The 113,776-nt window shown below is 55.7% G+C and carries 108 protein-coding genes, 2 tRNA genes, 1 other RNA gene and 7 pseudogenes (1 of these 118 running past the window's edge); 45 read left to right on the forward strand and 73 right to left on the reverse strand.

Annotated elements, in window-relative coordinates:
* From FHC51_RS02300 to FHC51_RS02310, 3 genes are all read left to right on the forward strand, one after another.
* Positions 1-100: IS1 family transposase (locus FHC51_RS02300; RefSeq protein WP_000641146.1), on the forward strand; the 100-nt coding region annotated here is incomplete at its 5' end.
* 38 nt (positions 101-138) lie between these two features.
* Complete coding sequence (locus FHC51_RS02305; protein WP_220434820.1) at positions 139-390, forward strand: hypothetical protein; 252 nt, start codon at positions 139-141, stop codon at positions 388-390.
* A 112-nt stretch (positions 391-502) separates the two neighbouring features.
* Positions 503-679 (forward strand): hypothetical protein, encoded by a 177-nt coding sequence (locus tag FHC51_RS02310; protein WP_163424167.1) that lies wholly within the window; start codon positions 503-505, stop codon positions 677-679.
* Between the two features lie 4 nt (positions 680-683).
* Here the strand turns inward: FHC51_RS02310 and FHC51_RS02315 are convergent, their stop codons facing one another.
* Positions 684-1,991 (reverse strand): site-specific integrase, encoded by a 1,308-nt coding sequence (locus FHC51_RS02315; RefSeq protein WP_114385718.1) that lies wholly within the window; start codon positions 1,989-1,991, stop codon positions 684-686.
* A gap of 1,021 nt (positions 1,992-3,012) precedes the next feature.
* Here FHC51_RS02315 and FHC51_RS02320 point away from each other — a divergent pair.
* Positions 3,013-3,726: an acyltransferase gene (locus FHC51_RS02320; RefSeq protein ID WP_220434821.1), complete on the forward strand. Its 714-nt coding sequence runs from the start codon at positions 3,013-3,015 to the stop codon at positions 3,724-3,726.
* 57 nt (positions 3,727-3,783) lie between these two features.
* A complete protein-coding gene (locus tag FHC51_RS02325; RefSeq protein WP_220434822.1) occupies positions 3,784-4,089 on the forward strand; it encodes a hypothetical protein in 306 nt (101 codons plus the stop codon).
* Between the two features lie 342 nt (positions 4,090-4,431).
* Here FHC51_RS02325 and FHC51_RS02330 read toward each other — a convergent pair whose 3' ends face one another.
* The 11 genes and pseudogenes from FHC51_RS02330 to FHC51_RS02380 all read right to left on the reverse strand — a co-directional run.
* Positions 4,432-5,421, reverse strand: a complete 990-nt coding sequence (locus tag FHC51_RS02330; RefSeq protein ID WP_220434823.1) for a glycosyl hydrolase family 8 — start codon at positions 5,419-5,421, stop codon at positions 4,432-4,434.
* Between the two features lie 9 nt (positions 5,422-5,430).
* Positions 5,431-5,898: a cellulose biosynthesis protein BcsD gene (gene bcsD / locus FHC51_RS02335; protein WP_220434824.1), complete on the reverse strand. Its 468-nt coding sequence runs from the start codon at positions 5,896-5,898 to the stop codon at positions 5,431-5,433.
* Positions 5,898-9,770 (reverse strand): cellulose biosynthesis protein BcsC, encoded by a 3,873-nt coding sequence (locus tag FHC51_RS02340; protein WP_220434825.1) that lies wholly within the window; start codon positions 9,768-9,770, stop codon positions 5,898-5,900. The genes bcsD and FHC51_RS02340 overlap by 1 nt, the downstream gene beginning before the upstream one ends.
* Before the next feature lie 13 nt (positions 9,771-9,783).
* A complete protein-coding gene (bcsB, locus tag FHC51_RS02345) occupies positions 9,784-12,249 on the reverse strand; it encodes a cellulose biosynthesis cyclic di-GMP-binding regulatory protein BcsB (protein ID WP_220434826.1) in 2,466 nt (821 codons plus the stop codon).
* On the reverse strand, positions 12,246-14,366 hold the full coding sequence (gene bcsA / locus FHC51_RS02350; RefSeq protein ID WP_220434827.1) for a UDP-forming cellulose synthase catalytic subunit: 2,121 nt from the start codon (positions 14,364-14,366) through the stop codon (positions 12,246-12,248). Before bcsA ends, bcsB begins: the two co-directional genes overlap by 4 nt.
* Positions 14,367-14,387: 21 nt before the next feature.
* Positions 14,388-15,194, reverse strand: a complete 807-nt coding sequence (bcsQ, locus tag FHC51_RS02355; RefSeq protein ID WP_220434828.1) for a cellulose biosynthesis protein BcsQ — start codon at positions 15,192-15,194, stop codon at positions 14,388-14,390.
* Positions 15,185-15,802 (reverse strand): cellulose biosynthesis protein BcsO, encoded by a 618-nt coding sequence (gene bcsO, locus FHC51_RS02360; RefSeq protein WP_220434829.1) that lies wholly within the window; start codon positions 15,800-15,802, stop codon positions 15,185-15,187. The genes bcsQ and bcsO overlap by 10 nt, the downstream gene beginning before the upstream one ends.
* Positions 15,803-16,276: 474 nt before the next feature.
* Complete coding sequence (locus FHC51_RS02365; RefSeq protein WP_220434830.1) at positions 16,277-16,939, reverse strand: DUF799 domain-containing protein; 663 nt, start codon at positions 16,937-16,939, stop codon at positions 16,277-16,279.
* A gap of 11 nt (positions 16,940-16,950) precedes the next feature.
* Positions 16,951-17,295: a DUF4810 domain-containing protein gene (locus tag FHC51_RS02370; protein WP_220434831.1), complete on the reverse strand. Its 345-nt coding sequence runs from the start codon at positions 17,293-17,295 to the stop codon at positions 16,951-16,953.
* Between the two features lie 12 nt (positions 17,296-17,307).
* Positions 17,308-17,985 carry a CsgG/HfaB family protein gene (locus FHC51_RS02375; protein ID WP_220434832.1) on the reverse strand — a complete coding sequence of 226 codons (678 nt, stop codon included), beginning with the start codon at positions 17,983-17,985 and terminating at the stop codon, positions 17,308-17,310.
* 313 nt (positions 17,986-18,298) lie between these two features.
* A pseudogene (locus FHC51_RS02380) lies at positions 18,299-18,567 on the reverse strand (hemagglutinin repeat-containing protein); the annotation flags it as partial.
* Positions 18,568-18,630: 63 nt separating this feature from the next.
* Here FHC51_RS02380 and FHC51_RS02385 point away from each other — a divergent pair.
* The gene (locus tag FHC51_RS02385) at positions 18,631-18,774 is read left to right on the forward strand and encodes a SymE family type I addiction module toxin (RefSeq protein WP_220434833.1); all 144 of its coding nucleotides are present in this window, start codon (positions 18,631-18,633) and stop codon (positions 18,772-18,774) included.
* 34 nt (positions 18,775-18,808) lie between these two features.
* Here FHC51_RS02385 and FHC51_RS02390 read toward each other — a convergent pair whose 3' ends face one another.
* The 9 genes and pseudogenes from FHC51_RS02390 to FHC51_RS02425 form a co-directional block, all read right to left on the reverse strand.
* Complete coding sequence (locus tag FHC51_RS02390) at positions 18,809-19,081, reverse strand: colicin immunity domain-containing protein (RefSeq protein ID WP_220434834.1); 273 nt, start codon at positions 19,079-19,081, stop codon at positions 18,809-18,811.
* Positions 19,082-19,097: 16 nt separating this feature from the next.
* Positions 19,098-19,325 carry a colicin D domain-containing protein gene (locus FHC51_RS02395; protein ID WP_309236296.1) on the reverse strand — a complete coding sequence of 76 codons (228 nt, stop codon included), beginning with the start codon at positions 19,323-19,325 and terminating at the stop codon, positions 19,098-19,100.
* Positions 19,326-19,497: 172 nt separating this feature from the next.
* Positions 19,498-20,058: pseudogene (locus FHC51_RS02400) on the reverse strand (hemagglutinin repeat-containing protein); the annotation flags it as partial.
* 269 nt (positions 20,059-20,327) lie between these two features.
* Positions 20,328-20,591, reverse strand: coding sequence for a MafI family immunity protein (locus FHC51_RS02405; protein WP_220434835.1), 264 nt, complete (start codon positions 20,589-20,591; stop codon positions 20,328-20,330).
* A gap of 10 nt (positions 20,592-20,601) precedes the next feature.
* A complete protein-coding gene (locus FHC51_RS22880; protein ID WP_309236371.1) occupies positions 20,602-21,300 on the reverse strand; it encodes an EndoU domain-containing protein in 699 nt (232 codons plus the stop codon).
* Positions 21,301-21,321: 21 nt separating this feature from the next.
* Positions 21,322-21,978: pseudogene (locus tag FHC51_RS22885) on the reverse strand (VENN motif pre-toxin domain-containing protein); the annotation flags it as partial.
* Positions 21,979-22,042: 64 nt separating this feature from the next.
* Positions 22,043-22,273 (reverse strand): hypothetical protein, encoded by a 231-nt coding sequence (locus tag FHC51_RS02415; RefSeq protein WP_220434836.1) that lies wholly within the window; start codon positions 22,271-22,273, stop codon positions 22,043-22,045.
* On the reverse strand, positions 22,270-23,013 hold the full coding sequence (locus tag FHC51_RS23155) for a TNT domain-containing protein (protein WP_309236372.1): 744 nt from the start codon (positions 23,011-23,013) through the stop codon (positions 22,270-22,272). Before FHC51_RS23155 ends, FHC51_RS02415 begins: the two co-directional genes overlap by 4 nt.
* A 33-nt stretch (positions 23,014-23,046) precedes the next feature.
* Positions 23,047-24,206 (reverse strand): annotated as a pseudogene (locus FHC51_RS02425) (VENN motif pre-toxin domain-containing protein); the annotation flags it as partial.
* A 62-nt stretch (positions 24,207-24,268) separates the two neighbouring features.
* Here FHC51_RS02425 and FHC51_RS02430 point away from each other — a divergent pair.
* The gene (locus FHC51_RS02430; RefSeq protein WP_220434837.1) at positions 24,269-24,406 is read left to right on the forward strand and encodes a SymE family type I addiction module toxin; all 138 of its coding nucleotides are present in this window, start codon (positions 24,269-24,271) and stop codon (positions 24,404-24,406) included.
* A 41-nt stretch (positions 24,407-24,447) separates the two neighbouring features.
* Here the strand turns inward: FHC51_RS02430 and FHC51_RS02435 are convergent, their stop codons facing one another.
* The 3 genes and pseudogenes from FHC51_RS02435 to FHC51_RS23195 form a co-directional block, all read right to left on the reverse strand.
* Entirely contained in the window at positions 24,448-24,885 is a 438-nt protein-coding gene (locus FHC51_RS02435) for a hypothetical protein (protein ID WP_220434838.1), read from the reverse strand.
* Between the two features lie 3 nt (positions 24,886-24,888).
* Positions 24,889-25,515 (reverse strand): toxin C-terminal domain-containing protein, encoded by a 627-nt coding sequence (locus FHC51_RS23100; RefSeq protein ID WP_375373803.1) that lies wholly within the window; start codon positions 25,513-25,515, stop codon positions 24,889-24,891.
* Between the two features lie 60 nt (positions 25,516-25,575).
* Positions 25,576-25,863: pseudogene (locus tag FHC51_RS23195) on the reverse strand (VENN motif pre-toxin domain-containing protein); the annotation flags it as partial.
* A gap of 157 nt (positions 25,864-26,020) precedes the next feature.
* On the opposite strand from FHC51_RS23195, the gene FHC51_RS02445 reads away from it, so the two are divergent.
* Entirely contained in the window at positions 26,021-27,190 is a 1,170-nt protein-coding gene (locus FHC51_RS02445; protein ID WP_220434839.1) for a DNA repair protein, read from the forward strand.
* Here FHC51_RS02445 and FHC51_RS02450 read toward each other — a convergent pair whose 3' ends face one another.
* Positions 27,191-27,955, reverse strand: coding sequence for a siderophore-interacting protein (locus tag FHC51_RS02450; protein WP_255584731.1), 765 nt, complete (start codon positions 27,953-27,955; stop codon positions 27,191-27,193). It abuts the gene before it with no gap.
* A gap of 236 nt (positions 27,956-28,191) precedes the next feature.
* Here FHC51_RS02450 and FHC51_RS02455 point away from each other — a divergent pair, with 236 nt between their 5' ends.
* Complete coding sequence (locus FHC51_RS02455) at positions 28,192-28,722, forward strand: PadR family transcriptional regulator (protein ID WP_220434840.1); 531 nt, start codon at positions 28,192-28,194, stop codon at positions 28,720-28,722.
* Here FHC51_RS02455 and FHC51_RS02460 read toward each other — a convergent pair.
* Both FHC51_RS02460 and FHC51_RS02465 read right to left on the reverse strand, forming a co-directional pair.
* A pseudogene (locus FHC51_RS02460) lies at positions 28,719-30,265 on the reverse strand (methyl-accepting chemotaxis protein). The gene FHC51_RS02455 and the pseudogene FHC51_RS02460 overlap by 4 nt on opposite strands.
* Before the next feature lie 336 nt (positions 30,266-30,601).
* Positions 30,602-32,122, reverse strand: a complete 1,521-nt coding sequence (locus FHC51_RS02465) for a PAS domain-containing methyl-accepting chemotaxis protein (RefSeq protein WP_220434841.1) — start codon at positions 32,120-32,122, stop codon at positions 30,602-30,604.
* A gap of 420 nt (positions 32,123-32,542) precedes the next feature.
* Here FHC51_RS02465 and ygjG point away from each other — a divergent pair, with 420 nt between their 5' ends.
* On the forward strand, positions 32,543-33,922 hold the full coding sequence (gene ygjG / locus FHC51_RS02470; protein WP_220434842.1) for a putrescine aminotransferase: 1,380 nt from the start codon (positions 32,543-32,545) through the stop codon (positions 33,920-33,922).
* Between the two features lie 94 nt (positions 33,923-34,016).
* On the opposite strand, the gene lsrG is transcribed toward ygjG, so the two are convergent.
* Genes lsrG through lsrA form a run of 6 tightly spaced genes read right to left on the reverse strand, consistent with a single transcriptional unit; the run spans position 34,017 to position 39,702 of the window.
* Positions 34,017-34,310, reverse strand: coding sequence for a (4S)-4-hydroxy-5-phosphonooxypentane-2,3-dione isomerase (gene lsrG, locus FHC51_RS02475; protein WP_220434843.1), 294 nt, complete (start codon positions 34,308-34,310; stop codon positions 34,017-34,019).
* A complete protein-coding gene (lsrF, locus tag FHC51_RS02480; protein ID WP_220434844.1) occupies positions 34,307-35,194 on the reverse strand; it encodes a 3-hydroxy-5-phosphonooxypentane-2,4-dione thiolase in 888 nt (295 codons plus the stop codon). Before lsrF ends, lsrG begins: the two co-directional genes overlap by 4 nt.
* Positions 35,195-35,205: 11 nt before the next feature.
* Positions 35,206-36,207, reverse strand: coding sequence for an autoinducer 2 ABC transporter substrate-binding protein LsrB (gene lsrB / locus FHC51_RS02485; RefSeq protein WP_220434845.1), 1,002 nt, complete (start codon positions 36,205-36,207; stop codon positions 35,206-35,208).
* 1 nt (position 36,208) lies between these two features.
* Positions 36,209-37,186, reverse strand: coding sequence for an autoinducer 2 ABC transporter permease LsrD (gene lsrD / locus FHC51_RS02490; RefSeq protein ID WP_220434846.1), 978 nt, complete (start codon positions 37,184-37,186; stop codon positions 36,209-36,211).
* Positions 37,187-38,218, reverse strand: a complete 1,032-nt coding sequence (gene lsrC / locus FHC51_RS02495) for an autoinducer 2 ABC transporter permease LsrC (protein WP_103824878.1) — start codon at positions 38,216-38,218, stop codon at positions 37,187-37,189.
* On the reverse strand, positions 38,215-39,702 hold the full coding sequence (gene lsrA, locus FHC51_RS02500; protein ID WP_114316609.1) for an autoinducer 2 ABC transporter ATP-binding protein LsrA: 1,488 nt from the start codon (positions 39,700-39,702) through the stop codon (positions 38,215-38,217). The genes lsrC and lsrA overlap by 4 nt, the downstream gene beginning before the upstream one ends.
* 214 nt (positions 39,703-39,916) lie before the next feature.
* Between lsrA and lsrR the strand changes: the two genes are divergently transcribed.
* The 3 genes from lsrR to FHC51_RS02515 all read left to right on the forward strand — a co-directional run bounded on the left by lsrR (position 39,917) and on the right by FHC51_RS02515 (position 44,707).
* Entirely contained in the window at positions 39,917-40,888 is a 972-nt protein-coding gene (gene lsrR, locus FHC51_RS02505) for a transcriptional regulator LsrR (protein WP_103177114.1), read from the forward strand.
* Between the two features lie 32 nt (positions 40,889-40,920).
* Positions 40,921-42,501: an autoinducer-2 kinase gene (lsrK, locus tag FHC51_RS02510; protein WP_220434847.1), complete on the forward strand. Its 1,581-nt coding sequence runs from the start codon at positions 40,921-40,923 to the stop codon at positions 42,499-42,501.
* A 184-nt stretch (positions 42,502-42,685) separates the two neighbouring features.
* Positions 42,686-44,707 (forward strand): NADPH-dependent 2,4-dienoyl-CoA reductase, encoded by a 2,022-nt coding sequence (locus tag FHC51_RS02515; protein ID WP_220434848.1) that lies wholly within the window; start codon positions 42,686-42,688, stop codon positions 44,705-44,707.
* A gap of 137 nt (positions 44,708-44,844) precedes the next feature.
* On the opposite strand, the gene rlmG is transcribed toward FHC51_RS02515, so the two are convergent.
* Complete coding sequence (rlmG, locus tag FHC51_RS02520; protein ID WP_220434849.1) at positions 44,845-45,981, reverse strand: 23S rRNA (guanine(1835)-N(2))-methyltransferase RlmG; 1,137 nt, start codon at positions 45,979-45,981, stop codon at positions 44,845-44,847.
* 85 nt (positions 45,982-46,066) lie between these two features.
* Between rlmG and FHC51_RS02525 the strand changes: the two genes are divergently transcribed.
* The 4 genes from FHC51_RS02525 to sstT all read left to right on the forward strand — a co-directional run bounded on the left by FHC51_RS02525 (position 46,067) and on the right by sstT (position 50,419).
* Positions 46,067-46,570: a YgjP-like metallopeptidase domain-containing protein gene (locus FHC51_RS02525; RefSeq protein ID WP_220434850.1), complete on the forward strand. Its 504-nt coding sequence runs from the start codon at positions 46,067-46,069 to the stop codon at positions 46,568-46,570.
* 70 nt (positions 46,571-46,640) lie between these two features.
* Positions 46,641-47,639 (forward strand): Gfo/Idh/MocA family protein, encoded by a 999-nt coding sequence (locus tag FHC51_RS02530; RefSeq protein WP_220434851.1) that lies wholly within the window; start codon positions 46,641-46,643, stop codon positions 47,637-47,639.
* A 272-nt stretch (positions 47,640-47,911) separates the two neighbouring features.
* Complete coding sequence (locus tag FHC51_RS02535) at positions 47,912-48,880, forward strand: TerC family protein (protein WP_103824885.1); 969 nt, start codon at positions 47,912-47,914, stop codon at positions 48,878-48,880.
* 297 nt (positions 48,881-49,177) lie between these two features.
* On the forward strand, positions 49,178-50,419 hold the full coding sequence (gene sstT, locus FHC51_RS02540) for a serine/threonine transporter SstT (protein WP_220434852.1): 1,242 nt from the start codon (positions 49,178-49,180) through the stop codon (positions 50,417-50,419).
* An 86-nt stretch (positions 50,420-50,505) separates the two neighbouring features.
* Here the strand turns inward: sstT and FHC51_RS02545 are convergent, their stop codons facing one another.
* On the reverse strand, positions 50,506-51,993 hold the full coding sequence (locus tag FHC51_RS02545; protein WP_220434853.1) for a UxaA family hydrolase: 1,488 nt from the start codon (positions 51,991-51,993) through the stop codon (positions 50,506-50,508).
* Positions 51,994-52,010: 17 nt separating this feature from the next.
* The gene (gene uxaC, locus FHC51_RS02550) at positions 52,011-53,423 is read right to left on the reverse strand and encodes a glucuronate isomerase (RefSeq protein WP_220434854.1); all 1,413 of its coding nucleotides are present in this window, start codon (positions 53,421-53,423) and stop codon (positions 52,011-52,013) included.
* A gap of 471 nt (positions 53,424-53,894) precedes the next feature.
* Between uxaC and FHC51_RS02555 the strand changes: the two genes are divergently transcribed.
* The 11 genes from FHC51_RS02555 to FHC51_RS02605 all read left to right on the forward strand — a co-directional run bounded on the left by FHC51_RS02555 (position 53,895) and on the right by FHC51_RS02605 (position 61,261).
* Entirely contained in the window at positions 53,895-55,193 is a 1,299-nt protein-coding gene (locus FHC51_RS02555; protein WP_220434855.1) for an MFS transporter, read from the forward strand.
* 177 nt (positions 55,194-55,370) lie between these two features.
* A complete protein-coding gene (gene exuR, locus FHC51_RS02560; protein WP_103824890.1) occupies positions 55,371-56,147 on the forward strand; it encodes a transcriptional regulator ExuR in 777 nt (258 codons plus the stop codon).
* Positions 56,148-56,497: 350 nt separating this feature from the next.
* A complete protein-coding gene (gene yqjA, locus FHC51_RS02565; protein WP_059307126.1) occupies positions 56,498-57,160 on the forward strand; it encodes a DedA family general envelope maintenance protein YqjA in 663 nt (220 codons plus the stop codon).
* Positions 57,161-57,164: 4 nt separating this feature from the next.
* The gene (gene mzrA, locus FHC51_RS02570) at positions 57,165-57,548 is read left to right on the forward strand and encodes an EnvZ/OmpR regulon moderator MzrA (RefSeq protein WP_103180990.1); all 384 of its coding nucleotides are present in this window, start codon (positions 57,165-57,167) and stop codon (positions 57,546-57,548) included.
* A gap of 154 nt (positions 57,549-57,702) precedes the next feature.
* A complete protein-coding gene (locus tag FHC51_RS02575; RefSeq protein ID WP_103824891.1) occupies positions 57,703-58,071 on the forward strand; it encodes a DUF1090 domain-containing protein in 369 nt (122 codons plus the stop codon).
* Between the two features lie 29 nt (positions 58,072-58,100).
* Positions 58,101-58,406 (forward strand): YqjD family protein, encoded by a 306-nt coding sequence (locus FHC51_RS02580; RefSeq protein WP_103177129.1) that lies wholly within the window; start codon positions 58,101-58,103, stop codon positions 58,404-58,406.
* A 2-nt stretch (positions 58,407-58,408) separates the two neighbouring features.
* Positions 58,409-58,807: a phage holin family protein gene (locus tag FHC51_RS02585; RefSeq protein ID WP_103177130.1), complete on the forward strand. Its 399-nt coding sequence runs from the start codon at positions 58,409-58,411 to the stop codon at positions 58,805-58,807.
* Complete coding sequence (locus FHC51_RS02590) at positions 58,804-59,118, forward strand: YqjK-like family protein (RefSeq protein ID WP_103177131.1); 315 nt, start codon at positions 58,804-58,806, stop codon at positions 59,116-59,118. Before FHC51_RS02585 ends, FHC51_RS02590 begins: the two co-directional genes overlap by 4 nt.
* Before the next feature lie 225 nt (positions 59,119-59,343).
* Positions 59,344-59,736 carry a DoxX family protein gene (locus FHC51_RS02595; RefSeq protein WP_168194671.1) on the forward strand — a complete coding sequence of 131 codons (393 nt, stop codon included), beginning with the start codon at positions 59,344-59,346 and terminating at the stop codon, positions 59,734-59,736.
* A gap of 65 nt (positions 59,737-59,801) precedes the next feature.
* Positions 59,802-60,788, forward strand: a complete 987-nt coding sequence (locus FHC51_RS02600) for a glutathione S-transferase family protein (protein ID WP_103824894.1) — start codon at positions 59,802-59,804, stop codon at positions 60,786-60,788.
* A 107-nt stretch (positions 60,789-60,895) separates the two neighbouring features.
* Positions 60,896-61,261, forward strand: coding sequence for a DUF805 domain-containing protein (locus tag FHC51_RS02605; RefSeq protein ID WP_103824895.1), 366 nt, complete (start codon positions 60,896-60,898; stop codon positions 61,259-61,261).
* Positions 61,262-61,305: 44 nt separating this feature from the next.
* On the opposite strand, the gene yhaJ is transcribed toward FHC51_RS02605, so the two are convergent.
* Entirely contained in the window at positions 61,306-62,202 is an 897-nt protein-coding gene (gene yhaJ, locus FHC51_RS02610; protein WP_103177135.1) for a DNA-binding transcriptional regulator YhaJ, read from the reverse strand.
* Between the two features lie 105 nt (positions 62,203-62,307).
* On the opposite strand from yhaJ, the gene FHC51_RS02615 reads away from it, so the two are divergent.
* On the forward strand, positions 62,308-63,009 hold the full coding sequence (locus tag FHC51_RS02615; protein WP_103824896.1) for a pirin family protein: 702 nt from the start codon (positions 62,308-62,310) through the stop codon (positions 63,007-63,009).
* 38 nt (positions 63,010-63,047) lie between these two features.
* Here the strand turns inward: FHC51_RS02615 and FHC51_RS02620 are convergent, their stop codons facing one another.
* The 7 genes and pseudogenes from FHC51_RS02620 to FHC51_RS02650 form a co-directional block, all read right to left on the reverse strand.
* Positions 63,048-64,352 (reverse strand): serine dehydratase subunit alpha family protein, encoded by a 1,305-nt coding sequence (locus tag FHC51_RS02620; protein WP_220434856.1) that lies wholly within the window; start codon positions 64,350-64,352, stop codon positions 63,048-63,050.
* 21 nt (positions 64,353-64,373) lie between these two features.
* Positions 64,374-65,705, reverse strand: coding sequence for an amino acid permease (locus tag FHC51_RS02625; RefSeq protein ID WP_220434857.1), 1,332 nt, complete (start codon positions 65,703-65,705; stop codon positions 64,374-64,376).
* 324 nt (positions 65,706-66,029) lie between these two features.
* Positions 66,030-66,407, reverse strand: an RNA gene (gene rnpB / locus FHC51_RS02630) — RNase P RNA component class A.
* Positions 66,408-66,439: 32 nt separating this feature from the next.
* The gene (gene garK, locus FHC51_RS02635) at positions 66,440-67,585 is read right to left on the reverse strand and encodes a glycerate 2-kinase (RefSeq protein ID WP_220434858.1); all 1,146 of its coding nucleotides are present in this window, start codon (positions 67,583-67,585) and stop codon (positions 66,440-66,442) included.
* Positions 67,586-67,645: 60 nt separating this feature from the next.
* The gene (gene garR, locus FHC51_RS02640; protein ID WP_220434859.1) at positions 67,646-68,536 is read right to left on the reverse strand and encodes a 2-hydroxy-3-oxopropionate reductase; all 891 of its coding nucleotides are present in this window, start codon (positions 68,534-68,536) and stop codon (positions 67,646-67,648) included.
* Between the two features lie 31 nt (positions 68,537-68,567).
* Positions 68,568-69,337, reverse strand: a pseudogene (gene garL, locus FHC51_RS02645) (2-dehydro-3-deoxyglucarate aldolase).
* A 15-nt stretch (positions 69,338-69,352) separates the two neighbouring features.
* Positions 69,353-70,687, reverse strand: a complete 1,335-nt coding sequence (locus FHC51_RS02650; RefSeq protein ID WP_103824901.1) for an MFS transporter — start codon at positions 70,685-70,687, stop codon at positions 69,353-69,355.
* Between the two features lie 414 nt (positions 70,688-71,101).
* Here FHC51_RS02650 and garD point away from each other — a divergent pair, with 414 nt between their 5' ends.
* The gene (gene garD, locus FHC51_RS02655) at positions 71,102-72,673 is read left to right on the forward strand and encodes a galactarate dehydratase (RefSeq protein WP_103824902.1); all 1,572 of its coding nucleotides are present in this window, start codon (positions 71,102-71,104) and stop codon (positions 72,671-72,673) included.
* A gap of 126 nt (positions 72,674-72,799) precedes the next feature.
* On the opposite strand, the gene FHC51_RS02660 is transcribed toward garD, so the two are convergent.
* Both FHC51_RS02660 and rsmI read right to left on the reverse strand, forming a co-directional pair.
* The gene (locus FHC51_RS02660; RefSeq protein ID WP_220434860.1) at positions 72,800-73,780 is read right to left on the reverse strand and encodes a Fic family protein; all 981 of its coding nucleotides are present in this window, start codon (positions 73,778-73,780) and stop codon (positions 72,800-72,802) included.
* Positions 73,781-73,784: 4 nt separating this feature from the next.
* Positions 73,785-74,648 carry a 16S rRNA (cytidine(1402)-2'-O)-methyltransferase gene (rsmI, locus tag FHC51_RS02665; RefSeq protein WP_103177146.1) on the reverse strand — a complete coding sequence of 288 codons (864 nt, stop codon included), beginning with the start codon at positions 74,646-74,648 and terminating at the stop codon, positions 73,785-73,787.
* A 62-nt stretch (positions 74,649-74,710) separates the two neighbouring features.
* On the opposite strand from rsmI, the gene FHC51_RS02670 reads away from it, so the two are divergent.
* Genes FHC51_RS02670 through dolP form a run of 4 tightly spaced genes read left to right on the forward strand, consistent with a single transcriptional unit; the run spans position 74,711 to position 78,393 of the window.
* Positions 74,711-76,843, forward strand: coding sequence for a penicillin-binding protein activator (locus tag FHC51_RS02670; protein WP_220434861.1), 2,133 nt, complete (start codon positions 74,711-74,713; stop codon positions 76,841-76,843).
* Complete coding sequence (locus tag FHC51_RS02675) at positions 76,801-77,196, forward strand: YraN family protein (protein WP_103177148.1); 396 nt, start codon at positions 76,801-76,803, stop codon at positions 77,194-77,196. Before FHC51_RS02670 ends, FHC51_RS02675 begins: the two co-directional genes overlap by 43 nt.
* A gap of 21 nt (positions 77,197-77,217) precedes the next feature.
* Positions 77,218-77,808: a DnaA initiator-associating protein DiaA gene (diaA, locus tag FHC51_RS02680; RefSeq protein ID WP_032614385.1), complete on the forward strand. Its 591-nt coding sequence runs from the start codon at positions 77,218-77,220 to the stop codon at positions 77,806-77,808.
* A gap of 9 nt (positions 77,809-77,817) precedes the next feature.
* Positions 77,818-78,393: a division/outer membrane stress-associated lipid-binding lipoprotein gene (gene dolP, locus FHC51_RS02685; protein WP_103177149.1), complete on the forward strand. Its 576-nt coding sequence runs from the start codon at positions 77,818-77,820 to the stop codon at positions 78,391-78,393.
* 33 nt (positions 78,394-78,426) lie between these two features.
* On the opposite strand, the gene FHC51_RS02690 is transcribed toward dolP, so the two are convergent.
* The gene (locus FHC51_RS02690) at positions 78,427-79,071 is read right to left on the reverse strand and encodes an NAD(P)H-binding protein (RefSeq protein WP_103824905.1); all 645 of its coding nucleotides are present in this window, start codon (positions 79,069-79,071) and stop codon (positions 78,427-78,429) included.
* A gap of 126 nt (positions 79,072-79,197) precedes the next feature.
* On the opposite strand from FHC51_RS02690, the gene FHC51_RS02695 reads away from it, so the two are divergent.
* Entirely contained in the window at positions 79,198-79,716 is a 519-nt protein-coding gene (locus tag FHC51_RS02695; RefSeq protein WP_220434862.1) for a type 1 glutamine amidotransferase domain-containing protein, read from the forward strand.
* Here the strand turns inward: FHC51_RS02695 and FHC51_RS02700 are convergent.
* Entirely contained in the window at positions 79,702-80,130 is a 429-nt protein-coding gene (locus FHC51_RS02700) for a YhbP family protein (protein ID WP_114316593.1), read from the reverse strand. The two genes, FHC51_RS02695 and FHC51_RS02700, sit on opposite strands and share 15 nt — an antisense overlap.
* A 55-nt stretch (positions 80,131-80,185) precedes the next feature.
* Between FHC51_RS02700 and FHC51_RS02705 the strand changes: the two genes are divergently transcribed.
* Positions 80,186-80,485, forward strand: coding sequence for a GIY-YIG nuclease family protein (locus FHC51_RS02705; RefSeq protein ID WP_103177153.1), 300 nt, complete (start codon positions 80,186-80,188; stop codon positions 80,483-80,485).
* Here the strand turns inward: FHC51_RS02705 and FHC51_RS02710 are convergent.
* Complete coding sequence (locus FHC51_RS02710) at positions 80,472-80,975, reverse strand: GNAT family N-acetyltransferase (RefSeq protein WP_103824909.1); 504 nt, start codon at positions 80,973-80,975, stop codon at positions 80,472-80,474. The two genes, FHC51_RS02705 and FHC51_RS02710, sit on opposite strands and share 14 nt — an antisense overlap.
* Positions 80,969-81,493, reverse strand: a complete 525-nt coding sequence (locus tag FHC51_RS02715; protein WP_103824910.1) for an SCP2 domain-containing protein — start codon at positions 81,491-81,493, stop codon at positions 80,969-80,971. Before FHC51_RS02715 ends, FHC51_RS02710 begins: the two co-directional genes overlap by 7 nt.
* Positions 81,494-81,713: 220 nt before the next feature.
* Here FHC51_RS02715 and FHC51_RS02720 point away from each other — a divergent pair, with 220 nt between their 5' ends.
* The 3 genes from FHC51_RS02720 to FHC51_RS02730 all read left to right on the forward strand — a co-directional run bounded on the left by FHC51_RS02720 (position 81,714) and on the right by FHC51_RS02730 (position 84,682).
* Entirely contained in the window at positions 81,714-82,709 is a 996-nt protein-coding gene (locus FHC51_RS02720) for a peptidase U32 family protein (RefSeq protein ID WP_220434863.1), read from the forward strand.
* 8 nt (positions 82,710-82,717) lie between these two features.
* The gene (locus tag FHC51_RS02725; protein ID WP_103824912.1) at positions 82,718-83,596 is read left to right on the forward strand and encodes a U32 family peptidase; all 879 of its coding nucleotides are present in this window, start codon (positions 82,718-82,720) and stop codon (positions 83,594-83,596) included.
* 78 nt (positions 83,597-83,674) lie between these two features.
* A complete protein-coding gene (locus tag FHC51_RS02730; protein WP_114316591.1) occupies positions 83,675-84,682 on the forward strand; it encodes a luciferase-like monooxygenase in 1,008 nt (335 codons plus the stop codon).
* Between the two features lie 82 nt (positions 84,683-84,764).
* Here FHC51_RS02730 and mtr read toward each other — a convergent pair whose 3' ends face one another.
* The 12 genes from mtr to FHC51_RS02790 all read right to left on the reverse strand — a co-directional run bounded on the left by mtr (position 84,765) and on the right by FHC51_RS02790 (position 98,434).
* The gene (mtr, locus tag FHC51_RS02735; protein WP_220434864.1) at positions 84,765-86,009 is read right to left on the reverse strand and encodes a tryptophan permease; all 1,245 of its coding nucleotides are present in this window, start codon (positions 86,007-86,009) and stop codon (positions 84,765-84,767) included.
* Positions 86,010-86,152: 143 nt separating this feature from the next.
* Positions 86,153-88,051 carry a DEAD/DEAH family ATP-dependent RNA helicase gene (locus FHC51_RS02740; protein WP_220434865.1) on the reverse strand — a complete coding sequence of 633 codons (1,899 nt, stop codon included), beginning with the start codon at positions 88,049-88,051 and terminating at the stop codon, positions 86,153-86,155.
* Positions 88,044-88,124 carry a protein YrbN gene (gene yrbN / locus FHC51_RS23200; RefSeq protein WP_103177161.1) on the reverse strand — a complete coding sequence of 27 codons (81 nt, stop codon included), beginning with the start codon at positions 88,122-88,124 and terminating at the stop codon, positions 88,044-88,046. The genes FHC51_RS02740 and yrbN overlap by 8 nt, the downstream gene beginning before the upstream one ends.
* 106 nt (positions 88,125-88,230) lie before the next feature.
* Positions 88,231-89,115, reverse strand: a complete 885-nt coding sequence (gene nlpI, locus FHC51_RS02750; RefSeq protein ID WP_103177162.1) for a lipoprotein NlpI — start codon at positions 89,113-89,115, stop codon at positions 88,231-88,233.
* Positions 89,116-89,224: 109 nt separating this feature from the next.
* Positions 89,225-91,360, reverse strand: coding sequence for a polyribonucleotide nucleotidyltransferase (pnp, locus tag FHC51_RS02755; protein WP_220434866.1), 2,136 nt, complete (start codon positions 91,358-91,360; stop codon positions 89,225-89,227).
* Positions 91,361-91,600: 240 nt separating this feature from the next.
* Complete coding sequence (gene rpsO, locus FHC51_RS02760) at positions 91,601-91,870, reverse strand: 30S ribosomal protein S15 (protein WP_032614416.1); 270 nt, start codon at positions 91,868-91,870, stop codon at positions 91,601-91,603.
* A gap of 152 nt (positions 91,871-92,022) precedes the next feature.
* Positions 92,023-92,967: a tRNA pseudouridine(55) synthase TruB gene (gene truB / locus FHC51_RS02765; RefSeq protein WP_220434867.1), complete on the reverse strand. Its 945-nt coding sequence runs from the start codon at positions 92,965-92,967 to the stop codon at positions 92,023-92,025.
* Positions 92,967-93,368 carry a 30S ribosome-binding factor RbfA gene (gene rbfA, locus FHC51_RS02770; RefSeq protein WP_103177165.1) on the reverse strand — a complete coding sequence of 134 codons (402 nt, stop codon included), beginning with the start codon at positions 93,366-93,368 and terminating at the stop codon, positions 92,967-92,969. The genes truB and rbfA overlap by 1 nt, the downstream gene beginning before the upstream one ends.
* A 101-nt stretch (positions 93,369-93,469) precedes the next feature.
* Positions 93,470-96,157: a translation initiation factor IF-2 gene (gene infB, locus FHC51_RS02775; protein WP_103824918.1), complete on the reverse strand. Its 2,688-nt coding sequence runs from the start codon at positions 96,155-96,157 to the stop codon at positions 93,470-93,472.
* Positions 96,158-96,181: 24 nt separating this feature from the next.
* Positions 96,182-97,669, reverse strand: a complete 1,488-nt coding sequence (nusA, locus tag FHC51_RS02780; RefSeq protein ID WP_103824919.1) for a transcription termination factor NusA — start codon at positions 97,667-97,669, stop codon at positions 96,182-96,184.
* A gap of 28 nt (positions 97,670-97,697) precedes the next feature.
* Positions 97,698-98,150, reverse strand: coding sequence for a ribosome maturation factor RimP (rimP, locus tag FHC51_RS02785; RefSeq protein WP_139156304.1), 453 nt, complete (start codon positions 98,148-98,150; stop codon positions 97,698-97,700).
* A gap of 207 nt (positions 98,151-98,357) precedes the next feature.
* Positions 98,358-98,434, reverse strand: a tRNA-Met gene (locus FHC51_RS02790).
* 286 nt (positions 98,435-98,720) lie between these two features.
* Here FHC51_RS02790 and argG point away from each other — a divergent pair.
* The gene (argG, locus tag FHC51_RS02795; protein ID WP_220434868.1) at positions 98,721-100,067 is read left to right on the forward strand and encodes an argininosuccinate synthase; all 1,347 of its coding nucleotides are present in this window, start codon (positions 98,721-98,723) and stop codon (positions 100,065-100,067) included.
* A gap of 186 nt (positions 100,068-100,253) precedes the next feature.
* Here argG and FHC51_RS02800 read toward each other — a convergent pair.
* The 6 genes from FHC51_RS02800 to rlmE all read right to left on the reverse strand — a co-directional run bounded on the left by FHC51_RS02800 (position 100,254) and on the right by rlmE (position 105,843).
* Positions 100,254-100,340, reverse strand: a tRNA-Leu gene (locus FHC51_RS02800).
* A 13-nt stretch (positions 100,341-100,353) separates the two neighbouring features.
* The gene (gene secG / locus FHC51_RS02805; protein WP_039031650.1) at positions 100,354-100,686 is read right to left on the reverse strand and encodes a preprotein translocase subunit SecG; all 333 of its coding nucleotides are present in this window, start codon (positions 100,684-100,686) and stop codon (positions 100,354-100,356) included.
* Positions 100,687-100,907: 221 nt separating this feature from the next.
* On the reverse strand, positions 100,908-102,245 hold the full coding sequence (gene glmM, locus FHC51_RS02810; RefSeq protein WP_103177171.1) for a phosphoglucosamine mutase: 1,338 nt from the start codon (positions 102,243-102,245) through the stop codon (positions 100,908-100,910).
* On the reverse strand, positions 102,238-103,086 hold the full coding sequence (folP, locus tag FHC51_RS02815; RefSeq protein WP_103824923.1) for a dihydropteroate synthase: 849 nt from the start codon (positions 103,084-103,086) through the stop codon (positions 102,238-102,240). The genes glmM and folP overlap by 8 nt, the downstream gene beginning before the upstream one ends.
* Positions 103,087-103,179: 93 nt before the next feature.
* Positions 103,180-105,114 carry an ATP-dependent zinc metalloprotease FtsH gene (ftsH, locus tag FHC51_RS02820; RefSeq protein ID WP_039031647.1) on the reverse strand — a complete coding sequence of 645 codons (1,935 nt, stop codon included), beginning with the start codon at positions 105,112-105,114 and terminating at the stop codon, positions 103,180-103,182.
* A gap of 102 nt (positions 105,115-105,216) precedes the next feature.
* Positions 105,217-105,843 (reverse strand): 23S rRNA (uridine(2552)-2'-O)-methyltransferase RlmE, encoded by a 627-nt coding sequence (rlmE, locus tag FHC51_RS02825; protein WP_103177173.1) that lies wholly within the window; start codon positions 105,841-105,843, stop codon positions 105,217-105,219.
* 122 nt (positions 105,844-105,965) lie between these two features.
* On the opposite strand from rlmE, the gene yhbY reads away from it, so the two are divergent.
* The gene (gene yhbY, locus FHC51_RS02830) at positions 105,966-106,259 is read left to right on the forward strand and encodes a ribosome assembly RNA-binding protein YhbY (RefSeq protein ID WP_032614629.1); all 294 of its coding nucleotides are present in this window, start codon (positions 105,966-105,968) and stop codon (positions 106,257-106,259) included.
* A gap of 152 nt (positions 106,260-106,411) precedes the next feature.
* Here yhbY and greA read toward each other — a convergent pair whose 3' ends face one another.
* Complete coding sequence (gene greA / locus FHC51_RS02835; RefSeq protein WP_103177174.1) at positions 106,412-106,888, reverse strand: transcription elongation factor GreA; 477 nt, start codon at positions 106,886-106,888, stop codon at positions 106,412-106,414.
* A gap of 246 nt (positions 106,889-107,134) precedes the next feature.
* Between greA and dacB the strand changes: the two genes are divergently transcribed.
* Genes dacB through pmrB form a run of 3 tightly spaced genes read left to right on the forward strand, consistent with a single transcriptional unit; the run spans position 107,135 to position 110,273 of the window.
* Entirely contained in the window at positions 107,135-108,568 is a 1,434-nt protein-coding gene (gene dacB, locus FHC51_RS02840) for a serine-type D-Ala-D-Ala carboxypeptidase (RefSeq protein WP_156655273.1), read from the forward strand.
* A 2-nt stretch (positions 108,569-108,570) separates the two neighbouring features.
* Positions 108,571-109,233 (forward strand): two-component system response regulator PmrA, encoded by a 663-nt coding sequence (pmrA, locus tag FHC51_RS02845; RefSeq protein WP_103177176.1) that lies wholly within the window; start codon positions 108,571-108,573, stop codon positions 109,231-109,233.
* A complete protein-coding gene (gene pmrB, locus FHC51_RS02850) occupies positions 109,230-110,273 on the forward strand; it encodes a two-component system sensor histidine kinase PmrB (RefSeq protein WP_220434869.1) in 1,044 nt (347 codons plus the stop codon). Before pmrA ends, pmrB begins: the two co-directional genes overlap by 4 nt.
* A gap of 32 nt (positions 110,274-110,305) precedes the next feature.
* Here pmrB and cgtA read toward each other — a convergent pair whose 3' ends face one another.
* The 4 genes from cgtA to rplU form a co-directional block, all read right to left on the reverse strand.
* Positions 110,306-111,478 carry an Obg family GTPase CgtA gene (gene cgtA, locus FHC51_RS02855; RefSeq protein WP_103824927.1) on the reverse strand — a complete coding sequence of 391 codons (1,173 nt, stop codon included), beginning with the start codon at positions 111,476-111,478 and terminating at the stop codon, positions 110,306-110,308.
* Positions 111,475-112,449, reverse strand: coding sequence for a DMT family transporter (locus FHC51_RS02860; protein ID WP_103824928.1), 975 nt, complete (start codon positions 112,447-112,449; stop codon positions 111,475-111,477). The genes cgtA and FHC51_RS02860 overlap by 4 nt, the downstream gene beginning before the upstream one ends.
* A 96-nt stretch (positions 112,450-112,545) precedes the next feature.
* Positions 112,546-112,803 (reverse strand): 50S ribosomal protein L27, encoded by a 258-nt coding sequence (gene rpmA / locus FHC51_RS02865; RefSeq protein ID WP_007673187.1) that lies wholly within the window; start codon positions 112,801-112,803, stop codon positions 112,546-112,548.
* Between the two features lie 19 nt (positions 112,804-112,822).
* Positions 112,823-113,134, reverse strand: a complete 312-nt coding sequence (rplU, locus tag FHC51_RS02870; RefSeq protein ID WP_042325074.1) for a 50S ribosomal protein L21 — start codon at positions 113,132-113,134, stop codon at positions 112,823-112,825.
* Between the two features lie 256 nt (positions 113,135-113,390).
* Here rplU and ispB point away from each other — a divergent pair, with 256 nt between their 5' ends.
* Positions 113,391-113,776: the 5' end (the start) of an octaprenyl diphosphate synthase gene (gene ispB / locus FHC51_RS02875; RefSeq protein WP_103824929.1), read on the forward strand. It continues 586 nt past the right edge of the window; 386 of the gene's 972 nt are visible here — the first part of the coding sequence; its start codon is at positions 113,391-113,393; the stop codon falls past the right edge of the window.

Consider the following 113,776-nt stretch of genomic DNA (forward strand, 5'->3'; position numbering starts at 1 on the left):
TCTGGCAAGGCTGGGACGGAAGTCACTGTCGTTCTCAAAATCGGTGGAGCTGCATGACAAGGTCATCGGGCATTATCTGAACATAAAACACTATCAGTAAGTTGGAGTCATTACCGGGATGTTAATACATTCGATTCCATGGTTGAAGCACTGCATTATCATATGTACCAGCATGTTGTGCTCGTTAACTCAGGGGAATTCGGAGGATCTTACGCTAAAGCACCTTACAAGGAACCGTTTAATCGTTTGATTGCTCATGTTCATGGCAATGATCAGGTAGCTATAAGTACGTTTGAAATGAACATGTTTGATTTCCGTCGTGATAATGTAGGACAAAGTATGCAATCCGGGTTAGATAAAAAAACTGCTCCTGCAGGAATCACAATGTAATAAATATTAGATATTTTTATATTAGAGGTGAGGAGATGGCGTCACCTCTAATATTTTCGCTTATTGTATTTAGCATCAAATAATAAAGGCACAATTAATTTAATTGACTATCATGAAAAAATTAGTTCCGCCATATCAAGTAACCCCGGCACAAATCTATCGTTCCGTTGCCAGTTCTACAGCCATTGAAACCGGAAAACCCGTGCAAGAAATTGAGCGACAGCTCAAACGTAACCGAACACTGGCGAAGAACGTCGGCCTCGCCAGCAAATCCAGAGATCCGATTTAAGCCTCTATCTCTGCCCAAACAGGTTAACGACATTGTTTTCCTGCTGTTGCTGGTGGTTATTCACCCGAGACTCCCAGATCTCGAGAGCCTTACGCTTTTCAACCAGGTAATCGTAACGATCGTAGTGTTTAGAACTCACATCCTGTAGAGCATGGTTCTGAATGCGGTCACGCAGGTCTTTAGCAATACCCGCTTCGCCCATCAGGGTCTTACAGGTACGACGAATATCACGCGCAATAAAAGATGGGCTCAACGCAAAGTGTTGCCGGTAATAAATGATGGCTTGTGCAAAGCTGTCTGTGCGTAGATGCTGTTCCGATTTAATACGCTGCGGGAAGATGTAAGGACTCTGACTATGATTCTCAGCCTTCAACTTTTCGAGTATCTCAATGGCTGACTCAGTCAAAGGCACCAGATGATCCCTTTTATTTTTCGACACATCCGCCACTATCAATAACGTTTTTTCTTCCCAGTTAACGGCATCCCAACGGCTGGAAACCAGCTCATGAGGCCGCTGGCCCCCCGTATAGACACATAAGTTAAGCAATTGGCTGATTAACGAGCCGACCTTTGGTGCTTTAGGGAAATCCCCCATAAGTTGCTGTAATTCATCCAGTTTCAGCCAGTTTGTCCCTGCCTTCTCCGCTGCAGATTGTTTAGGTATCACACTCACTGGATTCATTTGAAGCCCAAACATCACGTTCTGCTGGTGGTTTGCCGGATCGTTGTCAGCCTTCAGCCCATAATTGAATGCTGCCATCAGATAAGAGCGAACACGATTTGCTTCAACTGATGCACCACGTTTAATAATGGTGGCCAGAATTTGTTTAATATGAGCAGGTGTAACGTCACGAGCTTTCATCACTTTAGGTATAAAAGGATAGGTTTCTTTTTCCAGCCGGTACAAAACCTGTTGCCAGGTGCGTTTACCATCTTCACGCATTTTGGTGGTGTAACCCAAAATGAGTTGCTCAATGCTGCCTCTGAGCTGGTCTTCACGTTGTTGTTGTTCGGCAGAGAAAAGCTGCTCTGCGATTTCGGCCTTGGGTGCTTTTCCTTGTTTAAGAAGACCCGCATGCTCTTTGCATTGCTGTCTGGCTTGTGCCAGTGACAGCTCAGGGAACCGCCCTAGCAGAATGAACTGCCGTTTCCCTTGCCAGAAGTAGCGATAATAAAAAACTCTCTGGCCTGATGGCTCAACTTTCACCCCTAATCGCCCTGCCCCACGTTCACCACTTTTGTCCCACTCATAATAGGCAGTTTTCTTCGGCTTTAAGCCGCTGATCAGCGAGACGGTTAAATTATCAGACATAGCCTTTTTCAGTCCTTAGGTGTTACGTCACCTGAACATTTACAGGTGACGTAGTGGGTGACGTAATGATGATACTGAAGGCCAAAACACAGCACAACATGAAACAACAATAATGAATTAACACTATGTTATTAATCAAAATAAAATCATAGCGATGAAAAATGCACAAAGATGAAACGCGTTGTTAACATGACTCATAATCGCTTGGTCGCTGGTTCAAGTCCAGCAGGGGCCACCAAATTCTAGTTTTGAAATCATACGAACTAAGCCACTTAATTAAGTGGCTTTTTTGTTATAAAAATATGCCCTGAAAAAGAAGTGTGACAACCTTATATGTATTATTGCGACGTTTAGTAAATTTGCTCGGGCAAAAATGTTAAGCTGGCTAGATATGGTTTTTACTGCATTTAAAACGCATAAGGCGGAATTATTTACATTCATAGCTAATGCTCCCATTTGTTGAGGGACAGCCTGTCGTGAAGCCGACATCAGATACTGTATAAACAATGCCGATGATCGCGCGATTAAGATTATGGAAATGACGCGAGCAACGTCTTCGATTTATTTAACCTGCATACCGTGATGATAGGCACTTATCCGTCTAACTATTGATTTAAAGGGTAATTTTCATTTCCCTGAACCATAAAAAACTTAGCGTTTAGCTAGCACAAAGCCGTGACGAGTAGTGCTATCGGGAATTGGGCAAATATAATAGCGTCACGTCGAAGAGTATGAGCAAAAGAGATAACCTTGGCTGAATTGCATTCCTGAAAGTCCCGCTCGAAAAAGTTATGCATCTAGCTTAACCGAGACAGCAAACAAATAATTGTCATCTGCATCCACCCCCTCCTTTTGCTTGTTATCATATATGATCCCAACTTTTGATTGCAAGTGGAAGATTTATTCCGCTCATTTAATCTTTAGCGCGTAAATAAATGCAACTAATGATTAACAAAATATAAATTCATACCATTTTAATAAATAGACTTAATTAATCCGCTCTTGTATAATTGGGACTCTAATGTTAGTACAAAATGGAATCATTGGGAATAGACAAAGAAATATATCCTTGGATTTATTGAGAGTCATTTGTTGTTTCATGGTAATTGGTATTCATGTAACACCAATGTTTGCTTGGTTTGAGAACATGGGAGTAAGTCGTCTTGAAAACATCTTGTCTATACTCATTCAATCTTTTGTTAGAGTTGGACTTCCTGTATTTTTCATTATGAGTGGAATGTTTCTGCTTAATGAAAAGATGGATAATATTTTCATTTTCTATAAAAAAAGATTTCCCACAATTATTATTCCATTTTTAGTCTATTCTTTCTTGCACTTCCTTATCAATAAACTACAAGATGGCACGTTTAATATATCAGAAATTCTGCTTACATATTTAAAAACTCTGACTAACAGCACGGGAATTTCAGTGCATTTTTGGTTTGTATATTGCATATTAGGTTTATACTTAGTAGCTCCTTTGCTATCTCTTTTTATATCAAAAATAGATTCAAGCAAAGCCATACTCACCATTATTCTTTTGATTGCATTGAAAGTATATGCAACAAATATAAAACCTCTTATCCCTTTTATTGACGTACCTGACTTACCTATTTGGGTAGTTTATTTCATGATTGGCGGATTGCTTCATAAGGTTCCTGAAGTTAAAATAAAATGGAGTCTTTTAGGGATCTTAGCCGGTTATCTCTTAACATGTGCATTTAGTTACATGTAACTTTATGGTGTAGATGGAGTAAAAATAAACTACCCAGTTTATGATGCAGGTATAAATATGTTTATCTACACAATTTCTTTATATCTCTTATTTAAAAATATGAACTTAAATGTCGGAGATAGAGCTGAAAAAGCAATAGTATGGCTTTCTGCAAATACTTATGGCGTATATTTAATTCATATGATTGTATTCGAACAGTTAATTAAACATTTAGATGGTTCTTGGGGTTCCAAGCATATTATTGCTTATTCATTGTCGTTTACTTCCCTTGTTTTCATTATAGCAAATGGAGCGACTTTTATTATCAACTCAACTATTTGCAACAAAGCCTTACGAATCATTAAAAAGGTTTTAAGAACTTAAAGATAATAGAAGAATTATATCTTATAAATGATTGCATCCATGGTTTTGTATAAAAAAGAACCATGGATAGCAAGCAACAATCGATAATAAAAGCTTGACTGCTATCAAGCCTTTTATAGAGACTGTTTCCATTTTAATAGGAACGGTAATTGTTCATACGTATGGGAGATAAATCAAACCGTTCTATTTTGCCATTCACCACACCAGAATTTTTACAACAATGCAGACGATCATCGTTGAACAACTTTGAATCGACCTTTGTAACTATAAATCTTTGAAATTTTGCAAGTCATGCCATTAATCCTGCTACCGGCCCGTAATCGGGCCGGTTTTTTACTGCTTTTATTTCGCCAGCGACACCAGCATCTTCAGGCTCGCAGAATAGTAATCCTCCTGCGCCGTGATCTGCGGCTCGCCCGCCGGGAGTTGCCCCATCGCCAGGTCACGCACCGCCAGCAGGCCGCCATCCATCATATAAGGCGCCGGATCGTTGGTAGTGATGTTCACCCACGCTGGCGTCTGGGTACGGGCAAAACGTCCCCAGTAGGCGGTATATGGCGCCATCAGCGGGCTGGTTGGCTGATACCACTTCACGTACAGCGGCACGCGGATCGCATCGTAGCTAAAGCGCGCCGGCCACTCTTTGGCCGGGGTCACATGGCCGTCGGCATAAAGGGAAACCCAGTCCGCCGGCAGCTGCGTGTTGCCAAAGCGCATTTTCACCAGCAGCTTCTGCCCGTCGTTGATCAGATCACGCCACACCGTCAGATGGCTGCGCTTCGCGAAATCCTCCCAGGCCGGGAAGATAAAATAGGACGGGTTGAGATTCACATGGCTGTTGAGGTTAAAGCCTTTCGCGCCAGGCAGCATCACGCGGTAACCGGCAAAGCTGATCACATTGCGGGCCACCAGCTCTTTGGTGATGGCGTCCGACGCGTTCAGGTAATTGCTGTCATTCCACTGGGTGCCCGCCTTCAACAGCGCCCAGGCGATAAAGGTATCGCCGTCGGTGGCATTGTTTTTATCCATAACCGGATCGGCGGCCACCGGGTTAAAGCGCCAGTAGAACAGGCCCGTCTGTGGGTTTTGCAGATTCTTTTTGGTCCAGCTCCAGATTTTGTCAAAACCCGCGCGATCGTTGTTGCGCACCGCCATCATCATGGCGAAGCCCTGCCCCTCGGTATGGCTCACGCTGTTGTTGCCGGTATCAATGATGCGACCATCCGGCATCAAAAACCGCGCCTTGTAACTCTCCCATGCGCTTCCAGCGAAAACCTGATGGCTTAACAACAGCCCCAGCGCCAGAACCACGATTTTAGTTCGCTGCCACATGGCCGATCCTTATTGATTGTTTTGATATCTGAAATGGATAACCGTAGCCGAGGGGGATGCCTCCCGCCACAGTGAAACGTGCGATTTTCCGCCCTGCTCGCGCAGCCAGCGGGCGTAAAGCCCCTCCAGCACCGCGCTGAAGGCGTGGTTCCAGGCCATCTGCCTGGCCTCTTCAGGCGGCACCGGCAATGCCGTATGCACGATGCGGATCGCCGTGTCGCTGGCATCAATATCAATATAGCCCCAGTTAAAGGCCGCCAGCCGGGCGTTGATCTGCTCTTCGAGTTCGCCCACCGTGTGCGCCAGCGTCAGCGGGAAGCGCTCGCCCAGGGCGTCGCCCATCTGCACAAGAAAGGCGCGGCTCTGCGCCTCGCCGACGTTCGCCACCATCGTCTCAACCATCACGTGGATCAGGCCAAACCAGCCCGACTGGGACTGTTGATGCTGGTAATAGTGCAAAAGCTGTTGATCGTTCATTACTTGTTCCCCAGAAGGTAGCGGAAGTAGAGGCTTGCGGTGCTTTCGTTGTAATCACCGAAAGTGTCATACCCAATCTGCCCGCCGATGGTCATATCTTTGTTGAGTTTGTAGTCCGTGGACGCGCGCAGGTTGTAGCCCAGGCCGTTTTCGCTGTTGCCTTTGTAGAACGCCTCTTTGGCGAAACCACGGGAGACGTAATCTTCCAACTGGCGCTGCATGGCCGCGTCCGTCGGGAAGTACGGGCTCTCATCCTGGGAGTAGGACTGATAACCAATCGACGCGCCTAACCCCAGGTTCCAGTTGTCATATTTCTGGGTGTAATCCACCGGGAAGGAGACGCTGATATAGTCCTGCGGACTGAAATAGCCCCCCTGCCCGTAGCTGAAGTAGCTCAGGTTTTTGTCAAAGTTCATGTAGTTCATGTTGATGCCGGCTTTCAGCTCGCGGTCGGCGGCGTAGTAAGGGCGGAAATAGACCCCCGCAGAGCCGGTGACGCTGGTGTTGCTCGGCACGTTCTCCCCGACGTAGTCATACACGCCAAACCCGGCGTAGAAACCTGCATCGGTATTGTCATAGCTCAGCTGCGCGCTGCCGCCGTTTTTGGTGACCTGGCCCCACTTCTTGCCGCTGTATTTGTCCTCAACGCCGACATAGGAGAGGAGGCTGTCCACCACCGCACGACGCTCGCCGGTGAGCACCAGCTTGAGGTAATCGGTCAGCTGTGGTGACCACTGGATCCCACCGACAACGGTATTCAGATCCTGACCCAGCGGCGTGGAGCCGACGTCAATTTTGTATTGATCCCCGGTGAGCGCCATCGCCACTTCCACACCCTGGGCGCTTTGCGAGCCCTGGGACGGCACCTTGATTTTGTCGATATTCGGCAGCTCAGGCGGCGTGCTGGTGGAGGCGTTATAGAGCTCTTCGGCCACGCCGCCCTGAATCAGCGCCCCGGTACCAAACCGGCGACTGGATTCATCGGACGAGGTACCCGCATCGAGGCTAATCGGCGTGACATTAACGTCCAGGCGGGAATCACCGAACGGCACGGTGGACCACTGCAATGGCGCCTTGATCTCGGTGAGCTTGCTCAGCCCATCTTCGCCGTCACGCGCGCGCAGGGAGGTTGAACCCCGCGCCCAGGTGGCGGTTTTATCCACTAGCATCTCCATCATGTTATCCACCTGGCGCAGCGTACCTGCCTGGGCGGTTTCCACCGGCAGATCGGTGCGCACGGTGCCCGGCGGCGCGGTCTCTGGATTACGCGCCAGCTGGGCCACCTGCCACGGCATCGCCTGGCCGTAGAGCGACGGCGACGCCGCCACCTCGCCGGTGCTGGAGGTACCCACAAACGGGTTGTCGGCCAGTGCCAGGCCGCCCAGCATAGGGGCGGTTTCACCGGTGTTATTCTGCAGGCCGAGCAGCTTGCCGCGCGCGGTGCGCAGATAGCTCATCGCCTGCTGATGATTGCCTTCCGCCTCGGAGACCCGCGCCAGCAGCAGCAGGCGCTCCGGCGTACCGTCGTTGGTCAGCCCGGCGCTCAGCTGCTTCGCTTTATCGACGTTTTTGCTGGCCAGGGCCACATCGATCGCCCCGGCCCGCGCATCCTGCTGCGGCGTATCGCGGGTCATCAGGTAGTCGTAGACCACCCCTGCCTCTTTATTCATCTTGCCGGACTGATAGACGCGGGCCATCGCAAACATCAGATCGGTGTTCTGCGGATCGTTTTGCATGGCGCGGATCAGCTTGTCGTAGGCCGCGGCATAGTTGCCCTGGGTACGCAGGCGATCGGCCTCGTTGATCACGTAGCCGTTACGAATGCTCGCCAGCTGGGTTGGCGTACTGCGGGACTGCAACTCCGGGCTGGCAAGCCAGGCCTGGGCTTCGCTGCCCAGCCCCGCCTGATTGAGCACCGCCACCTGATCGGCATAATCCCCGGCGTTACCCTGCACGCCGCGGCGCATGTTGTCGTGAACCACGCTCACCGCAGTGGTGACATCCCCGCTCTGGGCCAGCATCCGCGCCAGCTTGCCCGCATCCGCCGGGCTTTGTGGCGGACGCGCCGCCAGGGCTTTCAGGGTGTTGGCCGCCGCGGTGCGATCGCCCTGCGCCAGATAGCGCTCGGCGACGTTCATCTGGAGGTTGTAGTTGACCCGCTGCGACAGCTCGCGCATATCGCGGTTCTGGCTGGAGGCCGGAATACGCGACAGCAGGGTTTGCGACTGCTGCCAGGCGTTGTTTTCACTGGCGAACAGCGCGGCAGCGTAGAGTTCGCTGTTGCTGGCGTTCGGGCGGAAAGCTGGTGCCATGGTGTTGGCCGCCTCTGCGTCGCGTCCCTGTTTCTGCAGCAGACGCGCAAGATCGAGACGCAGCCAGGGATCGGACGGATAGCGGGCCGTCCCCTGCTGCAACAGCGCAATGGCGCGCTGCGGATCGCCGTTGGCCGCCGCCTGCTGCGCCTGACGACGCAGCGGATCGGTCGGGTTGCCGCCGGAGACGCGCGGCTGGAGCCTCGCCTGTAGGCTGGCCGGCAGGGTCTGCAACATCGCCTGGGCTTCGGCGGTTTTGTTCTGCTCGCGCAGGACGTAGTAGAGGTTTTCCCGGGCCGCGCCGTTGTTCGGCTGCTCGGTCAGCAGGCCGCGCAGGGTCTGCTCCGCCGAGGTGTAATCTTTGTTATGCCGCTGGACGTCGGCGCGGAACAGCTTCGCCGCCGCCCCCTGTTCGCCACTGCGCTGGGCGAGCGGTGCGCTCAGGGCCAGCGCCTGGCTGACGTTACCCTGTTTGTAGGCCGCCTGCGCCTGGGCCAGCTGGCCGTAGAACTCGGCATCCTGCGCCTGCTGCTTGCGCTCCTCAGAGGCGCTTCCGCCCAGGCTTGCCGCACGGTTCAGGTACTGCGCGCCCGCGGCGTAGTCGCCCTTGCGCAGGGCCACGTAGCCCATCCCGGCCAGCGCGTCGGCATCTTCCGGGTTGGTCTTCAGCGCCTGCTCAAACTGGCTGCGGGCGGTGTCGGTATTGCCGCTGTTCAGCGCCACATAGCCTTCGCCTTTTGCCGCCCCGCCGATGCTTTTACGGAAGTAGTCCTGCACCGCGGTATCGGTGGGATGGCGCTGGAGGTAGGTCTGGTAATAAGCTTCGTCACCCGCCTGCGGCCCCAGCCAGAGCAGAGCCTGACGCAGAGATTTATCCGCATCCTGATTACCGCTCGCCAGATCCTGCAGGATATCCATCCCCTCGCGGCGAGTGCTCTCCTGATAGGTGAGCACTTTGCCCAGCGCAATTTTGACGTTGTTATCCTGTGGGTACTGCACGCGCAGCTGACGCAGCTCGCTCACCGCCTGCGGATAGAGGGATTTATCCCCCGCCATGGTCAGGTAGTATTCCGGGGCCAGGCTCGGCGGCGGCTGGTTGCCGGTAAACAGGCTCTGCCAGGTGCTCAGCGCGGCGGGAATATTGCCGCTACGCGCCTGCTGGCGGGCCAGCTCCAGCTGCCCACGCGGCACCTGCTGCATCTGTTTGGCGTTATCCAGCGCCTGCAGATTCGCATCCTGCGGCGAGACCGCCGTTAAGCGCTCACGCCACTGGGCGGCCCCTTTCATGTCCCCAGCCTGCTGTGACCACAGCGCCATCAGGTAGAGCGCCTGGGTGTTGTTGGGGTCCACCATCAGCACTTTTTTCAGCGATTCCATCGCCAGGTTATCGTGAGACTTTTCGTGCCAGTAGTTGGCCTGATCGAAGAGCGCTTTCAGCGCCGGGTTATTGCCCGACTGCGCGGCATCCGCCGCCTGGGCGCCCTGAAGGCCCCCGAGCGCCAGCCCGCTGAACAGGCAAAGCACAGGCAGATGTCTGGCGGTTTTGTTTTTATTTTCCATAGTGTTACCACCCTTACTCACGATCTGAATCCTGTGGGTTAAGACGTTTATGCGCGCGTTTTTTCAGTAACGAGTAGAGGCTCAGGCCAATAATCGTCGCGAACAGCAGGCCAAAGATTGCCAGCATGGCGGAGTGCTGCGTGGCATACCACACCACCATCATGTACCAGGGCATCTGGCCGCTCGGGAACTGCGGGCCAACGCGGAAGCTGCGCACACCGTTTTCATCAGTGATGATCGCCGTATCGCCGCGGATCCCGGCGTTGATGCGGGCCGAGTTAAGATCGTTATGCAGACGCGAAAGCTGTTGGTCATTGCTGCCAATCGCCATCACCACCAGACGTTCCGGGTTCCACTGGGAGCGGAAGCTGACAAAGCCGCGCCAGGATTCGTTCGACGAGAAGTAGCGGTCGGCATCAACGCCCGACGCGTTCCAGTCGCCCTCCAGCAAGCGCTGCGCTTTTTCCAGCATTTTCGGCTCGCGCACCCCAAAGGTGTGCTCGTTGCTGATAAACGGCGACTGGGCCAGCAGCGCGCGGTTGAAGGCGGTTTGGTCCAGCGTGGAGACCGCCAGCACATCGCTTTCACTGAGGCGCAGCAGGTTCGCCCCGCCAGATGGCAGACCGAACATCACGCGGTTGTTGTTCAGCGCGGTCCCGGTGGCGTTCCCGGAGCGGGCAGAGAGATCCAGCAGGGTGCTGATCTCGCTTTCGCTCGGGTTCTCCGGCAGCAGCAGCACCGTCTGGGAGAAGTCCGCCAGACGGGTGAACGGGAACGAGGCGCCGACGAAGTACGACAGGTTCGGCAGCAGCGTAAAGTGGCGCGTGTTGCTCAGATCGATGCTGGAATCTTCGTCGATACGGCTCTTGATGTTGTTATTGAGCAACACGCTGCACGGCGCGGTCTCTTTGGTCTGGATGTTGAAATAGAGCTGCAGCTGGTTGTCGCCGTAAATCAGGTAGGGCTCCAGCGGCACCTCAACATTCTCCTGACGCGCATCGCCGCCAAGCTTGTGCCACAGGCTTTCGAGCAGACCCTGTTTGTTGACCGGCAGGTTGCGCAGGAACGCGCCGTTGAAGGTCATCGACAGATACGAACGCTGCTCGTCAATCCAGCTTTCGGACGGGAAGCGATAGGCCACTTTCAGCGGAATGGTGTCGCCATCCCACATAAAGAGATCCGGTGCGGCGCGGAACCCAAGGGTCAGCGGCTCGTGCCAGATGCCGGTCACCGTCAGGCTCTGGTCTTTACGCATCAGCTCGCTCAGCAACACCGGGCGGTCGGTGGCGATCCAGCGCGGGGCGTCATAAGGCTTGCTGACCGGGATGTTCTGGGCCTCCACCGGCAGGCTGGTGGTCTGGCCGCTGAACTGTCCGCGGGTCAGACGCCATGCGGCGCTTTTCAGCTGCTGCTCGTTATTGCCCACCACCAGCAGCAGTTTGTAGATCGGGTTGGCCGGGTTATCCACCACCTGGAGCATCGCCCCGTTAGAGGCAGGCAGCGTCAGGCCGCCAATCGACTCGCCCGGTTTGCCGAACAGGATGCCGTTTTTCTCCGGCAGCTGGTCATGCAGGGCGTCAAACGAAATACCGCGGTAGTCCGCTTCGATCCCCAGCCACGAGGCGATCAGCGCCGCCGCGCCCACCTGCTCCGGCAGGGTTTTGGCCGGGAAGGCGAAGGTCAGCGTGGTCGGCGTCATCTGCATCTCATCAAGGAACGGACGCGGGAAATGGCTTAGATCCGCGCCGATGTTCAGCTGCTGCGCCTCCAGGTCGAGACGCGTGTTCGGCATGATGGTGACCTGATAATTGTCCGACAGATCCCGCTGGCACAGCAGAGCGTCGCCGTCGTTGATTTTGAAGCTGATGTTATTGCGCGACACCACCATCGCCGCCGGGATCTCCAGCTGATAGCTCGACACGTTACTGTCGGCAGAGCCCAACGGTACTGTCCCCAGCGGCTGGCCGTTGAGCATCAGTTGCAGGGTGGTATTACGGGCCGCCATCGCCGGAGAGACCTTCAGGTTCAGCTCCAGCTGGGCGTTGGTGATCACTTGGTCCGCCGGGAGGGTGAAATCGATTCCCCCCTGTAGCTGCCCACCGCTTAACACCACGCCATTGGGCTGCCCCATCTGGGCAACGGTGATACTGCTACTGGTGCCAGGGGTGATCCCCATCGGCACCGGAGAAGCAGGAACAGCATCCGGTGCGGGCGTCACCGGCATGGCATCCGGCGCCGGGCTGGCAGCCGGTTCCGCAGCCGCCTCTGCCGCCGGTGGGGTCTGGAAAGCGGGCAGCGTATCGGGTGCAGGCAGGGAAGCTGGCGCCGCATCCTCAGTGGACTGCGCTGTGTCCGTCGCGGGCGGGAAATCCACCGGCAGCAGCGATTCCACGGTGGTCGGCTCTTCCGCCGTCACCGGCTGCGCCAGGACGCCAAATACAAACAGCATCTGCAGGGCTTTGCGGGTCATCCCTTTCATACAGCGTTATCCTCGGTGGCGTTATTCCTGCGCCCTGCATCCTCATGGCGTTGACGACGCTTATTACGACGGTCTTTCCAGGTCAGCCAGAACAGATCAAATACGCTGCGAATAATGATAAATAACGAGCGGAACGGATTGTCCTGCGGCTTAGGCGGGTTGATCCACGCATCGGCGCGGGCCAGCACCACGCGCACCAGCTCGCGACGGCGCTCCAGCGGGATCTCGGCAAACATCAGGCGAATGTACTGCTCATCGTGCGCAATCACGCTCACCGGGATGCTGATCGCCCCCGACTGCAGCTGAAGCTCAATCTCTTCGATCTCATCGGTCAAGTGGCGATCATCCACCACCGCAATACGGCAGCCGCCCATGGAGAGATCCAAGGTATGGCTGCGCGAGGAGATACCGCTGGCGTAGTGGATCACCACCGGCACGTTGGCATCGATACGGATCGTCTTACGCGTCTGGCGGGTTTCCCGCGCCACGGCAATGGCCGCCAGCAGGAAGATCAGGCTGTAGATACCCCAGCCGACGTTCAGGGCGATAACCATCGGATCGACGTTGAAATAGTCATGCGCGACGGCGCGCGTGATCCCGGCGACAACGCCTGCCGCCAGCAGCACCGCAATAATCAGGTGTGGGCGGACAATGCTGAAGTCGAAATAGCCCACGTCCAGCAGCGCGCCTTTATCGGTTACGTTGAACTTACCGCGTTTCGGGAAGATCAGGGTAATCACCGTCGGCAACACCAGATGGAAGGCCAGCACCAGGTCATAGATCTCCCCCCAGAAGCTATAGCGGAAGCGCCCGTTGACCCGCGAGTTCACATAGATGCAGAGGAACAGGTGCGGCAGCATATAGGCGAAAATCAGGCTCGCCGAAGAGTGGATGATGTTCAGGTTAAACAGCAGGTAGGCCAGCGGCGCGGTGAGGAACGCCACGCGCGGCAACGCAAACTGGAACGAGAGCATGGCGTTGAGATAACACAGACGCTGCTGCCACTTCAGGCCACGGCCCAGCAGCGGGTTATCGACCCGCAAAATCTGCGTCATACCGCGCGCCCAGCGGGTACGCTGGATCACGTGCACCACCAGGCGCTCCGTCGCCAGCCCTGCGGCCAGCGGAATATTCAGATAGGCCGATTTCCAGCCCAGGCGCTGCATCTTCAGCGCGGTATGGGCGTCTTCGGTAACGGTTTCCACCGCAAAGCCGCCAATCTCTTCCAGCGCGCTGCGACGGATCACCGCACAGGAGCCGCAGAAGAAGGTGGCGTTCCAGTTATCGTTACCGCGCTGGATCTGCCCGTAGAACAGCTGACCCTCGTTAGGAATATCGCGGCCTGCGGAGAGGTTACGCTCGAACGGATCCGGCGAGTAGAAGTAGTGCGGCGTCTGCATCAGCGCCAGCTTCGGATCCTGCAGGAAGGCCCCAACCGTCGCCTGCAGGAAGATACGCGTCGCCACGTGGTCACAGTCAAAGACGCAGATCAGCTCGCCTTTGGTGAGCTTCATCGCGTGGTTGAGGTTGCCCGCTTTGGCGTGGGAGTTGTCGTTACGCGTGATGTACCCTACCCCTACGTTGGCGGCAAACACCGCGAACTCGCTGCGCTTGCCGTCATCCAGCAGGTAGATCTTCAGCTTATCCGCCGGATAATCCAGGCACTGCGCCGCCAGCACGGTATCGCGCACCACGTCCAGGCTTTCGTTATAGGACGGGATATAGATATCCACCGTAGGCCACTGCGACATATCATCCGGCAGCGGCACGATCTTGCGCTGTAACGGAAAGAGGTTTTGCAGATAACTCAAAATAATGGTTACCCAGATATAGAGTTCGGCGAGAAATAACCCGATCCCCAGTATGGCCTCAATTTCGGAATTAAAGTGCAGCGTCTGCGTGGCCCGGAACCAGATATATCGTGTGGACATTAACACCGCCACGATCATCATGATTACCGATACGCGGTGATGTTTGCTAAAGCCGAGCAGCAGCAGCGCCCCAATGCTGATTAAGCCGAAGATATACTGCTTCTGGCTATCCATTGGGGTGATAATAATTAATACGGCGATGGGTGCTAAGACCAATAGCAGTAGATAAAACAGCGCCTTTTTCATAGGACGTCCTGGAAATTGTCGTCAGAAACCGGAGGTTCTCAGGTTGGCGTGTACGGTGCCGTCCCCCACCTGGATACCCAAAATGCCCGCGATACGCTTACTCACCAGCTCGATATCGAACGCCGCCGCCGAGGTGGCGCTGAAATCCAGTATCGATTGCTGTGAGGCATTGGCCTCAGGCACGCTTTCATCCCGGTTGATCACACCAAGCAGGCGATCGCCGAGGCGTTGCTGTAAGAAGGCGGTGACGTCACGGCTAATATGGCGCCGGTTGTCACTCTGGTTCACCAGGAAATAGTATCCGGCCTTGTTGTTCGGCGGTTCGCCGCCGGTCAGCCGGTGGTTTTCAATGTGGGGCAGCAGTGACAGCGAGGCGGTGTCGGCCAGCAGGGTCACCAGGTGCATATCGGCCAGCGGGGAGATCGCCTTCAGCGCCGGGTTCGGCCCTGGCGGGAAGTCGGCCAGAATGACCAGCCCCGGATAGTTCAGCAGAGAACTTAACCCACGCGCCAGGAAATTGCTGTCGCTGGTGAGGTTATGTTCAAAGATCAGGCGCTGCTCTTCCGTCACTTCACCGTAGGGCAGGACAAACATATTGTTGCCCGCCGTCAGCACCGACTGGCTCCAGTCGGCGGATTCATTGGCGCGGGCAACGTAGCCGCGTCCGTCAGACAACGGCACGCCAAAATGCAGACGCAGCGCGTTCTGTACGTCGAAGTCAATGGCCAGAACTTTACTGCCGGAACGTGCCAGAGCATAAGCGAGGTTGGCCGTGACCGTGGTTTTCCCGACTCCGCCTTTTGGCGAGCAAATACACACTAACGGCATGAAGCGATTCTCTCCAGGAGCGGTTGTAACGGAAGATCTTTTACCGGATGACTGGCAGTACCGGACGTTTTGGTCGCGAACAGCTGGTCAAAGCGCACCGGCTCCGCCGCTTTTGGCGGGATCACTGTCTCAGCAGGCGCGGGTAGAGGTGCAGCGACCGGCGCGAGCGCAGGTGCTGGATGGAATGCGGAAGGCGCCGCCGCGACAGGTGTCTCTTTCACAGTCGCGTGGGGGGTCGCCTCAGGACGCAGCTGTTCAAACAGAGAAGACGCCGCCGGGTTCTGATGCGTCTGCACCGCTTTCTCTGCGCTCTCATTATTCAGGCTCTGGAGAATAGACGGGGCGGAACCAGCAGGCTCTGCCACAGGCGTCTTCGTCAGGCTGGCAAAAGCAGCATCCAGTTCGCCGGGTTTAACGGCCTGGGGTACGGGCACCGCAACGCTGCCCGCTTTAGCCAGCGCCGCGTCACTGTCTCCACCCGCCAGCTGGTTGATAATCGCCCAGCCGCTGTTCGACGCCTGCTTGTTTTGCGCCGACAGATCCTTGAACTGGATGTCACCGGTGCGCGTTTTATCCTTGAAACGCTGCAAATCATCATAATTTTTCATGGTATTACTCGTGATTCACAAGTCAGTATTTTTGTTTCCTGCATGACTTTGCCAGGGACAACGGTGTTGTGGGGTCAGGAACATGTAAGGGAGTGAAGGCTTAACAACCCTCATCATCCCCGCCATTGCTGGCAGTTATATTTGTTTACCGAATATTCTAATGCATATTACGTAGAGCTAATACTATCTACAAGCTTATCGACAGATAACGCAATTTCTCCACTTTTCGCCATCAGCAACCTACAACTTAAACATAAAATACTGGTTTGTGTTACTTGAGTGAAACATTTAACCAAAAAAATTAGGGCCTTCATGGTTAAATACCGGAAGGTAACTATAAGCAGGGTTTATGAAAAACGGCAATCCGGCTGCGAGGGAGCGGACGTTTTAAGGGACACTAAGAAGATCGGGTGATGGGGAGGAAAGCGGGAGGGGTGAAAGCGATCCCGGCACGCTGGCCGGGATCGGAGATGATTACAGGGCAGTCTGTCCATATTTTGGCGAACGAGGCCCGTACAACAAGCCGCCAGGCCCTGCGCTGAACAGACGGGCGCTGGTCACCTGAGCGACATCATACGCTTTATCGGTTGCCGAATGCGCAATCTGGGTCACCGCCGCGCTGATCAACATACCCAACAAGCCACCGCCAGAATTACTCTGACCCTCATTGCTTGAAGCCGTGGCAATGCCTTTCCACAGCTCCTTCCCGGTGCGTAAATCCACTAACCGCGCCGCTGCGCTCACGCGCGTCTCGCTGCTGATCACCTGGTATGAGGTGCCATAATCGGTGAGGGTGATGTACATCACCGCATCAGCACCAAAGATCTCGTGCAGTTTTTTCAGCGGGACCGCACTGATATCGTCCGGGTTGGTTACGCCGTTTTGTTTAAACGTCTCTTCCACCACCGCAACCGGAAACACGTAGTAACCGGATTCAGCAAGAGGCAGAGTGACGCTGCTCAGAAAGCCGTGACTGGCGTTCACGTCCGGAGAGGTATTTTTCGGCGGCAGCACCAGGATGCTGCGTGGTTTGCTTTCCCGGAAGGCAGAATAATCCGCAGGCGGTGTTTTATTGGTGGAGCAACCCGTAACGATCAGCGTCAGTGCCAGGGTAAGGAGGGCTGAAATTCCTTTCATTTTACGTCCCTTTATTTTTTCGTGGTCAGGAAATGAATATACGAAGCCGATTCCGGATACTGGGTTTTTTCGGCATTAAATTCGGCCATCGCCAGCTCCCGGTTACCCGTATTGCTGTAAAGAATTCCCAGCTGGGCATGTACGCCGGGTGGAACAGGCTTGCTGCTTGCCCGTGACGCGTCGATTAGCTTTTGCAGGGAAGCGATTTGTTCCTGTGGGCTGGTTTTACCGGTGAAGTAGTCATAGACCGACGTCTGATAATCTCCCCACGTATAGATCTTTTGCGGCGTGTTGGTTGCACAACCTGCCAGCAGCAATAGTGCTGCGCCAGTAACGAGCTTATTTATAGTTGCCATCATCAATTCCTTTTAATGTGTATTTGACGGGTTCCAGCCACCGTTCTCCGTCCCGGCAACCAGATTATTAACCGCTTCGCGAATGGCGAGATCCAGCACTTTGCCGTTGAGCGTAGCGTCGTAACTGGCGGTGCCGCCAAAGCCGAGCACTTCACGATTAGAGAGCGCGTATTCACCTGCGCCCTGCGAGGAGTAGACCACTTCAGAGGTGCGGACATTGATCACATTCAGGGCCACTTTTGCATAAGCCACCTGTGATTTCCCACGTCCCAGAATGCCAAACAGCGCCCTGTCGCCGGTCTCCTTACGGCCAAACTCCGTCACGTCTCCGGTAATGACGTAAGTTGCCCCTTTCAACTGCTGGCGCTGACCACTGATGCTGGATTCGGTTTTAATCTCTTCCATGTTCGCGCGATCCAGCACGTTGAAGCGGCCGGTTTGCTGCAGGTGGGTGATCAAAATGGTCTTAGACTGGTTCCCCAGATGGTCGACGCCGTCGGAGAATATTCCATTCATATAGCTGGAGCGGTTATCAAATTTCCCAACGGAGATTGGGCTGCGCTGCCCCTGCCAGGCGGTGTTATAGGTGGCGACTTTCGCGACTTCGACGGAACGGGAGGATTCCGTTGCACATCCTGAAAGTAATAACGCGCTCAGGCAGAGCGAACTGATTAGTCCTTTTGTTATCATGCTATTCAAATTTCCTTATAATAAAACAGGCCAATTAAAAAAATTATTAGCGCCTCTCACTGACAATTATTTTCTATAAATCAAAGAATGAGTCATTGGTTTTTTCATGAATACCAAGTTGATTACTTCCTGTTATTCTCCTGACGCATATTTTTATTGGGACATCTATTATGACAGGTGGGAATTTAATTACCCTACATTGGCAACATTTTCAGATTATTTTGGGGTTTGCTTTTTTTGGTTTAAAAATAACGATGCTGTGCCGATTTTTTTATAGGTGCTGACTATCATCAGGTTGTGCTGTCCGCATTGCGCTGTTCTGCCTGGATTTATAATCGTTGCTGTCCTGCTGGCTGCGCATCAGGAGGTCGCGTCCGATATCGGCCACGATGGCGTTACCGCTCACCTGCGCGCCGTCGAGGATGGCATCGCGCCCGCTGGCGAGACCGTGCCGCCGCTGTCGAGGGTAGTTTCCGTCCAGGCAGTACCGTTACCCTTCTCATGGCCCTTCGCCGCATTGACGCTGGCAAAGACGCCGATACCGTAGCCGCTGGTGCCGCCGCCGATGCTGACCCCCACGCCCGATATGCGGTTTTATGCCCCGCGTTCCATTTTTCCCAAAGCTGTTAAAGAACCTGTATCTGCATGTCCATCTGGTATTCATTCAGCCCCTGCCTGCGACTGAACGGTAACTGGCTGGCAGAAGCGGGATTCAGCACCGACACCCCGGTCACGGTCAGCGTGGAACCGGGACGACTGGTGATCGAGCCGGTAAGGGCTGACAGTTAAGGAGAAGATCCCGGCAACTACGCCGGGATCCTTTTTACTTATTAATATAAATATCCATGAGTTTATTTATTTCCTTTCGTAGCTGCTCATCGTCAAATTCATATTGGTCACGATCATCATCGGGGTTATACATATCTGCCACACAAAAAACGCTGGATAATAATTCACTTAGGTTATCATCATCCTTTCCCAGTAGGTTATTATCACGTTCAGATTTCCATTTCATCATATAGCTGTCAGCAAAGATGTCAGCAGATATCTCCTTAGCGAGGAAAGCATCAATATACTTCTTAAGTGACTGATTCATCTTAACACACCGTTATTTATGAAGTTTTCATATTGTTTGTTTGCGGATCAAGTTTCCACCCACTAACAAAATTACCAGATTTATCGACCACAACCACATTATTAGTTTGTGGGTTAAAGAACACTTTTGATTCTGGAGATAATAAATACGTCCCATGTTCATAAGTCATTTTATCATCTAGGTGTGACTTGATAGCAGTCTGATATTGGGTAATCGTATCGCCATTTTTCTTAGTAGTTATCACACCAAAATCAGAAGCATGCTTAAATTTCTTATCTAACTGTTTAGTGCTGAACGCAAGTGCAGCAACCGCGCAACCTCTGGCTACCAGCGCCAGCGAGTTATTCTCAGCCGCATTCTTCCCGGCCTGTCCCCCGCCAGCCCTCCGGCCATCCCCGCCGAAATCGTTGCCAGGGCGCGCTGTTCAGCGTGCTTCCCGTCGTGCCCGACAGCGCCACCGTCAGGCCGCTGCTCTTCTGCTCATACTTCTCATCGCGGGTACGTTTATCGTGGCCCGGCGCGATCACCACGCTGTCACCGGTGAGGGTGATATCTTTCTGGGCGATAATGTCTGCCCCGCCGATGTGGGCCTGATTACCCGCCGTGATGCTGACGTCTCCGCCCGTCGAGCCGACGGTGCTGAAGCTCCCGCTCTGGGTGGTACCCTGCTCGCGCAAGTCGTGGGTGGACTTGCTGCTGCCGATGGTGAAACCAATCCCGCCGGTGCCCATCAGGCCGGACTTTTTGGTCTCCTTAAAGCGCCAGGAGGTGTCGGTATTGGTGGCCGCCACAATGTCGACGTTGTTGCCTGCCGCCAGCACCACGTCGCCGTCGCCCGCCACTGCTGAGCCTTTCACCAGCAGGTTGTTGCCCGCCGTCACCGTCACGTTATCGCCGCTCAGCAGGGAACCTTTCTCCCGCGTGGCGCTGTCTTCCTGAATGGTGTGGGTGGTCTTTTTACTCAGGAACCCGCCGCTGGAAACGATGTTCCTACCTGCTTTCAATTTTATCCAGTGCTGTTAAAGAACCTGTATTACATGACCACTTATGATTTCCGCAATCCCAGTCAGTGCCTTAACAACAACCAACTGGAAGATGCGAGATTCAGCCCCGAGACACCATTATTGTCAGCACTGAGCAGTGGAGACTGACGTTCGAATCGGTTAAAGGTAGATTTTTAACAAGAAGATCCCGGAGCTGAGGCCGGGATCTTTAATTGGATCCAGATTTTAGCCACTAATTTACGTTAGCTGACTATCAATGTTTTTAGATGCTTAATACTTATATCATTAATATCCATCTGCAAAGTTTTACATAATTTAATAGCTATTTCATACTCTTCCAGAGTAATGGGTACGTTATATTCACTGAGATGATCACAAATTGTCTCAAATGCCAACCCTCTTTCATCATAGTCAACATAATTAATAGCATATTGTAATAGCTCTTTGTCTAAGCGATTCATAAATAAGCTACCAAAAATTCGTATTTCTTCATCTAGTTCTTTCATTCTCATCGCCTTATTTAATCGACTTATAACTATTAGGAATTGGAGCATTATCAGGGAACGCTGTTACTACTTTCCCTGTTGCTGGTTGATATACAACTCTAATACGGACACCATCACGAGTTTCATAAGAAACCCAATTTGCTGGCTTTCCTTTGCTGGTATAAATACCACCGGTACCAGTTTGTGCGTACCATTGGGTATTTGGTGATGTAGTAATATCTCCAATTTCATGTACAACCTTATCTGCAGACCACTGTTGTGGGAAAACAGTTTTTCCCGGATTTCCTGGGTATAAATGTCCTCCACTAGTTAAATTATCTTCATATAAAATATGCTGTTTCGCTTCCGGTGAAAGGATATCCACATATTTCTGGTTTGCAGGAGATAATCCAAGATCGGAGCTTTTCGCAACAGATAAAATCGCCTTAGCAGCTACGTACTGGATTAACTTCGCTTCACTGGTCGGCACACCACTCGCCAGGATTTCCGCAGCCTGTTGTGGGGTCATTTCGCCATCGGTCGTCAACGCACTGACCGGAACGCCAAAGAACTCGCCCCAGGCGGTCAACAGACCTTTAATGGCATCCAGGCCTTCCGGCATATCTCCTTGGGCATTTTTGACCAGGGCTGCTGCGATTTCATCCGGTGTAGCACCATCCTTAATCATGGAGGCACCGAGCGAGGCTTGCGACATACTTATGTCTGCCATGCCTTTTCCGAAGCTGTTCGGACTCAGCGCATTATTCTCAGCCGCATTCTTCCCGGCTCCCGCACCCGCTGCTGCACCTGCCGTGCTGTCACCTGCAAGACCACCCGCCATTCCCGCCGAAATCGTTGCCAGGGCGCTGACCGTCTGCTTCTGCTCCTCGCTCAGCTTCGACAGGTCTTTCACGTCCGGATACAGCATACCCGCTATCGCCTTCGCAGCCAGCTCGCCCGTGGCCGCGCCCGCAGCTCCTGCCGCCGCGCTGTTACCCTGGAGTGCCGCCACGGCACCGCCCAGAATGGCATGGGCGATGGCCCTGCCCGCGGTATCATCCTCGCTGAGACCCGACCTGTGGCCGATGGCGTACGCCAGCTCCGGGGCCGACGCCCCCGCCAGCGCACCGGCCATGTTCCCGCCCGCCAGCCCCGACAGCGCCGCCGTGGCCGCCTGGATACCCCGCTGCAGGTCGCTGCCCGTGCCGTACTGCGCCATCGCGTTGCTATAGGCCCGTTTCGCCACGGCTTCATCCGTGGCTGGCGTCCCTTCCCGGGTCAGCTGCTGACGGGCTTCCTCCAGTGCCTGCGGATCTTTCGCTGCTGCCCGTCCTGCCAGCTCTCCCTGCGCCCTGGCAATATCGATCGCCTGGCTGCCAATCTCGCTGATTAACCCCACGGCCTGGATCGCTTCTGCTCCTTGTCAAATAATGAAGGAGAAGCAGGAAAAATCCCGGCAAATCTAGATTTTTTTATTTAGAAAGCCATTTTTTAAATTGTTTTAGAACAAAATCGTAAGCTTCCTCTTCCTGTAAAAATGAAGAAAGAAGTGATGGTCTATCTCTTTCAACATAATAAATATTCCATTGTGTATTTTCATAAACAACACACACACAGTCGCTATTCTTCAATACTCCCAGTGAGTAACTGTTAGGATGAACACCTAGTATACTTAATTGGCTTTCAAGCTCTGATTTGGTCATTTATTCACTTCCTTTATATAGTCTTTATCTAAATACCACTGGACTGGTTTTGGCAATTCATATTGAGTACCCTGCCCTTTCTGACCGAACCAAGGTAAGATTTTACCTTGGGATACATCATCAATGGGTTTCAATATTTCATATTGAAAATAAGGCTTTGTAGTTTCATAAGAGGATGGTAGTGCTCGTTGTTCAAAGGGCACACCTGCTGGTGATACAAAACTACCTCCAGGATAACCGTATCTATCAACTATTGTACCTGTTGGCAAAGTCACTTTTTCAACTGGCCCATAAGCTCCACGACTCGGCGGCCATAGGCCAAGATTTTCCTGAATAGCTCCTTCTGCTTTACTAAATTGCCCAAAGCTCGAAGAGGCTCTGGCTGCCTGGCTGGCTGCAATATTGTCCTTAATAGTGCTAACTACTGTCTTCGCTGCCATAGCTTCAGCTGCAGTTTTACCAATTCCTACTGCACCACCAGCCCCCACACCACCAGGCACTATCGCTTCCGAGGCCATGATCCCTGCATTGTTCAAGCACAGTACCGCATTATTGGTACAAGCTGCGATTGCAGCTTTCGCTGCAGCGGCTATTTCCGGAGTTGCTGCAGCCAGAACACCACCGCCAAGTCCTGCCGGGAGTGTAACCATCAGAGCGTCCTGCATTGCCAGTCCTTTCTGACAAGCCGCTCCGCCAGGATCGGTATTGCAGGACATGACATTTTTCGTATGTTCCTGCATGGCTTTTATCTGGCCTTCTTCAGTTCCGCCGCCAAGTAAATTATTCTCAGCCGCATTCTTCCCGGCTCCCGCACCCGCGGCCGCAGACCCCGTGCTGTCCCCCGCCAGCCCTCCGGCCATCCCCGCCGAAATCGTTGCCAGGGCGCTGACCGTCTGCTTCTGCTCCTCGCTCAGCTTCGACAGGTCGGTCACGCCAGGATAGAGCACACCCGCTATCGCCTTCGCAGCCAGCTCGCCCGTGGCCGCGCCCGCAGCACCTGCCGCGGCGCTGTTGCCCTGGATTGCCGCCACCGCGCCGCCCAGGATGGCATGGGCAATGGTGTTAACCGCCGAATTATCCTCGGTTGATTTCAGCATATGCGCCAGCTCCGGCGCAGCCGCACCCGCCAGCGCCCCGGCCATATCCCCGCCCGCCAGCCCCGACAGCGCTGCCGTGGCCGCCTGGATACCCCGCTGCAGGTCGCTGCCCGTGCCGTACTGCGCCATCGCGTTGTTATGGCCCGTTTCGCCACGGCTTCATCCGTGGCTGGCGTCCCTTCCCGGGTCAGCTGCTGACGGGCTTCCTCCAGCGCCTGCGGATCTTTTGCCGCGGCCCGTCCTGCCAGCTCTCCCTGCGTCCGGGCGATATCCATGGCCTGGCTACCAATCTCGCTGATTAACCCCACGGCCTGCAGCCGCTTCTGCTCCTTCTCCTTGTCAAATATCGGGCTGATGCTGCCGTTCGCATTCGCCGTATCCCGGCTCAGGTCCGCCACGTCCTGCTGCTGGTTCGCTGTGTCACGCACGATGAGAGTGCCGTTCGCGACAGCCGCCCGGGTGGTGCCCTCTGCATGGCCGCTGCTGCCACCCGCGGAGACCATTCCGCCCGGCATATTGCCGGTGAACGTATCCTGGCCGAAGCTGCCGCCCCCGCTCAGGCTGATGCCGCTGTGGCTGACCCTATAATCCGCTTCGTTATGGATATCGCTGAAGCCCAGGGTGCCCGTATCCAGCCGGTTTTTATCCGCCTGTGTCGTGGAGGCTATCACCGCTCCGTCCAGCTGCGTGTGGCGGCCCACCGTGAGATCGAACCCACCGTCACCGGCGTACAGCCCGGTCTGCTCCTGCACCGAATCAAAGGTGCTGTTCATTTTGTCCTGGCTGGCGCTGACGTAGCCCGAGCCGGTCATGCTGCCGAAGGTAACCCCACGCCCGATACGCGGTTTTATGCCCCGCGTTCCATTTTTTCCAAAGCTGTTAAAGAGCCTGTATCTGCATGACCATCTGGTATTTATTCAGCCCCTGTCTGCGACTGAACGGTAACTGGCTGGCAGAAGCGATATTCAGCACCGACACGCCGGTCATAATCAGCGTTGAGCAGGGAAGACTGGTGATCGAACCGGTTAAGGGTTGACGGATAAAAAGAACATCCCGGCTCGATGACCGGGATCTATTTCAGTTTTTAAGGCTATGATAAAAATCTAATACACTGTTTAGATCTGTATGCCATTCGGATATTTTCATACCATCTTGATTATGTGTTGTGCGCGGCTCAATAAATTTATTTATATTCTCAGCAACAAATCCAGGGCACTCATCTAAAAACAAAACACTGTTTTGAACAAATACATCATTGTCAGAGAAATAAAGTATCCAGATGAAAATAAAATTCGTGTAATCAGGCTCATACATTGATACAGCCAAAGCTGCATGCTTTCTACTATTGATGCCTTCTTCAAGAGACGCAAGCCAACTTTGCTTATAATTCTCTAAACTCCAATATGCTAGAGGAATATTCATTGACTCTGTAAAGGAATCAATGGTAATTGAAGCAGGAAGAACCTCCTCATCATTCTCTTTGATGGGAAAACCATTGGGGAATATACCAAACATTGCTTAATCCTTAATCCTGTTAAGATCGCTATCATATGTACCTATGCGGTTTCCTTTACGGTCAAACATTTTCCAGCCATTAGTAACATTATGGCTATCTATATCAGGAGTAATGTAATTTTTGCCATCATAAAAGACTGGCTGACCGTGAGAATTAAATGGTGCCTTCTGTGCCGGTATTCTTCTGTCAAAACCAAGTTTTCCAGCCGCTTCCTGAGCCTCCTTTCCTTTTAAAGCAAGATAAGCCAGATCATCCTTACCCGGCCCATCAGGGATCGGCGTTATCGTCGTGTTCCCACCAGTATTCGGTGCACCTTCTGTATTACCGGTATTTGTTGCTTCCTGGCCTGAGGCATGGTTGTTACCAGTGTGATTCGGCCCAACATCAACCTGAACATCGTTATTACCTGTATGGCTCGGACCAACATCAGCCTGACCATTATTGTTCCCCGCATGCGAAGGTGAATATTTATTATGCAACGAAATTAGGTACTTACTTGTGATCTCATCATTACCCATCATTTCAAGGGTAACAAGATGATCCAGTTCATCGGATGTCATTTTATCCGCCATATCCTTGATAGCAGAACCAGCAAGGCCAGCTATGCCGGCTTTCACACCGATTTCCAATAACTACTCCGCAACCTTCGTCCGGCAGGGTGCAGCAACCGCGCAACCTCTGGCTACCAGCGCCAGCGAATTATTCTCAGCCGCATTCTTCCCGGCCTGTCCCCCGGCAACCGCAGACCCCGTGCTGTCCCCCGCCAGCCCGCCGGCCATTCCCGCCGAAATCGTTGCCAGGGCGCTGACCGTCTGCTTCTGCTCTTCCGTCAGCTTCGACGGGTCTTTTACGTCAGGATAGAGCACACCCGCTATCGCTTTCGCCGCCAGCTCGCCCGTGACCGCGCCCGCAGCACCTGCCGCGGCGCTGTTACCCTGGATTGCCGCCACGGCACCGCCCAGAATGGCGTGGGCCACCACCTTCGCTTCATCGCTCAGGTCGGAACCGTGACCGATACGGTAAGATTAACGCATTCCCCCGTCGCGCCATTCATCAGACATGTGTATTATTCCCTGTTGTTTTCCTGACAACTATCCTTAACTCAAATACTTAAGCGCAAAAGCGAAAAGCATCATGAGCACACCGATCAAACGGCTGGAAATCATTAAAAATGCTATCGAACTGGAAGATGACGACATCATCGAGAGTCAGCTGGCACGGTTAAAAAGCGAAGCCTTTGACGATGAGCTGCAGGCGATCGTCGTGGCGCTTGAGCAGAAAAACTACACCGGGGCGATGGCGGCCATTACCGAATGGCTACAAAGCCAGCGTGCCGTTACCCCGTGGCGGGATCCGCAGCTGGCCGCCAGCAAGCTGGAGCTGAAAGCGCTGGAAGAGCGCCTGCGCGATCTTATCGATCGCCGTAACGCCCGCGTCCAGCAGCTGGACGAATTTAACGACCTCTACCTCACCCGTCTCGGCCCACTGATGAGCCAGATCCTCGCCCTGCGCAAAACCCTGGCGGAGCTGAATCTGCGTCGCCAGCAGGCGGAGGCGCGCCGCCGGGAAGCGGATTACCACCGCTGCCAGCAGTATGTCGCCCAGGCGGTGGAGGTGCTGACTACCCTGACCCGGCACTGGCGGGATCAGCCTGCCGACTCGGTGCAGGCCGCCACGGCGCGCAAGCAACTGCAGCAGCAAAGCAACCTGATCGCCAACCTGCTGGCCGAAGCCCAGGAGCTGGAAACGGGCTTAACCCGGGAAGAGGAGCCCGCCCGCCAGGCACGGGATGAAGCCAACGACGAGTATGAAAAATACCGCGAGCAGCAGCATGAAGCGGAGATCCGGCTGCGCAAGGGCAAAGACCTGTCCGAAGAGGATCAGAACGAGTTAAAACGGCTCTGGCGCCAGGCGAGCAAGCTCTGTCACCCGGATCTGGTGGCGGACGAGCTGAAAGAAGAGGCGAACGCCATGATGGTGCAGCTGAACCAGGCGAAGCAGCGTGGCGACGTGAAGGCGATCCGCTCGCTGGTGGCCCGCCTGCATCAGGGGCTGGAGCCGCTGATGGCCAGCGACCGGCTGAACGATCTGACGCGTATCCGCAAAAAAATGGCCCAGGTTCGCGAACAGATCGACACCCTGGTGAGCGAGCTGGCGGAGCTGGAAAAAGAGGAGTCCTGGCTGCTGGTCTCCTCGCTGAGCAATATGGAAGCCTACTTCGCCCAGCAGGAGAAAGCCCTGCACGAGGTACGCGCCTCGCTGGAACATCAGGTCAGCGAAGCGCAGCTCGACGACGTGGCCTGACTATTTGGCGTGCCAGTACGCGCTGGCACGCACCAGCTTCTGATCGATGGCGTCGGTTTCAAACAGGCGGCTCAGGTTTTTCACCACCTTCCCTTCCCCCGTCAGCCAGATGAAGTAATCTTCTGCCGGCACGCTGAGCGCCGCCAGACGATCGGCCACCGCCTGCTCGTTATGCCCCACCACCCAGCTAATGTTGAACTCGCTTAAGTGCGCCAGATAGTCCTGACAGGCGGCATCGCTCACGGTCACCACAGCATGCACTTCCGGGCGCACCGGCAGCGTGCGTAGCGCCTCCAGACGGCGGCGCAGGGCGGGCATGCCCGACTCATCGCAGACGTACAGCTGCCATGCGTAATCTTCCGGCACCACCAGTGAACCGCGCGGACCACCGATGGAGAGGGTATCTCCCGGTTTTGCCTCCACAGCCCAGTTGCTTGCCACCCCACCGTCGTGAATAAAGAAATCGAGCACCAGCTCGTGACGGGCCGCGTCATAGAGCGGGGTGTAATCCCGCGCCTGCGGACGCACGCCCTCGCCCCACTCCACGCCCTCATCCGTCACGACCGGGGGAACAAAGGTCGAGCCCTGTTCCGGGAAAAAGACTTTGCAGTGGTCGTCGAAGCCGCGGGAGCTGAAGCCCTCCAGCGCTTCGCCGCCCAGTACGATGCGCTGAAAACCGGTACTGACGCGCTCCACGCGGAGCACAGTCAGCTCGCGAAAGCGCAGGTCGTTGCGGACACGTTGAGGGTAGCGGGTAGTGGTCATAATGTGCCTTCGTGAAAGTGAAATCGATATATCGGAAATGAAACTTAAATGATAATGATTGCTAATAAGCAGAATTGCAAGATTTTTTTGATATAGACAGATTTCGCAATCCCAAAGCCAAAAACACACATTAAAAAGCTTGAATATTAGTAATTTAAATAAATTACGTGCAATGACGTTGCTTGTTTTTAAGATTTAGATATAAATTAGATATATCAAAAATACGGAGAAAGACGATGCGACACTCTCACGACCATGACCACCGCGGACGCGGCGGCGATCACCATCACGGCGGCGGCCGCCGCCAGCGCTTCTTTGGACACGGCGAATTACGGCTGGTGATCCTCGATATCCTGACCCGCAACGCCAGCCACGGTTACGAGCTGATTAAGGCGATCGAGACCCTGACCCAGGGCAACTACACCCCCAGCCCGGGCGTGATCTATCCAACGCTCGATTTTCTGGAGGATCAGCAGTTCATCACCCTCACCGAGGAGGAGAACGGGCGTAAAAAGATTGAGATCACCGTTGCCGGACAGCAGTGGCTGGATGAAAACATAGACCATCTGGAGCACATTCAGGCGCGCGTCAAAGCGCGTTGCGTGGGCTTTGAGCTGCGCAAAAACCCGCAGATGAAGCGGGCGCTGGATAACTTTAAAGCGGTGCTGGATCTGAAGGTGAATCAGGGAGAGACCAGCGACGCGCAGATCAAACAGATTATCGGCGTGATCGACCGCGCGGCGCTGGAGATCTCCCAGCTCGATTAAGCGGCGACGCGGAACACTTTCACCAGCGCTTTCAGGTTCATCGCCTGCTCGTTAAGGGATGATGCCGCCGCAACGGACTCCTCCACCAGGGCGGAGTTCTGTTGGGTGGTGGAGTCAATCAGGCCAATGGCGCTGTTGATCTGCGAGATGCCTTCCGTCTGCTCATGGCTTGCCTGGCGGATCTCGCGCAGGATGACATCCATCTCCTCCACGTTACCCACCATGCCATTAATCAGCCCGCTGGCTTTTTCCACCAGCGCCATCCCGTCCTGGGTCTGGCTGGTTGAGCTTTCAATCAGCTGCCGAATTTCGCTGGCCGAGGTGGCGCTTTTCTGGGCAAGCTGGCGAACTTCACCGGCCACCACCGCAAAGCCGCGGCCATGCTCGCCCGCGCGCGCCGCTTCTACCGCCGCGTTCAGCGCCAGAATGTTGGTCTGGAAGGCGATGGAGTCGATCAGGTTGATGATGTCGGACATCCGGTTGGAGGTCTCGTTAATCAGGCGCATTTTGCTGGTGACCTGCTGCATCATCTCGCCGTTGTGTTTCACCACCCGGGCCGCGTCCGCAGAGAGGTTCGTCGCCTCGCCGGTATGCGAGGCGGTATTTTTCACCGTCGCGGTGATCTGCTCCATCGACGCCGCCGTCTGTTCACGGAGCTGGCCTGCTCTTCGGTACGCGCCGCCAGATCCTGGTTGCCCGCCACAATCTGCGCCGCGGCGCTGGAGATGCTCTCCGAACCGGTCTGTACCTGCTGCACAATCTCCAGCAGACGGACTTTCATCTCCATCAGCGCCGTGAGCAGCTGGCCGGTTTCATCTTTCCCGTGCGAGGCAATATCGCGGGTGAGATCGCCCTCGGCAATGGACTGGGCAAAGCCCACCGCCTCGCCCAGCGGACGGGTAATGGAGCGCACGATAAACCAGCCCATCAGGCTGCCCACCACCACGCTGAAGAGCGTGATGAGGATCAGCACCAGACGGTTGCTTTTAAAATCGCCTTCCACCTCTTCACCTGCGCGCTGCATCTGGGTGTTCTGGATCGCAATCAGCGCCTGCACCTTGGCCTTATAGGCCTGCTGCAGGCTGAGGGTATTGGTCATCATCTCCTGAATCGCCCCCGCCCGATCGTTGTTCTGCACCGCCTGCAAAATGCGATAGCGGGAGTCAAGATACTGCTGGCGAACGCCGCGGATATCGGCCAGCACCTGCTGGGATTGTTTATCCTGTAGGGCCTTGTCCAGCTCCCCGAGGATCAGGGTGATACGCTCGCTGATCGCCTTCAGATGCTGCTCTGATTGCGCTGTGTAAGTGCCCTGATCGTCCAGCAGCATCAGCTGTTGAGTGCTAATAAATTCCTGAAAATTTTCGATTAACTGGTTGGCTTTTACGGTCGTGGGATAATCGCTGGTGATGATGGATTGCATCCCGTTATTTGCCCGGTTCAGGCTCAACAGAGATAAACTCGCACTTATCCCCATCAGGACAATAAAGAATCCAAACGCCAGAAATAATTTCGTGCCGATTTTAACGTCGTGTAAGAACATATTTACTCCATCGATGTGATTATTTCTCAGACGATCAGCGTTATCGGTAACTCTACCGCTAACTTTATGACTTTGATCGCTTTTTTATTTCATAATCACCACAATGGATAGGCGCAGACTATTAATTTTAACTCATCGATCGTTATACAACCACCGGCACACTTTTTTTGACAACGCAACAGGGAAAACAGACGCAGGCAGAGAGAATTAATGGCGGCGCTTTTTTTAATTATTTAATATTTAAATAACAATAAATGATAAAAATAATGACAATTCGCCCATAAAAAAACCGCTTACGCTGTGAAGCGTAAACGGCTTTTTTAGAACATTACTGACTCAGTGAAGGACGGTGACCGCATCCTCAAGACGTTTAGCCCGGTGTTTCACCATCGCCGACACCTGGGCGCTGGTTTCCACCAGCGCGGCGTTTTTTTGGGTAATCGCATCCAGCTCCGCTACTGCGCGGGTCAGCTCCGACAGCCCGGACGCCTGCTCGGAGGTCGAGTGGCTGATCTCCGCGATAAGCCGGGTGACGTTCTGCACTTTCTCCACAATATCATCCATTGTGCGCCCGGCAGCATTGACCTGCTCCGAGCCCGACAGCACTTTGCTGGCGCTGGCGTCAATCAGCTTGCGGATATCGTTGGCGGCGGTGGCGCTGCGGCTGGCAAGATGACGCACCTCTCCGGCTACCACCGCAAAGCCTTTGCCCTGCTCCCCTGCCCTGGCCGCTTCTACCGCCGCATTCAGCGCCAGAATATTGGTCTGGAAGGCGATGTCATTAATCAGCTTGGTGATAGAGCCGATACGCTGGGTGCTGTCGGCAATCTCGTCCATGGTTTTGACCACGGTTTGCATCGCGTGTCCGCCTTCGGTGGCGGCATCGCTGGCGGCGATGGAGAGCTTATCAGCGTCAACGGCGGTTCTGGTGTTGTTCTGTACGGTCATTGCCAGCTGGTTCATGGTCTCCACGGTCTGCTTCACGTTCGAGACGGTCTGGTGGGTGCGATCGTTGAGGTCGTCGTTGCCCCTCGCCAGCTGCTCGCTGCCGTCACGCACGTTGACGACCTGGCTGGAGACATCATTGATCAGCCAGCGGCACATCAGGCCGAGCTGACCGACCGACCGCAGGGTCAGCCCCAGCTCGTCGCTGCGGTTGAGGTGCTCAACGCTGTTGCGCTCGCCCGTCGCCACCTTCAGCGCCTGACGCGCCACGTTCTCGACCGGACGCACGATCTGCTGCTCAAACAGGAGCGTACCCAGCAGCATGACCAGCGCGCTGGCGCCCAGTGCTGCCCATCCCGCACCGGTGGCAAACAGGGTGGCCGCCAGCACGGCAAATAACGCGGTCATCACGCCGCGGACCCGCCAGCGCAGCGGCATCGACGGGAGTTTGCCGGTCCAGCCTCTGGCAACCACCAGCCCTTTATGCACACGCTTTTTGCAGCGCCCTTCGTTCAGCGCCTTATAGAGCGGCTCGACAGCGGCGATCTCTTCCGGCGTGGCCTTCACGCGGATAGACATGTACCCGGTGGTCTGGCCGTTGCGCACCATCGGCACCGCATTCGCGCGCACCCAGTAGTGATCGCCATTTTTGCGGCGGTTTTTCACAATTCCGCTCCAGGGTTCGCCCTGTTGCAGGGTGTACCACATGTCGGCAAAGGCCGCTTTTGGCATATCCGGGTGACGGACCTGGTTGTGCGGCTGTCCTGACAGTTCGGCAAGCGTATACCCGCTTACCTGCACAAACGTGTCGTTGGCCTGAGTAATGTAACTGTGCAGATCGGTGGTGGACATCAGGGTGGTGTCATCTTGCAGCGGGTATTCACACTGCGTGACAAACGGTTGAGGCGACATAGGCATCCCTTGCAGGTTACTTGAATGTTATTTTTGTGGCGTAAATATTTTACGGCGGTAACGAACATATCTTTAGTTGTTAAACATGCCTGAGATCGCAAAACGCCACTAAACCGCATTTTTTGTGTGTTTTTATAATTTATTGATATCTAATGATTTCGCAGAGAAACTACTCCTGAAGGAGGATCCGTATCTGTTCCCTTTCCGCCCTAAAACAGAGCAAATGCACTGCTATCGGGCATCTCTGTTTCTGAAAATTCCCTGCCGCAGCGGCCAGGCTGCGCTTTTGCATGATTAAATATTGTGTAACATTATTTTAACCTGGCGTTTATCCCGATTTTTGTTAAGGCCCTGGATGTGGCGTAAAGCCTGCAATACTTAATCCAGTATCATGTGATACGCCATCCCCGGGAGCACATCTTGAACAGGTTACCTTCCAGCGCGTCGGCCCTTGCCTGTACCGCGCACGCCTTGAATCTCATTGAGAAGCGAACGCTTGATCATGAGGAGATGAAACAACTTAACCGCGAGATGATTGATTACTTCAAAGAGCATGTCAATCCAGGTTTTCTCGAATACAGGAAATCGGTAACGGCAGGCGGGGATTACGGAGCCGTAGAGTGGCAGGCGGGAAGTTTGAATACGCTTGTCGACACTCAGGGACAGGAGTTTATAGATTGCCTGGGTGGATTTGGTATTTTCAACGTGGGGCACCGTAATCCAGTAGTGGTTTCCGCCGTACAAAATCAGCTTGCAAAACAACCCCTTCATAGCCAAGAACTGCTTGACCCTTTGCGGGCGATGCTGGCAAAAACGCTGGCGGCACTGACGCCGGGGAAACTGAAATACAGCTTCTTCTGTAACAGCGGCACGGAATCGGTCGAAGCGGCGATCAAACTCGCCAAAGCGTACCAGTCGCCGCGCGGGAAATTCACGTTTATCGCCACCAGTGGCGCCTTCCACGGCAAGTCGCTCGGGGCCCTCTCTGCCACAGCGAAATCCACCTTCCGTAAGCCGTTTATGCCGCTGCTGCCGGGCTTCCGCCATGTGCCGTTCGGCGATATCAACGCCATGCGCACCATGTTGTCGGAATGCCATAAAACCGGCGATGAGGTGGCGGCGGTGATCCTCGAGCCTATCCAGGGCGAAGGCGGCGTGATCCTGCCTCCGCAGGGCTACCTGCCCGCGGTGCGTAAGCTCTGCGATGAGTTTGGCGCGCTGCTGATCCTGGATGAAGTGCAGACCGGCATGGGGCGTACCGGCAAAATGTTCGCCTGCGAGCATGAAAACGTGCAGCCGGACATTCTGTGCCTGGCCAAAGCGCTGGGCGGCGGGGTGATGCCGATTGGCGCGACCGTCGCCACCGAAGAGGTCTTCTCGGTGCTGTTCGACAATCCTTTCCTGCACACCACCACCTTTGGCGGTAACCCGCTGGCCTGTGCCGCGGCGCTGGCGACCATCAACGTGCTGCTGGAGCAGAACCTGCCCGCCCAGGCGGAGCAGAAAGGCGACATGCTGCTGGATGGCTTCCGTCAGCTGGGGCGTGAATACCCGGACCTGGTCCAGGAGGCGCGCGGCAAAGGGATGCTGATGGCGATTGAGTTTGTCGATAACGAAACCGGCTACAGCTTCGCCAGCGAGATGTTCCGCCAGCGGGTGCTGGTGGCAGGCACGCTCAACAACTCGAAGACGATTCGCATCGAACCGCCGCTGACGCTGACCATTGAGCAGTGTGAGCTGGTGCTGAAAGCGGCCCGCAAGGCGCTGGCCGCGCTGCGGGTGAGTGTGGCTGAAGCGTAAAAACCGCCGGGCGGCGCTGCGCTTGCCCGGCCTACAAAACCCGCACCGTTTGAACCCTTGTAGGCCCGGTAAGCAACGCGCCACCGGGCGATTTTTACTCCGGCATCAACCCGACAAAACAACGTTTTTTACGCGGCTCCGACATCAGATCCTCAAGCTTCTCCACGCAGGCCAGATAATGCGGGGTCTGCTTATGCGCCTGCACCGCCTCCTCATCCTTGTAAGCCTCGTAGATAAAGAACCGGGTTTTCACCCGCGGATCCTGCAAAACGTCAAACCGCAGGTTGCCCGGCTCCTGGATCGCCCCTTCATGGTTGGCGCGAAACACCTCCAGAAACTCGTCCACCTTGTCCGGCTTAATGTTGATCTCCACTAAGGTCACGTTCATTGTGTTTCTCCTTGTTTTTCCTCCTGCCAGAACTGGTACGCCTCGCGGGCGCTCATCTTCTCGTGCACCACCTTCTTCACTGCCTTCAGCATCGCCAGCGGCGCGCTGGACTGGAAGATATTGCGTCCCATATCGACACCCGACGCGCCCTGATCGATGGCGCGGAAGCACATCTCCAGCGCCTCGTGCTCCGGCAGCTTTTTACCCCCGGCAATGACAATCGGCACCGGGCAACTGGCGGTCACTTTCTCGAATCCCTCTTCCACAAAATAGGTTTTGACGAACTGCGCCCCCATCTCGGCGGCAATACGGCTGGCCAGCGAGAAATAGCGCGCGTCACGGGCCATCTCCTTGCCCACCCCGGTCACCGCCAGGGTCGGCATACCGTAGCGGTTGCCCGCATCCACCAGCTTGATGATGTTGTTGATCGACTGGTGCTCATACTCACTGCCGATATAGACCTGCGCCGCCACCGCACAGACGTTGAGGCGCAGGGCGTCCTCCATCGCCACCGCCACGCACTCGTTAGAGAGTTCGCCCAGCATGGAGTTGCCCCCGGAGGCTCGCAGCACCACCGGCTTGTTGGTGGCGGGCGGCACGGTGCTTCTGAGAATGCCGCGGGTACACATCAGCACATCGGTTTCGCCAAACAGCGGCGCAATAGAGAGATCGATGCGCTCCAGCCCGGTGGTCGGCCCCTGGAAATAGCCATGATCGAAGGCCAGCATCACCGTGCGGTTGCTGGCGGGGTTAAAAATGCGCGCCATGCGGGACTGCATCCCCCAGTCCAGCGCCCCACACCCCTTCAGGGTAAAAGGCACATTCTGCTGCGGCCGGTCGATGCCAAAGTTCTTGCCCTCTTTGATGTCGTCTAAATCAGCCATGTTCTCTCCCGTCAGAAGTCGTAGTTGTTGATGTTCTCTTTGGTGAACACCACCCGCTCCGGCAGCAGCACAATGCCGTTGCCTTTCGCTTCATACTGATAGCCCTGCACGCTGTTCGGCTCGACCTTGAGATTGCCGATATCCTTGATCTCCACGCTGTCGCCGACGTTAAGATCGCCTTTTTTCAGCAAACGATCGGCGACATTGACCGCAATTTTGCCCTGCTGCACCACATCCCACAGGCCGAAGGCTTTCACCGTGCCGCGCTCCACATACGGACGCATGACGTTTGGCGTGCTGAAACCGACGATCGCCACCCCTTCCCGCTTCAGGTTTTCCGCTGCTTGTGCCGCCGCCGGCAGGGCGTTGGCATCCGGGGCGATGATCGCATCCAGGTCCGGGTAGGCTTTTAAGATCCCCTCGGCGGTCTGCAGGGATTTAGTGGCGTCGTTATAGCCAAACTGGGTAGTGACGATCTGCCACTGCGGGTGGTCTTTGGCGATTTTGGCTTTCGCCGCGTTCACCCACTGGTTCTGGTCGGTGACGGTGGGGCTGGAGTAGAAGAAGGCCACTTTGGCATCCGGTTTAGTGACCTGCTTCGAGGCCATCTCCACCAGCAGGCCGCCGAGCTGTTCCGGGGTTCCCTGGTTGATGTAGATGCTGCGGCACTCCGGTTTGGTGTCGGAATCCCAGGTCAGCACTTTCACTCCGCGCTGCATAGCGCGCTTCAGCGCCGGGCAGAGGCCGTCCGGCGACACGGCGGAGACGATAATCGCGTCATAGCCCTGGTTGACGAAGTTATTGATCAGCTGCACCTGCCCCGAGACGCTCGGCTCGGTGGGGCCATCGTAGGTGACGTCGGTGCCCAGCGCTTTACCCGCCTCTTTCGCCCCGTTGCCGCCGCTGGTAAAGAAGCCGACCCCTACCAGTTTCGGGATAAACGCAATGCGGTCGGCGGCCTGCGCCGAGGCAACGCTTAACGCTACGGCCAGCACCATCAGTTTTATTTTCATCTTACGCTCCGGGTAGTTTTGTGAAGAGAGATCGCACCCACTCACGGTGCAGACTCAGTGAACGTCCCATCACCACCACAACCAACAGCGCCCCTGACAGCGCGCTCGACACCTGGTTGGGGATGCCGACCATCTGTAACCCCTGTTGCAGATACCCCACCAGCAATGCCGCCAGCGCAGTACCCAATACCGAACCTGAACCACCATAGATATTCGCCCCGCCGAGCACCGCCGCGGTGAGCGCGGGCATCAGCAGGTCGCGCCCTAAATCAGAGCGCGCCGAGCCAAAATAGGAGACCATCACCAGCGCGGCAATGGCCGACGCCACCCCCACCAGGCCATAGAGCGCGTAGGGCATGCCATTAACCGACAGCGCCGCATAGCGCGCCGCGCGCGGGTTTTGCCCAATCAGAAACAGATGGCGGCCAAAGCGCCCGCGATGGGTAATCAGCCAGAAGAGAAAGGTGATGATCGCGAACAGCACCAGCGGGATCGGCAGCCCGATAACCGTGAGATTGGCAAAGGCCGTGAAGCTCTCCGGGAAGCCGCCAATGCCTTCGTAGCCGGTCGCCCCGGCCATACCCGAGAGCAGCAGCGCCCCGCCGCCGTAGAGGTAGAGCGTGCCGAGGGTGATCACCAGCGGGCTGATGCCGGTGTAGTGGATAAGCGCCGCGTTGAACAGACCACACAGCAGCCCGAGCAGCAGAGTGAGCGGGATCGCCGCCGCCATCGGCACGCCAGACTGCATCATCACCCCCAGGGCGATGGCGCACAGGCCGATGGTGGAGCCGAGGGAGATGTCGATCCCGCCGCTGATGATCACCAGCGTCAGCGGCAGCGCCACAATGCCGATGCAGATAAAATCGCTGGTGCTGAACAGCAGCATATTGATGTCGAGCATCCGCGGATTGAGGGTGCCAAACAGCAGGATCTCCAGCACCAGTAACAGCAGCAGCGCCCACTCCCAGTTAAGCTTCATCTACGCCACCTCTTTGTTGCGTTTGCGAAACGGGGTGACGTGCTTCCCCCCTTTGTTGCCCGGCTGAAAACGGCTGTACTTCAGCGCCCGCTGATGACGCGCCAGCGCCTGGCGCAGCCGTCCGTCGAGTACCAGCACCCCCAACAGCACCAGGCCAGCGATAAAGTCATTCCACCAGGCCGGGAGGCGGAACAGCACCAGCACGGTGTCGATCTGGGTCAGGAAGAAGGCGCCCAGCAGCGCGCCAATTAAGGTTCCGGTACCGCCGAGCAGGGAGATGCCGCCGAGCACGCAGGCGGCGATGGCTTTCATCTCCAGCCCGCTGCCGGTCTGGTTAGGGACAAAACCGATCTGCGCGGCAAAGACGATCCCGGCGCAGGCGGCCAGTACGCCGTTAATCGTGAAGGCCGCCATCCGGGTGCGGTTGACCGCCACCCCGAGCTGGCGGGCGGCGGCGAGGTTATCCCCCACGGCGTAAAAATCCCGGCCGAAGGCGGTGCGCGACAGCGTCCAGGTCCCGAGAGCGGCGATAATCAGCACTACGATCCCCAGGGGCGATACCCCAAGCGCCACCGGCTCTGACAGGGATTTCAGGCTCACCGGCAGCCCTTCAATCCACTTCCCGCCGGTCCAGAGCAGCATCACCCCGCGCCACAGCCCCAGCGTGCCGAGGGTGGCGACAATCGCCGGAATGCGCAGCCCCACCACCAGCAGGCCGTTGAAGGCCCCCGCCAGCGCCCCGATCGCCAGCGCAAAGAGGATCGCCACCGGCAGGCCGTAGCCGTTGTTCAGCGCCACCCCCACAGCGATGGCACACAGCCCGACAATCGATCCAACCGACACGTCGATATTGCGGGTCAGCATCACCAGCCCGGCGCCGAGGGCCAGCAGGATCAGGATTTGCGAACTGGCGAAGATCATCCCCAGGGTCTGCAAACTGAGATAGGCCGGATTCAGGGCCACCAGCACCACAAACAGGGCGAGGATCGCCAGCAGAGCGCTGAGCTCGCGGTTTTTCAGGAGTGTTTTCATGCCTGCCCTCCGAAGGCCAGGGACATCATGCGATCGAGGCTGACGGCGTGGCGTGGCAGTTCCCCGCTGAGCACCCCCTGGTGCATCACCAGCACCCGATCCGCCAGGCCGGGGAACTCATCCATGTCGCTGGAGATCATCAGCACCGCCACGTTTTGCGCCGCCACGCTTTTGATTAGCTGATAGATATCGGCGCGGGCGGAGACGTCCACGCCGCGGGTCGGCTCATCAACAATCAGCAGCAGCGGATTGGCCTCCAGACAACGGGCCAGCAGCACCTTCTGCTGATTGCCGCCCGACAGGGTGCGCACGGTCTGATCCGGGCTGTTGAGTTTGATCCCCAGCGCCCGGTGATAGCGCTCCACCACCGCCGCCTCGCGTTTGCGCTGCTGCCATAGGGAAGGTTCGTTCAGCGCTACCGTGTTCCAGCGTACCGGCGCATCAAGGAACAGGCCGGAGACCTGCCGGTCTTCCGGGAGATAGACCAGCCCTTTCTCCAGCCGGGCGCTGACCGGATCGCGGTCGATCTGCTGATTTTCGAGCCAGATCCTCCCGCCCCGCGACGGGCGCAGGCCGTAGAGCGTTTCAGCAAATTCGGTGCGCCCGGAGCCTACTAATCCCGCCAGGCCGACGATCTCCCCGGCGTAGATCTCCAGACTGAGATCGATAAAGCCCTCCCCGGTAAGCGTCTCCACCCGCAGCACCGGAAAATCCTGCGCCTGGGTGCGGCGATTGCCCGGCAGCGCCAGCCACAGCTTTTGCGTGTCGCTCAACTGCTGGTCGCGACTGACCGGGGTCATGGCGGCGATGAGCGCGTTGTCGTCAAACTGCGCGGTTTCACCGCTCAGCACGATCGCCCCGTCGCGCATCACCGAGACATGGCTGGCGAGCTGACGAATTTCGGGCAGCTTGTGAGAGATAAAGACGATACCGACCCCCGTCCCCTGGAGCGCGCGGATCTGGCGGAACAGGCGCTCCGTTTCGCCCGGCGTCAACGAGGCGGTGGGTTCATCGAGGATCAGGATCTTCGCTTCGCGCATCAGCCCGCGCAGGATCTCCACCATCTGCTGATCCGCCACCTCCAGGGTGCTGGCGGCAGCGTCTAAATTGAGCTGGCACTGAAGCTGCTCCAGCTTATCCCCAAGGCGCTGGGCGGTGGCCTGCCCGCGCGGCAGGCGAAAGAGAATGTTTTCCCGCACGCTGAGGTTCGGAAACAGCATCGGCTCCTGGGGCACAAGATAGATGCCAAGCTGGTGGGCCTGGCCCGGTTTAAGGCGAGCAAAAGGCTGGCCCTCAATAGAAAGTTCACCGCGGTCGGGCGTTTCGACCCCGGCGACAATCTTCATCAGGGTCGATTTCCCGGCGCCGTTGCCCCCCATCAGGGCGTGTACCTGGCCGGCAAGCAGAGTGAAATCAATGTTTTTCAATACTGGAACGCCGGAGAACTGCTTCTGGATCCCGCGCGCCTCAATCAGTGCTCTCATTATCGCTCCGCTATTGAACAAATGATTTTTGAAATTAATAATGTTCAAAAGCGTAGACGGTGAACTATATTTACAACCGTGCAGGGATCACAGTTTTAGGGATATGATCCCGATAATGCTGAAACATTCCGGAATATGCGTTTTGCCGTGTGGCTCACAGATTCAGGCTGCGGCAAAGCGAACATATGATCTAAATTTTGATAAGAGTTCAAATATGGCTGAGAAACGCGTTGCCGAAGAGGGACGATTTGCCGGACTGGCACTGACGGAAGAGGAACTGGTGGCGCGCGTGGCGTGGTGCTACTACCACGACGGCCTGACGCAGAACGATATCGGCGAACGGCTGGGTTTACCGCGGCTCAAGATTTCACGGCTGCTGGAAAAGGGCCGTCAGTCGGGGGTGATCCGCGTGCAGATCAACTCCCGCTACGAAGGCTGTCTGGCGCTGGAGACCGCGCTCCAGCAGCGTTTCGGCCTGAAGCTGGTGCGCGTCCTGCCCGCCCTGAATACCCCGGCGATGAGCGTGCGCTTAGGAATTGGCGCCGCGCAGTCGTTAATGGGCGTGCTGGAGCCGGGGCAACTGCTGGCGGTGGGCTTTGGTGAAACCACCATGAGCTGCATTCAGCACTTAAGCGGCTTTATCAGCTCCCAGCAGGTGCGGCTGGTGACCCTCTCCGGCGGCGTTGGGCCCTATATGACCGGCATTGGCCAGCTGGATGCCGCCTGCAGCGTCAGCATGATCCCCGCCCCGCTGCGGGTCTCCTCCGCAGAGGTGGCCGGGATCCTGAAGCGGGAAACCAGCGTGCGGGATGTGATCCTCGCCGCCACCGCCGCCGACGCCGCCGTGGTCGGCATTGGCGCCGTAAACCAGCGCCGGGATGCCACCATCTTGCGCTCCGGCTACATCAGCGAAGGGGAACAGCTGATGTTTGCCCGCAAAGGGGCGGTGGGCGACATCCTGGGCTATTTCCTCAATGCCGAGGGAGAGCGGGTATCGGATCTGGAGATCCACCGTGAATTACTGGGCGTCACCCTCGATGAACTGGCGCAGTTGCCCACCATCGTTGGCGTCGCCGGAGGAGAAGAGAAAGCCGATGCGATTTATGCCGCACTGAAGGGTCGCCGTATCAATGGCCTGGTGACGGAAGAGACGACAGCCCGCGCGGTGCTGGCTCTGGCCGGATAAGAGTCGCCCTGCGCCTGACACGAGGCAAGCTCATGAGTTACCTTTTAGCGTTAGATGCAGGGACAGGCAGCGTTCGCGCCGTGGTGTTTGATCTCCGGGGCAACCAGATAGCCGTCGGCCAGGCCGAATGGAAACACCTGAGCGTGGAGAACGTCCCCGGCTCGATGGAGTTCGACCTCGACACCAACTGGCGGCTGGCCTGCCAGTGTATTCACCAGGCGCTTGAGCGGGCGCACCTGAGCGCGGCGGATATCCAGTCCGTCGCCTGCTGCTCGATGCGCGAGGGGATTGTCCTCTACGACCGCAACGGCGACGCCATCTGGGCCTGCGCCAACGTCGATGCCCGCGCCAGCCGCGAAGTGGCCGAACTCAAAGAGATCCACGATTACCGCTTTGAATCCGAAGTGTATGACGTCTCCGGCCAGACCCTGGCCCTGAGCGCCATGCCGCGCCTGCTGTGGCTGGCGCACCATCGCCCGGATATCTACCGCAAAGCGGCCACTATCACCATGATCAGCGACTGGCTGGCGGCGAAGCTCTCCGGCGAACTGGCCGTTGACCCGTCTAACGCTGGCACCACCGGCATGTTAGATCTCTTTTCCCGCGACTGGCGGCCCGCGCTGCTGGACATGGCCGGGCTACGGGCCGATATCCTCTCGCCGGTCAAAGAGACGGGGAGCGTGCTGGGCGCCGTCACCCACCAGGCGGCGGCGCAGTCGGGCCTGCGGGAAGGCACGCCGGTGGTGATGGGCGGCGGCGATGTGCAGCTGGGCTGTCTGGGGCTGGGGGTGGTCCGCGCCGGGCAAACCGCGGTGCTGGGCGGCACCTTCTGGCAGCAGGTGGTCAACCTGCCGCAGGTGCGCACCGATCCGCAGATGAACATCCGCGTGAACCCGCACGTCATTCCGGGTATGGCCCAGGCGGAGTCGATCAGCTTCTTCACCGGGCTGACCATGCGCTGGTTCCGCGACGCCTTCTGCGCCGAAGAGAAGCTGATTGCCGAACGCATGGGAATGGACACCTACGCCCTGATGGAAGAGATGGCCAGCCGGGTACCGGCGGGCTCCCACGGGGTGATGCCGATCTTCTCCGACGCCATGCATTTTAAGCAGTGGTATCACGCTGCGCCGTCGTTTATTAACCTCTCCATCGACCCGGAAAAATGCAATAAGGCTACCCTGTTCCGCGCCCTGGAGGAGAATGCAGCAATTGTCTCCGCCTGCAACCTGGCGCAGATTTCGCAGTTCTCCGGCGTCACCTTTGATAGCCTGGTGTTTGCCGGCGGCGGCGCGAAAGGGGCGCTGTGGAGCCAGATCTTAAGCGACGTTACCGGCCTGCCGGTGCGGGTGCCGGAGGTAAAAGAAGCCACCGCGCTGGGCTGCGCCATCGCCGCCGGGAGCGGCGCCGGGCTGTATGATGATATGGCTGCCACGGGCGAGTCGCTGGTGAAATGGAGCCGGGAATTTACCCCCAATCCGGCACACCGGGCGTTGTACGACGGCATGATGCAGAAGTGGCAGGCGGTCTATGCTGACCAGCTCGGGCTGGTGGACAGCGGGCTGACCACCTCCATGTGGCAGGCACCGGGGCTGGTGCGCGCAACGGCGCCGTAAAAACGCCGGATGGCGCTGCGCTTATCCGGCCTACGGTTTTGTAGCCCCGGTAAGCGCAGCGCCACCGGGGAAGTTCTTTGAGATCTATCACAATCATTCGATCCCGCTTTTACCTTTCTTCTGCCGCTGGCTAAATTAGTAACTCATCCGACCACATAACAATAATTTTACACTGGAAGAGACTATGAGCTGCTACCCGTCGCTATTCGCCCCCCTCGATCTGGGATTCACCACCCTGAAAAACCGCGTGTTAATGGGCTCGATGCATACCGGGCTGGAGGAGCGGCCGGACGGTGCTGAGCGGCTGGCCGCGTTCTATGCCGAGCGCGCCCGTCACGGGGTGGCGCTCATCGTTACTGGCGGTGTGGCCCCTGCGCCATCCGGAGTGGCGATGGAGGGCGGCGCGGTGCTGAACGATGCGGCACAGCTGCCCCATCACCGGATCGTGACCGATGCCGTCCACCAGGAAGGCGGTAAAATCGCTCTGCAAATTCTGCATACCGGGCGCTACAGCTATCAGCCAAACCCGGTGGCCCCGTCGGCGATCCAGGCCCCGATCAACCGCTTTAAGCCGCAAGCGCTGACCCACGACGAGATCCTGACCCTGATCGATGACTTCGCCCGCTGTGCGGCGCTGGCCCGCGAGGCGGGCTACGACGGCGTGGAGGTGATGGGCTCCGAAGGCTATCTGATTAACGAATTCCTCGCTGCACGCACCAACCAGCGCGAGGACGAATGGGGCGGCGACTATGCCCGCCGGATGCGCTTTGCCGTGGAGGTGGTGCGCGCCGTGCGCGAGCGCGCCGGAAGCGACTTTATTATTATCTTCCGCCTGTCGATGCTCGACCTGGTGGAGGGCGGCGGCACCTTCGAGGAAACCGTCCAGCTGGCCCAGGCCATAGAGGCGGCGGGCGCGACCATCATCAACACCGGGATCGGCTGGCACGAAGCACGCATTCCGACCATCGCCACCCCGGTGCCGCGCGCGGCGTTTAGCTGGGTGACCCGCACGCTGAAAGGCAAGGTGTCGATCCCGCTGGTGACCACCAACCGCATTAACGATCCGCAAGTCGCAGACGATCTGCTGGCGAATGGCGATGCCGATATGGTGTCGATGGCGCGGCCCTTCCTCGCCGATGCGGAGATCCTCTCCAAAGCGCAAAGCGGCCGTGCGGATGAGATCAACACCTGTATCGGCTGCAACCAGGCCTGTCTGGATCAGATCTTCGTCGGCAAAGTCACCTCCTGCCTGGTGAATCCGCGCGCCTGTCACGAAACCCGTATGCCTATCGTTCCGGCCATCAACAAAAAGCGGCTGGCGGTGGTGGGCGCAGGTCCCGCGGGGCTGGCGTTTGCGGTGAATGCCGCCGCACGCGGGCACAGCGTGACGCTGTTCGACGCGGCCCAGGAAATTGGCGGGCAGTTTAATATCGCCAAACAGATCCCCGGCAAAGAGGAGTTCTACGAGACGCTGCGCTACTACCGCCGGATGATCGAGGTTACCGGCGTGGATCTGCGGCTCAACCAGTGGGTGACCGCGGACGATCTCGCCGACTTTGACGAGACGATCCTCGCCAGCGGGATCGCCCCGCGTCTGCCTACGATCGAGGGCATCGATCATCCGAAAGTGCTGAGCTACCTCGAGGTGCTACGCGACAAAGCGCCGGTGGGGGATCAGGTGGCAATTATCGGCTGCGGCGGGATCGGCTTTGATACCGCCATGTATCTGAGCCAGACGGGCGAGGCCACCAGCCAGAATATCACGGAATTCTGCGCAGAATGGGGCATCGACACCAGCCTGAATCAGGTGGGGGGCTTGCGTCCGGAAGGGCCACAGCTGCCAAAAAGCCCGCGCCAGATTGTGATGCTGCAACGCAAGGCCAGCAAACCTGGCGAAGGGCTGGGGAAAACCACCGGCTGGATCCATCGCGCCACCCTCCTCGCCCGCGGCGTGAAGATGATCCCGGCGGTGAGTTATCAGAAGATCGACGACGACGGGCTGCATGTGCTGATCGGCGGTGAACCGCAGTTGCTGCCCGTCGATCATGTCATTTTGTGTGCCGGACAGGAGCCGAAGCGCGATCTGGCCGAGCCGCTGCGTGAGGCGGGCAGAACGGTGCATCTGATTGGCGGGTGTGATGTGGCGATGGAGCTGGATGCCCGGCGGGCGATTGCCCAGGGGACGAAGCTGGCTCTGGAGATTTAGGCATTGCCGGGCGGCGCTACGCTTGCACTGGCCTACGGGTTCGGTGCCATTGTAGGCCCGGTAAGCGTAGCGCCACCGGGCATCAGACCGCACACGACGTAGGCCGGGCTAGCGAAGCGCCGCCCGGCACAACCATCTTAACGACGACGACCTAACTTGACCGCTTTCAGCACCACGAACTTGTTGTTTGTCGCAATGGTGGTGCAGTTACCGAAGATTTTCTTCAGCTTGTGGAAGTAATCCAGGTGGCGGTTGGCGACGATGTAGAGCTCCCCGTTGATTTTCAGGCAGCGGCGCGCGTGGTGGAACATCTCCCAGGCGACGTTATCGGTCAGGGCATGTTTCTGATGGAACGGCGGGTTGCAGAACACGGCGTTGAAGCGGAACGGCTCCACGCCCGACAGCGCGTTGTTGATCATAAACTCGCAGCGCTCCAGCGCCTCCGGCATGTTGGTCTCCACGTTGAGACGGCTGGAGGCTACGGCCATCGGCGATTCGTCGCTGAAGACCACGCTCGCTTCCGGGTTCTTCGCCAGCAGGGTCAGGCCGATCACCCCGTTACCGCAGCCAAGATCGACGATCTCCCCTTCCAGGTTTTCCGGCAGATGCTCGATAAAGAAACGCGCCCCGATATCCAGCCCGGTACGGGAGAAGACGTTGGCGTGGTTGTGGATGGTCCAGTCGGTGCCTTCCAGCTTCCAGCTCAGGGTCTCTGGCGCGTCGGCCAGTTCCGGTGCGCTGAAGGTACAGTTGATGAGGCGCGCTTTTTTCCAGGCAAGCGTAGTGGTGGTTGGCCCCAGCACTTTCTCGAACAGTTCCAGCGTAGAGGTATGGATATCACGCGCTTTGGCACCGGCAATAATGCGCGTCTCTGGCGTCACCACCTTGCGCAGCGCACGGAGCTGCTGCTCCAGCAGTGCCATTGTTTTAGGCACTTTGATCAATACCACGCCCGGCGCCTGCGGGTAATCCGCGGTGCTGTCGAGGAATTTCACGCTGCCTTCGTCGAGTTCGTTATGGCGCAGGTTTTCCCGCGTCGCCAGCTCGCTTATGTACGAATCACCGATGCTGTAAGGGGTGTGTTCGGCCAGGGCGCAAGCCAGGGCGCCGAAAGCATCATTCAGGATCAGAACCGGGCCGCTGATTTCGGTATCATCCAACTGTTGCAGCAGATAGTCATCCGCCGCTTCCCACGCCTGCAGCGGGTTAACGTCGTCCGTTTCCGGAAAACGTTTTAAGTCGAGTGAACGGAAACCGTTGTCTAAGTGGCTCATCGGCCCTCCTGAGTGGTAAAATTTCGGCGTTATCCCTGAAAAGGGTGCGTGAGTATACCCGTTTTCACACTGATGTGGGCTTTTGATGAACCAACTTCCTTATCTCCAGGGCTACCCGGAGCATTTACTTTCTCAGGTTCGTAGCCTGATTACCGAGCAGAAGCTGGGCGCGGTGCTGGAAAAACGCTATCCGGACACCCACGATGTCGCCACCGATAAAGCGCTCTGGCAGTATACGCAGGATCTCAAAAGCCGTTACCTGAAGAGCGCCCCGCCGATCAATAAGGTGATGTACGACAACAAGATCCACGTCCTGAAGAACGCGCTGGGTCTGCATACCGCCATCTCCCGCGTGCAGGGCGGCAAGCTGAAGGCCAAAGCCGAAATCCGCGTGGCGACCGTGTTTCGCAACGCGCCGGAGGCGTTCCTGCGCATGATCGTGGTGCATGAGTTGGCGCACCTGAAAGAGAAGGAGCACGATAAAGCCTTCTATTCCCTCTGCTGCCACATGGAGCCGCAGTACCATCAGCTGGAGTTTGATACCCGGCTGTGGCTGACGCATCTATCGTTAAAGAGTAATGCGGATTAGCGCACGCGATTTGTCATGATGACGTGCTACAGTGGCTAAAGGTTCCCTGCTACGGAGTACGTAAACGTTTATGATACGTTTCGCAGTCATTGGGACGAACTGGATCACCCGTCAGTTCGTCGATGCCGCCCATGAGACCGGCAAATATAAACTTACCGCAGTCTATTCCCGCAGCCTTGAACAGGCCCAGACCTTTGCGAACGACTACCTCGTCGAACATCTCTTTACCTCGCTGGAGGAGATGGCGCAAAGCGATGCGATTGACGCGGTTTATATTGCCAGCCCCAACTCTCTGCACTTCCCGCAGACGAAGCTGTTCCTCAGCCATAAAAAACATGTGATTTGCGAGAAGCCGCTGGCCTCTAATATCGGTGAGGTTGAAGCCGCTATTGCCCTTGCGCGGGAAAACCAGGTGGTGCTGTTCGAAGCCTTCAAAACCGCCAGCCTGCCGAATTTCCTGCTGCTGCAGCAGTCGCTGTCGAAAGTGGGCCGCATCCGCAAAGCCTTTATCAACTACTGCCAGTACTCGTCGCGCTACCAGCGCTACCTGGACGGCGAGAATCCGAACACCTTTAATCCGCAGTTCTCCAACGGCTCGATTATGGATATCGGTTTCTACTGCCTGGCCTCGGCGGTGGCGCTGTGGGGCGAGCCGCACCGGGTGCAGGCGACCGCCAGCCTGCTGGAAAGCGGCGTGGATGCCCACGGCCTGGTGGTGCTGGATTATGGCGATTTCAGCGTGACGCTGCAGCACTCCAAAGTGAGTGACTCGGTGCTGCCAAGCGAGATCCAGGGCGAAAACGGCGCGCTGGTGATCGAGAAGATCTCTGAGTGCCAGAAGCTGAGCTACGTCCCGCGCGGCGGCAAGCCTCAGGAACTGACGCAGCCTCAGCATATCAACACTATGCTGTATGAGGCAGAGGTGTTTGCGCGTCTGGTCGAAACCCAGGAAGTTAACCATCCGGGCCTTGCGGTGAGCCGTACCACGGCGAAGCTGCAAACTGAGATCCGTCGCCAGACGGGGGTGGTTTTCCCGGCTGACGGCCTTAACGCAGAAGTTACCGCGTAAAGCTGTGTAATGAATTCGTGCAGGCCATTGACGAAACCAATGGCCTGACATATTTTGTTACCTGCAAAGGGGAGTAACTTCCTGGTCGGTGGATCGTCATTACGATGCGTGTAATACCGCATCCGGTCGCCGGGCAACGAAAAAGGAATACGTGAGCGTATTCCTTTCTTGTTGTAAGTGAGACCTTGCCGGAAGGCGAGGTCTATGCACAAAAAACGCAACGGCTATCGTCTTCTGACGTTAGCCGTTTTTTTTTGTGGAAGGAAAATTGTATGAATACTGTCGGTACTCCGCTGATGTGGGGAGGATTCGCCATAGTTGTGGTCATCATGCTGGCGATCGATCTCTTTTTGCAGGGTCGGCGCGGCGCGCATGGCATGACCATGAAGCAGGCGGCCGCCTGGTCGCTGGTGTGGGTCACGCTCTCGCTGCTCTTCTGTGCCGCCTTCTGGTGGTATCTCTCCATTACGCAAGGCCGCGCGGTGGCCGATCCCCAGGCGCTGGCGTTCCTCACTGGCTATCTGATTGAAAAAGCCCTGGCGGTGGACAACGTCTTTGTCTGGCTGATGCTGTTCAGCTATTTCGCGGTGCCTGCAGCCTTGCAGCGTCGGGTGCTGGTGTATGGCGTGCTGGGCGCGATCGTGTTGCGTACCATCATGATCTTCGCCGGTAGCTGGCTCATTACCCAGTTCGAATGGCTGCTGTACGTTTTCGGCGCCTTCCTGCTCTTTACCGGCGTGAAGATGGCGCTGGCGAAGGAAGATGAAACCGGTATTGGCGAGAAGCCGCTGGTGCGCTGGCTGCGTGGTCATATGCGTATGACCGACACCATCGAAAGCGAGCACTTCTTCGTGCGTAAAAACGGCCTGCTGTTTGCCACGCCGCTGCTGCTGGTGCTGATCATGGTGGAACTGAGCGATGTGATTTTCGCGGTCGACAGTATTCCGGCCATCTTCGCGGTGACCACTGACCCGTTCATCGTGCTGACCTCAAACCTCTTTGCGATCCTCGGCCTGCGTGCGATGTACTTCCTGCTGGCGGGCGTGGCGGAGCGCTTCTCAATGCTGAAGTATGGTCTGTCGGTGATCCTGGTCTTTATCGGCATTAAGATGTTGATTGTCGATTTCTATCACATCCCGATCGCCATCTCGCTGGGCGTGGTGTTTGGCATCCTGGTTGTGACCCTGCTTATCAACGCCTGGGTGAACCACCAGAACGATAAGAAGCGGCAGATCCAGTAAGGGGATTGTGCGGTCTGGTGCCCGGCGGCGCGACGCTTGCCGGGCCTACGGTTTTGTAGGCCGGGTAAGCGCAGCGCCACCCGGCATGACAACACACAGAGGAGTAAAACGCGCCACCCGGCAAAAATGTAACCAGACAGTTAAAAAACATGACGCAGTACGTAAATTCCAGCATTTTGCTCTTCCCAGACTTCGCGCATTCAATATACTCATCCTGACAAACACACACCTCTAACCGGAATATAAGTGCCTGAGAGCATCTCCGGGACGGAACGCAATCTCACTGAAGGAATTTTTATGACCATGCAATCCCCGGGTTTGCTCGCGCGTCTGGCGCAGGGCAGCCTTGTTAAACAAATACTGGTAGGCCTGGTGCTGGGTATTTTACTGGCACTGGTTTCCAAACCGGCGGCAATTGCCACCGGCCTGCTCGGCACCCTGTTCGTTGGCGCGTTAAAAGCCGTCGCCCCAGTCCTGGTACTGATGCTGGTTATGGCCTCCATTGCCAACCACCAGAAAGGACAGAAAACCAACATTCGCCCGATTTTGTTCCTTTATCTGCTGGGCACCTTCTCTGCCGCGCTGACGGCGGTCATTTTTAGCTTCGTGTTCCCGTCCACGCTGCACCTCACCTCTGCAGCGGGCGATATCACTCCGCCATCGGGCATCGTGGAAGTGCTTCGCGGCCTGCTGATGAGCATGGTCTCTAACCCGATTGACGCGCTGCTGAATGCTAACTACATCGGCATTCTGGTATGGGCCGTCGGGCTGGGCTTCGCCCTGCGCCACAGTAACGAGACCACCAAAAACCTGGTTAACGATATGTCCAACGCGGTGACCTTTATGGTGAAGATCGTTATCCGCTTTGCGCCGATCGGTATCTTCGGCCTGGTCTCCTCCACGCTGGCGACAACCGGCTTTGAAACCCTGTGGGGCTATGCGCAACTGCTGGTCGTGCTGGTTGGCTGCATGCTGCTGGTGGCGCTGGTCATCAACCCGCTGCTGGTGTTCTGGCAGATCCGCCGTAACCCGTATCCGCTGGTGCTGACCTGCCTGCGTGAGAGCGGCGTCTACGCTTTCTTTACCCGCAGCTCCGCGGCAAACATTCCGGTTAACATGGCCCTGGCCGAGAAGCTGAACCTGGATCGGGATACCTATTCCGTCTCTATCCCGCTGGGTGCGACGGTGAACATGGCAGGTGCGGCGATCACCATCACCGTGCTGACCCTGGCTGCCGTGCATACCCTGGGCGTGCCGGTCGACCTGTTAACCGCGCTGCTGCTGAGCGTTGTGGCGTCGCTGTGCGCCTGTGGTGCATCGGGTGTGGCGGGCGGTTCTCTGCTGCTGATCCCGCTGGCCTGCAACATGTTCGGTATTCCGAATGAAGTGGCGATGCAGGTTGTGGCTGTGGGCTTTATCATTGGCGTGCTGCAGGACTCCTGCGAAACCGCGCTGAACTCCTCCACCGACGTGCTGTTTACCGCTGCGGCGTGTCAGGCTGAAGATGCGCGTCTGGCTAAGAACGCTTTACGTAGTTAATAAAAAAGCCCGGTGGCGGCTACGCCTTACCGGGCCTGATTTTGGTTCGTAGGTCGGGTAAGCGTTAGCGCCACCCGACACCACACCTACAGCGTCACACCACTCTTGAAGATCGCCAGCTCGCGGAAGTCGTTTTTCTCGTTGCAGGCCTGTTTGCCATTGGCGATATCCACAATCACATCCACGAATTCCGTTAACAGCTGCGGCATCGCTTTGCCGTGGATCAGCTGACCGGCATCGAAATCGATCCAGTGCTTTTTCTTCGCTGCCAGCTCGCTGTTGGTGGCAATTTTCACCGTTGGCACAAAACCGCCGTACGGGGTGCCGCGACCGGTGCTGAACAGCACCATATGGCAGCCTGCCCCCGCCAGGGCGCTGGTTGCAACGGCATCGTTACCCGGCGCGCTTAGCAGGTTCAGACCTGGCGTGCTCAACCGCTCGCCGTAGCGCAGGACGTCCACCACCTGGCTGGCACCCGCTTTCTGGGTACAGCCGAGGGATTTCTCTTCCAGCGTGGTGATCCCGCCCGCCTTGTTACCCGGGGATGGGTTCTCGTAAATCGGCTGGTTGTGGGCGATAAAGTACTGCTTGAAGTCGTTGACCATGGTGACGGTCTTTTCAAACGTCGCTTCGTCGCGGCAATGGCTCATCAGGATCCGCTCGGCGCCGAACATCTCAGGCACTTCGGTCAGCACGGTAGTGCCGCCGTTGCTGATGACATAATCAGAGAACTGACCCAGCATCGGGTTAGCGGTAATGCCGGACAGCCCATCCGAGCCGCCGCACTCCAGACCAAACTTCAGCTCGCTCAGCTTGCCTGGCTCACGCTTATCATGGCGCATCGCCTCATAGAGCTCATGCAGATGCTCCAGACCGGCTTCCACTTCATCTTCCTGATGCTGGCACACCATAAAGTGAACGCGGGCAGGGTCGAAATCCCCCAGCGTTTCACGGAAGGCATCCACCTGGTTGTTTTCACAACCGAGGCCAATCACCAGCACCGCCCCGGCGTTCGGGTGGCGGACCATGTTTTGCAGCATGGTGCGGGTGTTGATGTGGTCGTCACCCAGCTGGGAACAGCCGTAGGTGTGGCTGAACAGGAAGACGCCGTCGGTGCCTTCCGCCTGGTTAGTCTCTTTCAGGAAGCGGCTCTGGATCTGACGGGCGATGCCGTTGACGCAGCCGACGGTGGGCAGGATCCACAGTTCATTGCGGATCCCCACCTCACCGCTGGCGCGGCGGTAGATCTGAACGTCACGATCTGCCGCCTGGCGGCTCTCAGCCAGCAACTCAGGTTGATAGCTGTACTCATCCAGATCGCTCAGATTGGTGCGCATATTGTGGGAGTGAATAAATTCACCCGCCGCGATATCCGCCAGGGCATGGCCGATAGGCAGACCGTATTTGATAACGTTCTCCCCTTTGGCAATCGGCTGCAGGGCAAACTTGTGCCCGCGCGCCAGATCCTGGCGCAGGGTGACGGTCTGGTTGTCAAACGTCACTTCCAGGCCTTCGCTCAGGTCGGCCAGCGCGACCGCAACGTTATCCAGCGAATGGATTTTGATGTATTGCATATCAACCTCAGACGGCCTTAGTTCAGTTCAATAGCGAAGTAGTCGCGCGCATTGTTAAAGCAGATGTTTCTCACCATTTCGCCCAGCAGCTGGATATCGGCCGGCGCTTCGCCTGCGGTGACCCAACGGCCAATCATCTGGCACAGAATGCGGCGGAAATATTCATGGCGAGTATAAGAAAGGAAGCTGCGGCTGTCGGTCAGCATGCCAACAAAGCGGCTCAGCAGACCGAGCTGCGCCAGTTGGGTCATCTGACGCTCCATGCCATCTTTCTGGTCGTTGAACCACCAGCCGGAACCGAACTGCATTTTGCCCGGCATCCCTTCGCCCTGGAAGTTACCGATCATGGTGCCCAGCACTTCGTTATCGCGTGGGTTCAGGCAGTAGAGAATGGTTTTTGGCAGCAGGTTCTCTTCGTTCTGTTTGCTCAGCAGTTTCGACAGCTCTTCCGCCAGCGGGCGGTCGTTGATGGAGTCGAAACCGACATCGGCGCCCAGCAGTTTGAACTGACGCAGGTTGTTGTTGCGCAGCGCGCCAATGTGGTACTGCTGCACCCAGCCGCGACGGGCATATTCTGCCGCCAGCCAGACCAGCACTGCGGTTTTGAACTGCGCCACTTCATGCTCGCTCAGGGTTTCACCCGCCAGGCGGCGCGCCAGGATGCTGTCCAGCTCGGCTTCGTTCGCCTCAGCAAACAGCACCACGTCCAGCGCATGGTCAGACACTTTACAGCCGTGAGCCGCGAAGTGATCCAGACGCTTCGTCAGCGCGGTCTGCAGATCGCCGAAACGGCGGATCTCGGTATCAGAGACTTCACTCAGCTTCGCCATGTAGTCGGCAAAGGTCGCCTGCTCAATGTTGAACGCTTTATCCGGGCGCCAGCTTGGCAGCACTTTCACGTCAAACGAGCTGTCTTTCGCGACAACGGCGTGATGCTCCAGAGAGTCAATCGGATCGTCGGTGGTACCGACCATCTTCACGTTCATCTGCTTCATGATGCCGCGGGCAGAGAATTTATCCTGGGCCAGCAGCTCATTACATTCGTTCCAGATCTCATCCGCGGTAGACGGAGAGAGCAGCTTGCCGGTGATCCCGAACGGACGGCGCAGCTCCAGATGGGTCCAGTGGTAGAGCGGGTTACCAATGGTGTGCGGCACGGTCGCGGCCCAGGCATCGAATTTTTCACGGTCAGACGCATCGCCGGTACAGAGGCGTTCAGCCACCCCGTTGGTACGCATGGCGCGCCACTTGTAGTGGTCGCCTTTCAGCCAGATGTCATACAGGTTTTTAAAACGGTAATCTTCGGCAACCTGCTGCGGCGGAAGGTGGCAGTGGTAGTCGAAAATCGGCTGGTCTTTCGCGTAATCATGGTACAGGCGGCGGGCAAATTCGGTATCTAACAGAAAATCTTCAGTCATAAACGGAGTCATGTCGTCATCCTCTTAACGGGCACGTCAGAAAACAGCAATGTTCAGATGCTGCAAAGTTATCACACCAATTTCCAGAGGCCGATGATTTTTTCGTGAGTTAGATCAATAAACGTCGACAAATAATCTACGCCCAAAGGAGTAAACACCGCTCAACACTGCGCCAGCTCTGGCCTGACGCAACCTCGACATTACCCTTACAATTATTGACACATTTGTGATGTCACTCACCTTTTAAAGTTGTATGACAAGTTATCGTTCTGCCGTCGCAAATTATAAGCCGACGGAATGCATTACCGGTGCCACAGGCGTCGGACTCAGCGGTAAGGATACCGAATTATGCACGTTACTTATGGCAAGGTTCGGGCCGTACCGGGAGCATTCCCGGTTACGCCCTCCCGTTGAAAACATCTCACGCAATGCATAGAGATGCCCGTACTCCGGTGCGGCAATAACATAACGATGAGGTTTTACATGCGTAAAATTAAAGGGTTACGTTGGTACATGATCGCACTGGTGACGCTCGGCACCGTGCTGGGCTACCTGACGCGTAATACCATAGCGGCGGCTGCGCCAACGCTAATGGAAGAGTTGCATATCTCCACGCAACAATACTCCTATATTATCGCGGCCTATTCCGCGGCTTATACCATCATGCAGCCGGTAGCAGGCTACGTGCTGGATATTCTGGGTACGAAAGTTGGCTATGCCGTATTCGCCGTCACCTGGGCCATCTTCTGCGGCGCAACCGCGCTGGCAGGCAGCTGGGGTGGTCTGGCGCTGGCCCGTGGCGCGGTAGGTGCTGCGGAAGCGGCGATGATCCCTGCAGGTCTGAAAGCGGCGTCCGAGTGGTTCCCGGCGAAAGAGCGTTCCATCGCGGTGGGCTACTTCAACGTGGGTTCCTCTATCGGCGCGATGATTGCTCCGCCGCTGGTGGTGTGGGCTATCGTGATGCACAGCTGGCAGCTGGCGTTTATTCTCTCCGGCGTGCTGAGCTTCGCCTGGGCGATGTCCTGGCTGATCTTCTACAAACACCCGCGCGATCAGAAGAAGCTCTCTGATGAAGAACGCGACTACATCATCGGCGGCCAGGAGTCCCAGCACCAGACCAATAACGGCAAGAAGATGTCTGTCCTGCAGATCCTGGCTACCCGTCAGTTCTGGGGTATCGCTCTGCCGCGCTTCCTGGCTGAGCCTGCATGGGGGACGTTCAACGCCTGGATCCCGCTGTTCATGTTTAAAGTTTACGGCTTTAACCTGAAAGAGATCGCCATGTTCGCCTGGATGCCAATGCTGTTCGCAGACCTGGGCTGTATCGTCGGGGGTTACCTGCCACCGCTGTTCCAGCGCTGGTTTGGTGTAAACCTGATTGTCTCCCGTAAGATGGTTGTGACCATGGGTGCCTTGCTGATGATTGGCCCAGGGATGATTGGTCTGTTCACCAGCCCGTATGTCGCGATTGCGCTGCTGTGCGTCGGGGGCTTTGCTCACCAGTCTCTCTCCGGAGCGCTGATCACCCTCTCTTCTGACGTCTTCGGTCGTAATGAAGTGGCGACCGCTAACGGCCTGACCGGGATGGCAGCCTGGACCGCCAGCACCCTGTTCGCCCTGGTGGTCGGTGCGCTGGCTGACACCATCGGCTTTAGCCCGCTGTTCGCAGTACTGGCTGTCTTCGACCTGCTGGGTGCGGTGCTTATCTGGACGGTGCTGAAAAGCAAGTCCGCAGAGGAGCTGTTGCAAGAGTCCGTTGGAAGGCCCGCGACTCAGAGCTAGATTTATTGCCGGGTGACGCCTCGCTTACCCGGCCTACTAAACCGCCAGGGCGCGCAAGCGAAGTGCGACCTGGTATATAAAAGCCGCTCCCGAGCGGCTTTTTTGCGGGTCAAATCTGGAGAGAAAGGGGTAAAAGTGGTATAACAAATCATTAGCCATACCCTGCCTGGAGCGCATATGGAAATCAACGAACCCCGTCGTCTTTATCAGCAACTTGCTGCCGAACTGAAATCGCGCATCGAGCAAGGCGTTTATCTGGTAGGCGACAAATTACCTGCCGAGCGTTTTATCGCTGATGAGAAGAGCGTAAGCCGCACCGTGGTTCGTGAAGCCATCATCATGCTGGAAGTGGAAGGCTATGTTGAAGTGCGTAAAGGTTCCGGCATTCATGTCATCTCCAGCCAGCCAAAACACTCCCCGGCCCCGGAAGAAAATCTGGAATTTGCCAATTACGGTCCCTTTGAGCTGCTCCAGGCTCGTCAGCTTATTGAGAGTAATATCGCCGAGTTTGCGGCGACGCAGGTGACCAAGCAGGACATCATGAAGCTGATGGAGATCCAGGATAACGCGCGCAAAGAAAAATGCTTCCGCGACTCTGAGTGGGACCTGCAGTTTCATGTCCAGGTGGCGCTGGCGACGCAAAACACCGCACTTGCGGCAATCGTCGAAAAAATGTGGACTCAGCGCGTTCATAACCCCTACTGGAAAAAACTGCACGATCACATCGATTCCCGCACCGTGGATAACTGGTGTGACGATCATGACCAAATCCTTAAGGCGCTGATTCGTAAAGACCCGCATGCGGCAAAAGTGGCGATGTGGCAGCATCTCGAAAACACCAAACAGATGTTGTTCAATGAAACCAGTGACGACTTCGAATTTAACGCTGACCGCTATCTTTTTGCTGAGAATCCGGTGGTTCACCTCGATAGCGCTGTAAGTCACGCAAAATAGTTTTCTTCACGCATCGGCAGGCGCTTCGCTGCGCCTTCCGGCCACGGTGGGTAAGTAAACATATATAGTGTCAGCCTTTGTAAATAGCCTCGCGTCTCCTCCCTGGGTTAAGACAAAATCTATCTGCGGTACATGCAAATACTGTGACGGATCCCATTGGCGTTTGTTACAATTAGATGCAATTTGCCGTTTAGCTTGTTAGTTAGTGCTTGCTTACTTAGCCATTTAACAGGGAACAGTTTGGCCACACACTGTGTCCGCGAGCGACCATAATGAAATTATAAAAAATGTCGCCGTGCTGTTTGACCCGGTTGACAGGTGCGTCGTTAACCGCTTTCCAGGAACACTGAATGGAACTTTTGACCCAACTACTTAATGCCTTATGGGCTCAGGATTTCGAAACGCTGGCCAATCCGTCCATGATTGGCATGCTCTATTTTGTCCTGTTTATGATTCTGTTTCTTGAAAACGGTCTCCTCCCTGCCGCTTTCCTGCCTGGCGATAGTCTGCTGGTGCTGGTGGGTGTGCTGTGCGCAAAAGGGGCAATGCAATTTCCGCAAACCGTCCTGCTGCTGACCATTGCCGCCAGCCTCGGCTGCTGGTTGAGCTATATCCAGGGGCGATGGCTTGGCAATACGCGTATCGTGCAAAACTGGCTATCGCACCTGCCGGCGCACTATCATCAGCGGGCGCATCACCTGTTCCACAAGCACGGGCTTTCCGCGCTGCTGGTGGGCCGCTTTATCGCCTTTGTCCGCACCCTGCTGCCAACCATTGCCGGTCTGTCTGGTCTTAGCAGCACGCGCTTTCAGTTCTTTAACTGGATGAGTGGCTTGCTGTGGGTGCTGATCCTTACTACGCTGGGTTATCTGCTCGGCAAAACGCCGGTGTTCCTGAAATATGAAGATCAGCTGATGTCCTGCCTGATGCTGCTGCCGGTCGTGCTGCTGGTGTTCGGGCTGATTGGTTCGCTGGTGGTTCTCTGGAAGAAAAAACATGGAAGTCAGGGCTAACGACATGGCCAATCCTAACGCGTCAATGCGCCGTCTCTCTTACGCCATGGTCGCGCTGGTGATGTTCAGCGCCCTGCTGCTGGCCTGGGCGGCGCTGCAAAAACAGGAATCGACGCTGGCGATCCGCGCGGTCAATCAGGGCGTCAGCATGCCGGATGGTTTCTCCATCTGGCATCACCTGGATGCCAATGGCATTCAGTTCAAAAGTATTACCCCGCAGAAAGATGTGCTGCTGATCACCTTCGACTCCAGCGTACAGAGCGCTGCCGCGAAGAAGGTGCTCGATCGCAGCCTGCCGCATGGCTATATCATTGCTCAACAGGATAATGACAATCAGGCGGTGGTCTGGCTGACCCGTCTGCGTGATACATCACGTCTGTTAGGCTAAATTTCCACTATTCTGAATCTTTTCACTTACTTTGGTGATATCCCCGTTTACTTACTATGCTTAAGTACGCGGAGCACCTCTCACACGTACTCCGCACGACTCTGGAATTCGACATTTCCGCAGGTTACGTCGAAAACAATGGAAGGTTTCAACAATGAATTACCGCATCGCCCTGGGCCTCGCCCTTTTTTCTTTGAGCACAGCTTCGTTCGCTTCGTCTCTTTGTCAGGAGAAGGAACAGGATATTCAACGCGAGATCAGTTACGCTGAAAAGCATAACAATCAGAGCAGAATCAACGGATTGAATAAAGCGCTGAGCGAAGTGAAAGCGAACTGTTCCGATGACAAGTTGCGCGCCGATCACCAGCGCAAGATTGCCGAACAGAAAGAAGAAATTGCTGAACGCCGCCGGGATCTGGCGGAGGCAAAGGAGAAAGGCGATGCAGACAAAGTTGCCAAACGTGAGCAGAAACTGCAAGAAGCGCAGAACGAACTGAAAGCGCTGGAGTCTCGCGATTACTGATTTAACGGACATCGTAACAGGAGAGAATCATGTCAAAAGATACCACGTCAGACCATTTACGCGCTGAACTGAAGTCCCTGGCGGATACCCTGGAAGAGGTACTGAGCTCCTCTGGCAATAAGTCGAAAGAAGAGCTGAGCAAACTGCGTAATAAAGCGGAGCAGGCCCTGCACGAAAGCCGCTATCGTCTGGGCGAAACCAGCGATGCACTGGCGAAACAGACCCGTGAGGCCGCCGCGCGCGCTGATGAGTATGTGCGTGAGAATCCGTGGGCCGGCGTAGGTATCGGTGCTGCGGTTGGCGTTGTCATCGGCATGCTGCTTACGCGACGTTAATTATGGAAGATTCACGTCAACCACAAGGGCCCGCAAAAAACGTTCTCGGTATCGGACAGCGGATTTTGACTACTCTCGTCGGCATCGCAGAGACGCGTATCCGGCTGGCAGTGGTCGAACTGGAAGAAGAGAAAGCGAATCTCTTCCAACTGCTACTGATGCTGGGGTTGACCATGCTCTTCGCCGCCTTTGGCCTGATGAGCCTGATGGTATTGATTATCTGGGCAGTCGATCCGCAGTATCGTCTTAATGTGATGATTGGCACCACCGTGGTGCTACTGCTTGCTGCTCTGATAGGGGGAATATGGACGATGCGCAAAGTGCGCCAGTCTACCCTGCTACATCATACCCGTAAGGAACTCGCCAACGACCGGTCACTGCTGGAGGATGACAAAAAGTGAGCAGAAGCCGAGCGGAACGTGAGCGAGAAAAGGCATTTTTGCTGAGCCAGATCCAGCAGCAACGGCTGGATCTGTCGGCTGGCAGCCGCGACTGGCTGGAAGCCACGCACAGCTATGACCGCGGGTGGAATATGTTTCTGAACCTGCGGGCGTGGGCGCTGATAGGGAGCAGCATTCTGGCGGTGAGGGCCGTGCGTCATCCGAATATGCTGATCCGCTGGGCGCGCCGCGGTCTGGGCATCTGGAGCGCGTGGAAGATGATTAAAACCACCCTTACCCAGCAGCAGCTCCGCAAACAAGAAACCCGCTGACGTCTACCCTGCCTCACCCTGTAAAGCGCCTCCTGGCGCTTTACTTTTATCCTTTCCCTCCCTTCACATTACTCAATATCTTTGAAGAAGATTGACAGTTTTCCTTGCTAACAATCCCCATTCGCCCCGTTTATGATTCTCTCCATCGACAGCGAGACCGCGGCATCCGCCCGATTTTGCACAACAAATAGTATTTACAGCCCAAGTGGTTCCCTGGAGAGTAAGATGAAAAAATTAGAAGATGTTGGTGTACTGGTAGCGCGCGTTCTGATGCCAATCCTGTTTATTACCGCAGGCTGGAGCAAAATCGGGGGTTATGCCGGCACGCAACAGTATATGGAAGCGATGGGCGTTCCGGGGTTCCTGCTGCCGCTGACCATTCTGCTTGAACTGGGGGGTGGCCTGGCCATTCTGTTCGGTTTCCTGACCCGGACTACCGCACTGTTCACCGCAGGCTTCACCCTGCTGACCGCGTTCCTGTTCCACAGCAACTTTGCGGAAGGGGTGAACTCGCTGATGTTCATGAAAAACCTGACTATCGCAGGCGGTTACCTGCTGCTGGCTATCACCGGCCCGGGCGCATACAGCATCGACCGCGTCCTGAATAAGAAGTGGTAAGCACGCTATACTGAATCAAAAAGCGAGGAGATTTCTCCTCGCTTTTGCTATCTAAGGAGGAAAAGATGGGACAACTTGTAGACGGCGTCTGGCAGGATACCTGGTATGACACCAAATCAACCGGGGGACGTTTCAAACGTTCTGTTTCGGCCTTCCGTAACTGGCTCACCGCCGACGGCGCGCCTGGCCCAAGCGGCGAAGGCGGCTTTGCGGCGGAGAAAGATCGTTACCACCTCTATGTTTCTCTGGCCTGTCCGTGGGCGCATCGCACCCTGATCGTCCGCGCCCTGAAGGGGCTGGAATCGCTGATCCCCGTCTCGGTGGTGCATCCGCTGATGCTGGAGAACGGCTGGACTTTCGGCGATGATTTCCCGGCGGCGACTGGCGACTCGCTCTATCACCATGATTTTCTCTACCAGCTCTACCTGCGCGCCGACCCGCACTATACTGGCCGCGTTACCGTTCCGGTACTGTGGGACAAGAAAAATCAGACCATCGTCAGCAATGAGTCAGCCGAGATCATCCGCATGTTTAACACCGCGTTTGATGCTCACGGCGCCCGGGCAGGCGATTTTTACCCGCCCGCGCTGCGCGATAAAATTGATGACCTGAATAGCTGGATTTACGACAACGTGAACAACGGCGTCTATAAGGCCGGATTTGCCACCAGCCAGGAAGCCTACGACGAAGCCGTGACCAATGTTTTTGCCTCGCTGGAGCGGCTGGAGCAGATCCTCGGCCAGCACCGCTATCTCACCGGCGACCAATTGACCGAAGCCGATATCCGTCTGTGGACCACGCTGGTGCGCTTTGACCCGGTTTACGTGACCCACTTCAAGTGCGACAAACACCGGATCAGCGATTACCTCAACCTGTACGGTTTCCTGCGCGACATCTATCAGATGCCGGGGATTGCGGAGACGGTCGATTTTGACCATATCCGTAACCATTACTATCGCAGCCATAAAACCATTAATCCGACGGGCATTATCTCCATTGGCCCGTGGCAGGATCTGACTGAACCCCACGGGCGCGACGTCCGCTTCGGCTAAACCTCAGGGGCGCTTTTCTGGCGCCCTTTACCCCCCTTTTATTCCCGTCTATGCTTTAGTGGATCGCTTAAAAAACAAGTGATTAATTGCTGCGGAGGCCACAAGAAATGGACTGGTATCTGAAAGTACTGCGAAATTATATCGGGTTTAAAGGGCGCGCCCGCCGCAAAGAGTTCTGGATGTTTACTCTGGTGAACTTCATTCTGGTTTGTGTGCTGGGGCTGATCGACAAGATGCTGGGCTGGGAGCGAGCTGGCGGCGAAGGCATTATCACCACCGTGTATGGCTTGCTGGTACTTCTGCCATCGTGGGCCGTGCTCTTTCGTCGGCTGCATGATACCGATCGTTCGGCGTGGTGGCTGCTGCTGGTGCTGATCCCGGTACTCGGCTGGATCATTATTCTGATCTTCAACTGCCAGCGCGGAACGGAAGGTGAAAACCGGTTTGGGCCGGATCCGTTGCTAAACCGCTGAGGCATTGCCCGGCGGCGCTGTGCTTGCCGGGCCTACAATAGACATTACTTCTGGGTAAAGAGCTTCTGGATCTCACGCAGACACCAGGATTTGGCCTCGCCCATGCTGTCACGACGCCACGCCATAATGATATCCACTTCACTGGTGTACTCCGGGCTCACTACCCGCAGCCGCCCTTCGGCAATATCTTTCTCAACGAACGGATACGGCATGGTTGCCACACCCAGCCCGGCCAGCAGCGCCTGACGTTTATCTTCCAGGGTACTGACGGTGAGGCGCGGCTGTTTATCAAGCAGCTGAACGGTTAATACCGGGCGCTCGCGGGCAGTATCGGCCACCGCCACGCCGCGGTATTTTACGCGAGTCACTTCCGACAGCGGCTCGGGTTCCTGATGAATCGGGTGATCCGGTGCGGCGACATAGACATTCATCACGGTATAGAGCTTGCGAGAGTTGATTTCGGACGAGGAGCGGAAGTGCATATCCGGCGCGATCACGATATCCGCCCGGCCCTGCTCCAGGCGCTCCCACGCCCCGGCAAGCACCTCGGTGATAATAGAAAGCTGGGTATTGGCTTTTTCTGCCAGGCGATCCACCAGCGGGTAGAGCGCAGTGGTGGGTACCAGCGCTTCGGTGACCAGCGTCAGATGCGTTTCCCAGCCGCGGGCCAGCGCTTCGGCGTCGGTGGTCAGTTTATCCGCCGCTTCCAGCAACACGCGCCCGCGCTCCAGCAGCATGCGGCCGACATTGGTGAATTTTGTTCGATGACCAGAGCGGTCAAACAGCACCACATCCAGCTCTTCTTCCAGTTTCTGCATGGTGTAACTCAGGGCAGATGGCACGCGCCCCAGTTCATCCGCTGCTGCGGCGAAGCTACCGCGTCGATCGATCGCGTCCATCACACGCAGTGCTTCAAGGGTCAATGCTCTCTCTTTAGCCATGGTGTTCTCATTCAGGAAATTTGAACATACCGGGCAGAATATCTGGCTAACAATGCAGCGTCCATACCTTTACCATTGTTTTAGTGTAAAGAGAGGTCAAGTTTTATGATTACGACAAGAACAGCTAAACAGTGCGGACAAGCCGATTTCGGTTGGCTGCAGGCCCGCTACACCTTTTCCTTTGGACACTACTTTGACCCGAAACTGCTGGGCTATGCCTCTTTACGTGTACTGAACCAGGAGGTACTTGCACCCGGAGCTTCGTTCCAGCCGCGTACCTATCCAAAAGTGGATATCCTGAACCTCATTCTTGAAGGCGAAGCAGAGTATCGCGACAGCGAGGGCAACCACGTCCAGGCGAAAGCCGGTGAAGCATTGCTGATAGCCACCCAGCCAGGTATCAGCTATAGCGAACATAACCTCAGCAAAGATAAGTCGCTGACGCGGATGCAACTGTGGCTGGATGCCTGCCCGGAGCGGGAAAACCCGCTGCTCCAGAAGATCGATCTGCTGGATGCCAAACAGCAGCTGCTGGCCTCGCCGGATGGTAGCGCAGGCAGCCTGCAGCTCCGCCAGCAGGTGTGGCTGCATCATATCGAGCTGGATAAAGGGGAGCGCCTGAGTTTTCAGCTGCACGGCCCGCGCGCCTACCTGCAATCTATTCACGGTACGGTACATGCGCAAACGCCCGCTGAGGAGCGCGAAGCGCTGACCTGCGGAGATGGTGCGTTTATTCGCGACGAGGCGAATATCACTCTGGTGGCTGACACGCCGCTGCGGGCACTGCTGATTGATTTGCCGGTCTGAACAGGCGGCCTCTCCCTGCACAAGGAGAGGCCGTTATTTCAGGCGACTTTCTCCGCCATGATCTCAATGATCTGTTTATCCGTTGCCTGCATCGAACGGCATGCGAGCGAGCACAGATTGGCGATGGACTGTTCAACATCGTGCGCCACAATCCCTTCATTGCCGGTCACGGCGCAATCATCAAGCGCCATCATTACCGATTTCCAGGCACTGCTGACGCTGGTTGAGACTTTCATCGCGCAGCTGTTCGATGCTCCATCGCAGATCATTCCGCTGACGTCGCCAATCATACTGCTGATTGCCATCTCAATCGCCTTATAGCCCCCGTCCAGCAGCCATGCCATACCGGCTGCCGCACCCATGGCCGCGGTCGTCGCAGCGCACAATGCCGACAGGCGAGGCAGCTGGTAATGGATATAAATCGCCGACAGGTGCGAAAGCATCAGCGCCCGCGCCAGTTTTTCCTCGTCAGCCTGGAGATATTCCGCCACGACCAGAACTGGCATCGTTGCCGTGATCCCCTGATTACCCGAGCCGGAATTGCTCATGGCGGGCAGTGTCGCGCCGCCCATTCGGGCATCTGACGCGGCGCTGGTGCGGATGATAATCTCCGATCCTAACCCTTGGTCGATAAAGCCACGCGCCTGCTGTCTATGCAACGTCGCGCCAATATGGAGTCCCCATTTGCCGGTTAATCCCTCCCGGGAGAGCGCATCGTTTAGATGCCCGGCTTCCAGGATAAAACGAATGGCGGAAAACGGAACATGCTCGATAAACTCCAGGATCTGCGACAGCGACGTGCTCGACAGCACCCTCAGGGGATCGCCGCCAGAGCTCTGCGGCTGCTCATCCAGCATAAAGCGTGTTTCGCCCTGATAGCTGATCTGCACGACCCGCGTATGCCCTCCCGCAATGGTGACGCTTGCCGATTCCGCCCCGGCATAGACAGTGGCGCGGGAAGAGAGGATTTCGTCGCAGGGTTGCTGCAGTTTTACCTGCACGTTTCCTGCCGCCAGTAACGCTTTAGCGTGGGCAATCGCCTCGGGCGAAGCATCTTTTAACACCTCCAGCCCGCCCCGGGGATTACCCCCAATCGCCCCCAGCGCAGCCGCAACAGGCAGGCCAACCATGCCGGTACCCGGTACCGTTACACCCAGCCCATTTTTCATTAAATTCGGTGAAACCCACGCCTCAATTTGCGTAATGTCTCCGCTTAATTGTTCAGCCGCGATGGCACAGGCCAGTGCCAGCGAGACAGGCTCTGTACATCCCAGGGCAGGTTTAACCTCTTCCTGCACCGCGTGAATAAACAGGTTCCATAGAGGGTTTATTTGCTCAGACATCGTTACGACCTTTATTGCACATCAGGAAAAAGCGAGGAAAGGAGAAACACAAAGCAGTAGCCCGGTGATAATAATAATCACCAGCGACACGCCTTTGTATTTATGCAGCGCAGGGACCTTGTAGACCAGCCACGCCGGAATTAAACAGCCCACCATGCCGAAAATAGGGCTGCAGATAGAGGTGAAACTCAGCACAGGAGCGTTTAATACAATGGCGCTCCAGGCAAGCAGTATGGCAAACACCATAATGCCGCGCTGTACGGTAGTTTCATTGATTTTATCCGCCGGAAATTTGCGGCGCAGGATATTCATCACGATGCCTTGCGTCGCTTCACGAAAGCCGAGATAGACGCCAAAGAAAGCTGTCATCACAGCGAAGATATTCAGAATAACGCTGACGATTTTTACCCAACCCGCGCCATCACCGCTAATAAACTGCGCAGCAATTGCCAGGGCGGAAATATTCTGTTCATAGGCTTTGACCGCTTCCTCATGCCCCATCGCCAGGGTAAAAGAGACCGCGTAGAAAAAGACCGTCACAAACAGAATGCCAAACGCGATATTCATTGCCCGCAGGGCTTTGTACCGTGCCACTTCGATCGATTTTGCGCGGGAGCGGTAGGAGATCACCATTGGGCTTAGGGTCTGAATAAACAGAATGGAGGTGAGAGTAAACGGCAGGGTAATAATGGCATTCTTGATCAGCAGCCCCATCGGCGGCAGCGCGCCAACATTATAGAGGTGCCACATGCCAATCATCGAGACCCCCAGTGCCGCCACCACCAGCAGTTTGGTGAGCACCATCAGGCTGGAGACTTTAAACAGCAGTTTTTCACCCCGGGATGAGATCGCCACCAGGATACAGATCAGTAATAAGCCATAGAACGGGTTTTCTGACAGTAAACCGTCCGTCACGCCGAAGGTATGCAGATAAGAGGCGCTGTCATTGGTGATCGCCGTGGAATAAACAAACATCCTGATAACCAGCATGACAAAATAGAGCGCTCCTAACAGAATGCCCCAGTTTTTACCCAGATAACCGCTGATCACGCTCGGATAATCTTTGCACTCCGGCGATTCCGCCAGCGTATTAATAAACAGGCGCTGAAAGAGATACATCGCCGGATAACCAATGATGGAAGAGAGCAGAAAAACCCACAGGCCCATTAATCCCACCTGGACCGGGAGAAAAACAATACCGGCACCGATTGCCATGCCGATACTCATGATTATCCAACCGGTGTCATTGCTGTCGAATTTAATTGCTTCTTGCCATTCACTCTCGCTCATTCCAGCCCGTCTTGCTGCCGGTGAGTCGTTCACAATTACGCTATTATTTGTCGCCGTATCCATTAGGCTCTCGCTTATTTTGTAGGGTAAACAGTTATTTTTTATGGATATCTGCTCATCAGCGATAATGAGCCAGAGAGGTGCAGGCGCTTGTTATTGGTGTGGAAATATCATATCCGGAGAGGAAGAGAAAAAAATCACAACGTTAGTGTGGCTTTTGACTGAAAAAAGAAAAAATTACTCTTTTGGCAAAATAAGCGGGACCATTTTTCTCATTGTGACGCACTTCAAGGAATAAAAAACCCGCGACATGCGCGGGTTGTTGATCGCTGGTACGTGACTGACACCAGAAAGCAAAAACCCCGCCGAAGCGGGGTTTTAGTAATAAGTTGAAGCTGACCGATAAGCCGGGTTCTGTCGTTGGACAGTCATTCATCTAGGCCAGCAATCGCTCACTGGCTCAAGCAGCCTACCCGGGTTCAGTACGGGCCGTACCATGTGAACCCCTATTTGGCCTTGCTCCGGGTGGAGTTTACCGTGCCACGGACTGTTACCAGCCGCGCGGTGCGCTCTTACCGCACCCTTTCACCCTTACCTGATCCCACTTGCGTGGGCCATCGGCGGTTTGCTCTCTGTTGCACTGGTCGTGGGTTTCCCCCCCAGGCGTTACCTGGCACCCTGCCCTATGGAGCCCGGACTTTCCTCCCCTCCGCCCGTCTCCCCCGAAAGGGACGACGACGAAGCGGCGACTGTCTGGTCAGCTTCGGCGCGCAGTATAGAGGGTTTGCGCCCCGCTGTCACCCTTCGGTGAGCATCCCTACCCGCAGGGTGGCGGCAATATTGCGCGAGGCGCGATAAATATTGTCAAACGCGCCGCGGAACGCCTCTTCCAGGGTGCTGATACTGGTCAGGACGCTGAACACCGCGTCGATGCCGTACTGGTGCACAATTCCGACGTCGCTGGTCAGGCTGCCGGCGATGCCGATGACCGGCTTGCGATATTTACTGGCGACGCGCGCCACGCCCACCGGCACTTTACCGTGAATACTTTGACTGTCCAGGCGTCCTTCGCCGGTCACCACCCAGGTGCAGTCATGAATATGCTCTTCGAGATTCAGCGCCTGGGTGACAATTTCAATGCCGCTTTTCAGCTCCGCACCGAGGAATGCCATCAGCGCGGCGCCCATGCCGCCTGCCGCACCCGCGCCAGGGACATTTTTGACATCAATACGCAGCGCGGTATTAATCACATCGGCGTAGTGAGAAAGATTGTTGTCGAGCTCGACGATGTTGGCTTCTGTCGCCCCTTTCTGCGGGCCGAAGATGCGGGAAGCACCCTGATCGCCGATCAGCGGATTGCTCACATCGCAGGCCACCCGGATCGCGCAGGTTTTGAGACGCGGGTCGAGCGACGAAATATCAATATTGTTTAACGCCATCAGGCTGCCACCGCCGTGGCCAATCTCGGTGCCGTTGGCATCGGTCAGTTTTGCCCCCAGCGCCTGAGCCATCCCTGCGCCGCCGTCGTTGGTGGCGCTGCCGCCAATCCCGATAATGATATTGCGCGCACCTTTATCGAGTGCCGCGAGGATCAGCTCGCCCGTCCCGCGGGAGGTGGTAATCAGCGGGTTGCGCTGGGCTGGAGGAACCAGTGCCAGTCCGCTCGCCGCCGCCATCTCAATAAACGCCGTCACGCCATCGCCGGAGATCCCCCAGCAGGCATTGACACTTTCGCCCAGTGGCCCCGTCACTACTGCATGCTGCATCGTGCCATTGGTGGCGGCAACCATCGCTTCAACCGTGCCTTCCCCGCCATCCGCCACGGGAACCGAAACATACTCTGCATCGGGAAAGATCTCCCGAAAGCCTTTTTCTATCGCCTGCGCTACCTCGGTGGCAGACAGGCTTTCTTTGTAAGAGTCAGGGGCGATTACGATTTTCATAGTTATAGCCTGTTACCGCTTAAGGCAAAAATAGCGGGCGCGTTCCCGCGCCCGTCTTTGTTAGCGAGAGACTTCCACTTTCGCCAGTTTTTCGTAATAGCACGCGAGGGCGCTGTGGTCTGCCGTTCCCAGCCCATCTGCGCGCAGGGCCTGCATCATCTCCATCACCGCCGCGGTCAGGGGTAGCTGTGCCCCCACGCCGTGAGAGGTATCCAGCGCGTTCGCCAGATCCTTGATGTGCAGATCGATACGGAAACCCGGCTTGAAGTTACGATCCATGACCATTGGCGCTTTGGCATCCAGCACGGTGCTGCCCGCCAGGCCGCCGCGGATCGCCTGATACACCAGATCCGGGTTAACGCCCGCTTTGGTCGCCAGGGTCAGGGCTTCAGACATCGCGGCGATGTTCAGGGCCACGATGACCTGGTTTGCCAGCTTGGTGACGTTACCGGCGCCAATCTCACCGGTGTGCACCACGGAGCCGGCCATCGCTTTCATCAGGTCGTAATATTTGTCGAAGATGGCTTTGTCGCCGCCCACCATCACAGAGAGGGTGCCGTCGATAGCTTTCGGCTCGCCGCCGCTCACCGGCGCATCCAGCATGTCGATGCCTTTTGCTTTTAACGCCTCGCTGATTTCACGGCTGGCCAGCGGTGCAATAGAGCTCATGTCGATCAGCACGGTGCCCGGTTTTGCCCCTTCGATGATGCCGCCTTCGCCCAGCGCCACCTCTTTCACGTGCGGGGAGTTTGGCAGCATGGTGATGATCACATCGCACTGCTCAGCAATGGCCTTTGCCGTGGCGGCCGTTTCTGCGCCTGCGGCGATCACTTCGGCAATGGCTTCCGGGTTACGGTCTGCAACCACCAGTGAGTAACCTGCTTTGATGAGGTTTTTACTCATTGGTTTACCCATGATACCCAGGCCAATAAAACCAACTTTCAGTGTCATAATTGCGTCTCTCTTTATTCAGTGGTGGTGATTATTTCTTGAAGGAATCCGCTAACTTCTGGGTGGCGGAGCGGAACACGCCAAGATCGCTGCCGACGGCAACAAAGGTTGCGCCCCACTCCAGATAACGGCGGGCATCGGCCTCGACCGGCGCCAGAATGCCGGACGGTTTACCGTGCGCTTTGGCGCGGGCAAAGATATGCTGGATGGCGCGCTGCACTTCCGGGTGATTCGCATTACCCAGGTGACCAAAGGCGGCCGCCAGGTCGCTTGGACCGACAAAGATGCCGTCTACGCCGTCAGTGGCGGCGATGGCATCGACGTTGTCCACGCCCTGCTGGCTCTCAATCTGCACCAGGATAGTGATGTTCTTGTTCGACTGGGCGAGGTAGTCCGGCACGGTGCCAAACATATTGGCGCGATGGGAGACCGACACGCCGCGAATGCCTTCAGGCGGATAGCGGGTGGAAGCTACCGCCTGCACCGCCTCTTCGACGTTTTCCACAAACGGGATCAGGAAGTTATAGAAACCAATATCCAGCAGGCGCTTGATGATCACCGGCTCATTGGTCGGCACGCGAACCACCGGCGCGCTGTGGCTGTCCTTCAGGGCCATCAGCTGCGGAATAAAAGTGGTGACGTCGTTCGGCGCATGTTCACCGTCCAGCACCAGCCAGTCAAAACCTGCCAGTCCCAGCACTTCGGTGCTGATTGGGCTTGCCAGCGCGGACCAGCAGCCGATCTGAATCTGATGTGCCGCGAGGGCCGCTTTAAACTGTTCGGGAAAATATCGTTACTCATCGCTTATACCTTTGCTTATTTCTGCAATTCCATACGTTTGATGTCACCCACTACGAACAGGTAGCAGAACATCGCCATCAGCGCAGAACACCCTACGAACAGCAGTGCCGCGTTGAACGAATGCAGTTCACTGACCAGATAGCCAATCACCAGCGGAGTGACGATTGACGCTACGTTGCCAAAGACGTTAAACACACCACCGCACAGGCCAACAATCTCTTTCGGTGCGGTATCGGATATAACCGGCCAGCCCAGGGCACCAAACCCTTTACCGAAGAAGGCCAGCGCCATCAGCGCGACCACCAGCGTGGTGTTGTTGGTGTAGTTGCACAGAATGATTGAGGAGGCCAGCAGCATACCCAGAACGATCGGCAGCTTACGCGCCAGGGTAATCGACTTGCCTTGCTTAATCAGGTGATCCGAGAATACGCCGCCCAGTACGCCGCCGGCAAAACCGCACAGCGCCGGAATCGATGCCACCAGGCCCACCTTCAGAATCGACATCCCCTTCTCCTGCACCAGATAAATCGGGAACCAGGTGAGGAAGAACCAGGTGATGGTGTTGATAAAGTATTGCCCGAAAAAGACGCCCAGCATCATGCGGTTAGACAATAACTGTTTGATGTAATGCAGCTTCGGACCGCTGGCCGCTTTGTCGCCTGGCTTTTTGTGGTCCATATCGACCACCGCACCACCCTCCTTAATGAACTTCAGCTCATCGGCGCTTATGCCTGGATGGTCGGTCGGGTTATGAATAAACTTCGCCCACATGCCGGTCAGCACAAAGCCAATCACACCCATCACGGTAAAGACATGTTCCCAGCCCCAGGCGAAGGTCAGCCAGCCGAGCAACGGGGAGAAGAGCGCCAGCGAGAAATATTGCGCGGCGTTAAAAATAGCCGATGCCGTACCGCGCTCTTTGGTCGGGAACCAGGCCGCTACGATACGGGCGTTAGCCGGGAAGGATGGCGCCTCGGAGAAGCCGAGCATAAAGCGCATAAAGAACATTGAAACGCCCGCCCACGCCAGCGGGAAGAGATCGACAAACCCCTGCAGGAAGGTGAACAGCGACCAGAAGAAGAGACTGTAGGTATAGACCTTTTTCGAGCCGAATTTGTCCAGCAGCCAGCCGCCGGGGATCTGCATCAGCAGATAAGCCCAGCCGAAGGCGGAGAAGATGTAGCCCATCGACACGGCGCTTAATTGCAGCTCTTTGGCGACTTCCGTACCGGCAATAGAGAGCGTGGCGCGGTCAGCGTAATTGACCGCAGTAACAATAAAAATGATGAGTAATATTAAATAACGGGTGGGGACACCCTTTTTAGTTTCAACGGTAGTATCCAGCAACATATTTATTTCCTCTGGTACATCAATGAAATTATTTTTATTGTTTTAAGAAAGAGGCAATCCTGATTATTTTGCTAATTAGAGATAATTGCAGTTAATTAACCGAATCCATGAAAGCGTTAATGAGTATAATCAAGCGCCCACCACCACGCATTGTCTCATTGCTCAATTATCAGTTTTATTGTGAATATTATTTTGAGCATATGCACAAACCCTTGGGCGCTGATGCACAGATTTCGCCATTGCTCCCCTTATGGGCAGGCCACCGTCATAAATGAGTGATCGCGATCACATTATTAATTCCCCATGCCTGACATTCTTTATTCCACTGAGCAGAGTCTTTATTTTTTATAACAAGAAAATATAGGTACTCTTTGATCAATTAATTATCCCCCACGCGCTGGAGAATACTGGACAATGGCCGACATCGAAATTCGTCAAACGTCGCCGACCGCGTTTTATATTAAGGTACATGAGACCGATAACGTGGCGATTATTGTTAACGATCAGGGGTTAAAAGCCGGAACGCGTTTCCCGGACGGACTTGAACTCATCGAACATATTCCACAGGGCCATAAAGTGGCGCTGGTGGATATCCCGGCGCAGGGCGAAATCGTGCGTTACGGCGAAGTCATCGGCTACGCCGTGCGCGCCATCCCCCAGGGTAGCTGGATTGATGAGTCGCTGGTTGCCCTGCCGGAAGCCCCGCCGCTGCACACCCTGCCGCTGGCCACCCGCGTACCGGAGCCGCTGCCTGCGCTTGAAGGCTACACCTTTGAAGGTTATCGCAATGCGGACGGCAGCGTCGGCACTAAAAACCTGCTCGGCATCAGTACCAGCGTGCACTGCGTGGCGGGTGTGGTCGATTATGTGGTGAAGATCATCGAACGCGATCTGCTGCCAAAATACCCCAACGTCGACGGCGTGGTGGGTCTGAATCATCTTTACGGCTGCGGCGTGGCGATCAATGCCCCGGCGGCAATTGTCCCTATCCGCACCATTCACAATATCGCCCTGAACCCGAACTTCGGCGGCGAAGTGATGGTTATCGGCCTCGGCTGCGAGAAGCTGCAACCCGAAAAGCTGCTCCAGGGCACCGAAGATGTGCAGGCGATCCCGGTGGATGACGCCAGCATCGTGCGTCTGCAGGACGAGCAGCATGTCGGCTTCCGGTCGATGGTGGATGACATTCTGCAGGTCGCTGAGCGCCATCTGGCAAAACTGAATCAGCGCCAGCGTGAAACCTGCCCGGCCTCTGAGCTGGTGGTGGGGATGCAGTGCGGCGGCAGCGACGCCTTCTCGGGCGTGACCGCCAACCCGGCGGTGGGCTATGCCTCAGACCTGCTGGTGCGCTGTGGCGCCACGGTAATGTTCTCCGAAGTGACCGAAGTGCGTGACGCGATCCATCTCCTGACGCCGCGCGCCATCAACGAAGAGGTGGGCAAACGCCTGCTGGAGGAAATGGCCTGGTATGATAACTATCTCGATATGGGCAAGACCGACCGCAGTGCCAACCCGTCGCCGGGCAACAAGAAAGGCGGCCTGGCGAACGTGGTGGAAAAAGCCTTGGGCTCCATCGCCAAATCGGGCAAGAGCGCCATCGTTGAAGTGCTTTCCCCGGGTCAGCGCCCGACAAAACGTGGCCTGATCTACGCCGCTACGCCCGCCAGCGATTTCGTCTGTGGTACCCAGCAGGTGGCCTCCGGGATCACCGTTCAGGTCTTCACCACCGGTCGCGGCACCCCGTACGGCCTGATGGCGGTGCCAGTCATTAAAATGGCGACCCGTACCGAGCTGGCGAACCGTTGGTTTGACCTGATGGATATCAATGCGGGCACTATCGCTACCGGCGAAGAGAGCATTGAGGATGTAGGCTGGAAGCTGTTCCACTTCATCCTCGACGTGGCGAGTGGACGTAAGAAGACTTTCTCCGATCAATGGGGATTACATAACCAGCTGGCGGTATTTAACCCGGCACCGGTGACCTGAGTTTGCAGTAAACCTCTTTTAGCATGGCTCCGGCCATGCTTTTTTTTGCCTTTCGTTCTGGCAGATGCTCAACATTTCGAAGGTTTGCATATCAGAAGTAATATCGTCTGACGGGACAAGCGCAGCCTATCTTAAGACCTGCCAGTACCCACCTTTTCTGGCACCGACCCGTTGTACCTTACCCTTGCTTTGTAATGCGCTAAGGTAGCGTTCTACCGTACGGGAGGTTACACCGAGCATTGAGGCCAGGGTGGAAGCTGTCATCTTTGGCTGGGCAATCAAAAGTTGCAGGATGGCTTCCTCTTTTTCCGACATTTGTTCCGACATTTGTTCCGACAATGCATGCGGGGTTGAGATACTTTCACGCAGCGCATCGGCAAGATTTTGTAGCATAAATTCGACAAAAGCCGTGCAGTCGCTGGCTTTATCACACTGCCCAAGGATGGCGTAGTACCGCTCTTGCTGAAAGTGGATCAGCGTTTCCACCGGCAACCAGGCCAGCTCGGCACGCCAGTGGCTGAGGATAAGAGTCTGCCAGAGACGCCCCATACGACCATTACCGTCGGCAAAGGGATGGCTAAATTCAAATTCATAGTGGAATACAGAGTTGGCGATTAGCGGGTGCAAGTCTGTGGCATTAAGCCAGCCAAGCAGCTCATCCACCAGACGAGGTACCTGAGACGCAGGAGGTGCCATATGCACCAGTTGGTTACCACGATAGATCCCGACATCCCCCTGGCGCAGTTGCCCGGGATTATCTACGAGCCCCTTCATCAGGAGCCGATGGGCACTCAGCAAATCTTTCAGACGACTGGCTTGCCAGATATTCAGGTGCTCGTAGGCCTGGATGGCGTTTCTGACTTCCTGAATATCTTTTGCCGGGGCCAGCACCCGCTTTCCATCCATAATTGCGGTCACCTGCCCGGTGGTCAGCGAATTATGCTCGATGGCTAACGACGCCTGGATAGTACGAATACGATTCTCTTTACGCAGCAGAGGTGAAGCTCGCCCCGTATAAGCAGCCCAGTGTCCCAGCAATTCTCCCGTTTCAACCACCAGATTAAGGATTGCAGACGTAATCGTAAAAGGCGGTTGATAACGGCTCACGAGCTTACTCTCCCTGCTGCTCCAGCGCATATTTATACAGCGCGTTCTTTTTCACGCCGTGGATCTCTGCTGCCAGCGCGGCCGCTTTCTTCAGCGGTAGCTCGGCCTGTAACAGCGCGAGGGTGCGCAGGGCATCCGCAGGCAGGGCGTCCTCTTCGGCCTTGTGCCCTTCGACAATCAGCACCATCTCGCCCTTGCGGCGGTTTTCATCCTCTTTCACCCATGCCAGCAATTCGCCAACCGGCAGGCCGTGGATGGTCTCCCAGGTTTTGGTCAGCTCACGGGCCAGCACCACGTAACGCGCCTCTCCCCAGACGGCGACCATGTCTTCCAGGCTCTCCAGCAGACGGTGGGTTGATTCGTAAAAGATCAGCGTGCGCGGTTCGGCTTCCAGCGCTTTAAGCACGTCGCGACGACCTTTGGATTTGGCGGGCAGGAAGCCTTCGTAGCAGAAGCGGTCAGACGGCAGGCCCGCCGCGCTCAGGGCGGCAATGGCGGCGCACGGACCTGGCAGCGGAACAACCCGAATGCCCGCCTCGCGGCAGGTGCGAACCAGGTGATAGCCCGGATCGTTAATCAGCGGCGTACCGGCATCGGACACCAGAGCGATGTTCTGCCCCTCTTTCAGCTTTGCCACCAGCGTCTCGGCCTTTTGCTGCTCGTTATGGTCGTGCAGGGCAAACAGGCGGGCATTAATGGCGAAGTGTTGCAGCAGCAGGCCAGTGTGGCGAGTATCTTCAGCCGCAATAAGATCAACGCTTTGCAATACGGTGAGTGCACGTTGGGTAATATCAGATAAATTCCCGATAGGAGTAGGTACAATATATAGCTGACCCTGAGAATTATCTGCCGTTTCGTGTTGTTTCATTGTTTCATCCGTATTGCCGATTTAATATTAAGCATTGCGTAAAAAATATCACTGGATACAGTATGGTACCCTTAACGTTTTTTCATAATAAAGCCACGCGCAGCCTTCCGCTGGTGCTGGCAGCCCTGTTCTTTGCAGGCTGTGGCACACAGGCGCCCGATCAAAGTGCTGCCCACATGGAGGGTACAGCCCAGGCTGACTCTGGCTTCTATCTGCACCAGATGGAGCAGAGCTCGAATGATACCAGGATCAACTGGCAATTACTCGCCATTCGTGCACTGCTGAAAGAGGGTAAAACCCAGCATGCCACCGATCTGTTTAACCAGTTGCCGCAGGATCTGACCGATACCCAACGTCGCGAGCAGTCGCTGCTGGCCGCAGAGCTGAAAATTGCGCAGAACGATGTTGCCGGCGCGAAGACTATCCTCGGCAATATCGACATCAGTGCGCTGGATAAAAATCAGCAGGCGCGTTTCTGGCAGGCCGGTATCGCTGCCGAACAGGGTCGTCCTTCCCTGACGCTGCTGCGGGCGTTGATCGCCCAGGAGCCGCTGCTCTCCGCTGCGGAAAAACAGAAAAATATCGATGCCACCTGGCAGACGCTCTCCGCCATGAATCCCGATCAGGCCAATGCGCTGGTGATTAACGCCGACGAGAATATCCTGCAGGGGTGGCTGGATTTGCAGCGCGTCTGGTTCGATAACCGCAACGATCCGGATATGCTGAAGGCCGGAATTAAAGACTGGCAAACCCGCTATCCAAATAACCCGGGCGCAACCATGCTGCCAACGCAGCTGGTTAATGTACAGAACTTCAAGCCAGCCTCCACCAGCAAAATCGCCCTGCTGCTGCCATTAGGTGGCCAGGCCGCCGTCTTTGGCCGCACGATCCAGCAGGGTTTTGAAGCGGCGAGAAACGGTACTGCCGCCGTTGCGGGCAGCGCAGTTCCCGCCCAGGTCGCCCAGGCAGCTAATGCCGGTGATGTGGTGAGCCCGTCCAGTGCCGAAACCAACGATCTGACCGCGACCCAACCTGTCGCTGCTCAGCCAGGCACGCTCCAGAATCCGGTGCAGGCCCCTGCCACTCAGCAACCTGTCGCCGCGCCGGAAGGTGATGTGCAGGAAGGCGTTGTGCAGGAAAGCAACGCGCAGGAGCCGGTGCAGACTCCGGTCACGTCACAAGAGACGCAGACTGTTGCCCAACCACAGGTCACGGGCAACCCATCTGCGGAGATAAAAGTGTATGACACCAGCAACCAGCCGCTCGATCAGGTGCTGAATCAGGTGCAGCAGGATGGCGCCAGCATCGTGGTCGGCCCGCTGCTGAAAAATAACGTGGACGAGCTGGTGAGAAGCAACACCCCGCTGAACGTGCTGGCGCTGAACCAGCCGGAGCAGGTGCAGAATCGCCCTAACGTCTGCTACTTTGCCCTGTCGCCAGAAGACGAAGCCCGCGATGCGGCCCGCCATATCCATGAGCAAGGTAAGCAGGCTCCCCTGCTGCTCATCCCGCGCAGCCAACTGGGCGATCGCGTCGCGACTGCCTTTGCCCAGGAGTGGCAACAGCTGGGCGGTGGTATCGTCCTGCAGCAGAAATTTGGCTCAGCCTCAGAACTGCGCGCGGGCGTGAACGGCGGAGCGGGTATTGCCCTCAGCGGTAGCCCGGTAACTGCCAGCCTGCCACAGCAGCAGAGCGTGACGATTGGTGGCCTGACTATCCCGGCGCCGCCAACGGATGCGCAGATCAGCGGCGGCGGTAACGTCGATGCGGCCTACATTGTCGCCACCCCGGAAGAGATCGCCTTTATCAAACCGATGATCGCCATGCGTAACGGCAGCCAGGCGGGCGTGTCGCTGTATGCCAGCTCACGCAGCGCACAGGGCACCGCAGGCCCGGATTTCCGTCTTGAGATGGAAGGGCTGCAGTACAGCGAAATCCCGATGCTCGCAGGGGCAAACCCAGAGCTGATGCAGCAGGCACTCAGCAGCGTGCGTAACGACTACTCGCTGGCGCGCCTGTATGCCATGGGCGTGGATGCCTGGGCGCTGGCGAACCACTTCACCCAGATGCGCCAGGTGCCGGGCTTTACCCTTAACGGCAACACCGGCGATCTCACCGCTACTCAGGACTGCGTGATTAACAGGAAGTTATCATGGCTCAAATACCAGCAGGGACAGATCGTTCCGGCCAGTTAACCCGCAAACAGACCGGCGACGCGCGCGAATTACAGGCGCGTCGCTGGCTTGAGCGCAAAGGACTGCGCTTTATCGCCGCTAACGTTCGCGGACGCGGCGGGGAAATTGACCTTATCATGCAGGACGGCCCGTCCATCGTGTTCATTGAGGTGCGTTACCGCCAGTCATCCCGTTACGGCGGGGCCGCCGCCAGCGTGACCCGGGCCAAGCAACAAAAATTGTTACACACCGCCCAGTTGTGGCTTGCCCGGCATAATGGCAGCTTTGACACTGTGGATTGCCGGTTCGATGTGGTAGCCTTCACCGGAAACGCCATCGAATGGTTCAAAAACGCCTTCGGCGAAGACGCGTAAATCAGATCGTTAAGGGATACCGTGCTCGAAAGAATTAAGGTTTGCTTCACGGAAAGCATTCAGACTCAGATTGCAGCAGCAGAAGCGCTGCCGGACGCCATCTCCCGCGCGGCAATGACGCTGGTTCAGTCCCTGCTTAACGGCAACAAAATTCTCTGTTGTGGTAATGGCACCTCGGCCGCCAACGCACAGCATTTTGCTGCCAGTATGATCAATCGTTTTGAGACAGAGCGCCCCAGTTTACCTGCCATTGCACTTAATACCGATAACGTGGTCTTAACGGCGATTGCCAACGATCGTCTTCATGATGAGATCTACGCCAAGCAGGTGCGCGCGTTAGGGCATGCCGGTGATGTCCTGCTGGCCATCTCCACGCGCGGCAACAGCCGCGACATCGTCAAGGCCGTGGAAGCGGCCGTCACGCGCGATATGACCATCGTTGCGCTGACCGGTTACGACGGCGGCGAGCTGGCGGGGCTGTTAGGTCCGCATGACGTTGAGATCCGTATTCCTTCCCACCGCAGCGCGCGCATTCAGGAGATGCATATGCTGACGGTGAACTGTTTATGCGATCTGATCGATAACACGCTTTTCCCTCACCAGGATGATTAAGGAGTAAACATGAAGGCACTTTCGCCCCTCGCAGTCCTTATTTCTGCGCTGCTGCTTCAGGGATGTGTGGCTGCAGCGGTAGTGGGTACCGCCGCAGTGAGTACCAAAGCCGCGACCGACCCGCGTACCGTGGGCACGCAGGTGGATGACGGCACCCTGGAGCTGCGCGTAAACAGCGCACTCTCCAAAGACCAACAGATTAAGAAAGAAGCGCGCATTAACGTTACGGCTTATCAGGGCAAGGTGTTACTGGCCGGACAGGCGCCGAATACCGAGCTTGCCTCCCGCGCGAAACAAATTGCGATGGGTGTAGAAGGGACGACCGAGGTATTTAACGAAATACGTCAGGGCCAGCCGATTGGCCTGGGTGCCGCCTCAAACGACACCTGGATCACCACTAAAGTGCGCTCCCAGTTGCTGGGCAGCGATCAGGTGAAATCCTCGAACGTGAAAGTGACCACCGAGAACAGCGAAGTGTTCCTGCTCGGCCTGGTGACCGAGCGTGAAGGTAAAGCGGCGGCGGATATCGCCAGCCGGGTAAGCGGCGTGAAACACGTGACCACGGCCTTCACCTACATCAAATAATCTCCCCTGCCCTCTGCCGTTGGCAGAGGGCGCTCATCCTTCTCCCTGCGCCTGTTCCCTGATTTTCGCCGACGGAATAATATTGACCCCTGCCGGTGCTGCACCCAGCGCCTCCTGCAGCATGACCTGCGCCACATCCCGCGCCTCGACAGACTTCCAGTTGCCGGGCAGCAGGCTGAACAGCGGGGAAAACAGCGACTCGCTGAAGCGATGCTTCTCCCGCTCCCCCAGCAGCATGGACGGTCGCACAATGGTCAACCGCTCCCACTTCTGGGCGATCAGGGCCTCTTCCATTTTGCCTTTCACCTTGTTGTAGAAGAACGGCGAATGCGCGTTAGCCCCCATGGCGCTCACGACCAGGAAATGCTTCGCCCCGAGTCGTTTGCCGGTCAGCGCAGTATCCACCACCAGCGTGTAATCGGCATGAATAAAGGCCTCTTTGCTGCCCGCCTCACGCCGGGTGGTGCCCAGACAGCAAAAGACGGTATCAACCGGATCCTGAACCTGTGCCAGCGCATCGGTCAGTTGCGGATCGTGGGGATTAAACACCCCTTCTATATCGCCCAGCGGGCGACGCGTCGGGGCGGCAATATAGTTGATCTTCTGCTCCTGAATTAGCATACGCAGCAGGTGCCCACCCACAAGGCCGGTCGCGCCGGTAATTAAAACCTGACTCATTACTCCTCCTTTGCAGATTAGTCCGTATGCGATTTCATGCCACTCAACCACACTTAGTGGTCTGAACGTTAAGTATTTACCACAAGCTGGAAAAAAGCTGTCTGAAGCCAAAACAACGGAGGAAGCATGAGCAAGAAAATTGCGGTCTTGATTACCGACGAGTTTGAAGATTCAGAATTTACTTCACCTGCCGAGGCGTTTCGTAAGGCGGGCCATGAGGTGATCACCATTGAAAAAGAGGCAGGCAAAACGGTAAAAGGCCATAAGGGCGAGGCCAGCGTGACCATCGATAAAACCATCGATGAGGTGAGCCCGTCTGACTTTGACGCCCTGTTACTGCCGGGTGGGCACTCCCCGGACTCGCTACGCAGCGATACACGTTTCGTGGCCTTTACCCGGGACTTTGTCTCCAGCGGGAAACCGGTCTTTGCCATCTGCCACGGTCCGCAGCTGCTGATCAGCGCTGAGGTTGTGCGCGGACGTAAACTGACGGGGGTGAAGTCGATCGCCATCGATCTGAAAAACGCCGGGGCCGATTTTCACGATCAGGAGGTCGTCATCGATAACGATCAGCTGGTTACCAGCCGGACGCCAGAAGATCTTATCGCCTTTAACCGTGAGGCGTTGCGCTTACTCGGCGCGTAGCCAGTGATGTTTTTTGCCAAAGCCTAACGTGTTGTCAGTGAACTTCAGTTCATCCAGACGGATCTCCCATACCGGAGCTGGCATGGCAGCGGCAACCGGAAAGCGACGAAGATAGTGCTTGCGCATCACGTCGCTTTCCTCCCCTTCCAGACGACGAATCTCCCCTTTGAACTGTACCCCGCGGATTAACGCCACGGTTTTGGGCTGCCCGTTGACGGTGCCTGCAACTTTCGCCTGTTTGCCGCTCATCTGCGCATGACGGGTTTTGTCTTCGCTTAAGACGTAGAACGCGACGCGCTGCGGATCGTAATAGTAAAAGGCATTGGCACACCACAACTCATCGTCATGGTGCACGCACCAGGTAACCACGTGCTGCTTCGCCAGCCAGCGGTTGATGGCGGCCAGAGTTTCCATTTCGCTTCTCTCTCATGCTAAGGTGCACTCACCTTAACATACTGAATCTGTCGCCGTGTGCTGGTTTCTCTATCTTGTTCGAACTGCTGATAATGCGCTCTATACGGGCATCACAACCGATGTGCCGCGCCGCTTCCTGCAACATCAAACGGGAAAAGGGGCGAAGGCGTTGAGGGGTAAAGGAGAGCTGACGCTGGCGTTTTCCGCCGTCGCAGGGGATCGCTCCCTGGCCCTCCGGCTGGAATATCGCATTAAACAGCTCACGAAGCGCCAGAAAGAGCGCCTCGTCAGCGGAGACGGGACATTTGAGGCGCTACGCGAGAGCCTGCAAAGGCCGCCGGTTAAAAGCTATTGAAGCGATCGTGGTATTCCACCAGGCCGCTCACGCCGTTAAGCGCATCGTCGGCCAGACGGTGGACCTGGAAAGCCGACTCGGTGCCCGGCCAGCGGCAACGCAGATCGTAATGTGCCGCTTTCTCGAAGCCTAAACGGCTGTAGAAATCCGGATCGCCCAGCGTCACGACCGCGGCGTAGCCAAACTCATTGAGTGAATCCAGCCCTTCGTAGACCAGCTGGCGCGCCAGTCCCTGTCCGCGATAGTTTTCATCCACCGCCAGCGGCGCCATGCCGACCCACTGCAGCTCTTCGCCCTGCACGATGACCGGGCTAAAGGCCACGTAGCCAACGACCTGACCTTCATCATCGGTGGCGACCAGACCCAGCGTAATCAGGCCGTCTTCACGAAGATCGTGAACCAGTTGCGCTTCACCTTCCCCTTCAAACGACCGGCGTAATAAGGCGTCAATACCCGGGGCATCGATGCCAATTTCTACTCGAATCAACATGGCTCACCTACAGAAGTGTGTTTACTTTCCGGCGGAGTTTTCAGACCCGCCTCGACAAAATCGGCCAGTTGCAACAGGGCCACGCGCAGCGGCTTCGGCATCTGTTCCAGTTCAATCGCATCCATCAGGTTTTTGACATACAGACCTAACTCGGTATCGCCTTCAATCACCAGACGGCGCTGGAAGAAGAGCGTGTCGGGATCCTGCTTGCGTGCCGCAATCATCAGCAGATCGCTGGCGTCAGCGCTGAAGCTGACGTCCGCCTCGGCGGATTCGCGCACCACCAGCTGTTCATTTTCAACGGAGGTGTACCAGCGCAGACCAATATCGCGCACCTCGATACGTAACCAGCGCCCTTCAAGAAATTCCAGCTCGCCATCCGCCAGCGCCTGGCGGAATTGCCAGCTGAGCACCTGCTCCAGTACCTGACGCTTCAGGGCAAAGGGCGCGAGCTTAACCGGCACGCTCAGCAGCGACGGGCCAAATTGTACGAGACGTGAACGCAGTTTATCCAGCACGAGCAATACTCCTGATATCTATAGTCCTGATATTTTGCCATATCCAGTCGCCGGTATAGCGGGGTAAATCAACAAACTGACAACCGGCGTAACCCATTATTGGTGTCATCAATACGCCATTAGCTGCCTTAAATCAAAAATTGTCGCCGGATGGTTAATTAAAATCCCTGTTCGATAACAATTTTGCATCCCTCTGGGGCTGCGAACGTCAGGATAAATTATGGAGCTGCTCTGCCCTGCCGGGAACTTACCGGCGTTAAAGGCGGCCATCGAAAACGGCGCCGATGCGGTTTATATCGGGCTGAAGGACGATACCAATGCCCGTCACTTCGCTGGTCTCAATTTTACCGAGAAAAAACTGCAGGAAGCGGTGAGCTTCGTACATCTTCATCGCCGTAAACTGCATATCGCTATCAATACCTTTGCCCACCCCGACGGCTATCAACGCTGGCAGCGCGCGGTGGATATGGCGGCACAGCTGGGTGCCGACGCCCTGATTCTGGCGGATCTCGCCATGCTGGAGTATGCCGCCGAACGCTATCCCCATATTGAGCGCCATGTCTCGGTACAGGCGTCTGCCACTAACGAAGAGGCCGTACGCTTTTATTATCGTAATTTTGAAGTGTCGCGCGTGGTGCTGCCGCGCGTACTCTCTATTCATCAGGTTAAGCAACTGGCGCGGGTCACGCCAGTTCCGCTGGAAGTTTTTGCCTTTGGCAGCCTGTGCATCATGGCTGAAGGGCGCTGCTACCTCTCTTCTTATCTCACCGGGGAATCGCCCAACACTGTGGGCGCCTGCTCCCCTGCCCGCTACGTGCGCTGGCAGCAAACCCCGCAGGGGCTGGAGTCGCGTCTGAACGAGGTGCTGATTGACCGCTATCAGGATGATGAAAACGCCGGCTATCCGACGCTGTGCAAAGGCCGCTATCTGGTGGATGGCGAGCGCTACCATGCGCTGGAGGAGCCCACCAGCCTGAACACCCTCGAACTGCTGCCGGAACTGCTGGCCGCCAACATCGCCTCGGTGAAAATCGAAGGACGCCAGCGCAGCCCGGCCTATGTCAGCCAGGTGGCAAAAGTGTGGCGCCAGGCGATCGATCGCTGCATGGCAAATCCGCAGAGCTATACGCCAGAACCGGCGTGGATGGAGACGCTCGGCTCGATGTCCGAAGGCACGCAGACCACGCTGGGTGCGTATCACCGTAAATGGCAGTGAGATAAACCATGAAATATTCATTAGGACCGGTGCTCTATTACTGGTCGAAAGAGACGCTGGAAGACTTTTATCAGCAGGCGGCAACCAGCCAGGCGGATGTGATTTACCTCGGCGAGGCGGTGTGCAGTAAGCGTCGCGCCACAAAGGTGGGTGACTGGCTGGAGATGGCGAAAACCCTGGCCGACAGCGGAAAGCAGGTCGTGCTCTCTACGCTGGCGCTGGTTCAGGCCTCGTCAGAACTGAATGAGCTGAAGCGCTATGTGGAGAACGGTGAATTTCTGCTGGAGGCCAGCGACCTCGGCGTGGTGAACCTGTGCGCCGAGCGCAAGCTGCCGTTTGTCGCCGGGCATGCGCTGAACTGCTACAACGCCGTGACGCTGCGTCTGCTGCTCAAACAGGGCATGACGCGCTGGTGTATGCCGGTGGAACTCTCCCGTGACTGGCTGGTGAACATCCTGGCGCAGTGCGACGAGCTGGGGATCCGCAATCAGTTTGAAGTGGAAGTGCTCAGCTACGGGCATCTGCCGCTGGCGTACTCCGCCCGCTGCTTTACTGCGCGTTCAGAGAATCTGCCGAAAGATGAGTGCGAAACCTGCTGCATCAAATACCCCAACGGACGCAGCATGCTGTCGCAGGAGAATCAGCAGGTGTTTGTCCTCAACGGCATTCAGACCATGAGCGGCTACGTTTACAACCTCGGCAACGAACTGGCCTCAATGAAAGGGCTGGTGGATATGGTGCGTCTGTCGCCGCTGGGCACCGAAACCTTCGCCATGATCGACGCCTTCCGCGCCAATGAAAATGGTGCTGCCCCGCTGCCGCTGACGGCGAACAGCGAGTGCAACGGCTACTGGCGACGTCTCGCCGGGCTGGAGCTGCAGGACTAAAAAAGGCTCACTTTGTTAACAACGACTGTAAAATTTTAATGCACTATTAAAGATTCACCGTCGACAAAGTGAGCTGCTATGACTGATAAATCCATTCCGTTTTCGGTGCTGGACCTGGCGCCGATCCCTGAAGGCTCCTCGGCAAGGGAAGCCTTTACCCACTCACTGGATCTCGCCCGCCTGGCTGAACAGCGCGGCTATCATCGCTACTGGCTGGCGGAACACCACAACATGGTCGGGATTGCCAGCGCCGCCACCTCAGTGCTGCTCGGCTATCTGGCGGCGAATACCACGACGCTGCATTTAGGCTCGGGCGGCGTGATGCTACCTAACCATTCGCCGCTGGTTATTGCCGAGCAGTTTGGTACTCTCAACACTCTCTATCCGGGCCGTATCGACCTGGGACTGGGCCGTGCACCGGGCAGCGATCAGCCGACCATGCGCGCCCTGCGTCGCCATATGAGCGGTGACATCGATAACTTCCCCCGCGACGTGCTTGAACTGGTGGAGTGGTTTGATGCCCGTGACCCGAATCCGCAGGTGCGCCCGGTGCCGGGCTATGGCGAGCAGATCCCGGTGTGGCTGTTAGGCTCCAGCCTCTATAGCGCCCAGCTGGCCGCGCAGCTGGGGCTGCCGTTTGCCTTCGCGTCGCACTTTGCGCCGGATATGCTGCACCAGGCGCTGCATCTCTATCGCACCCACTTTAAGCCTTCGGCGCGGCTGGAAAAACCGTATGCGATGGTGTGCATCAACATCATTGCCGCTGACAGCAACCGCGATGCGGAATTCCTGTTTACCTCCATGCAGCAGGCCTTTATGAAGCTGCGCCGCGGCGAGACGGGGCAACTGCCACCGCCGGTGGAGAATATGCACCAGCTGTGGTCGGCGTCAGAACAATATGGCGTGCAACAGGCGTTAAGCATGTCGCTGGTAGGGGATAAAGCGAAGGTGCGTCATGGCCTGGAAGCGGTGCTGCGTGAGACGCAGGCTGATGAGATCATGGTCAACGGCCAGATCTTCGATCACCAGGCGCGTCTACATTCGTTCGATCTGGCGATGCAGGTGAAAGAGGAGCTGGTGGGGTAGTTTTTTGCCGGGCGGCGCTGCGCTTGCCCGGCCTACTCCATCCCTGTAGGCCCGGTAAGCGAAGCGCCACCGGGCAATATGTTCACTGATATACAGGCAGCAGATTAAAGCTCGACAGCACGTGGACCACTGCGTTGCCGATACCGAACACCAGAATCAGTGCAATCATCGGCTTGCCGCCCCAGACGCGGAATTTTGGGCTACCGAAGCGCTTACGTGATTTACGCGCCAGCAGCGCCGGGACAATCGCCGCCCAGATCGTTGCCGCCAGCCCCGCATAGCCAATGGCATACAGGAAACCGTTCGGCCACAGCAGGCCACCGATTACCGGCGGCAGGAAGGTCAGCAGCGCGGTTTTCAGACGCCCCAGCGCAGAGTCATCAAAGCCACAGAGATCGGCCAGATAGTCAAACAGCCCCAGGGTCACGCCGAGGAACGAGCTCGCCACGGCGAAGTTGGAGAAGATCACCAGCAGCAGGTCCAGACTACGGCTGTTGAGCACGCCACTCAGGGCCTGTACCAGCACATCAATATTCCCGCCCTTCTGCGCAATGCCGATGAATTCCGGACGCGGAATGTTACCCATCGTTCCCAGCAGCCAGATCACATACAGCCCCAATGCCAGCAGTGTGCCGTAGACCAGGCAGCGGGTGATGGTGCGTGGATCTTTGCCGTAATACTTCATCAGGCTCGGAACGTTGCCATGATAGCCAAACGATGCCAGACAAAACGGCAGGTTCATCAGCAGATAGGGTGAATACGACGTGTTGCTCTGCGCCACGTTAAACAGCGTGGCGGGCGTAACATGCCCCAACAAGCTGCCGAAGGTCAGGAAAAAGGTGATGACCTTAGCGCCCAGCACAATGGCCGTCATCCGGCTCACCGCTTTGGTACTCATCCAGACGATAAATGCCACGCCAAGAGCGAAGGCAAAACCCGCCAGGCGCGCCGGGACGTTCAGCGACATCTCTGCGAAAGTGTGATGCAGAATCGAGCCGCTGGCCGAGATATAGGCGTAGGTCAGGATATAGAGCACAAAGGCAATGGAAATACCGTTGACGATATTCCAGCGCTTGCCCAGCAGGTCGCGGGTGATGGTGTCAAAGCTCGACCCAATGCGGTAGTTGAGATTAGCTTCGAGGATCATCAGCCCGGAGTGCAGCATACAGAACCAGGTGAAGACCAGCGCCGCTAGCGACCAGAAGAACCACGCCCCGGACATGACCACCGGCAGGGAGAACATCCCCGCACCTATGATGGTGCCGCCGATGATCACCACACCGCCGAGCAGTGAAGGTGACGTTTGGGTGGTGGTTAGTGTCGCCATACAGCCTTTTCTCCAGTCAATAATTTGGGACCTGCATCTTAATGTGCCGCACTGTACCAGTACAATAGTACAAAAGGAATAAAAAAAGCCCCGATAAAAATATCGGGGCTGTATATTTTACTTTACGCTACAGAGCGTGAAGATTACGCGTCACGACGACGAACCGGGCCATCTTCGCGACGTGGGCCACGGCTTTCACGACGCTCACCGCTGAAACGACCTGCACCTGGTGCAGCCCCTTCACGACGAGGACCACGACCGCCTTCACGACGCTCGCCACCGAAGCTGCGGCCACCGCCACGACGTTCGCCGCCACGGTCCGGACGCGGCTGAGCATCGCCCAGCAGCTGCATGTTCATCGGCTTGTTCAGGATGCGGGTACGGGTAAAGTGCTGCAGAACCTCGCCCGGCATACCTTTTGGCAGTTCGATGGTGGAGTGGGTGCCGAACAGCTTGATGTTACCGATGTAACGGCTGCTGATGTCGCCTTCGTTAGCGATCGCGCCAACGATATGACGAACTTCAACACCATCATCACGGCCCACTTCAATGCGGTACAGTTCCATTTCGCCAGCATCACGACGTTCGCGACGTGGACGATCTTCACCACCACGCTCTGGACGGTCGCCACGTGGGCCACGATCGTTGCGGTCGCCACGACGTTCGAAACGATCGTCACGGTCACGGAACTCACGCTTAGGACGCATCGGTGCATCTGGCGGCACGATCAGAGAACGTTCGCCCTGCGCCATCTTCAGCAGTGCAGCGGCCAACGTTTCGATATCCAGCTCTTCGCCTTCGGCGGTCGGCTGGATCTGCGTCAGCAGCGCACGGTACTGATCCAGATCGCTGCTCTCCAGCTGCTGCTGGACTTTCGCGGCGAATTTTTCCAGACGGCGTTTGCCCAGCAGTTCTGCGTTTGGCAGGTCTGCTTCTGGAATGGTCAGCTTCATGGTGCGTTCGATGTTACGCAGCAGACGACGCTCGCGGTTCTCAACGAACAGCAGCGCACGGCCCGCACGACCTGCACGACCGGTACGGCCAATACGGTGAACGTAAGACTCGGAGTCCATCGGGATGTCGTAGTTAACAACCAGGCTGATACGTTCAACGTCCAGACCACGTGCTGCCACGTCGGTTGCAATCAGGATATCCAGACGACCGTCTTTCAGACGCTCCAGCGTCTGCTCACGCAGCGCCTGGTTCATGTCGCCGTTCAGCGCTGCGCTGTTGTAGCCGCTACGCTCCAGGGCTTCTGCCACTTCCAGGGTCGCATTTTTGGTACGAACGAAGATGATCGCCGCATCAAAATCTTCTGCTTCCAGGAAACGCACCAGCGCTTCGTTTTTACGCATACCGTACACAGCCCAGTAGCTCTGGCTGATGTCCGGGCGAGTGGTCACGCTGGACTGGATGCGCACTTCCTGCGGCTCTTTCATGAAGCGGCGGGTAATGCGACGGATCGCTTCTGGCATGGTTGCAGAGAACAGAGCGGTCTGATGACCTTCCGGGATCTGCGCCATGATGGTTTCTACGTCTTCGATGAAGCCCATGCGGAGCATTTCGTCAGCTTCATCCAGTACCAGACCGCTCAGTTTAGAGAGATCCAGCGTACCGCGTTTCAGGTGATCCAGCAGACGACCCGGCGTACCGACGACGATCTGTGGACCCTGACGCAGGGCGCGTAACTGCACGTCATAACGCTGGCCGCCGTAAAGGGCAACCACGTTTACGCCGCGCATGTGTTTAGAGAATTCAGTCATAGCTTCCGCCACCTGAACAGCCAGTTCACGGGTCGGAGCCAGTACGAGGATCTGCGGTGCACGCAGGTCCGGGTCAATGTTATTCAGCAGCGGCAGCGAGAACGCTGCGGTTTTACCGCTACCAGTCTGGGCCATGCCCAGCACGTCACGACCAGAGAGCAGATGTGGGATACATTCTGCCTGGATCGGAGATGGTTTTTCGTAACCCAGATCGTTAAGGGCTTCAAGGATAGGAGCCTTCAGGCCCAGATCTGCAAAAGTGGTTTCGAATTCAGCCATGTAGTACGAGTGCCTCAATGTCAATGGCGGCCAGTCTACATAACTTATCGTGAAAATTTTCGGTAATTTTCATTGAAAGTGTGAACCGGCTCAAAGTAGGTGTATTGACGAACAACAACGCCCTCACCAGTAAAGGTGATGGCAATCAAAAGATTACGGGCTGATGTTTATGTCGTCAGCTATTGCTGGTCCGATTCTGCCAGGTCGTCATGCTCCTGGCCCAAGAGCGATAATTCCAACAATGCATAACGGTGCTCAACGTAGTTGTGTACGTTGTTAGCAACCGCTAATTTGAACAGTGCCGTAGCGCTGTCCGTATCCCCCAGACTTAGGTAGTACTTACCTAAATAGAAGTTGGTTTCACTGAGATGCTCAGCGAGCGAGGTGTTATCCGTTGCGTCCGCCTTCAGGCGTTCCATCAGCGTTGCTTCGCTAATGTCGCCCAGGTAGAACTCGACAATATTCCATCCCCACTGCTCCTTGTCCGATTTGTCGAAGCGTTGTTTTAACGCATCTTTAGCCTGCTTTTCGTCGAGCTTCTGCTCAACAATGAAAAGCCACAGGCTACGGAAAGGATCGTTAGGATCGTCTTGATAAAACGCCAGCAGATCATCTTGCGCTAACTTGTCACGACCGCCGTAATACAATGCGATACCGCGATTCAAGTGCGCGTAGTTGTAAGTTGGATCAAGCTCAAGTACAGAATCAAACGCTTCATAGGCAGCATCAAAATTGCCTGCCTGCGTTAAATAAATGCCTAAGTAATTGAATACTTCAGGCATATCCGGTCGGATCGCCAACGCTTGTGAAAAATCATTTCGCGCCAGTGCCCTCAGACCGAGACTATCATACAACACTCCGCGCTCATATAAAAGCTGTGCGCGTTCGTCATCGGTTAAAGCCCGACTGGCAAGAATTTGTTCCATGCGTGCCAGAATCACTTCCTGCTGCAAAGTCGGTTGCAGTGGCACTGCGAGGACTTCACTTTTACGCCAGGCAGAGTTGCTGCATCCTGCCAGCGTCAAAGCTGTCGCAACGAAACACCAGCGCAGAAAAGGCTTCATTTCCCACTCCCGAAGACAACAATTGGATGAACGTCCTGTCCCCCGGCTGCTAACAAGGCGTCCTGCCTGATAACAAGCCCCCCGCTTGCACGGGGGGCAAACGGCAACCTTACTCGCCCTGTTCGCCAGCCGGAGCTTCCGGCGCAGCGGCAGATTGAGACTGCTCGGTCGCTTCTTTAATGCTCAGACGGATACGGCCCTGACGGTCAACTTCGAGAACTTTAACCGGCACTTCCTGACCCATCTGCAGGTAATCGGTCACTTTCTCAACGCGCTTGTCAGCGATCTGAGAGATGTGTACCAGACCTTCTTTACCGCCACCGATGGCAACGAATGCGCCAAAGTCAACGATACGGGTCACTTTACCATTGTAGACACGGCCCACTTCGATCTCGGCAGTGATCTCTTCGATACGACGGATAGCGTATTTCGCTTTCTCGCCGTCGGTCGCTGCGATCTTCACAGTACCGTCATCTTCGATTTCGATGGTGGTGCCAGTCTCTTCGGTCAGGGCACGGATAACAGAACCGCCTTTACCGATAACGTCTTTGATCTTGTCCGGGCTGATCTTAATGGTGTGGATACGTGGAGCGAACTGAGAAATGTCGCCACGCGGCGCGTTGATCGCCTGTTCCATCACGCTCAGGATGTGCAGACGTGCACCTTTAGCCTGGTTCAGCGCAACCTGCATGATCTCTTTGGTGATGCCTTCAATTTTGATATCCATCTGCAGGGCAGAGATACCTTCGCGGGAACCCGCGACTTTGAAGTCCATATCACCCAGGTGATCTTCGTCGCCCAGGATGTCAGACAGAACAACGAAGTTGTCGCCTTCTTTCACCAGACCCATTGCGATACCCGCAACGGCCGCTTTCACCGGTACGCCCGCATCCATCAGTGCCAGAGAAGCACCGCACACGGAAGCCATAGAAGAGGAACCGTTAGATTCGGTGATTTCAGAAACCACACGAACGGTGTACGGGAATTTATCAGCATCTGGCATCACAGCCAGCACGCCGCGCTTCGCCAGACGACCGTGACCAATTTCACGACGCTTCGGCGAGCCAACCATACCGGTTTCACCTACGGAGTACGGAGGGAAGTTGTAGTGGAACAGGAAGCTGTCAGTGCGCTCGCCCATCAGTTCGTCGATGTTCTGTGCGTCACGGGCAGTACCCAGGGTTGCGGTAACCAGCGCCTGCGTTTCACCACGGGTGAACAGTGCAGAACCGTGAGTACGTGGCAGCACGCCAGTACGCACATCCAGACCACGGATCATATCTTTTTCACGGCCATCGATACGCGGCTCGCCTGCCAGAACGCGGCTACGAACAACGTTTTTCTCGATAGCGTGCAGGATTTCGCCGAGCTCGTTAGCGTCCAGGGACTCATCTTCTGCCACCAGCGTAGCGATGGTTTCAGATTTGATCGCGTCAACCTGGGTATAACGCTCTTGCTTGTCGGTGATGCGGTAAGCATCGCTCAGACGCGCTTCGGCCAGGGCTGCAACGCGTGCATTCAGCGCGTCGTTTGCCGCTTCTGGCTGCCAGTCCCAACGTGGTTTACCGGCTTCTTTCACCAGGTCGTTGATGTTCTGGATAACAATCTGCTGCTGGTCGTGGCCAAAGACCACCGCGCCCAGCATCTGGTCTTCGCTCAGCAGTTCTGCTTCGGATTCAACCATCAGTACCGCAGCTTCGGTACCGGCAACAACCAGGTCCAGCTTGCTTGACTTCAGCTCGTCCTGAGTTGGGTTCAGAACGTACTGGTCATTGATGTAACCCACGCGCGCAGCACCGATAGGACCGTTGAATGGAATACCAGACAGGGAGAGGGCTGCGGATGCGCCAATCATCGCAACGATGTCCGGGTTAACCTGTGGGTTAACGGAAACAACGGTCGCGATAACCTGAACTTCGTTAACGAAGCCTTCCGGGAAGAGCGGACGAACCGGGCGGTCAATCAGACGCGCGATCAGGGTTTCGCCTTCGCTTGGACGGCCTTCACGACGGAAGAAACCACCCGGGATTTTACCGGCAGCGTAAGTACGCTCCTGGTAGTTTACGGTCAGTGGGAAGAAGTCCTGACCTGGTTTAGCTTTTTTCTGGCCAACCACGGTCACGAATACCGCGGTGTCATCCATGCTTACCATAACAGCAGCAGTAGCCTGACGTGCCATCATGCCGGTTTCCAGCGTAACGGTATGTTGACCGTACTGGAATTTACGAACGATCGGATTCAGCAAGATTCTGTCCTTTCTTAAATGAATGACAGCACACCAAAGGCGTGCTGACTTTTACCGGACCTTCTTCGCATCCTCGCGACTAATGACAACCGACACCCCCATGGGTGAAGCCTCTCATTAGCCGCGCGAACCTCTGCAATGAAGATCATTTATAGCAACAATACATTAGTTTCCAGTGAATTGCTGCGGTCTGGTTGAAAAAAGGGGCCATAAGGCCCCCTTTTCTGAAACTCGCAAGACTTAGCGACGCAGGCCCAGACGCTCGATCAGCGCGGTGTAGCGTGCAACATCTTTACGTTTCAGGTAGTCGAGCAGTTTACGACGCTGAGAAACCATGCGCAGCAGACCACGACGGCTGTGGTGATCTTTTTTGTGCTCTGCAAAGTGACCCTGCAGGTGGTTAATCTGTGCAGTCAGCAGTGCAACCTGAACTTCGGTAGAACCGCTGTCGTTAGCATCACGACCAAACTCAGAAACGATTTTAGCTTTAGCTTCAACGCTTAGAGACATTTTAAAACTCCAAAATTTAAAGAATGAAAGGAAGCCGATCTCTAATTCAGCTTTCCCATGTATAACGTATGCCAATTGTTAAACAATTTACCAGACGTTAAGCCGCAATATTCTACCCGCCTCCCCTGCTTATCGCAAGGCAAGGCGTCAGCTTATGCCGGATATTCAACCACCAGTCGGCGTGGGGCAACACGACCTTCGTCGTCGATTTCACCCATCCCGATAAAGGTATGGTTATCGCCTTCCGTCACGCGTACCAGCCCTTGCGCCGGGACATTCGTCGTGCGCACCGGGTTGCCGTTTTTAAAGTAAACGGAGGAGGTCAACGGCAGATTGACAACCGGATAGTCCGAAGCAGGACTGTCCATTGGCATCAGTAATGGGTCAAGCAGATCCGCCGCCTCTGTGCCCTGCTCCTGCGCCTGGTCCACCAGCGCCTGCAGCTGCTCCAGCGTCACCATACGTTCAGCCGGGTACTTGCTGACTGCCAGACGGCGCAGATAAATAACGTGCGCGCCACAGCCCAGCTTCTCACCCAGATCGTCGATGATGGTGCGGATATAGGTGCCTTTTGAGCAATGCACTTCCAGCTCCAGCTCATCGCCTTCATGACGAATGAACAGCAGCTCATAGACCGTAATCGGACGGGCCTCGCGTGGCACCTCAATTCCCTGACGCGCATACTCATAGAGCTTTTTGCCCTGGTACTTCAGCGCCGAGTACATGGACGGCACCTGTTGAGTGTCGCCACGGAAGCTCTCGAGCGCGGCATCAAGCTGTTCGCTGCTGAACGTCACCGGACGCTCTTCGACGACCTGACCATCAGCATCGGAGGTGTCCGTGCGCTGGCCAAGCTTGGCAATCACGCGGTAGCGTTTGTCCGAATCCAGCAGATATTGGGAAAACTTGGTCGCTTCACCCAGACAAATCGGCAGCATACCGGTCGCCAGCGGATCCAGCGCCCCGGTGTGCCCCGCGCGGTTGGCGTTATATATACGCTTTACTTTTTGCAGCACGTCGTTGCTGGATGCACCCTGCGGTTTATCCAGCAGCAGCACGCCGTGCACGTCGCGTCCGCGACGACGAGGACGACTCATCAGTCCTCCTTTTTATCGTCCGGGTTCACACGACGCTCATCATCCTGCTTCACCACGCTGGTGACCAGGTTGGACATGCGCATCCCTTCGACCAGCGAGTTGTCGTAGAAGAAGGTCAGCTCTGGCACGATACGCAGGCGCATCGCTTTGCCAAGCAGAGAGCGGATGAAACCGGAGGCTTCCTGCAGCGCTTTAATACCGTTCTTAACCGCGTCTTCGTCCTGGTCATTCAGGAAGGTTACGAACACTTTGGCATACGCCAGGTCGCGGGACATCTCCACGCCAGACACGGTGGTCATCATCCCCAGGCGCGGGTCTTTGATTTCGCGCTGAAGGATGATTGCGATCTCTTTTTGCATCTCCTGAGCCACGCGCTGCGGGCGACCAAATTCTTTCGCCATAATAAATTCTCCAGACAAAAAAGGGGCCAAAGCCCCTTTTGAAATTTAATGCCGGGTGGCGCGAGGCGATCCCGGCCTACAATCGGCAATCTTAGCGAAGATTACGCGATAGTGCGTTGGATCTCGATGATCTCGAACACTTCGATCATATCGCCAACGCGAACGTCGTTGTAGTTCTTAACGCCGATACCACATTCCATGCCGTTACGGACTTCGTTAACGTCATCTTTGAAGCGGCGCAGGGATTCCAGCTCGCCTTCGTAGATAACCACGTTGTCACGCAGTACGCGGATTGGGTTGTGACGCTTGATGTTACCCTCGGTAACCATACAGCCCGCGATCGCACCGAATTTCGGTGATTTGAACACGTCACGCACTTCAGCCAGACCGATGATCTGCTGTTTCAGTTCCGGAGACAGCATACCGCTCATCGCCGCTTTCACTTCGTCGATCAGGTTATAGATGACGGAGTAGTAACGCAGATCCAGGCTTTCCGCTTCGATCACGCGACGCGCAGAGGCATCGGCACGCACGTTGAAGCCAACCAGAATCGCGTTGGACGCTGCAGCCAGGGTTGCGTCGGTTTCGGTGATACCACCTACGCCGGAACCGATGATCTTCACCTTCACTTCGTCGGTAGAGAGTTTCAGTAAAGAGTCGGAGATCGCTTCCACAGAACCCTGAACGTCGGCCTTCAGAACCACGTTCACTTCGTGAACTTCGCCTTCGGTCATGTTGGCGAACATGTTCTCGAGTTTAGATTTCTGCTGACGAGCCAGTTTAACTTCACGGAATTTGCCCTGACGGTACAGCGCAACTTCACGCGCTTTCTTCTCGTCACGAACAACGGTCACTTCATCACCGGCAGCCGGAACACCGGACAGACCCAGGATTTCCACAGGAATGGATGGACCTGCTTCCAGCACTTCGCGACCCAGTTCGTCACGCATTGCACGAACACGGCCATATTCGAAGCCACACAGCACGATGTCGCCTTTGTTCAGGGTACCTTCACGTACCAGAACGGTCGCAACCGGGCCACGGCCTTTATCCAGGAAGGATTCGATTACCGCGCCGCTCGCCATACCATTGCGAACCGCTTTCAGCTCCAGAACTTCAGCCTGCAGCAGGATAGCGTTCAGCAGGTCGTCGATACCGGTACCCACTTTTGCAGAAACCGGGATGAACTGAGACTCACCGCCCCACTCTTCCGGCATAACACCGTACTGGGACAGTTCGTTTTTAACGCGATCCATGTCCGCTTCTGGCTTATCGATTTTGTTCACTGCAACAACCAGAGGCACCTGCGCCGCTTTCGCGTGCTGGATAGCTTCGATGGTCTGTGGCATTACGCCATCGTCTGCTGCGACAACCAGAACAACGATATCCGTTGCCTGAGCACCACGTGCACGCATGGAGGTAAACGCGGCGTGGCCCGGGGTATCCAGGAAGGTGATCATCCCGTTATCGGTTTCTACATGGTATGCACCGATGTGCTGGGTAATGCCGCCTGCTTCGCCAGAGGCAACTTTCGTAGAACGAATGTAGTCCAGCAGAGAGGTTTTACCGTGGTCAACGTGACCCATGATGGTCACAACCGGTGCACGCGGCTCAGCTGCTGCGCCAGTGTCACGGTCGCTCATTACCGCTTCTTCCAGCTCGTTTTCACGACGCAGGATAACTTTGTGGCCCATCTCTTCGGCAACCAGCTGTGCAGTTTCCTGGTCGATAACCTGGTTGATGGTCGCCATTGCGCCCAGCTTCATCATCGCTTTGATGACCTGAGAGCCTTTAACCGCCATCTTGTTAGCCAGATCGCCAACGGTGATGGTTTCGCCGATCACAACGTCACGGTTAACAGCCTGCGCTGGCTTCTGGAAGCCCTGCTGCAGAGCGGAACCTTTACGCTTGCCGCCTTTACCACCGCGAACGGCAGCACGTGCTTCTTCACGGTCAGCTTTAGATTCGGCGTGCTTGTTGCCTTTTTTGGCTGGACGCGCGGCTTTTGCACTGCGCGTGCGGCCACGACCACCTTCAACTTCACGGTCGTTGTCATCTTCTGCCTGACGCGCGTGCTGGGAGGTGGTGACGTGATAGTCGCTGGTGTCTTCGGACGGTTCAGCGGCATTCACACCGTTTTTCTCGTTCTCTTCTGCCATACGGCGCGCTTCTTCAGCAACGCGACGGGCTTCTTCTTCAAGCTTGCGACGGGCTTCTTCTTCCGCTTTACGCTTCAGCTCGGCTGCTTCATTTTCACGACGGGCTTTTTCTGCCTGGGCGTTTTTGGTCATATCGTCAGTCTGTTGATTGCTCACTTTGTCTTTTTCCGCAGCGTCGCGCTTCGCTTTTTCAGCGGCGTCACGTTTCGCTTTTTCTGCGGCCTCACGTTCAGCTTTTAATACTGCCTCACGTTTGGCGTTTTCTTCTGCCTCACGCTGGGCTTGCTCTTCCGCTTCACGCTGTGCCTGCTCTTCCGCAGCGAGGCGTTCTGCCTCTTGCGGATCACGTTTTACAAAGGTGCGCGTCTTGCGGACTTCGATTTGTACCGATTTACTTTTTCCACCAGTACCTGGAATGTTTAACGTGCTACGCGTTTTGCGCTGCAGCGTTAACTTGTCAGGCGTTGAACCATGTTCACGGTTCAGATGCGTTAACAAGGTTTGTTTTTCTTGCGCGGTCACCGAGTCATCAGCGGACTTCGGGATCCCTGCATCAGCAAATTGCTGTACCAGGCGATCCACGGAGGTCTGAATCTCAGCAGCCAGCGTTTTTACAGTTACATCAGTCATGCTGTTCCTTCCTGCTACAGTTTATTACGCTTCGTCGCCGAACCAGCAGATATTACGTGCGGCCATGATGAGTTCGCCGGCTTTCTCGTCGGTTAAACCTTCGATATCGGCCAGGTCATCAACGCCTTGCTCAGCGAGATCTTCCAGCGTACAAACACCACGGGCAGCCAGCTTGAACGCGATCGCACGATCAAGACCTTCCAGATTCAGCAGGTCATCAGCCGGCTTGTTATCACCAAGGCTTTCTTCCTGAGCCAGTGCCAGGGTGGTCAGTGCGTTTTTAGCGCGTTCACGCAGGGCTTCAACGGTGGCTTCATCCAGACCGTCAATTTCCAGCAGTTCTTTCATTGGCACATAGGCCAGTTCTTCCAGCGTAGAGAAGCCTTCTTCAACCAGAACGGTGGCGAACTCTTCGTCAATGTCCAGGTGCTTAGTGAAGGTATCAATCGCTGCATGGGCTTCAGCCTGGTGCTTCGCCTGCAGGTCGTCAACGGTCATTACGTTGAGTTCCCAGCCGCTCAGCTGCGACGCCAGACGGACGTTCTGACCGTTACGGCCGATAGCCTGTGCCAGGTTACCGGCTTCAACGGCGATATCCATGGTGTGCTTGTCTTCGTCGACGACGATAGAGGCAACATCAGCCGGGGCCATCGCGTTAATCACGAACTGCGCCGGGTTGTCGTCCCACAGAACGATATCAATACGCTCACCGCCGAGTTCAGTCGAAACGGCCTGAACGCGCGCGCCACGCATACCGACGCAAGCACCGACCGGATCGATACGTTTGTCGTTGGTTTTCACCGCGATTTTCGCACGGGAACCTGGATCGCGGGCAGCCGCTTTGATCTCGATAACTTCTTCGCCGATTTCTGGCACTTCGATGCGGAACAGTTCGACCAGCATCTCAGGCTTAGAACGGGTCACGAACAGCTGAGCACCGCGGGCTTCTGGACGCACGGAATAGAGTACGCCGCGAATACGGTCGCCCGGACGGAAGTTTTCGCGTGGCAGCATATCTTCACGCAGGATAACCGCTTCCGCGTTGTTACCCAGATCCAGGGAGATGTTGTCGCGGTTAACTTTCTTCACCACGCCGGTGATGATCTCACCTTCGTGCTCGCGGAACTGGTCAACAACCATCGCACGTTCAGCTTCACGTACTTTCTGTACGATAACCTGTTTCGCGGTCTGTGTGGTGATACGGTCGAAGGTCACGGATTCAATCTGATCTTCAACGTAATCATCAATGTTCAGGCTTTCATCTTCGAAACGCGCCGCTTCGAGGGTGATTTCCTTCGTTGGTTGGGTCACTTCTTCAACGATAAGCCAACGACGGAAAGTATCGAAGTCACCGCTTTTACGATCGATTTCAACGCGGACATCGATCTCTTGTTCATATTTTTTCTTGGTTGCCGTAGCCAGTGCACTTTCCAGCGCTTCGAAAATTTTCTCACGCGGCAGGGCTTTCTCGTTGGAAACGGCTTCAACAACAGCCAAAATTTCTTTGTTCATCGCGGGCTTTTCACCTCAATCCAGACTGTTAAAAGTGGGGAACCAGGTTCGCCTTCTGGATATTACTCAGCGCGAACACTTCATCTTTGCCTTCGACTGTAACCGTGATCATCTCACCATCAACGGCTTTAATAACGCCTTGCCATTTACGGCGGTTCTGTACGGCCATGCGCAGAACGAGAGCCACTTCTTCACCAGTAAAGCGCGTGTAGTGTTCAGCCGTGAACATTGGTCTGTCGAGACCAGGCGAGGAAACTTCCAGGTTGTAGGCAACAGTAATGGGATCTTCAACATCGAGAACCGCACTCACCTGGTGGCTGACATCAGCACAATCATCAACATTGATGCCATCTTCACTATCAATATAGATGCGCAGCGTGGATGTACGACCCCGAACGAATTCGATGCCGACCAGTTCGTAGCCCAGTGCTTCGACCGGTGCTGTAATCATCTCTGTTAATTTTTGCTCTAATGTGGACAAGCCCACCCCCAAGACGTAAAAAAAGGGCATAAAGCCCAGTTATTCTGTAGTCAGATAACAAAAAACCCCGATAAATCGGGGCTTTAGATAACTGAACCCTATAGCCACAACTGTGGCCTGGAGCACTTTCAAAAAGAATTTTTTCAAATCCAGCTACGAAGGCGCTAAGTCTTCACAGTATATTTGAAAAAGGACTTTATAGGAAAGTGGTTGCGGGGGCCGGATTTGAACCGACGACCTTCGGGTTATGAGCCCGACGAGCTACCAGGCTGCTCCACCCCGCGCCTGAAACGTGGCAAATTCTACTCGCTGTGGGTAAAAAATGCAAATAATGCTGGGATTTGGTACCGAGGACGGGACGTAAAATCGGCATACAGTATATTGATAGCGTACCCCCACTGTCAACCCCGTGAACAATAGCGATTAAGGCGGGAAATTTTTACAAAAAATCCACGAATCTCTTTCGGTACTTGCCAAAAGATGATTAAATGAAAACTCACTTATTCTGCATAAAAATGCATTTTAGGGTGAAGCGATCACTCATCAGTCAATCAAGCAGGGTTTTATTTTATGACGACGATTCTCAAGCATCTTCCGCAAGGACAACGTATTGGCATCGCTTTTTCCGGCGGTCTGGACACCAGCGCTGCACTGCTTTGGATGCGCCAGAAGGGAGCGGTTCCGTATGCATATACTGCGAACCTGGGTCAGCCGGATGAGGACGATTACGAAGCCATCCCGCGTCGCGCCATGGAGTATGGTGCCGAGAACGCACGCCTGATTGACTGCCGTAAGCAGCTGGTTGCCGAAGGTATCGCTGCTATTCAGTGTGGCGCTTTCCATAACACTACCGGCGGTCTGACCTATTTCAACACCACGCCGCTGGGCCGTGCTGTTACCGGTACGATGCTGGTTGCCGCTATGAAAGAAGATGGCGTCAACATCTGGGGCGACGGCAGTACCTATAAAGGCAACGATATCGAGCGCTTCTACCGTTACGGCCTGCTGACCAACGCCGAGCTGCAAATTTATAAGCCGTGGCTCGATACCGATTTCATTGATGAGCTGGGCGGCCGTCATGAAATGTCTGAATTTATGATCGCCTGCGGTTTCGATTACAAGATGTCGGTCGAGAAAGCCTATTCAACCGACTCCAACATGCTGGGTGCTACCCACGAAGCAAAAGACCTGGAATACCTGAACTCCAGCGTGAAGATCGTTAACCCGATCATGGGCGTGAAGTTCTGGGACGAAAACGTCAAAATCCAGGCAGAAGAAGTAACCGTACGTTTTGAACGCGGCCACCCGGTTGCCCTCAACGGTCAGACCTTCTCTGACGACGTAGAACTGATGCTGGAAGCTAACCGCATTGGTGGCCGTCACGGTCTGGGTATGAGCGATCAGATTGAAAACCGTATCATCGAAGCAAAAAGCCGTGGCATCTATGAAGCCCCGGGGATGGCCTTGCTGCATATCGCTTACGAGCGTCTGCTGACCGGCATTCATAACGAAGACACCATCGAGCAGTATCACTCCCACGGTCGCCAGTTAGGTAAACTGCTGTACCAGGGCCGCTGGTTCGATCCGCAGGCACTGATGCTGCGTGATGCCCTGCAGCGTTGGGTGGCGAGCGCCATCACCGGTGAAGTGACCCTCGAGCTGCGCCGTGGCAATGACTACTCGATTCTGAACACCGTGTCTGACAATCTCACCTACCAGCCAGAGCGTCTGACCATGGAAAAAGGCGAGTCCGTCTTCTCGCCGGACGACCGTATTGGTCAGCTGACCATGCGTAATCTGGATATCACCGATACCCGCGCCAAGCTGTTCACCTATACCGAAAATGGCCTGCTCTCCGTCTCCACCGGCAATGGCCTGCCGCAGGTTGAGAATCTGGAAAACAGCGATAAGCAGTAATCGCGAATTAAGATGCAAAAGGCGCCTGAGGGCGCCTTTTTTATTGCCGAATTTCGTGACGTGTAGGGCGGGCAAGCGCAGCGCCCCCGCCGTCTTTCCCCCGCGGTGCAACGCTTGCCGGGCCTACGAAAAGACAATGTACAGACGAAAAAAAAGACGTCTTTCGACGTCTTTCTTTCGGAATATTGGTACTGAGGATGGGACTCGAACCCACAAGCCCGTTAGGGCACTACCACCTCAAGGTAGCGTGTCTACCAATTCCACCACCTCAGCACAGATACTACTCTTACTGCGGGATATCGCTGGTCGGCTTAGCCGGTGCAGCTGGCTGAGTCTGCTCAGATTTCGCTGGCGCGCTCAGGTTATCCCACTCGCTTCCTTTGTTGATCTTGTTGCTATTGATATTGCCAAGCGCCAGACTGATGATGAAAAACAGCGTTGCCAGAATCGCCGTTGCGCGGGTCATGAAGTTACCAGAACCACTTGAACCGAACAGCGTACCAGAAGCGCCTGCTCCAAAAGAGGCCCCCATATCAGCGCCTTTACCTTGCTGCAGCATGATCAGCGCTACCAGAGCGATGGCTACAATAAGGAAAACAACTAAAAGAGCTTCGTACATAATCAACCTGTTCCTTGCGGATTTGCCGCATACCAATGCTTCAACCAATAAGCAGGAATTTTGCTTTCCCACTGAAGCGGGTGTGAATACTAACCAAAGCGAATGACCTTCGCAAGGGCAATTTCAGCTCATTGTATCAAGTGCGGAAAAAAACAGCAAAACCGCCACAACTGTACAAAACAAAGGCGGCATAAGCCGCCTTTTTAAACACTTACCAGAGGTTACGCAGCTTTTACCGCATCAGCGATGCGATGGGCAAACTCGGTGACCTGCGCTTCGTCTTCCCCTTCCACCATCACACGGATCAGCGGTTCGGTACCCGACTTACGCAGCAGAACACGGCCACGGGAGCCCAACGCCGCTTCCACTTCAGCCATCACCGCTTTCACGTTCTCGTTTTCCAGTGGATCGCCCTTACCTGCCGTAAAGCGAACGTTGACCAGGATCTGCGGGAACATTTTCATCCCACTGCACAGATCGTGCAGGGACATATGGTTACGCACCATCGCTGCCACGACCTGCAGGCTCGCCACGATCCCGTCACCGGTAGTGGTTTTGTCGAGCAGGATCACGTGACCGGAGTTCTCCGCACCGATGCGCCAGCCTTTCTCCTGCAGTTTTTCCAGTACGTAACGGTCGCCAACCTTCGCGCGCGCAAACGGGATACCCAACTGCTTGAGCGCCAGTTCCAGGCCCATGTTGCTCATCAGCGTTCCAACGGCGCCACCGCGCAGCTGTCCCTGACGCAGCCCTTCGCGGGCGATGATATAGAGGATCTGGTCGCCATCGACTTTATTGCCTTCATGGTCAACCATGATGACGCGGTCACCATCACCGTCGTAAGCAATCCCGAGATCGGCCTTCTCCGCCAGCACGCGCGCCTGCAGAGCGCGAACATCCGTTGCACCTACCTCGGCATTGATATTCAGACCGTTTGGCTCGCAACCGATGGCAACAACCTGCGCGCCCAGTTCGCGGAATACGTTAGGGGCGATGTGGTAGGTTGCACCGTTAGCGCAGTCCACCACGATTTTCAGATGACCCAAGCTAAGTTCGTTCGGGAAGGTGCCTTTGCAAAATTCAATATAACGACCCGCAGCATCGACGATACGGCTGGCTTTACCCAGCTCAGCGGAGTCAACGCAGGTCAGCTCTTTTTCCATTTCTGCTTCGATAGCCTCTTCAACGTCATCCGGCAGTTTGGTGCCGTCAATGGAGAAGAATTTGATGCCGTTATCGTAGAACGGGTTATGCGAGGCAGAGATCACGATACCCGCTTCGGCACGGAACGCGCGGGTCAGATAGGCCACTGCGGGGGTCGGCATAGGGCCCGTGAAAGAGGCGGAGAGCCCAGCGGCAGACAGACCCGCTTCCAGTGCGGATTCGAGCATGTAACCGGAAATACGCGTATCTTTACCGATAATGATTTTGCGCGACCCGTGGCTTGCCAGCACCTTGCCAGCCGCCCAGCCTAGCTTCAGTACAAACTCAGGAGTGATTGGCGCATCGCCCACGCGTCCACGAATGCCGTCGGTACCAAAAAATTTACGATTACTCATAGCGGGAGTTTTCCTTAGCTGCCAGTGTGGCTTCCACCACTCGCATGGCTTCTGCTGTTTCTTTTACGTCATGGACGCGAATTATATGTGCTCCCTGCATCGCTGCAATCACCGCACAGGCCAGGCTGCCACTCAGACGTTCTGATGGCCCAACGTTAAGCAGTTGGCCTATCATTGATTTTCTCGACATTCCGACCAGCAGCGGCAGGCCAAAATGGTGAAACTCCGATAAGCGCGCAAGAAGTTCGTAGTTGTGAGAGAGATTTTTACCGAAACCGAAGCCCGGGTCGAGCAGCAATTTCGCTTTTGCGATACCGGCACGTTCACAGCGCGCAATATGCTCTTCAAAGTAGCGGTTCACGTCCGCAAACACGTCGCTGTATTTCGGCGCATCCTGCATGGTTTTCGGCTGGCCCTGCATATGCATCAGGCATACCGGTAACCCGGTCTCGGCAGCCGCTTCAAGCGCACCGGGCTCAGTAAGGGAGCGAATGTCATTGATAATGTGAGCGCCCACTCTTGCCGATTCGCGAATCACCTCGGGTTTGGAGGTATCGACAGAGATCCAGACTTCGAAACGCTGAGCGATCGCCTCAACGACCGGGATAACGCGCGATAACTCTTCATCAACGCTGACATCCGCGGCCCCAGGTCGCGTTGACTCTCCGCCTACGTCGATGATCGTCGCGCCAGCGTTGATCATCAGATTCGCATGCCTGACCGCATCGATAAGCGAGTTATGCGTGCCGCCATCGGAAAAAGAGTCTGGCGTGACGTTCAGGATCCCCATCACATGGGGATGAGAAAGATCGAGATAAGAATCCTGGGCGAAGAGTTTCATAGCAAGTCCCTGATTTTTGGTTAAGCAGACAAGAAAAACCCCGGGGCAAGCCCCAGGGTTTCAGGTTAAGAGAAGATCATTGACAGCGGTGGCTTATTTATCGCCCAACTGTTCTGACATGGTGTTGCCCGGGTTTGGCGTACGCGGTTCATCGACCGGACGCGGCGCACGTGGCGTACCGTTGTTGTCAGAGTTGTTAGAGGCACCTGGATCTTCCCAGCCCGCAGGCGGACGAACATCACGGCGAGCCATCAGGTCGTCAATCTGCGGCGCATCGATGGTCTCATATTTCATGAGCGCATCTTTCATGGCGTGCAGGATATCCATATTGTCATTCAGGATCTGACGGGCGCGACCGTAGTTACGTTCAATCAGCGCTTTCACTTCCTGGTCGATGATACGAGCTGTCTCATCGGACATATGTTTCGCTTTCGCCACGCTGCGGCCGAGGAACACTTCGCCTTCTTCTTCCGCATAGAGCAGCGGACCAAGTTTGTCGGAGAAGCCCCACTGGGTCACCATGTTACGGGCCAGGTTGGTCGCGACTTTAATGTCGTTAGACGCACCGGTCGAAACATGTTCCACACCGTAGATAATCTCTTCTGCCAGACGACCACCGTAGAGGGTTGAAATCTGGCTTTCCAGTTTCTGGCGGCTGGCGCTGATTGCATCGCCTTCCGGCAGGAAGAACGTAACGCCCAGCGCACGGCCACGTGGAATAATGGTTACTTTATGCACCGGATCATGTTCCGGCACCAGGCGACCGATAATCGCGTGACCCGCTTCGTGGTAAGCCGTGGACTCTTTCTGCGCTTCCGTCATCACCATGGAGCGACGTTCCGCACCCATCATGATTTTGTCTTTCGCTTTCTCGAACTCCACCATGGAGACCACACGCTTGTTGCCACGGGCAGCAAACAGTGCAGCTTCGTTCACCAGGTTAGCCAGATCCGCACCGGAGAAGCCCGGGGTACCGCGCGCAATAATTGCCGCATCGATGTCCGGAGAGAGCGGTACGCGACGCATATGCACTTTCAGGATCTGTTCACGACCACGAACGTCTGGCAGACCAACCACAACCTGACGGTCAAAACGACCTGGACGCAGCAGCGCAGGGTCAAGAACGTCCGGACGGTTAGTTGCAGCGATAACGATAATGCCTTCGTTACCTTCAAAGCCGTCCATTTCAACCAGCATCTGGTTCAGCGTCTGCTCACGTTCATCGTGACCCCCGCCCAGGCCCGCGCCACGCTGGCGGCCTACGGCGTCGATTTCATCGATGAAGATGATGCACGGTGCGGCTTTCTTGGCCTGTTCGAACATGTCACGCACACGAGATGCACCCACACCCACGAACATTTCAACGAAGTCAGAACCGGAAATGGTAAAGAACGGCACCTTCGCTTCACCTGCGATGGCTTTCGCCAGCAGGGTTTTACCGGTACCAGGAGGACCTACCATCAGAACGCCTTTCGGGATCTTACCGCCCAGTTTCTGGAAACGGCTCGGCTCACGCAGGTATTCGACCAGTTCACCCACCTCTTCTTTCGCTTCGTCGCAACCTGCAACGTCAGCAAAAGTGGTTTTGATCTGGTCTTCCGTCAGCATACGCGCCTTGCTCTTGCCGAACGACATGGCGCCTTTGCCACCGCCGCCCTGCATCTGACGCATAAAGAAGATCCAGACGCCGATAAGCAGCAGCATCGGGAACCAGGAAATGAAGATAGAAGCCAGCAGGCTTGGCTCTTCCGGCGGCTCGCCGACAACCTTGACGTTTTTAGTCAGCAGGTTATCAAGCAGCTTAGGATCGTTCACCGGAATGTAAGTCGTGTAACGGTTACTATCTTTCTTGGTAACGTTGATCTCACGTCCGTTGATACGCGCTTCGCGAACCTGATCCTGGTTGACCTCTTGCAGGAAGGTAGAGTAGTCCACCTTACGGCCATTAGACTCGCTGGGCCCAAAGCTCTGGAATACTGACATCAGCACAACGGCAATGACCAGCCAGAGTATTAGGTTTTTCGCCATGTCACTCAAGGGATTAACCTCTTATTACAACTGTGTTAAAAACAGCGTCAGGATACTCTGTATCCGATTTATTTCAAACTTTCGCCTGAAATTCACCGGTTATCATTTTCGCCCGGTCGCTACAATATACACTTCACGTGAACGCGCACGCGAAGAGTCCGGTTTACGAACTTTGACCTTCGTAAACAGGGAGCGAATTTCCTTCAGATACTCCTCGAAACCTTCGCCCTGGAACACCTTTACTAAAAAACTACCACCCGGCGCTAATACATCACGACACATTTCTAACGCCAGTTCTACCAGATACATGGAGCGGGGGATATCCACCGCCGGTGTTCCGCACATATTTGGCGCCATATCGGACATGACAACCTGAACTTTACTGTCACCTACTCGTTCAAGTAACGCTTTCAGTACTAATTCATCACGAAAATCGCCCTGAAGGAAGTCCACACCAACGATAGGATCCATAGGTAAAAGATCGCAGGCGATAATTCGGCCCGTTCCGCCGATTTGCGTTACCGCATATTGCGACCATCCACCGGGCGCTGCACCGAGGTCAACAACTGTCATCCCCGGTTTAAAGAGTTTGTCACTTTGCTGTATTTCATCAAGTTTAAACCAGGCACGGGAACGTAACCCCTTTTTCTGTGCCTGTTGAACATATTTATCGCTAAAGTGTTCCTGGAGCCAGCGGCTCGAGCTAGCAGAACGCTTTTTACCTGTCATTTAACTTTCCGTCCTGGTTCATCGTAGCCTGTGGTGTAAATTTCCACTCAGCAATTTGGCGATATTAGGGAGATGGCGGTAGAATGAACCGTTTTCAATCCCAACGTAAGCAAAAATATACGATGAATCTGAGTACTAAACAAAAACAGCACCTTAAAGGTCTGGCACATCCGCTCAAGCCTGTAGTGATGCTTGGCAACAATGGTTTGACCGAAGGGGTACTGGCCGAGATTGAACAAGCGCTGGAGCACCACGAATTAATCAAGGTGAAAATCGCCTCTGAAGACAGAGACACCAAGACCTTGATCGTGGAAGCAATCGTGCGCGAGACCGGCGCCTGTAATGTACAGGTCATCGGTAAAACGCTGGTGCTCTACCGCCCATCTAAAGAGCGTAAAATCTCGCTGCCACGCTAAGATTATCCTGAATTGAACACATTTACTGTGTAAAACGAGGGGTTTTTCTTTAGCAGGTGAGCAAAATGCCATGCTCCTTGAGTTGATAAAAGGCCGCTATGCGGCCTTTTTCCTATCTTTACAATCTATCAACATCTGTCCGGGGATGCGAATTACAGGTAATCAACCTTGGTAATTTCGAATTCCACTTCGCCGCCTGGCGTACGGATAGTGACAACATCGTCCTGCTCTTTACCCACCAGACCGCGTGCGATTGGCGAGTTTACTGAGATCAGATTCTGCTTAAAATCAGCCTCGTCATCACCCACGATGCGGTAGGAGACCTCTTCGTCCGTATCCAGGTTGATCACAGTGACGGTAGAGCCAAAAATCACGCGTCCGTTATTTGGCATTTTTGTGATATCAATCACCTGCGCATTTGACAGCTTGGCTTCGATATCTTTGATACGGCCTTCGCAGAACCCCTGCTGCTCACGCGCGGCGTGATACTCAGCATTCTCTTTCAGATCGCCATGCTCACGTGCTTCCGCAATGGCGGCGATGATTTCAGGGCGGCGAACAGATTTCAAAAAATCCAGTTCTTCACGCAGTTTTTCAGCACCACGTAAGGTCATCGGAATAGCTTGCATTTGTTATACCTCTTTGACATTCCTGTTAGGTACGGTTAACCGACCCGACTACTGGCCCCGCAGGCATCACAGCCTGGCACAGGTCAGAAGCAAAAGAAAACTGACCCGGAAACAATGTCCCAGGTCAGCAGCAATTTTTCAGTTTGATACGTATTTTAACGCGAAGTTCAGTATGGGTCATCGTTTACTTTACAGGGCGTTGGGCCGTAGTATGACGGTTTGTTTCCGGGTTGTTAGCGCGAGATTATGCGATTTTCCAGATTTATCATCGGATTGACCACCACTATTGCGTTCACTGTCCAGGCAGCGAACGTTGACGAGTACATTAATCAGCTGCCCGATGGCGCCAATCTTGCCCTGGTCGTGCAAAAGGTGGGGGCTCAGGCGCCTGAGATTGATTATCACAGCCAGCAGATGGCTCTGCCTGCCAGTACCCAAAAGGTGATCACGGCGCTGGCCGCCCTGCTGCAGCTTGGGCCTGACTTTCGTTTTACGACCACGCTTGAAAGCAAAGGCAACATTGAGAACGGCGTGCTGAAAGGCGATCTTATCGCCCGTTTTGGCGGCGATCCGACATTTAAGCGTCAGGATATCCGCAACATGGTCGCCGTGCTAAAGAAGTCTGGTGTACAGCGCATTGAAGGCAATGTGCTTATCGATACATCCATTTTTGCCAGCCACGATAAAGCCCCCGGCTGGCCGTGGAATGACATGACCCAGTGCTTTAGCGCCCCGCCTGCGGCCGCGATCGTCGATCGTAACTGCTTTTCCATTTCGTTATACAGCGCCCCCAAACCGAACGATTTAGCCTTCATTCGGGTGGCCTCTTACTATCCGGTCAACATGTTCAGCCAGGTGCGTACCCTGGCGAAAGGTTCCCCGGAAGCGCAGTACTGCGAACTGGATGTCGTCCCGGGCGATTTGAACCGCTTTACCCTGACTGGCTGCCTGACGCAGCGGGCCGATCCGCTGCCGCTGGCCTTCGCCATTCAGGATGGCGCAAGCTATGCCGGGGCGATCCTCAAGAATGAACTGAAGCAGGCCAACATCACTTACAGCGGTACCCTGCTGCGTCAGACGCAGAGCAACGAGCCCGGCACCGTGATTGCCAGTAAGCAGTCGGCGCCGCTGCACGATCTGCTGAAGATCATGCTGAAAAAATCGGACAACATGATCGCCGATACCGTATTTCGCATGATTGGGCATGCCCGCTTTGGCGTACCTGGTACCTGGCGTGCCGGTTCAGATGCGGTTCGTCAGATCCTCCGCCAGCAGGCTGGCATCGATCTTGGCAATACCATCGCGGTCGATGGTTCGGGTCTGTCGCGCCATAACCTGATCTCTCCTGCCACCATGATGCAGGTCCTTCAGTACATTGCTCAGCACGACACTGAACTAAACTTCATCTCAATGCTGCCGCTCGCCGGTTATGACGGCTCCCTGCAGTACCGTGCGGGCCTGCATGCGGCGGGCGTCGATGGCAAAGTCTCCGCCAAAACGGGCTCCCTGCAGGGGGTGTATAACCTTGCCGGCTTTATCACCACCGCCAGCGGACAGCGGATGGCATTTGTGCAGTATCTTTCTGGCTACGCGGTGGAACCTGCCGACCAACGTAACCGCCGTATCCCGCTGGTGCGCTTTGAAAGCCGGCTTTACAAGGACATTTATCAGAACAACTAGCGATGAAATTACTCATTGTTGAAGACGATCTGTTGTTGCAGGAAGGACTGGCGCTGGCGCTCTCGGCTGAAGGTTACACGCTTGATTGCGCGGGAACCGCCGCCGAAGCTGATGGCCTTATCCAGAGCGGCGAATACAGTCTGGTGATCCTCGATCTTGGCCTGCCGGATAAAGACGGTGCCACCCTGCTAAGCCAGTGGCGCCGACGGGGTATCGATAACCCTGTGCTAATCCTGACCGCCCGCGACGCGCTGGAAGACCGGATAAACGGCCTGGACTCCGGCGCCGATGACTATCTGGTCAAGCCTTTTGCGCTGGCGGAGCTCCAGGCGCGCGCCAGAGCGTTGATCCGGCGCTATCAAGGGCACAGCGATAACCTGCTCAGCGATGGCGATCTGACGTTAAATCTGCAAACCCAGCAGGTTTTACAGCAATCCCAGCCGGTCGAAGTGACCCCTAAAGAGTTTGCTCTGTTAACCCGGCTGATTATGCGCACCGGTCAGACCGTCCACCGGGAAACCTTACAGCAGGATATTTACTCCTGGCAGGACGATCCCGGCTCTAATACGCTGGAGGTGCATATTCATAATCTGCGACGCAAGCTGGGCAAAGACCGGATCAAAACGGTACGCGGCGTGGGATATCGCCTTGAGAGTCAAAAATGAACAGCATGCGCCGTCGTCTGATGGTGCTGTTGGCAGTCATTCTGCTTTTCTTTCAACTGATCAGCGTCATCTGGCTCTGGCATGAGAGCCGGGAGCAAATCAGCTTTCTGGTGAGCGAGACGCTGTCGGCAAAATCCCGCAACCAGCATGTCGAGAAAGAGATCCGGGAGGCGATCGCCTCGTTGCTGGTTCCTTCGCTGGTGATGGTCGGGTTTACCCTACTCTTCTCTTTCTGGGCCGTCAGCTGGATCACCCGTCCGCTGAATCAGTTACGTACCAGCCTGGCGAACCGTTCTGCCGATAATCTTACGCCGCTGCCGATGTACTCTGATATGGAGGAAATTGGCGCCGTCACCACCTCGCTGAATCAATTGCTCGCCCGGCTGGATCAAACCATTCAGCAGGAGCGCCTGTTCACAGCTGATGCCGCGCATGAGCTGCGTACGCCGCTGGCGGGTATTCGCCTGCATCTGGAGCTGATGGCGCAGACAGGCTCGCCCCAGGCGACGACGCTGATTGCCCGAATCGATCAACTGATGCATACCGTAGAGCAGCTGCTAATGCTGGCCCGGGCGGGGCAAGCTATGGCCAGCGGCCACTATGATACGGTTAACTGGAGCGAAGCCATTATTGCGCCGCTGGCGCTGGAGAATGAGGCGAAAAATCACACCCTGGTCTGGCCGCAGGCGAGCCCACAGAACGTACAGGGCGATGCAATCCTGTTACGGCTGATGTTACGTAATTTGCTGGAAAACGCGGTGCGTTACAGCCCGGCGGGAACCACTATTGAAGTCGCCATGCAGGAGGTCGACGGCGGTACGCAGGTGAGCGTCAGCGATCAGGGGCCTGGCATAGATGAAGCCCATCGCCAGTCGATTACCGAGCCGTTTCGCCGCATCGATCAACGCTATGGCGGTAGCGGGCTGGGGCTGAGCATCGTTCAGCGTATTATACAGCTGCATCGCGGCAAGCTGACGCTGGAAAATCGCCCCGAAGGCGGCTTAATAGTCACCTGCTGGCTGCCTGAAACACTGAATTAAAAAGCCCCCTTGATAGGGGGCTCTTGATGGTTTTAACGCTTATAGATGAATTCGACGCCTTCTTCGTCATCTTCATCCCAGTCGTCATCCCACTCTTCGTCGTCTTCTTCCGCCTGCTCTTCAAGCTGCTGACGGTGGTAGTCATCCCACATGAATTCGACTTTTTCAGGCTGTTTCGCTTCTTCTGCCTGCGTTACCGGGTTCTCGATGATGAAGGTCATCACATCCCAGCACAGCTCTTTCACGCCCATCTGGCTTGCGGCGGAGATGAGATAGTACTTGTCTTCCCAGCCCATCGCTTCGGCAATGGCTTTCGCCTTCGCTTCGGCTTCCGCTTTATCCATCAGGTCGATCTTGTTAAAGACCAGCCAGCGCGGCTTGGCAGCCAGTTTGTCGCTGTATTTTTCCAGCTCGCCGATAATGATACGGGCGTTTTCCACCGGATCGGAACCGTCGATTGGATCGATATCGATGAGGTGCAGCAGAACGCGGCAACGCTCAAGGTGCTTCAGGAAGCGAATACCTAAGCCCGCCCCTTCGGCAGCGCCTTCGATCAGGCCCGGGATATCGGCCACGACGAAGCTCTTCTCGTTGTCCATACGCACTACGCCGAGGCTTGGTACCAGGGTCGTAAACGGATAGTCGGCCACTTTTGGTTTGGCCGCAGAGACAGCACGGATAAAGGTGGATTTACCTGCGTTTGGCATCCCCAGCATACCCACGTCCGCCAGCAGCATCAGTTCCAGCTGCAGATCGCGCTTATCACCCGGGGTACCCATCGTCTTCTGACGCGGCGTACGGTTAACGGAGGATTTGAAACGGGTATTACCCAGACCGTGCCAGCCGCCTTTTGCGACCATCAGGCGCTGACCATGTTTGGTCATATCACCCATGGTTTCGCCCGTGCCCTGATCGATAACACGCGTTCCGACAGGGACTTTAACCGTGACATCTTTCCCGCGTTTACCGGTACAGTCACGGCTCTGGCCATTCTGACCGCGCTCAGCACGGAATGATTTTTCGAAACGGTAGTCGATCAGGGTGTTGAGGTTTTCATCCGCCTCTAACCACACGTCACCGCCGTCGCCGCCGTCGCCGCCATCAGGACCGCCACGGGGAATGTATTTTTCGCGGCGGAAGCTTACGCAACCATTACCGCCATCACCTGCCACGACCAGGATCGTTGCTTCATCAACAAACTTCATTTTACTCTCCGTAAATCATTCGCCTGAGCGGGGGCCGCTTCATTTTTGCGCCAACGTCCCCAAAGACGATGACCAATGGCGGAATACATCGCGCCCGCAACCACGACAAACGCACCGAGATAAGCCAACAGGTTTAACATCGGTTTGACGAAGAAATCGGGCCAGGCCATTGATAATAAATCTGAAAATAACAGTGTAAACAGTGGCGTCAGCGTAATCAGCGCACTTACCTGCGCTGCCTGCCAGCGTGCCATCGCTTCTGCCAGTGCGCCATAACCCACTAATGTGTTCAGACCACAAAAGATCAGACACGCCAGTTGCCAGTCGCTTAACTGGGAGATGACTCCCGGCTTCGCCAGCGGCAACAGGGCAATAGTACATAAAGTGTACAGCAAAAACAGAATCTGCTGTGACGCCAGACGGCGTAATAACACCTTTTGCGCGACGCCATAACTCACCCATACCGCCGCCGCGCCCACCCCGAAAATTACACCCCAGGTGTAATCCGTCAGGCGGGTAAAAATCTCTATCAGACTGGTATTGAAGAACAACACCAGACCGCAAAGCAGCATCAGTGCCCCGATAATCTGCGTGCCGCGCATCTTCTCTTTCAGAATAAAGACGCTGGCAACCATCATGCCTACCGGCGAGAGCTGGCCAATAACCTGCGAGGCCGTAGGACTGAGGTATTGCAGGGAAGAACTGAACAGAATGAAGTTACCGAACAGACCACCTGTCGCAATCGCCAGCAGTACCAGCCAGCGCGGTTTGCGAAAGATACGCAGCGGAGGAAGCTTACCCTTTATCGCAAGGATAATACCTAATCCAATACCGGCCATCAGGAAGCGGTAGAAGACCACCGTTGGCGGCTCCATCACTTCCAGTACCTGCTTCATTGCAATTGGCAGCGCACCCCAGCACATTGCGGTAGTGAGCGCCAAAAGAATACCAATGCCGGCCTGCTGCTTCATGCCCGTTTTCCCTACCGAAAAAATTACCGGGTTTCCAATGTAAAAAGCCCCGCAACACGTTGCGGGGCTTTAATCCGTTACCGGACCGAGAAAACCTTACTCAGCAACAATGCTGATGTATTTACGGTTGTTCGGGCCTTTAACTTCAAATTTCACTTTACCGTCTGCTTTAGCAAACAGAGTGTGGTCACGACCGCAACCTACGTTGTTACCAGCGTGGAATTTAGTACCACGCTGACGAACGATGATGCTACCCGCCAGAACGGTTTCGCCACCGAAACGCTTAACGCCGAGGCGTTTAGCTTCTGAATCGCGACCGTTACGTGTGGAGCCGCCAGCCTTTTTATGTGCCATTTAAATCTCTCCTCAGGTCTTAGGCGCTGATGCCAGTAATTTTCACATCAGTGAACCACTGACGGTGGCCCTGCTGCTTACGGTAGTGTTTACGACGACGAAACTTAACGATTTTAACTTTCTCGCCACGACCATGAGCAACAACTTCAGCTTTGATAACGCCGCCATCAACGAAAGGAACGCCGATTTTGACTTCTTCACCGTTTGCGATCATCAGAACTTCAGCGAATTCAATAGATTCGCCAGTTGCGATGTCCAGCTTTTCCAGGCGAACGGTCTGACCTTCGCTTACTCGGTGTTGTTTACCACCACTTTGGAAAACCGCGTACATATAAACTCCGCTTCCGCGCACATCCTCGTGTGATTCAGAGTGCGCTATAAATATTCACAATAGGGCGCGAATATTACGCAAAACGCGAGCCTTTGACAAGTGCTACAGTCAATACATGAAGAAAAAAAACACAACACGTACGGTAACGTTTATCTGCCGCGTTTTTTCAGTACAATCAGCGCTACTATTGATAAACCGAACCCTTCGTTAGCCCATTTGATATGTGGTAAACAGGACTTAAAGCCCGGCTTTTGCGATGAATTTAGAAAAAATCAATGAGTTAACCGCGCAAGATATGGCGGGTGTGAATGCAGCGATCCTGGAGCAGCTCGATTCTGACGTTCAACTAATCAATCAGTTGGGTTATTACATCGTCAGCGGCGGGGGTAAACGCATCCGTCCAATGATCGCTGTGCTGGCCGCCCGAGCGGTCGGCTATCAGGAGAACGCGCACGTAACGATCGCAGCGCTGATCGAATTTATCCATACCGCCACGCTGCTGCATGATGACGTTGTCGATGAGTCCGACATGCGTCGTGGCAAAGCCACGGCCAACGCCGCGTTTGGCAATGCTGCCAGCGTGCTGGTAGGCGATTTTATCTATACGCGCGCCTTCCAGATGATGACCAGCCTGGGATCGCT

The organism is Leclercia sp. EC_58 (assembly GCF_019584355.1).
GTDB lineage: Bacteria > Pseudomonadota > Gammaproteobacteria > Enterobacterales > Enterobacteriaceae > Enterobacter.

Excerpts from the sequence above, each read along its gene's own strand:
- FHC51_RS02305 (WP_220434820.1), top strand. The coding sequence starts at position 139 with ATGGTTGAAGCACTGCATTATCATATGTACCAGCATGTTGTGCTCGTT.
- FHC51_RS02310 (WP_163424167.1), top strand. The coding sequence starts at position 503 with ATGAAAAAATTAGTTCCGCCATATCAAGTAACCCCGGCACAAATCTAT.
- FHC51_RS02315 (WP_114385718.1), bottom strand. The coding sequence starts at position 1,991 with ATGTCTGATAATTTAACCGTCTCGCTGATCAGCGGCTTAAAGCCGAAG.
- FHC51_RS02320 (WP_220434821.1), top strand. The coding sequence starts at position 3,013 with ATGTTAGTACAAAATGGAATCATTGGGAATAGACAAAGAAATATATCC.
- FHC51_RS02325 (WP_220434822.1), top strand. The coding sequence starts at position 3,784 with ATGTTTATCTACACAATTTCTTTATATCTCTTATTTAAAAATATGAAC.
- FHC51_RS02330 (WP_220434823.1), bottom strand. The coding sequence starts at position 5,421 with ATGTGGCAGCGAACTAAAATCGTGGTTCTGGCGCTGGGGCTGTTGTTA.
- bcsD (WP_220434824.1), bottom strand. The coding sequence starts at position 5,898 with ATGAACGATCAACAGCTTTTGCACTATTACCAGCATCAACAGTCCCAG.
- FHC51_RS02340 (WP_220434825.1), bottom strand. The coding sequence starts at position 9,770 with ATGGAAAATAAAAACAAAACCGCCAGACATCTGCCTGTGCTTTGCCTG.
- bcsB (WP_220434826.1), bottom strand. The coding sequence starts at position 12,249 with ATGAAAGGGATGACCCGCAAAGCCCTGCAGATGCTGTTTGTATTTGGC.
- bcsA (WP_220434827.1), bottom strand. The coding sequence starts at position 14,366 with ATGAAAAAGGCGCTGTTTTATCTACTGCTATTGGTCTTAGCACCCATC.
- bcsQ (WP_220434828.1), bottom strand. The coding sequence starts at position 15,194 with ATGCCGTTAGTGTGTATTTGCTCGCCAAAAGGCGGAGTCGGGAAAACC.
- bcsO (WP_220434829.1), bottom strand. The coding sequence starts at position 15,802 with ATGAAAAATTATGATGATTTGCAGCGTTTCAAGGATAAAACGCGCACC.
- FHC51_RS02365 (WP_220434830.1), bottom strand. The coding sequence starts at position 16,939 with ATGAAAGGAATTTCAGCCCTCCTTACCCTGGCACTGACGCTGATCGTT.
- FHC51_RS02370 (WP_220434831.1), bottom strand. The coding sequence starts at position 17,295 with ATGGCAACTATAAATAAGCTCGTTACTGGCGCAGCACTATTGCTGCTG.
- FHC51_RS02375 (WP_220434832.1), bottom strand. The coding sequence starts at position 17,985 with ATGATAACAAAAGGACTAATCAGTTCGCTCTGCCTGAGCGCGTTATTA.
- FHC51_RS02385 (WP_220434833.1), top strand. The coding sequence starts at position 18,631 with ATGTCCATCTGGTATTCATTCAGCCCCTGCCTGCGACTGAACGGTAAC.
- FHC51_RS02390 (WP_220434834.1), bottom strand. The coding sequence starts at position 19,081 with ATGAATCAGTCACTTAAGAAGTATATTGATGCTTTCCTCGCTAAGGAG.
- FHC51_RS02405 (WP_220434835.1), bottom strand. The coding sequence starts at position 20,591 with ATGAAAGAACTAGATGAAGAAATACGAATTTTTGGTAGCTTATTTATG.
- FHC51_RS22880 (WP_309236371.1), bottom strand. The coding sequence starts at position 21,300 with ATGGCAGACATAAGTATGTCGCAAGCCTCGCTCGGTGCCTCCATGATT.
- FHC51_RS02415 (WP_220434836.1), bottom strand. The coding sequence starts at position 22,273 with ATGACCAAATCAGAGCTTGAAAGCCAATTAAGTATACTAGGTGTTCAT.
- FHC51_RS23155 (WP_309236372.1), bottom strand. The coding sequence starts at position 23,013 with ATGCAGGAACATACGAAAAATGTCATGTCCTGCAATACCGATCCTGGC.
- FHC51_RS02430 (WP_220434837.1), top strand. The coding sequence starts at position 24,269 with ATGACCATCTGGTATTTATTCAGCCCCTGTCTGCGACTGAACGGTAAC.
- FHC51_RS02435 (WP_220434838.1), bottom strand. The coding sequence starts at position 24,885 with ATGTTTGGTATATTCCCCAATGGTTTTCCCATCAAAGAGAATGATGAG.
- FHC51_RS02445 (WP_220434839.1), top strand. The coding sequence starts at position 26,021 with ATGAGCACACCGATCAAACGGCTGGAAATCATTAAAAATGCTATCGAA.
- FHC51_RS02450 (WP_255584731.1), bottom strand. The coding sequence starts at position 27,955 with ATGACCACTACCCGCTACCCTCAACGTGTCCGCAACGACCTGCGCTTT.
- FHC51_RS02455 (WP_220434840.1), top strand. The coding sequence starts at position 28,192 with ATGCGACACTCTCACGACCATGACCACCGCGGACGCGGCGGCGATCAC.
- FHC51_RS02465 (WP_220434841.1), bottom strand. The coding sequence starts at position 32,122 with ATGTCGCCTCAACCGTTTGTCACGCAGTGTGAATACCCGCTGCAAGAT.
- lsrG (WP_220434843.1), bottom strand. The coding sequence starts at position 34,310 with ATGAACGTGACCTTAGTGGAGATCAACATTAAGCCGGACAAGGTGGAC.
- lsrF (WP_220434844.1), bottom strand. The coding sequence starts at position 35,194 with ATGGCTGATTTAGACGACATCAAAGAGGGCAAGAACTTTGGCATCGAC.
- lsrB (WP_220434845.1), bottom strand. The coding sequence starts at position 36,207 with ATGAAAATAAAACTGATGGTGCTGGCCGTAGCGTTAAGCGTTGCCTCG.
- lsrD (WP_220434846.1), bottom strand. The coding sequence starts at position 37,186 with ATGAAGCTTAACTGGGAGTGGGCGCTGCTGCTGTTACTGGTGCTGGAG.
- lsrC (WP_103824878.1), bottom strand. The coding sequence starts at position 38,218 with ATGAAAACACTCCTGAAAAACCGCGAGCTCAGCGCTCTGCTGGCGATC.
- lsrA (WP_114316609.1), bottom strand. The coding sequence starts at position 39,702 with ATGAGAGCACTGATTGAGGCGCGCGGGATCCAGAAGCAGTTCTCCGGC.
- lsrR (WP_103177114.1), top strand. The coding sequence starts at position 39,917 with ATGGCTGAGAAACGCGTTGCCGAAGAGGGACGATTTGCCGGACTGGCA.
- lsrK (WP_220434847.1), top strand. The coding sequence starts at position 40,921 with ATGAGTTACCTTTTAGCGTTAGATGCAGGGACAGGCAGCGTTCGCGCC.
- FHC51_RS02515 (WP_220434848.1), top strand. The coding sequence starts at position 42,686 with ATGAGCTGCTACCCGTCGCTATTCGCCCCCCTCGATCTGGGATTCACC.
- rlmG (WP_220434849.1), bottom strand. The coding sequence starts at position 45,981 with ATGAGCCACTTAGACAACGGTTTCCGTTCACTCGACTTAAAACGTTTT.
- FHC51_RS02525 (WP_220434850.1), top strand. The coding sequence starts at position 46,067 with ATGAACCAACTTCCTTATCTCCAGGGCTACCCGGAGCATTTACTTTCT.
- FHC51_RS02530 (WP_220434851.1), top strand. The coding sequence starts at position 46,641 with ATGATACGTTTCGCAGTCATTGGGACGAACTGGATCACCCGTCAGTTC.
- FHC51_RS02535 (WP_103824885.1), top strand. The coding sequence starts at position 47,912 with ATGAATACTGTCGGTACTCCGCTGATGTGGGGAGGATTCGCCATAGTT.
- sstT (WP_220434852.1), top strand. The coding sequence starts at position 49,178 with ATGACCATGCAATCCCCGGGTTTGCTCGCGCGTCTGGCGCAGGGCAGC.
- FHC51_RS02545 (WP_220434853.1), bottom strand. The coding sequence starts at position 51,993 with ATGCAATACATCAAAATCCATTCGCTGGATAACGTTGCGGTCGCGCTG.
- uxaC (WP_220434854.1), bottom strand. The coding sequence starts at position 53,423 with ATGACTCCGTTTATGACTGAAGATTTTCTGTTAGATACCGAATTTGCC.
- FHC51_RS02555 (WP_220434855.1), top strand. The coding sequence starts at position 53,895 with ATGCGTAAAATTAAAGGGTTACGTTGGTACATGATCGCACTGGTGACG.
- exuR (WP_103824890.1), top strand. The coding sequence starts at position 55,371 with ATGGAAATCAACGAACCCCGTCGTCTTTATCAGCAACTTGCTGCCGAA.
- yqjA (WP_059307126.1), top strand. The coding sequence starts at position 56,498 with ATGGAACTTTTGACCCAACTACTTAATGCCTTATGGGCTCAGGATTTC.
- mzrA (WP_103180990.1), top strand. The coding sequence starts at position 57,165 with ATGGCCAATCCTAACGCGTCAATGCGCCGTCTCTCTTACGCCATGGTC.
- FHC51_RS02575 (WP_103824891.1), top strand. The coding sequence starts at position 57,703 with ATGAATTACCGCATCGCCCTGGGCCTCGCCCTTTTTTCTTTGAGCACA.
- FHC51_RS02580 (WP_103177129.1), top strand. The coding sequence starts at position 58,101 with ATGTCAAAAGATACCACGTCAGACCATTTACGCGCTGAACTGAAGTCC.
- FHC51_RS02585 (WP_103177130.1), top strand. The coding sequence starts at position 58,409 with ATGGAAGATTCACGTCAACCACAAGGGCCCGCAAAAAACGTTCTCGGT.
- FHC51_RS02595 (WP_168194671.1), top strand. The coding sequence starts at position 59,344 with ATGAAAAAATTAGAAGATGTTGGTGTACTGGTAGCGCGCGTTCTGATG.
- FHC51_RS02600 (WP_103824894.1), top strand. The coding sequence starts at position 59,802 with ATGGGACAACTTGTAGACGGCGTCTGGCAGGATACCTGGTATGACACC.
- FHC51_RS02605 (WP_103824895.1), top strand. The coding sequence starts at position 60,896 with ATGGACTGGTATCTGAAAGTACTGCGAAATTATATCGGGTTTAAAGGG.
- yhaJ (WP_103177135.1), bottom strand. The coding sequence starts at position 62,202 with ATGGCTAAAGAGAGAGCATTGACCCTTGAAGCACTGCGTGTGATGGAC.
- FHC51_RS02615 (WP_103824896.1), top strand. The coding sequence starts at position 62,308 with ATGATTACGACAAGAACAGCTAAACAGTGCGGACAAGCCGATTTCGGT.
- FHC51_RS02620 (WP_220434856.1), bottom strand. The coding sequence starts at position 64,352 with ATGTCTGAGCAAATAAACCCTCTATGGAACCTGTTTATTCACGCGGTG.
- FHC51_RS02625 (WP_220434857.1), bottom strand. The coding sequence starts at position 65,705 with ATGGATACGGCGACAAATAATAGCGTAATTGTGAACGACTCACCGGCA.
- garK (WP_220434858.1), bottom strand. The coding sequence starts at position 67,585 with ATGAAAATCGTAATCGCCCCTGACTCTTACAAAGAAAGCCTGTCTGCC.
- garR (WP_220434859.1), bottom strand. The coding sequence starts at position 68,536 with ATGACACTGAAAGTTGGTTTTATTGGCCTGGGTATCATGGGTAAACCA.
- FHC51_RS02650 (WP_103824901.1), bottom strand. The coding sequence starts at position 70,687 with ATGTTGCTGGATACTACCGTTGAAACTAAAAAGGGTGTCCCCACCCGT.
- garD (WP_103824902.1), top strand. The coding sequence starts at position 71,102 with ATGGCCGACATCGAAATTCGTCAAACGTCGCCGACCGCGTTTTATATT.
- rsmI (WP_103177146.1), bottom strand. The coding sequence starts at position 74,648 with ATGAAACAACACGAAACGGCAGATAATTCTCAGGGTCAGCTATATATT.
- FHC51_RS02670 (WP_220434861.1), top strand. The coding sequence starts at position 74,711 with ATGGTACCCTTAACGTTTTTTCATAATAAAGCCACGCGCAGCCTTCCG.
- FHC51_RS02675 (WP_103177148.1), top strand. The coding sequence starts at position 76,801 with ATGGCTCAAATACCAGCAGGGACAGATCGTTCCGGCCAGTTAACCCGC.
- dolP (WP_103177149.1), top strand. The coding sequence starts at position 77,818 with ATGAAGGCACTTTCGCCCCTCGCAGTCCTTATTTCTGCGCTGCTGCTT.
- FHC51_RS02690 (WP_103824905.1), bottom strand. The coding sequence starts at position 79,071 with ATGAGTCAGGTTTTAATTACCGGCGCGACCGGCCTTGTGGGTGGGCAC.
- FHC51_RS02695 (WP_220434862.1), top strand. The coding sequence starts at position 79,198 with ATGAGCAAGAAAATTGCGGTCTTGATTACCGACGAGTTTGAAGATTCA.
- FHC51_RS02700 (WP_114316593.1), bottom strand. The coding sequence starts at position 80,130 with ATGGAAACTCTGGCCGCCATCAACCGCTGGCTGGCGAAGCAGCACGTG.
- FHC51_RS02710 (WP_103824909.1), bottom strand. The coding sequence starts at position 80,975 with ATGTTGATTCGAGTAGAAATTGGCATCGATGCCCCGGGTATTGACGCC.
- FHC51_RS02720 (WP_220434863.1), top strand. The coding sequence starts at position 81,714 with ATGGAGCTGCTCTGCCCTGCCGGGAACTTACCGGCGTTAAAGGCGGCC.
- FHC51_RS02725 (WP_103824912.1), top strand. The coding sequence starts at position 82,718 with ATGAAATATTCATTAGGACCGGTGCTCTATTACTGGTCGAAAGAGACG.
- FHC51_RS02730 (WP_114316591.1), top strand. The coding sequence starts at position 83,675 with ATGACTGATAAATCCATTCCGTTTTCGGTGCTGGACCTGGCGCCGATC.
- mtr (WP_220434864.1), bottom strand. The coding sequence starts at position 86,009 with ATGGCGACACTAACCACCACCCAAACGTCACCTTCACTGCTCGGCGGT.
- FHC51_RS02740 (WP_220434865.1), bottom strand. The coding sequence starts at position 88,051 with ATGGCTGAATTCGAAACCACTTTTGCAGATCTGGGCCTGAAGGCTCCT.
- yrbN (WP_103177161.1), bottom strand. The coding sequence starts at position 88,124 with ATGAAAATTACCGAAAATTTTCACGATAAGTTATGTAGACTGGCCGCC.
- nlpI (WP_103177162.1), bottom strand. The coding sequence starts at position 89,115 with ATGAAGCCTTTTCTGCGCTGGTGTTTCGTTGCGACAGCTTTGACGCTG.
- rpsO (WP_032614416.1), bottom strand. The coding sequence starts at position 91,870 with ATGTCTCTAAGCGTTGAAGCTAAAGCTAAAATCGTTTCTGAGTTTGGT.
- truB (WP_220434867.1), bottom strand. The coding sequence starts at position 92,967 with ATGAGTCGTCCTCGTCGTCGCGGACGCGACGTGCACGGCGTGCTGCTG.
- rbfA (WP_103177165.1), bottom strand. The coding sequence starts at position 93,368 with ATGGCGAAAGAATTTGGTCGCCCGCAGCGCGTGGCTCAGGAGATGCAA.
- infB (WP_103824918.1), bottom strand. The coding sequence starts at position 96,157 with ATGACTGATGTAACTGTAAAAACGCTGGCTGCTGAGATTCAGACCTCC.
- nusA (WP_103824919.1), bottom strand. The coding sequence starts at position 97,669 with ATGAACAAAGAAATTTTGGCTGTTGTTGAAGCCGTTTCCAACGAGAAA.
- argG (WP_220434868.1), top strand. The coding sequence starts at position 98,721 with ATGACGACGATTCTCAAGCATCTTCCGCAAGGACAACGTATTGGCATC.
- secG (WP_039031650.1), bottom strand. The coding sequence starts at position 100,686 with ATGTACGAAGCTCTTTTAGTTGTTTTCCTTATTGTAGCCATCGCTCTG.
- glmM (WP_103177171.1), bottom strand. The coding sequence starts at position 102,245 with ATGAGTAATCGTAAATTTTTTGGTACCGACGGCATTCGTGGACGCGTG.
- folP (WP_103824923.1), bottom strand. The coding sequence starts at position 103,086 with ATGAAACTCTTCGCCCAGGATTCTTATCTCGATCTTTCTCATCCCCAT.
- ftsH (WP_039031647.1), bottom strand. The coding sequence starts at position 105,114 with ATGGCGAAAAACCTAATACTCTGGCTGGTCATTGCCGTTGTGCTGATG.
- rlmE (WP_103177173.1), bottom strand. The coding sequence starts at position 105,843 with ATGACAGGTAAAAAGCGTTCTGCTAGCTCGAGCCGCTGGCTCCAGGAA.
- yhbY (WP_032614629.1), top strand. The coding sequence starts at position 105,966 with ATGAATCTGAGTACTAAACAAAAACAGCACCTTAAAGGTCTGGCACAT.
- greA (WP_103177174.1), bottom strand. The coding sequence starts at position 106,888 with ATGCAAGCTATTCCGATGACCTTACGTGGTGCTGAAAAACTGCGTGAA.
- dacB (WP_156655273.1), top strand. The coding sequence starts at position 107,135 with ATGCGATTTTCCAGATTTATCATCGGATTGACCACCACTATTGCGTTC.
- pmrA (WP_103177176.1), top strand. The coding sequence starts at position 108,571 with ATGAAATTACTCATTGTTGAAGACGATCTGTTGTTGCAGGAAGGACTG.
- pmrB (WP_220434869.1), top strand. The coding sequence starts at position 109,230 with ATGAACAGCATGCGCCGTCGTCTGATGGTGCTGTTGGCAGTCATTCTG.
- cgtA (WP_103824927.1), bottom strand. The coding sequence starts at position 111,478 with ATGAAGTTTGTTGATGAAGCAACGATCCTGGTCGTGGCAGGTGATGGC.
- FHC51_RS02860 (WP_103824928.1), bottom strand. The coding sequence starts at position 112,449 with ATGAAGCAGCAGGCCGGCATTGGTATTCTTTTGGCGCTCACTACCGCA.
- rpmA (WP_007673187.1), bottom strand. The coding sequence starts at position 112,803 with ATGGCACATAAAAAGGCTGGCGGCTCCACACGTAACGGTCGCGATTCA.
- rplU (WP_042325074.1), bottom strand. The coding sequence starts at position 113,134 with ATGTACGCGGTTTTCCAAAGTGGTGGTAAACAACACCGAGTAAGCGAA.